Source organism: Microbulbifer taiwanensis (assembly GCF_014904815.1).
Taxonomy (GTDB): domain Bacteria; phylum Pseudomonadota; class Gammaproteobacteria; order Pseudomonadales; family Cellvibrionaceae; genus Microbulbifer; species Microbulbifer taiwanensis.
In genome coordinates, this window is sequence record NZ_JACZFR010000025.1 from 1 (window position 1) to 115343 (window position 115343).

At 62.0% G+C, this 115343-nt stretch carries 89 protein-coding genes and 1 other RNA gene (1 of these 90 running past the window's edge); 54 read left to right on the forward strand and 36 right to left on the reverse strand.

Translation table 11 applies throughout. The features are described from left to right. A partial coding sequence (locus tag IG627_RS08180; RefSeq protein ID WP_193191867.1) for a TonB-dependent receptor occupies positions 1–1613 on the reverse strand: 1613 nt, incomplete at its 3' end. Positions 1614–1835: 222 nt separating this feature from the next. Between IG627_RS08180 and IG627_RS08185 the strand changes: the two genes are divergently transcribed. Next, positions 1836–2399 (forward strand): RNA polymerase sigma factor, encoded by a 564-nt coding sequence (locus IG627_RS08185; RefSeq protein ID WP_193191868.1) that lies wholly within the window; start codon positions 1836–1838, stop codon positions 2397–2399. Then, complete coding sequence (locus tag IG627_RS08190; RefSeq protein ID WP_193191869.1) at positions 2396–3379, forward strand: FecR family protein; 984 nt, start codon at positions 2396–2398, stop codon at positions 3377–3379. The genes IG627_RS08185 and IG627_RS08190 overlap by 4 nt, the downstream gene beginning before the upstream one ends. A gap of 17 nt (positions 3380–3396) precedes the next feature. On the opposite strand, the gene IG627_RS08195 is transcribed toward IG627_RS08190, so the two are convergent. The 6 genes from IG627_RS08195 to ppa all read right to left on the reverse strand — a co-directional run bounded on the left by IG627_RS08195 (position 3397) and on the right by ppa (position 8885). Then, entirely contained in the window at positions 3397–3819 is a 423-nt protein-coding gene (locus IG627_RS08195) for a GNAT family N-acetyltransferase (protein ID WP_193191870.1), read from the reverse strand. 14 nt (positions 3820–3833) lie between these two features. Next, positions 3834–4457: a DNA-3-methyladenine glycosylase I gene (locus tag IG627_RS08200; RefSeq protein ID WP_193191871.1), complete on the reverse strand. Its 624-nt coding sequence runs from the start codon at positions 4455–4457 to the stop codon at positions 3834–3836. Between the two features lie 21 nt (positions 4458–4478). Continuing rightward, positions 4479–4769, reverse strand: coding sequence for a YciI family protein (locus IG627_RS08205; protein WP_193191872.1), 291 nt, complete (start codon positions 4767–4769; stop codon positions 4479–4481). A 15-nt stretch (positions 4770–4784) separates the two neighbouring features. Continuing rightward, positions 4785–5354, reverse strand: coding sequence for a TetR/AcrR family transcriptional regulator (locus tag IG627_RS08210; RefSeq protein ID WP_193191873.1), 570 nt, complete (start codon positions 5352–5354; stop codon positions 4785–4787). A gap of 136 nt (positions 5355–5490) precedes the next feature. Beyond that, positions 5491–8088, reverse strand: a complete 2598-nt coding sequence (locus tag IG627_RS08215; protein WP_193191874.1) for a TonB-dependent receptor — start codon at positions 8086–8088, stop codon at positions 5491–5493. A gap of 260 nt (positions 8089–8348) precedes the next feature. Beyond that, complete coding sequence (gene ppa, locus IG627_RS08220) at positions 8349–8885, reverse strand: inorganic diphosphatase (protein WP_193191875.1); 537 nt, start codon at positions 8883–8885, stop codon at positions 8349–8351. A gap of 174 nt (positions 8886–9059) precedes the next feature. On the opposite strand from ppa, the gene IG627_RS08225 reads away from it, so the two are divergent. The 4 genes from IG627_RS08225 to IG627_RS08240 all read left to right on the forward strand — a co-directional run bounded on the left by IG627_RS08225 (position 9060) and on the right by IG627_RS08240 (position 14902). Then, complete coding sequence (locus tag IG627_RS08225; RefSeq protein ID WP_193191876.1) at positions 9060–10430, forward strand: glutamine synthetase family protein; 1371 nt, start codon at positions 9060–9062, stop codon at positions 10428–10430. 70 nt (positions 10431–10500) lie between these two features. Beyond that, positions 10501–11082: a peptide-methionine (S)-S-oxide reductase MsrA gene (gene msrA / locus IG627_RS08230; RefSeq protein WP_193191877.1), complete on the forward strand. Its 582-nt coding sequence runs from the start codon at positions 10501–10503 to the stop codon at positions 11080–11082. Between the two features lie 206 nt (positions 11083–11288). After that, complete coding sequence (locus IG627_RS08235; RefSeq protein WP_193191878.1) at positions 11289–14123, forward strand: ExeM/NucH family extracellular endonuclease; 2835 nt, start codon at positions 11289–11291, stop codon at positions 14121–14123. Between the two features lie 302 nt (positions 14124–14425). Beyond that, a complete protein-coding gene (locus IG627_RS08240) occupies positions 14426–14902 on the forward strand; it encodes a hypothetical protein (RefSeq protein WP_193191879.1) in 477 nt (158 codons plus the stop codon). Positions 14903–15119: 217 nt separating this feature from the next. On the opposite strand, the gene IG627_RS08245 is transcribed toward IG627_RS08240, so the two are convergent. Further along, complete coding sequence (locus IG627_RS08245; RefSeq protein ID WP_193191880.1) at positions 15120–15701, reverse strand: hypothetical protein; 582 nt, start codon at positions 15699–15701, stop codon at positions 15120–15122. Next, complete coding sequence (locus IG627_RS08250) at positions 15698–16426, reverse strand: AHH domain-containing protein (protein ID WP_193191881.1); 729 nt, start codon at positions 16424–16426, stop codon at positions 15698–15700. Before IG627_RS08250 ends, IG627_RS08245 begins: the two co-directional genes overlap by 4 nt. A 387-nt stretch (positions 16427–16813) precedes the next feature. Here IG627_RS08250 and IG627_RS08255 point away from each other — a divergent pair, with 387 nt between their 5' ends. Then, complete coding sequence (locus IG627_RS08255; protein ID WP_193191882.1) at positions 16814–17362, forward strand: hypothetical protein; 549 nt, start codon at positions 16814–16816, stop codon at positions 17360–17362. 14 nt (positions 17363–17376) lie between these two features. Then, the gene (locus IG627_RS08260) at positions 17377–17748 is read left to right on the forward strand and encodes a hypothetical protein (protein WP_226864854.1); all 372 of its coding nucleotides are present in this window, start codon (positions 17377–17379) and stop codon (positions 17746–17748) included. A gap of 101 nt (positions 17749–17849) precedes the next feature. Here the strand turns inward: IG627_RS08260 and IG627_RS08265 are convergent, their stop codons facing one another. Next, entirely contained in the window at positions 17850–19112 is a 1263-nt protein-coding gene (locus IG627_RS08265; protein ID WP_193191883.1) for a 6-phosphofructokinase, read from the reverse strand. Between the two features lie 155 nt (positions 19113–19267). Here IG627_RS08265 and mpl point away from each other — a divergent pair, with 155 nt between their 5' ends. The 4 genes from mpl to IG627_RS08285 all read left to right on the forward strand — a co-directional run bounded on the left by mpl (position 19268) and on the right by IG627_RS08285 (position 24348). After that, complete coding sequence (gene mpl, locus IG627_RS08270; RefSeq protein WP_193191884.1) at positions 19268–20656, forward strand: UDP-N-acetylmuramate:L-alanyl-gamma-D-glutamyl-meso-diaminopimelate ligase; 1389 nt, start codon at positions 19268–19270, stop codon at positions 20654–20656. A gap of 87 nt (positions 20657–20743) precedes the next feature. Next, positions 20744–21364, forward strand: a complete 621-nt coding sequence (locus tag IG627_RS08275) for a flavin prenyltransferase UbiX (RefSeq protein WP_193191885.1) — start codon at positions 20744–20746, stop codon at positions 21362–21364. 4 nt (positions 21365–21368) lie between these two features. Then, the gene (locus IG627_RS08280; RefSeq protein ID WP_193191886.1) at positions 21369–21644 is read left to right on the forward strand and encodes a SelT/SelW/SelH family protein; all 276 of its coding nucleotides are present in this window, start codon (positions 21369–21371) and stop codon (positions 21642–21644) included. A 115-nt stretch (positions 21645–21759) separates the two neighbouring features. Beyond that, positions 21760–24348, forward strand: a complete 2589-nt coding sequence (locus IG627_RS08285; RefSeq protein WP_193191887.1) for an efflux RND transporter permease subunit — start codon at positions 21760–21762, stop codon at positions 24346–24348. Between the two features lie 284 nt (positions 24349–24632). Here the strand turns inward: IG627_RS08285 and IG627_RS08290 are convergent, their stop codons facing one another. From IG627_RS08290 to ypfJ, 4 genes are all read right to left on the reverse strand, one after another. Beyond that, the gene (locus tag IG627_RS08290) at positions 24633–27455 is read right to left on the reverse strand and encodes a TonB-dependent receptor domain-containing protein (protein WP_193191888.1); all 2823 of its coding nucleotides are present in this window, start codon (positions 27453–27455) and stop codon (positions 24633–24635) included. A 128-nt stretch (positions 27456–27583) separates the two neighbouring features. Then, on the reverse strand, positions 27584–29356 hold the full coding sequence (locus tag IG627_RS08295) for a collagenase (protein WP_193191889.1): 1773 nt from the start codon (positions 29354–29356) through the stop codon (positions 27584–27586). Between the two features lie 119 nt (positions 29357–29475). Then, the gene (locus tag IG627_RS08300) at positions 29476–29757 is read right to left on the reverse strand and encodes a peptidylprolyl isomerase (protein ID WP_193191890.1); all 282 of its coding nucleotides are present in this window, start codon (positions 29755–29757) and stop codon (positions 29476–29478) included. A gap of 71 nt (positions 29758–29828) precedes the next feature. Continuing rightward, the gene (gene ypfJ, locus IG627_RS08305) at positions 29829–30749 is read right to left on the reverse strand and encodes a KPN_02809 family neutral zinc metallopeptidase (RefSeq protein ID WP_193191891.1); all 921 of its coding nucleotides are present in this window, start codon (positions 30747–30749) and stop codon (positions 29829–29831) included. A 121-nt stretch (positions 30750–30870) separates the two neighbouring features. Here ypfJ and IG627_RS08310 point away from each other — a divergent pair, with 121 nt between their 5' ends. The 16 genes from IG627_RS08310 (at position 30871) to IG627_RS08385 (ending at position 47225) form a co-directional block, all read left to right on the forward strand. After that, complete coding sequence (locus IG627_RS08310) at positions 30871–31446, forward strand: LON peptidase substrate-binding domain-containing protein (RefSeq protein ID WP_193191892.1); 576 nt, start codon at positions 30871–30873, stop codon at positions 31444–31446. Positions 31447–31513: 67 nt separating this feature from the next. Further along, a complete protein-coding gene (locus tag IG627_RS08315) occupies positions 31514–32803 on the forward strand; it encodes a glutamate-5-semialdehyde dehydrogenase (protein WP_319024526.1) in 1290 nt (429 codons plus the stop codon). Positions 32804–33042: 239 nt separating this feature from the next. Then, positions 33043–33720: a nicotinate-nucleotide adenylyltransferase gene (gene nadD, locus IG627_RS08320; protein ID WP_193191893.1), complete on the forward strand. Its 678-nt coding sequence runs from the start codon at positions 33043–33045 to the stop codon at positions 33718–33720. A gap of 7 nt (positions 33721–33727) precedes the next feature. Continuing rightward, positions 33728–34090, forward strand: coding sequence for a ribosome silencing factor (gene rsfS / locus IG627_RS08325; protein WP_193191894.1), 363 nt, complete (start codon positions 33728–33730; stop codon positions 34088–34090). A gap of 20 nt (positions 34091–34110) precedes the next feature. Then, a complete protein-coding gene (gene rlmH / locus IG627_RS08330) occupies positions 34111–34587 on the forward strand; it encodes a 23S rRNA (pseudouridine(1915)-N(3))-methyltransferase RlmH (protein ID WP_193191895.1) in 477 nt (158 codons plus the stop codon). A gap of 126 nt (positions 34588–34713) precedes the next feature. Beyond that, complete coding sequence (mrdA, locus tag IG627_RS08335) at positions 34714–36600, forward strand: penicillin-binding protein 2 (RefSeq protein ID WP_193191896.1); 1887 nt, start codon at positions 34714–34716, stop codon at positions 36598–36600. Then, on the forward strand, positions 36593–37738 hold the full coding sequence (rodA, locus tag IG627_RS08340) for a rod shape-determining protein RodA (protein WP_193191897.1): 1146 nt from the start codon (positions 36593–36595) through the stop codon (positions 37736–37738). Before mrdA ends, rodA begins: the two co-directional genes overlap by 8 nt. A 56-nt stretch (positions 37739–37794) precedes the next feature. After that, entirely contained in the window at positions 37795–38805 is a 1011-nt protein-coding gene (gene mltB / locus IG627_RS08345) for a lytic murein transglycosylase B (RefSeq protein WP_193191898.1), read from the forward strand. Positions 38806–38944: 139 nt separating this feature from the next. Beyond that, a complete protein-coding gene (locus IG627_RS08350; protein ID WP_193191899.1) occupies positions 38945–39802 on the forward strand; it encodes a septal ring lytic transglycosylase RlpA family protein in 858 nt (285 codons plus the stop codon). Positions 39803–39857: 55 nt separating this feature from the next. Then, entirely contained in the window at positions 39858–41003 is a 1146-nt protein-coding gene (locus tag IG627_RS08355; RefSeq protein WP_193191900.1) for a D-alanyl-D-alanine carboxypeptidase family protein, read from the forward strand. Between the two features lie 335 nt (positions 41004–41338). Beyond that, a complete protein-coding gene (locus tag IG627_RS08360) occupies positions 41339–41614 on the forward strand; it encodes an HP0495 family protein (protein ID WP_193191901.1) in 276 nt (91 codons plus the stop codon). Continuing rightward, entirely contained in the window at positions 41614–42330 is a 717-nt protein-coding gene (gene lipB / locus IG627_RS08365) for a lipoyl(octanoyl) transferase LipB (protein ID WP_193191902.1), read from the forward strand. The genes IG627_RS08360 and lipB overlap by 1 nt, the downstream gene beginning before the upstream one ends. Continuing rightward, positions 42323–43306: a lipoyl synthase gene (gene lipA, locus IG627_RS08370; protein ID WP_193191903.1), complete on the forward strand. Its 984-nt coding sequence runs from the start codon at positions 42323–42325 to the stop codon at positions 43304–43306. Before lipB ends, lipA begins: the two co-directional genes overlap by 8 nt. 132 nt (positions 43307–43438) lie before the next feature. Next, positions 43439–45124 (forward strand): hypothetical protein, encoded by a 1686-nt coding sequence (locus tag IG627_RS08375; protein ID WP_226864856.1) that lies wholly within the window; start codon positions 43439–43441, stop codon positions 45122–45124. 231 nt (positions 45125–45355) lie between these two features. Beyond that, positions 45356–46666 carry a DUF3137 domain-containing protein gene (locus tag IG627_RS08380; RefSeq protein ID WP_193191905.1) on the forward strand — a complete coding sequence of 437 codons (1311 nt, stop codon included), beginning with the start codon at positions 45356–45358 and terminating at the stop codon, positions 46664–46666. Next, positions 46659–47225, forward strand: coding sequence for a LemA family protein (locus IG627_RS08385; protein ID WP_193191906.1), 567 nt, complete (start codon positions 46659–46661; stop codon positions 47223–47225). Before IG627_RS08380 ends, IG627_RS08385 begins: the two co-directional genes overlap by 8 nt. A 74-nt stretch (positions 47226–47299) precedes the next feature. Here IG627_RS08385 and IG627_RS08390 read toward each other — a convergent pair whose 3' ends face one another. Then, positions 47300–50107 (reverse strand): leucine-rich repeat domain-containing protein, encoded by a 2808-nt coding sequence (locus IG627_RS08390; RefSeq protein WP_193191907.1) that lies wholly within the window; start codon positions 50105–50107, stop codon positions 47300–47302. Between the two features lie 116 nt (positions 50108–50223). Here IG627_RS08390 and IG627_RS08395 point away from each other — a divergent pair, with 116 nt between their 5' ends. From IG627_RS08395 to IG627_RS08405, 3 genes are all read left to right on the forward strand, one after another. After that, a complete protein-coding gene (locus IG627_RS08395; RefSeq protein WP_226864857.1) occupies positions 50224–51417 on the forward strand; it encodes a vWA domain-containing protein in 1194 nt (397 codons plus the stop codon). Between the two features lie 12 nt (positions 51418–51429). Beyond that, positions 51430–52536 carry an AAA family ATPase gene (locus IG627_RS08400; protein ID WP_193191908.1) on the forward strand — a complete coding sequence of 369 codons (1107 nt, stop codon included), beginning with the start codon at positions 51430–51432 and terminating at the stop codon, positions 52534–52536. A 292-nt stretch (positions 52537–52828) separates the two neighbouring features. Continuing rightward, positions 52829–54994, forward strand: coding sequence for a prolyl oligopeptidase family serine peptidase (locus IG627_RS08405; protein WP_193191909.1), 2166 nt, complete (start codon positions 52829–52831; stop codon positions 54992–54994). Positions 54995–54997: 3 nt separating this feature from the next. Here IG627_RS08405 and IG627_RS08410 read toward each other — a convergent pair whose 3' ends face one another. Further along, complete coding sequence (locus IG627_RS08410; protein ID WP_193191910.1) at positions 54998–55867, reverse strand: LysR family transcriptional regulator; 870 nt, start codon at positions 55865–55867, stop codon at positions 54998–55000. 93 nt (positions 55868–55960) lie between these two features. On the opposite strand from IG627_RS08410, the gene glyA reads away from it, so the two are divergent. The 6 genes from glyA to gcvP all read left to right on the forward strand — a co-directional run bounded on the left by glyA (position 55961) and on the right by gcvP (position 63209). After that, the gene (gene glyA / locus IG627_RS08415; protein ID WP_193191911.1) at positions 55961–57232 is read left to right on the forward strand and encodes a serine hydroxymethyltransferase; all 1272 of its coding nucleotides are present in this window, start codon (positions 55961–55963) and stop codon (positions 57230–57232) included. Positions 57233–57235: 3 nt separating this feature from the next. Next, a complete protein-coding gene (locus IG627_RS08420; protein ID WP_193191912.1) occupies positions 57236–58636 on the forward strand; it encodes an L-serine ammonia-lyase in 1401 nt (466 codons plus the stop codon). A gap of 60 nt (positions 58637–58696) precedes the next feature. After that, a non-coding RNA gene (locus IG627_RS08425) (sX9 sRNA) lies at positions 58697–58773 on the forward strand. Between the two features lie 20 nt (positions 58774–58793). Next, complete coding sequence (gcvT, locus tag IG627_RS08430) at positions 58794–59906, forward strand: glycine cleavage system aminomethyltransferase GcvT (protein ID WP_193191913.1); 1113 nt, start codon at positions 58794–58796, stop codon at positions 59904–59906. Between the two features lie 48 nt (positions 59907–59954). Further along, positions 59955–60323 (forward strand): glycine cleavage system protein GcvH, encoded by a 369-nt coding sequence (gene gcvH / locus IG627_RS08435; RefSeq protein WP_193191914.1) that lies wholly within the window; start codon positions 59955–59957, stop codon positions 60321–60323. An 18-nt stretch (positions 60324–60341) separates the two neighbouring features. Continuing rightward, positions 60342–63209: an aminomethyl-transferring glycine dehydrogenase gene (gene gcvP, locus IG627_RS08440; protein WP_193191915.1), complete on the forward strand. Its 2868-nt coding sequence runs from the start codon at positions 60342–60344 to the stop codon at positions 63207–63209. Between the two features lie 29 nt (positions 63210–63238). Here the strand turns inward: gcvP and IG627_RS08445 are convergent, their stop codons facing one another. Both IG627_RS08445 and IG627_RS08450 read right to left on the reverse strand, forming a co-directional pair. Further along, positions 63239–64609 carry a glutamate decarboxylase gene (locus tag IG627_RS08445; protein ID WP_193191916.1) on the reverse strand — a complete coding sequence of 457 codons (1371 nt, stop codon included), beginning with the start codon at positions 64607–64609 and terminating at the stop codon, positions 63239–63241. Positions 64610–64762: 153 nt separating this feature from the next. After that, entirely contained in the window at positions 64763–66034 is a 1272-nt protein-coding gene (locus tag IG627_RS08450; protein ID WP_193191917.1) for a sensor histidine kinase, read from the reverse strand. Between the two features lie 482 nt (positions 66035–66516). On the opposite strand from IG627_RS08450, the gene IG627_RS08455 reads away from it, so the two are divergent. After that, complete coding sequence (locus tag IG627_RS08455; RefSeq protein WP_193191918.1) at positions 66517–67887, forward strand: multicopper oxidase family protein; 1371 nt, start codon at positions 66517–66519, stop codon at positions 67885–67887. Between the two features lie 114 nt (positions 67888–68001). Here IG627_RS08455 and IG627_RS08460 read toward each other — a convergent pair whose 3' ends face one another. From IG627_RS08460 to IG627_RS08495, 8 genes are all read right to left on the reverse strand, one after another. Continuing rightward, complete coding sequence (locus IG627_RS08460) at positions 68002–68685, reverse strand: response regulator transcription factor (protein ID WP_193191919.1); 684 nt, start codon at positions 68683–68685, stop codon at positions 68002–68004. After that, positions 68679–71867: an efflux RND transporter permease subunit gene (locus IG627_RS08465; protein ID WP_193191920.1), complete on the reverse strand. Its 3189-nt coding sequence runs from the start codon at positions 71865–71867 to the stop codon at positions 68679–68681. The genes IG627_RS08460 and IG627_RS08465 overlap by 7 nt, the downstream gene beginning before the upstream one ends. Beyond that, positions 71860–73098 (reverse strand): efflux RND transporter periplasmic adaptor subunit, encoded by a 1239-nt coding sequence (locus IG627_RS08470; RefSeq protein WP_226864858.1) that lies wholly within the window; start codon positions 73096–73098, stop codon positions 71860–71862. The genes IG627_RS08465 and IG627_RS08470 overlap by 8 nt, the downstream gene beginning before the upstream one ends. Further along, positions 73095–74483, reverse strand: a complete 1389-nt coding sequence (locus tag IG627_RS08475; protein ID WP_319024527.1) for a TolC family protein — start codon at positions 74481–74483, stop codon at positions 73095–73097. The genes IG627_RS08470 and IG627_RS08475 overlap by 4 nt, the downstream gene beginning before the upstream one ends. 118 nt (positions 74484–74601) lie before the next feature. Further along, complete coding sequence (locus IG627_RS08480) at positions 74602–74895, reverse strand: DUF1540 domain-containing protein (RefSeq protein WP_193191921.1); 294 nt, start codon at positions 74893–74895, stop codon at positions 74602–74604. Positions 74896–75042: 147 nt separating this feature from the next. Beyond that, entirely contained in the window at positions 75043–75336 is a 294-nt protein-coding gene (locus tag IG627_RS08485; protein ID WP_193191922.1) for a DUF1540 domain-containing protein, read from the reverse strand. 84 nt (positions 75337–75420) lie between these two features. Further along, positions 75421–75615 carry a hypothetical protein gene (locus IG627_RS08490; RefSeq protein ID WP_193191923.1) on the reverse strand — a complete coding sequence of 65 codons (195 nt, stop codon included), beginning with the start codon at positions 75613–75615 and terminating at the stop codon, positions 75421–75423. Between the two features lie 20 nt (positions 75616–75635). Continuing rightward, positions 75636–76271 (reverse strand): class I SAM-dependent methyltransferase, encoded by a 636-nt coding sequence (locus IG627_RS08495; RefSeq protein ID WP_193191924.1) that lies wholly within the window; start codon positions 76269–76271, stop codon positions 75636–75638. 140 nt (positions 76272–76411) lie between these two features. On the opposite strand from IG627_RS08495, the gene IG627_RS08500 reads away from it, so the two are divergent. After that, entirely contained in the window at positions 76412–76864 is a 453-nt protein-coding gene (locus IG627_RS08500) for a MarR family winged helix-turn-helix transcriptional regulator (RefSeq protein WP_193191925.1), read from the forward strand. Positions 76865–76931: 67 nt separating this feature from the next. Then, positions 76932–80501 (forward strand): hybrid sensor histidine kinase/response regulator, encoded by a 3570-nt coding sequence (locus IG627_RS08505; RefSeq protein ID WP_193191926.1) that lies wholly within the window; start codon positions 76932–76934, stop codon positions 80499–80501. Positions 80502–80550: 49 nt separating this feature from the next. Here IG627_RS08505 and IG627_RS08510 read toward each other — a convergent pair whose 3' ends face one another. Further along, on the reverse strand, positions 80551–81255 hold the full coding sequence (locus tag IG627_RS08510) for a response regulator transcription factor (protein WP_193191927.1): 705 nt from the start codon (positions 81253–81255) through the stop codon (positions 80551–80553). A 234-nt stretch (positions 81256–81489) separates the two neighbouring features. Continuing rightward, complete coding sequence (gene acs / locus IG627_RS08515; RefSeq protein WP_193192105.1) at positions 81490–83463, reverse strand: acetate--CoA ligase; 1974 nt, start codon at positions 83461–83463, stop codon at positions 81490–81492. A gap of 424 nt (positions 83464–83887) precedes the next feature. Between acs and IG627_RS08520 the strand changes: the two genes are divergently transcribed. From IG627_RS08520 to IG627_RS08530, 3 genes are all read left to right on the forward strand, one after another. Then, positions 83888–85198: a DcaP family trimeric outer membrane transporter gene (locus IG627_RS08520; RefSeq protein WP_319024528.1), complete on the forward strand. Its 1311-nt coding sequence runs from the start codon at positions 83888–83890 to the stop codon at positions 85196–85198. A 119-nt stretch (positions 85199–85317) separates the two neighbouring features. After that, the gene (locus IG627_RS08525; RefSeq protein ID WP_193191928.1) at positions 85318–85635 is read left to right on the forward strand and encodes a DUF4212 domain-containing protein; all 318 of its coding nucleotides are present in this window, start codon (positions 85318–85320) and stop codon (positions 85633–85635) included. Between the two features lie 9 nt (positions 85636–85644). Continuing rightward, a complete protein-coding gene (locus IG627_RS08530) occupies positions 85645–87351 on the forward strand; it encodes a sodium:solute symporter family protein (protein WP_193191929.1) in 1707 nt (568 codons plus the stop codon). Positions 87352–87456: 105 nt separating this feature from the next. On the opposite strand, the gene IG627_RS08535 is transcribed toward IG627_RS08530, so the two are convergent. The 4 genes from IG627_RS08535 to IG627_RS08550 form a co-directional block, all read right to left on the reverse strand. Further along, entirely contained in the window at positions 87457–87969 is a 513-nt protein-coding gene (locus IG627_RS08535) for a GNAT family N-acetyltransferase (RefSeq protein WP_193191930.1), read from the reverse strand. Positions 87970–88112: 143 nt separating this feature from the next. Next, entirely contained in the window at positions 88113–90476 is a 2364-nt protein-coding gene (locus tag IG627_RS08540) for an autotransporter outer membrane beta-barrel domain-containing protein (RefSeq protein WP_193191931.1), read from the reverse strand. 239 nt (positions 90477–90715) lie between these two features. Then, positions 90716–92704 carry a BCCT family transporter gene (locus IG627_RS08545; protein WP_193191932.1) on the reverse strand — a complete coding sequence of 663 codons (1989 nt, stop codon included), beginning with the start codon at positions 92702–92704 and terminating at the stop codon, positions 90716–90718. 245 nt (positions 92705–92949) lie between these two features. Further along, a complete protein-coding gene (locus IG627_RS08550; protein WP_193191933.1) occupies positions 92950–94953 on the reverse strand; it encodes a BCCT family transporter in 2004 nt (667 codons plus the stop codon). 108 nt (positions 94954–95061) lie between these two features. Here IG627_RS08550 and arfB point away from each other — a divergent pair, with 108 nt between their 5' ends. From arfB to IG627_RS08565, 3 genes are all read left to right on the forward strand, one after another. Beyond that, positions 95062–95475, forward strand: coding sequence for an alternative ribosome rescue aminoacyl-tRNA hydrolase ArfB (gene arfB, locus IG627_RS08555; protein WP_193191934.1), 414 nt, complete (start codon positions 95062–95064; stop codon positions 95473–95475). 86 nt (positions 95476–95561) lie between these two features. Then, positions 95562–96620: an Ldh family oxidoreductase gene (locus IG627_RS08560; RefSeq protein ID WP_193191935.1), complete on the forward strand. Its 1059-nt coding sequence runs from the start codon at positions 95562–95564 to the stop codon at positions 96618–96620. Positions 96621–96725: 105 nt separating this feature from the next. Next, on the forward strand, positions 96726–97304 hold the full coding sequence (locus IG627_RS08565; RefSeq protein ID WP_193191936.1) for an HD domain-containing protein: 579 nt from the start codon (positions 96726–96728) through the stop codon (positions 97302–97304). 147 nt (positions 97305–97451) lie between these two features. Here the strand turns inward: IG627_RS08565 and IG627_RS08570 are convergent, their stop codons facing one another. Continuing rightward, a complete protein-coding gene (locus IG627_RS08570) occupies positions 97452–98072 on the reverse strand; it encodes a DUF2799 domain-containing protein (protein WP_193191937.1) in 621 nt (206 codons plus the stop codon). 371 nt (positions 98073–98443) lie between these two features. Here IG627_RS08570 and IG627_RS08575 point away from each other — a divergent pair, with 371 nt between their 5' ends. Together IG627_RS08575 and IG627_RS08580 are read left to right on the forward strand one after the other, a co-directional pair. After that, entirely contained in the window at positions 98444–99886 is a 1443-nt protein-coding gene (locus tag IG627_RS08575) for an amidase (RefSeq protein WP_193191938.1), read from the forward strand. Beyond that, positions 99883–101082, forward strand: coding sequence for a pyridoxal phosphate-dependent aminotransferase (locus IG627_RS08580; protein WP_193191939.1), 1200 nt, complete (start codon positions 99883–99885; stop codon positions 101080–101082). The genes IG627_RS08575 and IG627_RS08580 overlap by 4 nt, the downstream gene beginning before the upstream one ends. A 28-nt stretch (positions 101083–101110) precedes the next feature. On the opposite strand, the gene IG627_RS08585 is transcribed toward IG627_RS08580, so the two are convergent. Together IG627_RS08585 and IG627_RS08590 are read right to left on the reverse strand one after the other, a co-directional pair. Then, on the reverse strand, positions 101111–102085 hold the full coding sequence (locus IG627_RS08585) for a S41 family peptidase (RefSeq protein WP_193191940.1): 975 nt from the start codon (positions 102083–102085) through the stop codon (positions 101111–101113). Positions 102086–102233: 148 nt separating this feature from the next. Beyond that, positions 102234–103106, reverse strand: a complete 873-nt coding sequence (locus IG627_RS08590; RefSeq protein WP_193191941.1) for an SDR family NAD(P)-dependent oxidoreductase — start codon at positions 103104–103106, stop codon at positions 102234–102236. Positions 103107–103281: 175 nt separating this feature from the next. Here IG627_RS08590 and IG627_RS08595 point away from each other — a divergent pair, with 175 nt between their 5' ends. The 6 genes from IG627_RS08595 to IG627_RS08620 all read left to right on the forward strand — a co-directional run bounded on the left by IG627_RS08595 (position 103282) and on the right by IG627_RS08620 (position 113342). Next, a complete protein-coding gene (locus tag IG627_RS08595) occupies positions 103282–104226 on the forward strand; it encodes a LysR family transcriptional regulator (RefSeq protein WP_193191942.1) in 945 nt (314 codons plus the stop codon). Positions 104227–104430: 204 nt separating this feature from the next. Next, entirely contained in the window at positions 104431–105687 is a 1257-nt protein-coding gene (locus tag IG627_RS08600) for a lactonase family protein (protein WP_193191943.1), read from the forward strand. A gap of 41 nt (positions 105688–105728) precedes the next feature. After that, complete coding sequence (budA, locus tag IG627_RS08605) at positions 105729–106535, forward strand: acetolactate decarboxylase (protein ID WP_193191944.1); 807 nt, start codon at positions 105729–105731, stop codon at positions 106533–106535. Between the two features lie 101 nt (positions 106536–106636). Further along, positions 106637–109114 carry a Lon protease family protein gene (locus tag IG627_RS08610; RefSeq protein WP_193191945.1) on the forward strand — a complete coding sequence of 826 codons (2478 nt, stop codon included), beginning with the start codon at positions 106637–106639 and terminating at the stop codon, positions 109112–109114. A gap of 30 nt (positions 109115–109144) precedes the next feature. After that, a complete protein-coding gene (locus IG627_RS08615; protein ID WP_319024529.1) occupies positions 109145–110104 on the forward strand; it encodes a CARDB domain-containing protein in 960 nt (319 codons plus the stop codon). A 634-nt stretch (positions 110105–110738) separates the two neighbouring features. Continuing rightward, positions 110739–113342 carry a TonB-dependent receptor plug domain-containing protein gene (locus IG627_RS08620; protein WP_193191947.1) on the forward strand — a complete coding sequence of 868 codons (2604 nt, stop codon included), beginning with the start codon at positions 110739–110741 and terminating at the stop codon, positions 113340–113342. Positions 113343–113419: 77 nt separating this feature from the next. Here IG627_RS08620 and IG627_RS08625 read toward each other — a convergent pair whose 3' ends face one another. Next, positions 113420–115343, reverse strand: partial view of a TonB-dependent receptor gene (locus tag IG627_RS08625; RefSeq protein ID WP_193191948.1) — the 3' portion only. The gene runs 413 nt beyond the window's last position; 1924 of the gene's 2337 nt are visible here — the last part of the coding sequence; the start codon falls outside the window, past its right edge — the gene reads right to left on this strand; the stop codon is at positions 113420–113422.

Sequence of the window (115343 nt, forward strand, 5' to 3'; positions counted from 1 at the left end):
GGGGGGCCGAGGGGTTTAAATCCAAGTAACCCGCCCCCGCCCCGCCCGGAACCGAGCCGGAAGGCCACGCGGCTGTTGCCGGTAAAGCGATATAGGCGATCGCGCTCGGTTCCCCCGCGCGCGTCGGTGCTGCCCAGCTGCATATGGCTGTGCCAGTGGCTGCCGCGATAGTGGATATCCAGGTCATTGACCGCAGTGTCGATATAGGCCTGGCGGTGGATGCTGTCGAGTATCGCGCCGGTGCTGTCGGCATTGGTCAGGGTGCCGCCCACCAGCGATAAGTTGCCGTCGCCAGCCGGCAGGTAGCGGGGTCTCTCTACGGTAACCGGTAGCTCCTCGCGCAGCTTGTAGCCTCCGGGAGAGAAAAGGAAGTTGTGGTTGCTGTTGTCGATATCCAGGCGGGATCGCAGCAGGTTGAGCGATGAATCCCAGCGCTCGTGGGGGGCCCACTGCAGGGTCAGGTTGCTGGTGATGTGGGTGCGCTGTTGCTGCAGTACCGCACTTCCGCCTCCCCAGATTGCATAGACGTTGTCCGTGCTGTTGCCGGCCGTGTCGACGATACGGTAGAGATTGTTGTCGGCGAAGGTCTCCAGCCCGTCGCGCCGGCCACCGCGATTCTGCCAGTTGGCCGATGCCAGCAGGCCCAGGGTCTGGTCCGCACTCTTCCAGCTGCCGAGGAAGGAGCCCTGGGGATCCCAGCTTTCTGCAAGTTCGCTGTACTGCTGGCCCAGTGAGAGGTGCGCTTCCAGTGGTGCCATATCGAGCGGCTTGCGTGTGCGCACCAGCACGGCGCCGCCGATACTGCCCTCATCCAGGTCCGCGCGCGATGTCTTGTGCACTTCCAGGGACTGCACCAGTTCCGATGCGAGCGTGGAATAATTGAAACCGCGACTCAGGTTGTCGTTGGCCCACCAGTAGGCGGAGGCGACATGCTGGCCGTTGAGCAGGGTGCGGTTGATGTCTTTATCGGTACCGCGGATGTTCACGTCACGCCCCTCGCCCCAGAGACGGTCCACAGACACTCCCGCGACCCGTTGCAGTGAATCGGCAACATTCCGGTCCGGGAATTTGCCGATATCCTCGGCGGTGATCACGTCGACCAGGTTCTCGCTGAAGCGCTTGATGGCCAGGTTTCGCGACAGGGTACTGCGCAAACCGGTTACGTAGGTTTCCTCGATGATTGATGTGGGCGCCGACGCTACACCGTCGTCGTCCATCGCCGGTCGAGCAGAATCGCGATCCAGGATTTTGTCGGCGCGGATAACCAGCGTATTGTTGCCATCGTAGGAGTAGCTGAGATTGCTCGCGGCCAGCAGCCGTTCCAGGGCCTGGTCACGGGTGAAGCTGCCGCGCAGTGTTGCACTCACCCCCTCCGGCAGCTGGCTGCTGCGAAAGAAAATCTGTACACCGGATTGTTCGCCGTAGGTGGTGAGCGCCCGTTCCAGCGGCTGCGCGGGGATATCGAAGGCAACCCGCTCACCGTAAAAGCCGGCCGACAGCCCGGCACCGGCCGGTGCGGCAATGGCGAGCTGGGCCGACAGCACCAGCGCACACAGGACAGCCCCGGGGACGGCTGCCAGTGCTTTCGGGAATGAAGCGCATTTGTCAGTCATTATTATCGTTCGGGATAGGGCGGTGCCTCGGCGCGGCCGCCACTTGAAGTGCAAAATACTCGATTTAATCGCAGGCGGGCAAGCGCCGTCGTCCGCGCGGCGGACTTCGAACTGCGATGGGGATAAAATTTGTGAAAAAGGCTGTCGGGGATCGGTGTTGGCTGGCGTTTAGGAAAGCTATGGGTATTCGTTTTCAGAAAACCGGTCTCTGCGGGTGAATCGATGGCAAGGGCAAAGCTTCGCGTCGTAAGTTCCAGGCCGTCCGCCGCTGACGGCGGTACGCGCGCCTTTGTGGAAGAATTGTACAGCAGCTACCGGGGTGCTCTGTGCAGCTATGTGGCGCGCATGCTGCCGGGCGGACAGCAGGATGTGGAGGTGATTCTGCAGGAGACCTATGTCCGACTGTTGCGCCAGGAGGACCTGCAGCCGCTGCGGGAGAATCCCCGCGCCTATATTTTCACCGTGGCCACCAATCTGGTGCGCGACAGCCTGCGCCGGCATATGCGCCGCCGCGGCGATTATCACCATCGCTTTGAGGAGCAGGAGCACGCCAGCCCGGAGCCGTCGCCCCAGGGCTGTGCCGAGTGGCAGCAGAGCCTGCAGCGCCTGAAAGCTTCCCTGCAGGGCCTGAAACCCGTCACCCGAAAAATTTTCCTGCTGAGCCGATATGAAGAGATGAGTTACCCGGAAATAGCCTCGGCCCTGTCGATCAGTACCCGCAGTGTCGAACGCCATATGAGTAGTGCCCTGAAGCACCTGCAGCGGGAGTTGGACGATATCCTATGAAGCGCGCTGAAGTGATCGATGAATCCATCCGTGCCGCCGCGGCGGACTGGTTTGCCAGGCAGCGCAGCGGCGCCATGTCGGCACGGGAGTGTGAAGCTCTCGAACACTGGTTGCAGGAGGACGCACGCCACCAGTTGGCGTTTGCGCAGTGTCGGCAGCTGTGGCTGATGACGGATATGCTGGCGGATGATCCCGAGTTGAGCGGTGAGTTGGAAGCGCTTCGCAAGCAGGCGCGACGCACACCGCGCTGGCGCGCGCTGGTGCAGATCGCCGCGGTGTTCCTGGTTGCGGTGGCGGCGATGCTGGTGCAGCGGCATTTCTCCGTGGATTACTACCAGACCGGCATCGGTGGGCAGCAGCTGGTTCACCTGGATGACGGTTCCACCCTGATGCTCAATACCGGCAGTCGCGTGGGGGTGCGCTACACCGGCGCGCAGCGCTCGATTTATCTCGAGCGCGGCGAGGCATTTTTCATGGTTGCAAAAAATCCCCAGCGGCCCTTTGTGGTTCATGCCGCCGGCAGTGAAGTGCGCGCACTGGGTACCGCATTCAATGTCGCATTGCGCTCCGGGGATATCCGTGTGGCAGTCACCCAGGGGCTGGTAGAGGTCAATGCCGAGGATACTGCGGGCAAGAGGCGCAGCCTGGCGAAACTGCATCCCGGCCAGGGGCTTCGCTATGTCGCCGGGGATCCGCCGGCGGAGGCCGAAGTGTCCGCCGTCAACCTGGAAAAAGTCACTGCCTGGCAGGCCAGCAAGATCTACTTCGACAACGAGCGTCTGGAAAATGCCATTGCCGAATACAACCGCTATACGACACGCAAGATGGTGCTGGTAGGCGATACGCTGGCCGGGGAGCGCATCAGCGGTGTTTTCAATATCGGCGATGCCGACGCGCTGGCGTTTGCCCTGGAGGAGAGTTTTGGGGCGCGGATCGACAAGGGGGACCGGCGAATACTGATATTGCCCGGTCGGGACTGATAGCGGCCGCAGGGGCTTTACAGATCGTCCGTGGAAAAGTGATGGCTGGCGATGATGAAGCCCTCGCGCAGGTAAAAGCGGTGGGCGGAAAAGCGCTGCACGCCGGAATCCAGGTGTATCTGGGTGCAGCCGATTTCCTTTGCGTAGTCCTTCAGCCAGTTGATCAGCAGGTGTCCGGCCCCACTGGAGCGGTGGTTTTCATCGGTTACCAGGTCGTCGACATAAATATGCCTGCCCCAGGCCAGCTTTTCAGCGACCACGAACCCCGCCACGCAGAGCACGCAACTCCCTTCGGTAACGAAGGCCAGCTGATAACCGTTCTGCTGCTGCTTGCGGATCTGGAGCTTGATGTCTTCCAGACTGTACTGGGGGCGGAGCTGCAGCAGGACTTGCGCCACCGGGGCGAGCTCATCTTCCGGGGCCAGCAGTTGTGCTTTCATCATGTTGTCCTGTCTCAATTGGTCATCGGGGATTGGGGGCGTTGAAACTTCCGACGCTGCTGCTCCACCTGAGCCCGGCTCACGCATTCCTCGATATGATCATTGATCAACCCCATCGCCTGCATAAAGGCGTAGACGGTTGTGGGGCCGACAAATTTCCAGCCGCGTTTTTTCAGCGCTTTCGACAGGGCGATGGAGGCGGCGGAGGTGGATGCCGTCTGTGGTGCGGCGAGTGTCTTCTCATCGGGTTCGAAACGCCAGATAAAGGCGGCCAGCGATCCCTCCTCTTGCACCAGCTCCTGAGCGCGCCTGGCGTTGTTGATTACCGCTTCAATTTTTCCGCGATGCCGGACAATGCCCTTGTCCTGGAGAAGTCGCTGCACGTCCTTGTCGGTAAAGCGCGCCACCCGGTCGAAATCGAACTGGTGGAAGGCCTTGCGGAAATTTTCCCGCTTGGCCAGGATGGTGCGCCAGCTCAGGCCGGACTGGAAGCTCTCCAGGCAGAGCTTTTCAAACAGGCGGCGGTCTTCGGCGACCGGGAAGCCCCACTCCCGATCGTGGTAGTCGAAGAACTCCGGTGCGGCGGCACACCAGCGGCAGCGCGGTCGGCCGTCCGGGCCGGGAATTGAATTGTTCATTGCGACAGTCCCTGTAAATGGTTAGACGGCACTCAGGAAAGCCAGCCGCTCGTCGGTTTTCGACGGTGTAATTTCCAGTATTTCCACGGTGACGATTCTTTCGGCCACAAAGGGATCCCGGTCGACAAAAGATTCCAGATCCTGGCGGGAAATATTGTGGGCCAGTATAGCGCCGCCCAGACCGGGTTGAAGGCTGCCGATCATCAGGAAGACGCCGTCATCCAGCCCCTGTTTCGCCCAGGCCTTGTGTGCATCCATAAGCTCGCCCATGCGCTCGCGGTTCTCGGAAAATCTCAATATTACGACAAACATGGTTTCTTCTCCTTGTCAGTTTCTGATGATCTCGTCCAGCCAGTTGCACATCTGTTTGACTTCCCGCCGGACAAACTTGTCTTCCTGGAATGCGTTGAACAGGGTGGCGACACCCTGGCTGCGGGCGAGCAGGTGCGCCGCCAGCTGGCCGGCATCCCGCTTGCGGCCCAGCTGTAAGAACTGCGAGCGCAGCCAGTCGTAAAACAGGGTGAAAATTTCATTGGCCTCTCCCTGTGCCGCGTGGTTCAGCTTCGCCAGCTCGCTGCTCAGTGTCCCCACCGGGCAGCCGTAATTTTTTATCTTGTCGCCATTGTCCAGCAGAATATGAATGAAACAGCGGATTCTGGCCCGCGGCGTGTCCCCCTGGGATTCCCAGCTTTGCAGCATGTTACGGGTATTAGCCAGGCGCAGCCGGATGACCGCCGCGAGGATTTCATCCTTGGATTTGAAGTGGTAGTAGAAATTGCCCCGGGAAATCTGCACCGCATCGGCGATATGCGCAAACGAGGTGTGCTCGAACCCCTGCTGGTAGAAGAGCCGATCGGCGGCTTCGACAATCTGTTCTCTGGTTGCTCTGCCACTCACAGATGGCTCCCTGTATAGGATTAGGTCGTTTGTCCTAGATGTTAGGGCAGTCGTCCTAGATGGTCAAGCGGTCGCCGATACAAAAAAGGGCGCCCAGAGGGCGCCCAAGTAGGGGTGACAACATCGATGCGCGTTGTCAGAAGGAGAGGCGTGCGCCCAGGCTGTAGCGTGGGCCATTTTCGTAGAAGCCCACCGGGATGCCGTCCGCGGTGCGCATATTGATGATCTCGTTGGTGAGATTCACCGCGGTCAGGAAGACATCCACATTGTCGGTCACCGTCCAGTTGGCGGTGGCATCCCACTGGTCGTATTCATCGGTGACCAGCTGCGAGCCGGAGGTGAGGCCGCCGAAGGATTCCGAGCGCATGTTGTAGGACAGGCGCAGGCTGAGGAAATCGTTCTCGTAGTAGGCGGAGGCGTTGAACTGGTCGCGGGAATTGCCCGGCAGCTCCAGCTGGCTGCCCGGTACCTCGGCGTCTGTCCAGGTGTAGTTGGCCAGGGCGCCGAAGCCGCTGCCGAAGTCGTGCTGCGCCTGCAGCTCGATACCCTGGATATCCGCGCCCTTATCGGCATTGTAGGGGCGGGTGACATTGATGCTCTCGCCGTCGATCACTTCGACCTGGGTGTCGCTGAACACGAAGGTGCTCAGGTCCTTGCTGAAATAGGTGGCAGCGAGCAGGCTGGCATCGCTGAAATACCACTCGGCGCCCAATTCGAACTGGTCGGCGAACATGGGTTCCAGCATCGGGTTGCCGGCGGTGGCGGTGCCGCTGGTGGCGTTGATGACGATATTCGAACTCAGGTTCTGGAAAGTCGGGCGGGCCATGGCGCGCGAGGCGGCGGCGCGCAGGATAATGTCTTCGGACAGGTCGTAAATGACGTTTACACTCGGCAGTGTCTCGCGGTAGCTGCGGCCGACGGAACCCCGCTCGCCATCGATATAGGCGTGGGAGGTCTGGTCGGTTTCCACCAGGCGCACGCCGAAATTGCCGTGCAGGCGGCCGCTTTCGAAATCCGCCTGCAGGTAGCCCGCAGTGATCTCTTCATTGATCTTGTAGTAGGCCCGCTGGTCCTCGGCGTAGGTCATGACACCGCTGTCTAAAATGCTGTCGACCTTCTGCCGCGCCAGGCCGATATCCATAAACGCATAGCGGGTCAGGGAACCGGACGTGGCGCCCTCGCCATGCAGCCTGGGGCTGGCGCCCCTGGAAACGTCCGCCAGGGTGATGGCATTCAGCGCCGCTACCTGGTCGGCGATGTCGGGGTTGTTCACATCCACGGAACCGTTCTGGCGGTTGTTCTCGATGGTGTGGTCGCGGAACTTGAGCCCAGTCTTGAGGGCGGTGACAAAGCCCAGCTCGACGTCGTAACTCAGGTCTGCCTGCCAGTAGTTTTCATCGTCCTCCATGACACGCACCCAGTCGCGCAGGTTGGCGGCGTTGATATGCAGGGCGCTGCCGTCGAGCGGATCTATGCCGGGGAAACTGAACTCGTTGGTGTTGGGGCCGAAATTCAGGTCTTCGGCACCGGCGCCCTCGAACCAGTAGTTGCGGTCCAGGGTGCTGCCGCCCTCGGCGCTTGTGCTGCCCGCCTGCAGGTGCAGCTGCCAGTCGTCGCCCTCGTAGTCGGCGGCCAGGTCCAGCACCTGGGATTCGACAAAGGATTCGCGCACTATCGGCTCGTCGGCCACGCCGATGCTGTCCGGGTTTTCGATCACGCCACCGACGAGCGCCCGATTGCCGTCGCTGGTGGGAATAAATACCGGGTCGGTGACCACATCGCCGTTGGGAATCTTGTAGCCGCCGGCAACGAACAGGTAGTTCTGGTTGCTGTTGTCCATCTCCATATCGGAGGCGACGTAGTTCATCGCCAGGTCCCAACGGTCGCTGGGGCGGAACTGCAGGGTTAAGTTGGCGGTGTCGCGCTGGCGGTCCTGCTGGAAAATTGCCGAGCCGCCACCCCAGGGCACATAGACGTTCTCGGTAACATTGCCGTGCTGGTCGGTCACCGTGTAGAGGTCGTTGGTGGGGAAAACCTCCAGGCCGTCGCGGCGCACGGTGCGCTGTTGGCTGTTGAAGGAGGCCAGTACACCGAAGGTGTCATCGTCGTTCTTCCAGCTCACCAGGCCGGACAGCTGCGGATCCCACTCGTCCGGCAGCTCGCTGTAGGCGCCCTCGGAGGACAGGTTCAGTGTCATCGGGTCCAGGTCCAGCGGCCTGCGCGTACGCACATTGACCATGCCGCCAATGCTGCCCTCGTCATGGCGCGCCTCGGGGCTCTTGTACACCTCCAGCGCGGAGACCAGCTCCGAGGCGAGGATGGAGTAGTTGAAGCCGCGGCTGGGGTTGTCGTTGGCCCACCAGTAGGCCGAGGCCACGTTCTGGCCGTTCATCAGGGTGCGGTTCAGGGTGCTGTCGGTACCGCGCACGAAGATATCGCGCCCCTCGCCCCAGATGCGGTCCACGGAGATACCGGGAATGCGCTGCAGCGAGTCGGCCACGTTTTTATCGGGGAACTTGCCGATATCCTCGGAGCTGATTGCGTCGACGATCGAAGTCGCATCGCGCTTGACGTCCAGTGCCTGCTGCAGGCTGCCACGGATACCGGTCACGGTTACCTCTTCCAGCGTGTTCCCGCCGGCTTCCTGCGCCTGCGCACCGGCAGATAGCAGCGCTAGGGTGCTGGCGATCAGCGTCCGCTGAAATAAATGAGTGGGGTTGCGCGAACTTTGCATCGGGTTTCTCCAGTCTATTTTTATTTGCTATGGCGAAATATCTTGATTGTTAACGGGCGGGAGTGGGGGCCCGCATAGGAGTAAACGCCGGGGGCTGGGAAATACCGACAGGAGAGGGAAAAGAATTTTGGCGGTGGCTGCTGGTGACGATTCCAGCAGTCGTTAGCGGACGGGGTGGAGCAGGGTTTGCCCTGTAACGGGCATAAAAAAACCGGCGCTGGGCCGGTTTTTCTAGGAACGGGCTGTCTTGTTCAGAGCAATCAGCCTTCTTCCTTCAGGTAGCGCTCACGGGAGGCCATTACCTCGGCGCGCGCGGCTTCGGCGTCGGCCCAGCCGTCCACCTTCACCCACTTGCCGGCTTCCAGCGCCTTGTAGTTCTCGAAGTAGTGTTCGATCTGCTTGATCAGCAGCTCCGGCAGGTCGCCGATTTCCTGAACGTGATCGTAGAGCTTGGTCAGCTTGGTGTGGGGTACCGCCAGCAGTTTGGCGTCTACACCGGACTCATCGGTCATGTTCAGCACACCGATCACGCGGGAGCGGATCACGGAGCCGACCATTACCGGGTAGGGGGCCACAACCAGCACGTCCAGGGGGTCGCCGTCTTCGGACAGGGTCTGGGGCACATAGCCGTAGTTGGCCGGGTAGAACATCGGGGTGGCTACGAAACGATCCACGAATACGGCGTCGGCGTCCTTATCCACTTCGTACTTGATCGGGTCGTGGTTGGCAGGGATCTCGATGATTACGTTGATATCGTTGGGCAGGTCCTTACCTGCGGAAACCTTGTCGAAGCTCATTGCTGGTCCTGACTGAAAGTGATCGGAATTTTGGGAGCGCGGATTATAAACCCTGAGCCGCGGCGCTGAAAGCGGCGCCCTTAGATCTATTGGTTAGGGCCTGCTAACTCCTGGCGGGTCTATCCTGTTACTCAGCCATAGCAACTCAGCCATAACAACAAGGAGGCTGGCCATATGTTGAAACCCCGGGATATCAGGACCGTCGAGGAGGCCCGCGCCATCGTCCAGGAGCGCAACCTCAGCCATGTCAAGGTGGGCCTGTTTGATAACGACGGCGTCATGCGCGGCAAATACATGAGCCGCGACAAGTTCCTCTCCTCCCTCGAACACGGCTTCTCCTTCTGCGACGTGGTGCTGGGCTGGGACGTCAAGGACCAGCTGTACGACAACGCCCGCTACACTGGCTGGCACACCGGCTACCCGGATGCGCCGGTGCGCATACTGCCCGACAGCTGCCGCGAAGTGCCCTTCGAGGACGATATGCTGCTGTTCCTGGCCGAATTCGACGGCCAGGCCCAGGCGGTGTGCCCGCGCGCCACATTGCGCCGGGTGATAGAGCGCTGTAGGACCCTCGGCTTCGAGCCGCTGGCGGCGCTGGAATACGAGTTCTTCCTGTTCGACGAGACCCCGGACTCGGCGCGGGAAAAGGGCTTCCGCAACCTGAAACCCTTCACCCCGGATTGGTTCGGTTACTCGATGCTGCGCAACTCTGTGCACGCGGAGCTGTATCGGGAGATTCTCGACCTGGGTGAGCGCATGGACTTCCCCCTCGAGGGGCTGCACACGGAGACGGGGCCCGGGGTGCTGGAGGCGGCCATCGCCGTGGACTCGGCCTCCGCGGCGGGAGACAAGGCGGCGCTCTTCAAGACCTTTATCAAGGTGCTGGCACAGCGCCTCGGCCTGATGGCCACCTTTATGGCCAAGTGGTCTGGCGACTACCCGGGCCAGAGCGGTCATATTCATTTGTCACTGCGCGACAGCAGCGGCAAGTCCGCCTTCTACGATCCCGGGCAGCCGCAGAATATCAGCGCTGTACAGCGCCACTTCCTCGCCGGCCAGCAGCGGCTGATGCCGGAATTCCTCAGCATGATGGCACCCACGGTCAACAGCTATCGCCGCCTGGTGCCCGGTTTCTGGGCGCCCACCGACGCCACCTGGGGCGTGGAGAACCGCACCGCCGCGCTGCGCGTGATTCCCGGCAGCGACAAGTCCCAGCGCACCGAGTACCGCCTCGGTGCCGCCGACGCCAATCCCTACCTGGCCCTGGCCGCCGCCCTGGGTTCCGGCCTCTACGGTGTGATGCAGCAGTGGGAGCCGGGCGAGGCGGTGGCGGGCAATGCCTATGTGCTGCAACAGCCGGCGGAACTGGCACTGCCGCGCACCCTGTGGGAATCGGCCCAGCGCCTCAAGGCGTCGGCAGCGGCGCGGGAACTGTTCGGCGGTGATTTCGTCGAGCATTTCGCCGCCAGCCGCGAATGGGAGGAGCGCGAGTACCGGCGCCATGTCAGCGACTGGGAGCTGGATCGCTACTTCGAAATTATCTGAACGGTGAGGGCCGGAATATCGCGGTCGTGTCATCCGACAGTTATCAGAGCCTCACAAAAAGGAGTAGTCCATGCGCTGGCTGATCACCTTGTTGCTGCTGCTGGCTGCCGCAGCGGGTAGCGCCCAGGAATCACAGAATATCCGCACCGCCGTTTTCGCCGGCGGCTGCTTCTGGTGCATGGAGCCACCCTACGACAAACTCGACGGTGTGTTGGAAACCTCTTCCGGCTACAGCGGCGGCCACGTCAAAAATCCCAGCTATGAACAGGTCTCCGCCGGCGGTACCGGTCACGCGGAAGTGGTGCAGGTGACCTACGACGCGGACAAGGTCAGCTATTCGCAGCTGCTGGAGGTATTCTGGCGCAACGTGGACCCGCTCGATGGCGGCGGCCAGTTCTGCGATCGCGGCGACCAGTACCGCAGCGCTATTTTTTACGGCAATGCGGAAGAGAAAAAACTGGCCGAGGCGAGCAGGAAGCGGGTCGCCGTGCAGCTGGGCAAGAAAATCGCTACAGAAATCAGTCCGGCCAGCATCTTTTACCCCGCCGAGCGCAATCACCAGGATTACTACCAGCGCAATCCGGTCCGCTACAACTTCTATCGCTACCGCTGCGGGCGCGACCAGCGCCTGGAGGAAGTCTGGGGCGAGTAACTGTTTAGTAAATTTTAAATCAAAAAAAATCTAACTATTTTGCGGCGCAATTTTCCCTTCGGTTGCGCCACTCATCACAGATTCTCCGCCGCAACAAAAAAGACGCCTATTCTTCATTTTCCCGTCATCCGCCCTTAGGAATCCCCGTCCAGAATCCGCCGCGTTAATCGCGACAACCGATACCAAAAAACAGACAGGGATAGAAAATGACGAAACGCAAAGTAACGCTGCAGCTGGCGCTGTGGCTGTCACTGCTGTCGGGCGGCGCCCAGGCCGGCGACCTGATTATCTCCGAATATGTCGAGGGCAGCGGCAACAACAAGGCGCTGGAAATCTACAACGGCACCGGCAACCCGGTGGATCTCGGCAATTACTCGGTGCGTGTCTACTTCAACGGTTCCAATTCTGCCGGCGCCAACATCGCTCTCGGTGGTAGCCTGGCCGACGGTGAAGTCTTTGTGCTCGCCCACGGCAGCGCCGATGCGGCACTGCTGGCCGAGGCGGACCTGATCTACGGCGGCGGTCTCTTCAATGGCGACGATGCCGTGGCGCTGGTGGGCCCCGCCGGCCCTGTCGACGTGATAGGCCAGATAGGCGTGGATCCGGGCAGCCAGTGGGGCGACTCCGCGATAGGCACCCAGAACCAGACACTGTTGCGCAACGCCGATGTTGTGGCGGGCCGCGCCGACGGCAGCAGCGCCTTCGATCCGGCCGTCGAGTGGGCCAGCGCGGGGCAAAACAGTTTCGCCGACTTGGGCCAGCACAACGGCGGCGGCAGTGGTGGCGGCGTCGCCCTGGGCCAGTGCGGCGATCCAGCCACACTGATCAGCGTGGTGCAGGGCTCGGGAGCCGCCAGCCCGCTCGCCGGCGAGCGCCACGAGGTAGAGGCGGTAGTGGTCGGTGACTTCCAGGATAGCGTCACAGGCCTGGGCGGCTTCTTCCTGCAGGAGGAGGACAGCGATCAGGATGGCGTGGATGCCAGCTCAGAGGGCCTCTTCGTCTACGACAACGGCTTCGGTGAGGATGTACAGGTGGGCGACCTGGTACGCGTCGGCGGCCAGGTCACCGAGTACTATGACTTTACCGAACTCAACCAGGTCGATGGCGTCAGCGTCTGTTCCAGCGGCCACAGCGTTACCGCCGTCCAGATCAGCCTGCCGTTTGCCAGCGCCGACCACCTGGAGCGCTATGAGGGCATGCTGGCTGAGTTTGCGCAGACACTGACCGTCAGCGGCAACTACAACCTGGGCCGCTACGGCGAACTCGACCTGTCCGCCGGCCGCCTCTACACATCCACCAATATCGCCGAGCCCGGCGCTGCGGCACTGGCTCAGCAGGCGGCGAATGCACGCAACCGCATTCTGCTCGACGACGGTTCCACGGTGCAGAACCCGGAAACTGTTCCCTATCCGGCCCCGGGACTCAGCGCCGCCGACAGCCTGCGTGCCGGCAGCACCGTTACGGGCCTGCGCGGCGTAATCGGCTATGGCTTCGGCGCCTACCGCATACAGCCAGTGGAAGCACCGCAATTCGTCGCGGCCAATCCGCGCACTTCGTCTCCGGCGCTGCCGGGCAGCGACAGCCTGCGCGTCGCCAGCTTCAATGTCTTGAATTACTTTAATGGCAACGGTCAGGGTGGCGGCTTCCCAACCTCTCGCGGCGCTGACACAGCGGGGGAGTTCCAGCGCCAGCGCGACAAGATCATCTCTGCCATCCGCGGCACCGGTGCGGATATCGTCGGCCTGATGGAAATCGAGAACGACGGTTACGGAACCGAGAGCGCGATACAGGATCTGGTCGACGGTCTCAACGCCATAGCCGGTGGCCAGGTCTACGCCTTCGTGGATCCGGGGCTGGCACGACTGGGCGGCGACGAAATAGCCGTGGGTATTATCTACCGCGCCGACAGGGTACAGCCCCTGGGTGCCGCCGCCACGCTGGACAGCTACCCCTTCGATTACCTGAATCGCCAGCCGCTGCTGCAGGCCTTTACCGAACTGGCCAGCAACGAATCCCTGGCGGTGGTGGTCAACCACTTCAAGTCCAAGGGCAGCTGCCCCGGCGACGGCAGCCTGGACGACGACCAGAATGATGGCCAGGGCTGCTGGAACCAGGTCCGCTCCCAGGCCGCCGACGCCCTGGCCGACTGGCTGGCGACGGACCCCAGCGGCACGGGCACCGAGGGCCTGCTGATTCTCGGCGACCTCAACGCCTATGCGAAGGAAAACCCGATCACTGCGCTACAGGACGCCGGCTATACCGACCTGCTGGCCGCCTTCCACGGCGACACCGCCCACTCCTATGTGTACGACGCCCAGGCCGGCTACCTGGATCATGCCCTCGCCAATGCCGCGCTGGCCCCGCTGGTGACCGGTGTGGCCGATTGGCATATCAACGCCGACGAACCGCGGGTGCTGGACTACAACACCGAGTACAAGAGTGCGGCGCAACAGGACTCTCTCTACAGCCCCGATCCCTACCGCGCCTCGGACCACGATCCGCTGGTGGTGGAACTGGACCTGACCGCCGGCAATGCGGTGCCCAACGCGGACTTCACCACTGAGGCCCAGGGCAAGCGTGTCCACTTTACCGATAGCAGTAGTGACAGCGACGGCAGTATCGTCGGTTGGCACTGGGACTTCGGCGATGGCAAAACCAGTTCAGAGCAGAACCCGAATCACCGCTATCGCGATGCGGGTACCTATACCGTGATCCTGCGGGTGGAAGACGACGACGGTGCGCTGGCGGCTTCAGAGCGGGAACTGCTGGTGCGGGAAAACGGCGAAGGACCCCGGGCGCGATTCAGTGTGAGCCGGCTCTTCAACTGGGTACGGGTACAGGAACGCAGTCGCGGTGACCATGGTCTCAGTTACCGCTGGAACTTTGGTGACGGCAGTGCGGCGCAGGGTCGGCGCGTCTGGCACCGCTACAACCAGGGTGGCGACTACGAGATTACCCTGACGGTTACTGACAGTGAGGGGCGCGAGGACAGCGCAAAGCGCTCTGTTTCGATTCGCAGACCCTGGTGGATGTTTTTCTAACTTCCAATTCCTGCTGAATTATCTTTTTGCTAAGCGAGCCCTATCTGGGGCTCGCTTTTTTTGAATATTTAGGCGGGAAGTTAATATCAGCGCTTGAAAGCAGCGGTGACAACCGTCAAACGATTATATTAAATGGGGTAATCATAACGAACTGAACTTCGGGAACCGGTGGTCGGATATAAGCAATTTTGTTTGGCTATGTATAGATGTTTGTGGCTGAATGCCGACATAAGCATGTAGATTTTAGTTGCAGTATCAGTATGTGATCACTTCCTATAACAAACTGTTAGCCAGAAATAGAAATGCAGAAAGAATTAAGAATTTGTGAGTACTTCAGAGGAGGAGTTGGCGCCGATGATCTCAGGGAAATATCTGAGTCAGATTATGGCTGCGGTGTTGACGATAATCTTGGTGCACTCAAGAAAATATTATCCTCAGGAAAGATTCCTAAAGTTCTTGAATGGAAACCAAGGGAAGTTTTAGCGCTTGGGCACTGGGCTGATTATCGTGAGAAAGGTAAGGAGAAAATAGTTAGAGTTTTTTTCTGTTCTTACGTTTTGTTGGCCGCATCGGAGCATAGAGAGTCCGCTGGCTACTTGGAAGGTCAAGTGGAGAATATGATTATTTCTATAGATAGTGCGGCGATGCTTGGCGAGCAAGAATTAAGTATGTTGTATGAGTTTTTCGTCCAAGTGGTAGAAATTATCTATCTGGATGACTGGGAAGAGGACTATCTATATTTTTATCTTTCAATATATATATATTGGCCGTGTTGTTGAGAAAGTCGAGTTTTGAAGTGGAAGGCTGTATTCAAGCCGTAATCGATGCGGAAAGAAAAGTCGCAAATCGCTGCATGAAAAAATTACAAGAAGATATATTTGGGTATACTTGTTTTGGTCAAAAGATATCAACTTGGGAAGAGTATTACTCGGAATGTGGCCATTCGTTAGAAGTTAAGAGGATAAAAGAATTCTCGGGATGCTGGTTGTAAAAAAGTCACCAGATATTGGATAAATCTTCTTCAAATATCAGACCATCAATTTCGAGTTCTTCACAAGTGCTCCTAAAGCCATCGCTGCAGAATATCCCGCCAAAGCCTTGATGAAAGGACTTGAATATAGCTTTCTCCTTTATATCTGATTCGTCAAATACAAGCTTTTCAATGCCGAGCGCCACATCGCCGTCCCATTCGTATTGGCTTTTTGAATCGTCGACCTTTCCTGATGTAAGTAGGTTAAATATAAAGTAATTAAATCCATCAATATTGATGGGCAAGAATTCACCATAGTCAGCCAAAATCAGCTTAAGGTTGGCATATGCTTTCTCCGATAAGACAAGCGTTGCGTTCTTCCAGATAGATATATTTGGGATCTTGACTGCCTGCGGATGATCGGGAAGGGACGCGAAAGAGGTGTCCACTTTCTTCCAGCGATCGGAGAACTTGACATCGAGCAGCCCGAGATTTACACAGTCTTCTAGGCCGCCGTCGCCGAGATTCAGGCTCTCGCTTAGCTGAATAGAGTCCAGGGTAATCTGCTGGTATACGTCTTCGATGTTTTTCAGTAAATAAGTCTTCATGCTCGACCATCCCATTGACTGTCTTTTGGTTGCTCAATTTTAACCGGATAGGTCCCATCTTTCATTTTGGACTTGAGAGCCCGAAGCTTAGCTTCAAACACTCTCCCCGCAGGAATCCTGCCCAGTTGGGCGACAAGCCAAACTTCGTAGTTGGTGCCATGTATGGATTTGTGGGACGGGGAGTCGGGAGTTGCCCAATGGCCCTTGGAATTCTTCGGATCTGACAACCAGATCCCATTTTTCGGATCATTGATGCGAACGCCGGTCATATGCAATTGGATTCGAATATCGACTAGTTGCTTCTGTCGCCAGCGTCCTTTGCCTGGAACGATATGGTGGGCTACATGATCGATACTCGGTTTTGGTTCTCCTGCTGCTACAAGGTGTTTGGCGAGTTTGCTCGCCGGGTGATGTAATTCTTTCCTCATCTTCTCGAGTCGTTCAGATGAGGTCAGGATGTTAAGCTCTTCTCGATATTTTTGCAGCCCGGCCTCAATTGAGGCAAGAGTATTGATCTTATGGCGTTCCTGAGCCAGGAAGGCGCGTGCCTCGTTCCATTCTTTCAGGCGTTTCTCCCGTTCCGCTTGAGCTTCATTGGTGGGTACGGGAGCGCACTGAGATGCGTGATAGGTGTCACATTTTTTCTCGAACTCGTAAATAGCCGTTTCGAGATGTGTGGCCGCTTTGGGCGGAGCTGCTGGTGCCGGCGGTTGTTCGAGTTTCATACAACGATCCCTGTTGTGTTCAGGTCGCAATTTAGCTCGATATGAGACTTTTTGGCAAGCGAAGTAGGCGGTCAAGACTATGAAGGTCGGTGATTTTTTCTGGTGGCGAAACTGGTTAGAGATTAAATGGAGGTCGGTTTTTGCTGGAAAGTATCTAGATGTCTGCAGTGTCGGAAATTTGACTTTTAATCCAACGTCTTGGCAAGACCTGTTTCTGCTTGGTTGTAGCTGCTTTCTCTGCTCTGGTAGCGGTTTTAACTTTTCAAGAAGCAACATTACGGGTTTTAATAAAGCAGCTCTGGCTTGCCTTATAGGCGAAAATATTCGTATAAGCGGAGCTAACATAACGGAATAAGTTTCGCTAGTTTTGACAAGGAGAAGTCGAAGATGGTCAACGGACCTTCCTGGGAGCCCTTGAGACCCCTGAAGAATTACCTGGATGCGCCGGCCAAAAGCGGTGTCTACGAGATAGGTTTCAGAAAAGACGGTTTTATGGCCAAGCAGGCAACGGCCTACGGCCTGCACGCGGTTGGCTACCCCACCAGTTTTTACCCCATGTATGTCGGCAAGCACGAGCGCTCGATGCGGCAGCGATTGGGGGAACATTTTATCGGGGTCAATTCCCTGGGCAGGCACCGCAGGGGTTCCAAGGCGAGTGCGTCGATCAGGGAATTCTACAGGGAGCTGTTGCCGGAGCTGGAGCGGCAGCAGGCCAGGGTGCCCAGGGCGATGCGCTTCCCCCTGGACGGGCTCTTTTTTACCTGTATCCCCCTCGAGGATGCGGCGCAGTTTGAATCCATGGTCCGGTTGGCGCATTTCGACTATCCGTGGAATCGCCGCGATGAAAAGGATGCGCGGGATCAGGCGGCGGGCACGGAGAGCGCCGACTTCGGCTATATCTATCAGCAAAAGGCAGTAAGGTTTATTGGCGGTTAACAGGAGCTTTTGTGATGACCGCGTTCGAGTGTCTTGCCGGGCTGAGTCTGGAGTGGACCGGCGTGCACCATTCGCAGGGTGGTGATTTCACGGATCTCTCCACCCATACCGTGTCCTATGAAACCGATAGCGAGTGCTATGTGACGGCCGCGGGGAAGCTCGTCGGCGAGGCCCGGTATTCCTATCGCAGGCTGGACTCCCGCATGGCGATCGTCATCTACCATCCGGAGATTTATCAGGGGCGAAAGGGTGTCGTCCTCTATGCGATGCTGGACTTTGACTCGGTGACGGACCGCGCCGTGATTCTCGCCGATGGCGAGCCGTTCGCGGTTGCCGATGGGGCGTTTCGCGTGGTGGATACTCCGGCAAGGCCTGCTGCCGAATAGGTAAGGGAGCGCCGGTCTTCTGTCGGGTATAAAACTGTCGGGCACAAAAAAGCCCCTGCGGCAGCGCAGGGGCTCTTCGCTGTCGATGCGATCGGGGCGGCTTATACGTCGAAGTCGTCCTTCAACTTCTTTTCCACCAGCACTTTTTTCAGTTTTGCGTACTGCGGCACTCCATCCCTGTAGGGCGGGTAGTCCTCGCCCTGGATCAGCGGGAGCAGATAGTCGCGGCCGGCCTGCGTGATGCCGAAACCGTCTTCGCTGATGTATTCCTTCGGCATCATCTTCTCGACGTTGGCCACGTCGGACAGCGGCGCTTCGCCCACGGACCAGCCGTATTCGGGGCCGGAATCGCGCACTATGGCCGGCATGATGGCGTTCTTGCCGGCCACGGCCATTTCCACCGCGGCGCGGCCGACGGCGTAGGCCTGGGCCACGTCGGTGGCGGAGGCGATATGGCGGGCGGCGCGCTGCAGGTAGTCGGCCAGGGCCCAGTGGTATTTCAGGCCCAGCTCATCCCTGACCATATTGGCCAGGGTCGGTGCCACGCCGCCCAGCTGCTTGTGGCCGAAGGCGTCGGTGGTGCCGGCGTCGGCGAGGAAGGTGCCGTCTTCGTACTGGGCGCCCTCGGAGGCGACGATCACGCAGTAGCCCTTCTCATCGACCGTCTTCTGTACCTTGGCCAGGAATTTGGTTTTGTCGAAGGCCACTTCCGGGAAGAGGATGATATGGGGTGCGTCGCCTTCTTCCTCTTGTGCCAGGGCGCCGGCGGCGGCGATCCAGCCCGCGTGGCGGCCCATCACCTCGAGGATGAACACCTTGGTGGAGGTGGCGCACATGGAGGCCACGTCCAGGGAGGCCTCCTTGGTGGAGACGGCCACATACTTGGCCACGGAGCCGAAGCCGGGGCAGTTGTCGGTGATCGGCAGGTCGTTGTCGACGGTCTTGGGGATGTGGATGGCCTGGATGGGGTAGCCCATGGTCTCGGACAGCTGGGACACCTTCAGGCAGGTGTCGGCGGAGTCGCCGCCGCCGTTATAGAAGAAGTAGCCGATATCGTGAGCCCTGAATACCTCGATCAGGCGCTCGTACTCGGCGCGATTGTCCTCCAGGCTCTTCAGCTTGTAGCGGCAGGAGCCGAAGGCGCCGGACGGGGTGTGGCGCAGGGCGGCGATGCTGTCGACACTCTCCTGGCCCACGTCGATCAACTCCTCGCGCAGCGCGCCGAGAATGCCGTTCAGCCCCGCGTAGACATTGCCGATTTGGTCGTGATGCTCGCGCGCGGCTTCGATCACGCCACAGGCGGAAGCATTGATCACGGCAGTTACGCCGCCGGATTGAGCATAAAAGGCGTTCTTCTTCGACATGGTCATCCTACAGGGGGGTTGAGAGGGGCAAATTCGGGGGCGGAGTCTAATGGAAAGGCGATGAAATTGCATTGAAACTGGGGTATTTGGCAATTACTGCTGCCAAATGCCGTGGTAAGCTTGCGCCGCAACCAGCAGGAGTACAAATTTCCGCCATGCATATCCATATTCTAGGCATCTGCGGCACCTTTATGGGCAGCCTGGCCCAACTGGCCGTGGCCGAGGGGCACAGGGTGACCGGCAGCGACGCCAACGTCTATCCGCCCATGAGTACCCAGCTGCAGCAGGCGGGCATCCAGCTGACAGAGGGCTACGACCCGGCGCAGTTGGAGCCGGTGCCGGATCTGGTGATCATCGGCAATGCCCTGTCCCGCGGCAACCCGGCGGTGGAGGCGGTACTGGAGCAGGGCCTGCCCTATACATCGGGCGCCCAGTGGCTGTGCGACCACTTCCTCGGCGGACGCTGGGTGCTGGCGGTGTCCGGCACCCACGGCAAGACCACCACTTCGAGCATGCTGGCGTGGATACTGGAAACGGCGGATATGCAGCCGGGCTTCCTGATCGGCGGCGTGCCGGGCAACTTCGGCGTTTCCGCGCGCCTTGGCGAGAGCCCCTTCTTCGTGGTGGAGGCGGACGAATACGACACCGCCTTCTTCGACAAGCGCTCCAAGTTCGTGCACTACCGGCCGCGCACCCTGGTCATCAACAACCTGGAATTCGATCACGCGGATATCTTCGATGACCTGGCGGCCATCCAGCGTCAGTTCCACCACCTGGTGCGCACTGTGCCCGGCAACGGCCTGATAGTGGCCGCCGCCGAGGAATCGGTGGAAGCGGTACTGCAGCAGGGCTGCTGGAGTGAGGTGCAGCGCTTCGCCACCGAGGGGGCAGACGAGGTGCGCCTCGGCGACTGGCGTGCGGTAGATATCGCCGCGGACGGCAGCAGCTTTGGGGTCAGTTTCCGCGGCGCCGAGGTGGCGCGCGTGGAGTGGGACCTGACCGGCCTGCACAATGTGCGCAACGGCCTCGCGGCCATGGCCGCGGCGCGTCACGTGGGGGTGGACCCCAAGCTGGGCGCCCAGGCGCTGGGCAGCTTCGAGGGCGTCAAGCGGCGCATGGAGTGCCTCGGTGAGGTGGCCGGAATCCGCGTCTACGACGACTTTGCCCACCACCCGACCGCGATAGAGCACACACTGAACGGCCTGCGCGCCAGGGTTGGGGACGAAAAGATCATCGCCCTGATAGAGCCGCGCTCCAATACCATGCGCATGGGGTGCCACCAGCACAAGCTGGCTCAGTCCTGCGCCGGCGCCGATCTGGTGCTCTGGTACCAGCCCGAGGGCATGAACTGGTCCCTTGGGGAGGTGGTACACCACTCCACAGTGCCGGCGAAGATATTCGACAATATCGAGGCCGGGGTAGAATCCGCGGTCAACTTGGCCGAGCCGGGCACGCACATAGTCGTGATGAGCAACGGCGGCTTCGGTGGCATTCACCAGCGCCTGATGGGTGCCCTCGAGCAAAAGCACGGAAGAAGCCCCTGATCGTAGGGTGCGCCATGCGCACCGCGACCGGGGATTCCCTTGAATTCGACAGAAGGTGCGCACGGCGCACCCTACACGGAAATTGCATTGGCCCAATCCTCTTTTCACAAGACAGTCACCCTGGCGATGACCGGCGCCTCGGGCGCCCAGTACGGCCTGCGCCTGCTGCAGTGCCTGCTGGCCGCAGATGTGCGCGTCTGGCTGCTGATGTCCGATGCGGCCAGGGTGGTGATCGATACCGAGACCGAGTTCCAGCTGCCCGAGGGCGGTGACGCAGAGCTGCAGGCCTTCTTCGCCGAGCGCTTCGGTGCCCACGAGGGCCAGCTGAAACTCTTCGGCAAGCGGGACTGGTTCTCGCCGGTGGCCTCGGGCACCGGCGCTCCGGCCAGTATGGTGATCTGCCCGGCCAGCGGCGGCACCCTGTCGGCGATTGCCTGTGGGGCCTCCAACAACCTGATAGAGCGTGCCGCGGATGTGGCTTTGAAAGAACGCCGCCAACTGGTACTGGTTCCGCGGGAGGCGCCCTATTCGGAGATACACCTGGAGAATATGCTCAAGCTGTCCCGCATGGGCGCGGTGATACTGCCGGCCAGCCCCGGTTTTTACCAAAAGCCGCGCTCGGTGGAGGACCTGGTGGACTTCGTCGTCGCGCGGCTGCTGGATCAGTTGGGCGTGGAGCAGAAGCTGCTGCCCAACTGGGGTGAATAACGCAATGAAACCGGCAATCACCATTCACTACTGTGTGCAGTGCAACTGGATGCTGCGCGCCACCTGGATGGCCCAGGAGCTGCTGTACACCTTTGCCGACGACCTGGAACAGGTGGCATTGAAGCCCGGCAGCGGCGGCGTATTTGCAATTTCCGTGGGCGATGAACTGATCTGGGAGCGCAAACGCGATGGCGGTTTTCCCGGGCCCAAGGAACTTAAACAGCGGGTGCGGGATCTGTTATTCCCCGAGCGCGATCTCGGGCATATCGACAAGCCCTGAAAAAATCCCAATTTTAACGGTGTGGGTGAACCTTTTGTTCGCCATTGCCGCGCCAGGGTGGATAAAATATTCCCGCCCGAGCGGCAAGCTATATTTCTAATTTAAGCGGAATTCTATGCTGTCAGCCTTAAAGACCTGCTACGAAAACCTGGTAATCCAGCGCCCCAGAATGACATTGCTGCTGGTGGGCCTGCTGTTACTGGCCGCCGCGCTGGGCCTGCCGCGCTTCAAGCTGGACGCGTCCGCGGACTCGCTGACGCTGGAGGCAGACAAGTCCGTGGATTACTTCCGCGAGATTGCCGAGCGCTACGCCAGCGGCGACTTCCTCGTAGTCACCTACCGTCACAAGGGCGGCGACCTGTTCGATGACGGTTCGCTGGCTACCCTCGGCCATCTGCGCGACGAGCTGGCACAGGTGGAGGGTGTGACCAGTGTACAGAGCATTCTCGATGTGCCGCTGCTCTACAGCCCCAAGCTGTCGATCACCGATATCAGCGACGGCATCCGCACATTGACCACGCCGGGCACCGACAAGAAGCTCGCGCGGCAGGAATTCCTGTCCAGCCCCATCTACCGCGAGCTGATCCTGAGCCCCGATGGCCAGACCACCGCACTGCTGGTCAATCTCGCACTGGACAGCCGCGGTATCGAGCTGGTGCGCGAGCGCGATGCCCTGCGCCGCAAGCGCAACGCAGAGGGTCTGAACGAGACGGAGATCGCGCGCCTGCAGGAGGTCAGTGCCGTCTACTTGCAGCACCGCACCGGGCAGGAACAGGAGTCCCGTGCACGGGTTGTGGAAGTGCGGCAGATTCTCGACCGCTACAAGGGTGAGGCCGAGCTGTTCCTCGGCGGTGTGTCCATGATCACCGCCGATATGGTCTCCTTTATCAAGAGCGACCTGGTGGTGTTCGGCGCGGGCATACTGCTGTTTATCATCGCCACACTGTTGATCATCTTCCGCCAGCTGCGCTGGGTGCTGCTGCCATTGGCCACCTGCGTGACCACCGCGGTGATGATGCTGGGCCTGCTCAGCTGGCTGGACTGGCGCCTGACGGTGATCTCCGCCAACTTCGTCGCGTTGCTGCTGATCATCACCCTGGCGATCACCATTCACCTGGCGGTGCGCTACCGCGAATATATTGCCCAGCACCCGGAGTGGGATCGCGAGCAGCTGGCCCTGGCCGCAGTGCGCTTTATGGCCAAGCCCTGCCTGTACACGGCGCTCACCACCATCGTCGCCTTCGCATCGCTGGTGGTGAGCGGTATTCGCCCGGTAATCGATTTCGGCTGGATGATGACCATGGGGGTGACCCTGGCCCTGGCGCTGTCCTTCCTGATGATCCCCGCGTTGCTGATGCTATTGCCGAAGCGCGCCGGTGACTTGAGCAAAGACAATTCCCAGGCGTTTACGCTGTTGTTTTCCCGCTTTGCCGAGCGGCGCCGCGGTGTGGTACTGGGTGTGTCCCTGATGTTGGCCATTGCCAGTGCCGTGGGCATTTCGCAACTGAAAGTGGAAAACCGCTTTATCGATTACTTCGATGATTCCACCGAAATTTACCAGGGCATGCTGGTGATCGACCGCCGCCTCGGCGGCACCGTGACCCTGGATATTATTCTCGACAAGCCGCAACAGCAGGAAGCGGCCTTCGAGGGCGAGGAAGATCCCTTTGCGATGGATGCGGGCGCCGAAGAATCATTTGCCGAGGAGGATCCCTTTGCGGCCGAGGACCCCTTCGGCGGCGAGGGCGAGGCGGTGGAACAGAGCTACTGGTTTACCGTGGCCGGCCTGGCGCAAATAGAGCAGCTTCACGACTATCTCGAGGCGCAGCCGGAAATCGGCAAGGTGCAGTCCCTGGCCACCCTGTACAAGGTGGCCCGCGACCTGAACGGCGGCCCGTTGAACGATTTCGAACTGGCGGTGGCGCGTACCAGCCTGCCGGACGAGATCAGCGATGTGCTGGTGGAACCCTACCTGTCGGTGGAACACAACCAGGCCCGCATCACCCTGCGCGCCATGGAGACGGACCCGAACCTGCGTCGCGACGAGCTGATCCAGCGTATCTATAGCTACACCCAGGACGAAATGGGGATAGCGCCGGAAAATATTCACCAGACCGGCCTGCTGGTGCTCTACAACAATATGCTGCAGAGCCTGTTCAAGTCACAGATACTGACGCTGGGCGCGGTGTTTGTCGGCATACTGCTGATGTTCCTGGTGCTGTTCCGCTCCCTGTCCCTGGCGGTCATTGCGCTGGTGCCGAATATGCTCGCGGCCTGTGTGGTGCTCGGCGGTATGGGCCTGGCCGGAATTCCGCTGGATATGATGACCATCACCATCGCTGCGATCACCGTGGGTATCGGCGTGGACCACGCGATCCACTACCTGTATCGCTTCCGTGCCGAATTCGCGAAGGACGGCGATTATGTGGCGACCATGCACCGCAGCCACGCGACCATCGGCCGCGCCATGTTCTACACCGCCATCACCATCATTGCCGGCTTTTCGATACTGGCCCTGTCCAAGTTTGTGCCATCGATTTATTTCGGCCTGCTCACCGCACTGGCCATGTCCGCGGCTTTATTAGGTTCGCTGACATTGCTGCCGCTGCTGTTGTTGCTGTTCAAGCCGCTGGAGGCCCCTGAGTTGCTGGAGAAGTCGCCGGGAAAGCCGCTGACGGTGGAAGAGGGGCTGGCTAGCTCCTGAGTTGGGCTGCCTTTCAATAGAGATTAAAAAAGCCGGATGCGATATCGCACCCGGCTTTTTTATTGCCACATGTAGGATGGGCACAAATCGGCAGGACAGCCGATTTGGTCGCCGAAGGCGCGCGAAGGGCGAGCGCCATGGATGGCGCGAGTCAAAGAAGCGCAGCGACGTGCCCATCGGCGGGCGTCTGATGGGCACGCTTCGCTTTGCCCATCCTGCAAAACAATAAACCCCAAATAAAAAAGCGCCGCAAAAGCGGCGCGCAAGCAGGAGAGGGCGGGCGATTAGAAATTCATCGTTACGCCGGCGTAGAGGTAGCGGCCGAGCAGCGAGTAATTGGCGGAGCCGTAGGAGGTATAAGGGTGGTCGGTCCAGCGCTCGTCGGTGAGATTGTTGATGCCGAAGTAGCCCTCGGTACTTTCGCTGAACTGATAGCCGGTCCAGAGGTTGTAGTAGAGGGAGTCGGGGGTTTCCGGTTTCGAGAAACGATCAGGGTTGCCGTCCAGTTCTATGGGGCCGCCGGCGGTGTATCTGGTGGTCAGCATCACGGTCAGGTCATCGATACTGTAGGTGGTACTGAAATTGGCCTTCCAGTCGGGGGTATAGTAATTCCCTGCGTAGTCGGTAGTCTCTTCCTTGCCGGTCACCAGGTTGAGTTCCGTATAGGAGCTCTCCAATTGGTGGGTAGCGACCAGGTTGAGTCGCAGGTCGCCGGGCAGGCCCAGGGCGTTCAGGCCGAACAGGTAGTCCGCTTCTATATCCACGCCGCGGCGGCGGGCACCGTCGGAGTTGATGAAGGTGTCGCGTACCGAGAGCACATCGCCGTTGTCTGCGCGCACCACCAGGGCACAGAAGTCGTTGTCGATGGTCTCCATGTCCACGCAATATTCCATATTGGCGTTGGCCCCGAAGCGCACGATCATATCCGTCATATCTATATCGAAATAATCGAGGGAGACGTTCAGGCCTTCGACAAAGGTGGGCGTGAAGACGATACCGGCGGTAAAGGTGGTGGCTTCCTCTTCCTTGAGCGCCTCGTTGCCCTCGGAGATGACCTTGCCGCGCAGTCCCTTCAGGTTGGAATCCCAGCCCTCCTCGATCCCCAGTGCCTGACAGTTGGCCTTGCGGCGCCCGTCGTCGGGGCCGCCGTTGATCTCGGCGGAGTCGCAGGGGTCGGTGAGGCCTTCATAGCCGATGCTGGTGCCGAGGAACATCTCGCCCAGTTGCGGCGCGCGCACCGCCATGGAGTAGACGGTGCGCAGGCGGACGCTGTCGTTGATGGCCCAGTTGAGGCCCGTCTTCCAGCTGCCGAAGTTGGCGGATTCGGTGGAGTACTCGGCGCCGCGCAGCGCCGCCTCGAATTCCAGGCTCTGCACCGCGGGCAGGTCCGCCAGCAGTGGCACCAGCAGTTCGCCATAGGCCTCGCGCACGTTGCGGCTCCTGTTGTCGATGGGGGTCTGCATCGAGGTGAGCAGGCCGGAACTCCACAGTGTCGACGGCTGGTAGTCGAGGCTTTCGTAGCGCGCCTCGGCACCGGCGCTGAACATCACCTCGCCTGCGGGCAGGCTGAAGAGGCCGCCGCTCAGGTTGGCGGAAAAGGCGTGTTGCTTTACGTCGGTGCTGGTGCTGTGCTTGGCCATTATGTAGTCGAGAACCTCGCGGGAAGCGGGTTCGAAAGGTGAGAACTCCGGGCAGTTGCCGGCCTCGGCGCAGGAGCCAATCAGGGAAAAAGTCTCGCGCTCGATACGGTCGAGCCGGAATTGGTTGCCCTGCACCAGTTCTGCCTTGGTATAGCCGCTGGTCAGGTAGGTATCCCATTTCCAGCCATTCTGCAGCTCGCCCTCCAGTGTCACACTGGCGGACAGGTACTCGCGCTCGTTGGTGTGCCAGCGCGGACCGGCCTCGTCGAAGGTGTAGGGCACGGCCAGCCAGGCGTAGTCGTGGCCGTCCAGTACCTGTTGCACGCTGTCGGGTACCGCGATGCCGTTGGCCTGTCCATCCACAACCTCGTACCAGTTGGAGGAGATAAAGTCCGGATCGATTTCATCGTAGGAATCGGTTTTCGAATACATCAGGTCGGCGCTGATGCGGGTGCTGTCGCTGATATCGAAGTGCGCGCGGGTATAGGCGTTTAATCGCTCGTAGGGGCCACGGGCCATGTTGTAGGCGTTGGGATCGAAACCGGAACCGTCGATGGTCATCCAGCCGTCGGCGATGGCGGAGGCGGGGGTGCGCAGGCTGGCTTCGTCACCGTCCAGCTGATACCAGCTGGTGTCGTCCGCGGCCGTCCATAATCCGAAGGTGTTACCGGCAATATTGAAATCCGCGTAGGTGACGCCCTCGGCAATGATCTTGTCGGGAATGCCGTCGTTGGGGCCGGTATCTGCCGGATTGGTCATAAAGCGCATGCGGCCGGCGGCGTTTTTGCGATCGCGGAAGTAGAGCGGCTTTTCCTCGAAGTAGTCCACGGAGGCGGCGAAGTTGCCGCGGCCGTTGGCGAAATTCTCACCCAGGGTCAGGGTCACCGCCTTGTTGGCGCCGCCGCCGGCCTCCGAGTCGCCGATCTGGCTGCGCAGGGAGATACCCTCGAAGTCGTCCTTCAGAATAAAGTTCACCACGCCGGCCACGGCGTCGGCACCGTAGACCGCGGAGGCGCCGCCGGTCTGCACTTCCACCCGCTGTACCAGCTCACTGGGGATCATGCCGATCTCGGACACCATGGTGTTGTCGTCGGCGGTGATCTGCACCGGACGCTTGCCGTTGACCAGTGCCAGGGTGCGCTGTACGCCCAGGTCGCGCAGGTTCAGGACATTCAGACCCGAGTTGCCGAAGGAATAGCTGCCGCTGGTGGCATCGAAGCCCTCGCCGAACTGGGGCATTGTGGACAGTACTTCGTTCAGGTTCAGTTCGCCGCTCATCTTGATCGACTCTGAGTCGATCACCGAAGTGGGCGCGGGGGTGTCAAAAGTGGAGCGCTGGATGCGCGAGCCGGTCACCACCACTTCTTCCAGGGCGGCATCGCCGATCTCCGGTTGCTCGTCTGCGAAGGCGGGGTGGGCGGCTGCGGCGGCTATCGCCAGGGCCAGGAGTTTCTTATGGGTTTGCATGGCGCTTTCCTCGTTGCATGTGATTTATTTATTTTGTGCGCAGAAGCAATATCGAGATTAGCGTCATTTTACTTTGTGTGCAATAAGTTGTTTTTTGCCGGGCGACGCGCTGCGTCGCCCGGCAGCCGTTACCCCCTGTGGCGGTGCTGCTCGTCCAGTGCCAGTTCCGCCGGTTGCAGATAGTCGCGATAGAGATAGCGATACAGCTGCCGCGGCAGCTGTTCGCGCTGCTCGCCAGTGGCCAGCTGCTCCGACTGCCGCTGCAGCCACTGACTGAACTGCGGCTGCAGCTCTGCGGCCAGCTGATCGAGCAATTGGCGGTAGCCATCGAAGTCGTCCCGGCGCAGCTGTTCGGCGAGGCGGGGCAGGGCGGCGGCGTCCTTCTCGCGCAGGAAGCGGATGGCGAAATAGCTCCAGGAATAGACCCGCGCGGTACCGTCGGCGTATTCGGTGGCGAAGATTTCACTGAGGCCCGGCCACTCGGATGGCCGGCTGTCGGCCAGGTCGCGAGCCGCGCTGTCGTAGTCGTCACCGTGGGCTATGTAGTTGGCCAGGCCCTCGGACCACCACACCAGGTGGCTGGGGAAATGGCCGAAGGCGCCGTACTTGTTGAAGCGGCCGTCCAGGTAGTGCACATATTCGTGCTCCAGGTTCCAGATGCCGAATTCAGGCCCCTTCCAGAAGGTCTCGAAGGCGATAAAGCGCGCCTGGTTGTCGGCTCTTTCCGGCTCGCCCTCCAGGAACATGCCGCCGTTGTCGGTGTGGATATCGAACAGCAGCTGGCCGTAGCGGTTGTACTGGCTGTAGTTGTCGAACACCACCACTTCCAGCGCGCGATTGTGGTCGTCGGCCACCGGCTTGCGTTCACTGGCGAGCTTCTGGTGGAAGCTGTCCTCGCGGGACAGCAGTTGCTGGCAGGTTTCCGCCAGTTCCGTTTCGCTCATGCTGTTGGCACGGATCACCAGTGATGGCGAGCAGTTGTGTGTGATCGGCAGTGCCTGCTGCTCGTCGGGAAAACTGCAACGCCCGGGGAACTCTTCCTCGCAGGCGCTTTTGCCGCGGTAGGAGCTGACCAGGTAGGGCTGGGTAAACAGCTGGCGGCGCCGGGGTTCATCGAGTTGCTGCAGGTCCCGCGACAGGGTGGCCCAGACTTTTTCGTCCAGCTGCGCGGATGCGTCTTCCTCCAGCAATACGTGCAGGTTGCCCAGGGCCCAGAGGCTGTGGTGCAGCGGCCAGGCATCGCCCAGTCGCGCGGCATTGTCACTGCGGGCAAAGGCGAGCAGCGCGGCGGAAAGCGGATACTCCTCCGTCAGTGCTTTTTTGATCGGCGGTCGGCCCTTGGCGCTGTAGGCGAGAAAGCCGAGCGCGCGGAAGTTTTCCCACAGGCTGTACTGTTCCGCGCGGTTCAGTTCGCCGGAGCGGTAACGTTGCAGTATGGCGGCGACGGCCGGCAGGTGTGCGGCGACACGGCCGGCCAGGGCATCGCGGTCGTAGTAGCGGTACAGGGTCACCGCAAAGTGTTCCTGCAGGCGCGCGGCGATCTGGTCGCGGGCGCTGAAAGCGGGATGTGCGGAGAGCTTGCTCATCACTTCATCCAGCGCCAGCCACTGCAGGTCGTCCAGCGGCTGCAGCGGGCCCAGGTAGCTGTAGGCGCGCAGGAAATACAGCAGGCGATCCACTTCCCCCGTATCGGCATCGGGATCGGCCAGCAGGCGGTCCAGTCGGGTTACGGCGGCGCGGAAATGCGCTGGGCTGTGTAGCTGGCCCGGCTGCCACAATTCAGCCTGCGGATTCAGCAGTTCCTCGAGCTGCGGGCTCTGCTCCGGCTTGCCTGTACAGGCGCACAGGGCGGTGAAGGCCAGGGCGAGGCAGAGTGGTGTGAGTATGCGATATCTGTACATGGCGGCTCCCGATCACTTTATTTATTTTGCGCACAATAGCATAAATGGTCGAAAGGCCAAGGGAGAGGAAACAAAAAAGCCGCGACTGTGCGCGGCTTTATTTCTGGCAGGCGGTGTGATCAGTCGCTGCGGCTGGTGATCTCCAGCAGGTGGTAGCCGAACTGGGTCTTGACGGGACCGTGCACCTTGTTCAGTTCACCGGAGAAGACCACCTTGTCGAACTCGGGCACCATCTGCCCCTGGCTGAATTCACCCAGGTCACCGCCGGAGCGGCCGGACGGGCACTTGGAGTGCTCCTGGGCGATCTTGCCGAAGTCGGCACCGCCCTCGATCTGTTTTTTCAGGTCCTGACACTGCTCTTCGCTCTCCACCAGTATGTGGCGCGCCGTGGCTTTGGGCATGGGGATCTCTCCTAATTCAGTTATTTACCGGCAGCATCTTAGTGCGCTCGTCCGTCCGGTGCCACTAATCACTACTGCTGGCGACCGGAGAGCGCGGCAAAGGTGTTGCACTTGTTCACGTCACCGCTGGTGAAGCCCTGCTTGAACCAGTAGACCCGCTGTTCGGCGCTGCCGTGGGTAAAGGCATCCGGGGACACGGCGCGGCCGGAGCGCTTCTGCAGGCGGTCGTCACCCACTGCCGCGGCGGCGGCCAGGCCCTCCTCGATGTCGCCTTCCTCGAGCAGCTGCCGGTCGCGGTGGGCATAGAAGGCCCAGACGCCGGCGAAGCAGTCCGCCTGCAGTTCCAGCATCACCGACAAGCGATTGGCGGTGACCTTGTCCGCCTGCATACGCGCCTGCTGCACCTTCTGCGAGGTGCCCATCAGGTTCTGCACATGGTGGCCCACCTCGTGGGCGATCACATAGGCGAAGGCGAAATCCCCCGGCGCGCCCAATTGCTTGAGGTCGCCGAGGAAACTCAGGTCCAGGTAGACCTTGTTATCGCCGGGGCAGTAGAAGGGACCCACCGCGGCGCTGTTGAGGCCGCAGGCGGAGCGCACCGCATCGTCGTAGAGCACCAGCTTGGGTGGCACATAGCGGGAGCCGGCGGCCTCGAACAGCTGGCCCCAGGTGTCCTCGGTATCCGCCAGTACCACCGAGACAAAGTCGGCGACCTCGTCGCCGGGCGCGGGCTCGCTGCCGGACTGTCGCGACTGTTCGCTGTCCAGGGACGGGGCCTGCTGCGGCGCGCCCTCGAACAGGCGGTCGCCGCCGAAGAAAAAGTAAAAGGCGGCGATGGCGGCCAGGATCAGCCAGCCCTTCTTGCTGCGCAGCAGGAAGGGCGCCAGCGCCAGGAGGTTGCCGAGGCCACCCATGCCCCCGCCACCCATGCCGGGGGATTCGCCGCGGCGGTCTTCCACATTGCTACTTCTGCGACCCTTGCGCCAACGCATGGGACTTCTCCACAACCTGGTTTCTAATCAGTCTAGACGAGTTGGCACAATATTCTTTTCCGTTGCCGACCGGCGCGGATGTTATCTTTAAGGTCAGAAGGTTTGGACCAGAGAGTAAGTTTTGCCGCAGATTCCCCTGTTTCCGCTGAATGTGGCGCTGTATCCCGGCGTGACCCTGCCGCTGCGCATCTTTGAGCAGCGCTACCTGCACCTGGTCAGCGAAACCCTGAAGGCGGATTCCGGTTTCGGGGTGGCCCTGATTCGCTCCGGCGGTGAAGTGGGGCGCGCCTCTGTGTGGCCGCTGGGTGTCTACGTGAACATCGTCGACTGGAGCCAGGGAGAGGAGGGGCTGCTGCATGTGCAGGTTACCGGGCAGCGCCGTTTCCGCATTACATCGACCAGCCATGCGGAGGATGGCCTGCTGCTTGGCGACATAGTATGGCTGCCGCAGGAAGCGCCGAAACCGATCCCCGCCGAGTGTGACGGCCTGCTGGCGGTGCTGGACGAGCTGAAGCAGCACGCGTCCATGCTGACCCTCAAGTTTGATCCGGTCGACTCTGCCGATGCGCTGTCCTGGCAGTTGGCGCAATTGCTGCCGCTGGACGACAAGGTACGGGTGGAGTTGCTGGCCATTGAGGATCCGCTGGTGCGCCTGGCGGATATCGCCTCCAACCTGGATCGCTGGGCCAGGGAGTAGCCGTCCGAATCGCGGCTGAATTGACGTATACTGCGCGGCCCATCGAACGCCGCCATGGAGAGCCACAGTGAACAGTCCCGTTGCCGAAACTACCGATCAGCAATCCACCCGAGCAAAGCTCGAGGAGATGGGGCGTGCAGCGCGCGCCGCGGCGCGACTGATGGCCCGTGCCGATACTGCCACCAAGAACAGCGCGCTGCGGGCCATAGCCGCGCAGCTGGACGCCCGGCGGGCAGAGATAGCCGAGGCCAACGGGCGGGATATGCAGGCGGGTCGCGACAGCGGCCTGGATGCAGCGCTGCTGGACCGGCTGGAACTCAACGATGACCGTATTGACGGCATGATCGAGGGGCTGCACCAGATCGCCGAGCTGGCGGACCCGGTGGGCGAAGTCGAGGACCTGAAATATCGCCCCAGTGGTATCCAGGTGGGCAAGATGCGTGTGCCCCTGGGCGTGGTGGGTATCATCTACGAGTCGCGCCCCAATGTGACCATCGACGCCGCCAGCCTGTGCCTGAAGTCCGGCAACGCGACCATACTGCGCGGCGGCAGCGAGGCGCTGCACTCCAACGGTGCCATCGCCGCCTGTATCGCTGCGGGCCTGCAAGAGGCCGGGCTGCCGGAGACGGCCGTACAGGTGGTGGACACCACCGATCGCGCCGCCGTGAGTGCCATGATCACCATGCCGGAGTACGTGGACGTGATAGTGCCCCGCGGCGGTACCGGCCTGATTGAGCGGGTCAGCCGCGAGGCGCGGGTGCCGGTGATCAAGCATCTGCACGGTGTTTGCCACGTCTATGTAGATGACCGCGCCGACCTGGAAAAGGCCTTTGATATCGCCCTGAATGCCAAGACCCACCGCTACGGCGTCTGCAATGCGATGGAAAGCCTGTTGGTGGCCGAGGGCGTGGCGGCGGAGATACTGCCGCGCCTGGCGGCGGCCTATCGCGACAAGGGGGTCGAGCTGCGCGGCTGTGAGCGCACGCGGCAGATAGTCACCGATTGCAGCCCGGCCAGCGACAGCGACTGGAGCGAGGAGTATCTGGCGCCGGTGTTGTCGATCCGGGTGGTCGAGAATATGGAAGCGGCCATGGACCATATTGCCCGCTACGGCTCCGGCCACACCGAGGCCATAGTCAGCGAAGACTACAGCCGCGCGCGGCGTTTCCTGGCCGAAGTGGATTCCAGCTCGGTGATAGTGAATGCCTCGACCCGCTTTGCGGACGGCTTCGAGTACGGACTGGGTGCGGAGATAGGAATCAGCACCGACAAGATTCACGCCCGCGGTCCTGTGGGTCTGGAAGGGCTCACTTCGCAGAAGTGGATAGTGCTGGGCGACGGTCATATCCGCGAATGATCCGGCTGGGTCAGTTGGTGAGGCCAGGGTTCTTGCCGAGGGCGCCGAAAGGGCTATCCCTTTCCGGGACATGGGCTAGGCGCCCCCCTTCAATACATCCCTGGACCCAAAGCACTCGCTGCGCTCGCGGGGCCGGCCCTACGCTCGTAATCGGCATCCATGCCTCATACGGTCCCGGAAAGGGATAGCCCTTTCGGCGCTGTGCCACGATGGTGTGTTTGAGTCTTGAAATACTATTGATGAGTAACAAACTGCACACCATCGCCCTGTTCGGCGGCACCTTCGACCCGGTGCATTTCGGCCACCTGCGCATGGCGCTGGAACTGCGCCAGGCGCTGGATTTCGACGAGATGCGCCTGGTGCCCAGCCACCAGCCCAGGCACCGGCAGACACCGGGCGTTTCCGCCGGGCAGCGCCGGCAGATGCTGGCGCTGGCGCTGGAGGGCTGCGACGAGCTGCAGCTGGACGAGCGCGAACTCGAACGGCCGGGGCCCACCTACACAGTGGATACGCTGGAGGAACTGCGGGCGGAACTGGGCGACCAGGTTTCCATCAGCTTTTGCATGGGGCTGGATTCTCTGCTGACTCTGCCCAGCTGGCACCGCTGGGAGCAACTATTAGAATTGGCCCACCTGGTGGTGGTGACCCGCCCCGGCTGGCAGCTGCCAGCCGGTGGAGAGATCGCCGCAGTATTGAAGCGGCACAGAGGCACAATCGGGGATCTGCACACAGAGTCCCGCGGGCGCTTGGTGGTGCGGGAGCAGACACTGCTGCCGATTTCCGCCACCCATATCCGCCACCTGATTGGCAGCGGCCGGTCCCCGCGCTATCTGCTGCCGGCGGCGGTACTGAATTACATTGACGACAATCAACTCTATCGGGAGACCGCGGAAAGCGGCGACCCGAGCGACGAATAAAGGTGTTATGACAAATATCAAAGAAATCGCCCTGGCGGCACTGGACGACCTGAAAGGCAAGGACATCGTCTCCCTGGATGTATCCGAACTCTCCGACGTGATGGACGACCTGGTGATCTGCACCGGCACCTCCAACCGCCAGGTCAAATCCCTGGCCGACAATGTGGTGGAAGAGGGTAAGAAGGCCGGCGTGCGCCCCATCGGTGTCGAGGGTATGGAGCAGGGCGACTGGGTGCTGGTGGACTACGGCGACCTGGTAGTGCACGTGATGCTGGCGGATGTGCGCAGTTTCTACGATCTGGAGAAGCTCTGGTCCATGACGCCCAATACCCGCGAAGATGCCGACGGCAGCGACCCGCACGAGGCCTGATTCCCGGTGAAGGCCCGCCCATGAAAATACGAATCGTGGCTGCCGGCGGCAAGATGCCGGGCTGGGTACAGGAGGGCTACGCCGAGTACGCCAAGCGCCTGCCGCGGGAGCTGGCGCTGGAGATGGTGGAGACCCCCCTGGGGAACCGCGGCCAGAAGAGCTCGCCGGCCCTGATCGAAAAGGCGCGACAGAAAGAGGGCGAGGCGATGCTGGCTGCCCTGGGGCAGCGCGACCATGTGGTCGCACTGGATGTGCAGGGCAAGCCATGGAGTACCGAGCAGCTGTCACAGCAGCTGCAGAGCTGGCAGATGCTCGGCGAGAATGTCAGCCTGCTGATCGGCGGGCCGGACGGACTCTCCGCCGACTGCCTGGGGCGCGCCCGCCAGCGCTGGTCCCTGTCGCCGCTGACCCTGCCGCACCCGCTGGTGCGGGTACTGCTGGCGGAACAGATCTACCGGGCCTGGAGTCTATTGGCGGGCCATCCGTATCACAAGTGAGCGGTGGCGGGTGGTCGGTGGCCGGTGTGAATTGCCGACCACTCGCCACCAACCACAGACCACTTATGGTAATGTACGCAAATTAGACAAATTCCGCGCCATCCACCGAGCCAGTCGCACGCCTCCATGCCCCACGACCTGCACCTCAAAGACCCCATCACCGAGCAGCGGCTGTTTCGCAACCGCATGCTGGTGGCGCTCGTGGGTGTCGCGGTGCTGCTGGGGGTGCTGGTGGTGCGCTTCTACAACCTGCAGGTGGTCAACTACGACGACTACCGCACCCAGTCGGATGAGAATCGCATCCAGGTGCGCCCGGTGGCACCGACCCGGGGGCTTATCTACGACCGCAACGGTACACTGCTGGCGGACAACCGCCCCAGTTACAATCTGTCGATAGTGCGCGAGCGGGTGGGGGATATGGACGCCACCCTGGAGCTGATCGGCCACCTGGTGCGCCTCGACGACAGCGATGTAAAGAAATTTCAAACGCGCCTGCAGCGGCGGCGCCCCTTCCAGCCTGTACCGCTGCGCTTCCGCCTCAGCGAGGAAGAGATAGCGCGAATCAGCGTGAACGAATTCCGCCTGCCCGGGGTGTCGGTGGAGGCGGAGCTGGTGCGCTACTATCCGCTCACCGACCTTTTCGCTCACAGCGTCGGCTATGTGGGTCGCATCAGCGAGCGCGACCTGACCACCTTTACCGAAGAGGATGTGCGTCGCTACCGCGGCACCCAGAGTATCGGCAAGGCGGGCCTGGAGCGCTCCTACGAAGACCTGCTGCTGGGCGAGGTGGGCTACGAGAATGTGGAGACCAACGCCCGCGGCCGCGTGCTGAAGGTACTGGAGCGCCACGATCCCAAACCGGGATCCGAGCTGACGCTACACCTGGACGCGCGCCTGCAGAGAGCTGCTACAGAGGCCCTGGGGGACAGGCGCGGTGCCGTGGTGGCCATAGACGTGAAGACCGGTGGCGTGCTCGCCTTTGTCAGCAAACCCTCCTTCGATCCCAACCTGTTTGTCACCGGTATCAGTTTCAACGACTACCGGGCGCTGTCCGACTCCCTCGATGTGCCCCTGTTCAATCGCGCCCTGCAAGGCCAGTATGCGCCGGGCTCGACCCTGAAGCCCATGATGGGCCTGGGCGGCCTGGAAGCGGGGGTGATCAGCGCCGAGACCACCATCAAGGATCCCGGCCACTACAAGCTGCCCAACGACCCGCGCATCTACCGCGACCATATACGCTGGGGCCACGGCAACAAGGTGGATCTGATCCAGGCCCTGGAGCAGAGCTGCGATACCTTTTTCTGGGACATGGCCTATCGCTGGAATATCGACAGCATGCACGATATCGCCACCCGCTTTGGCCTCGGCGCCAAGTCCGGCATAGACCTGCCGGTAGAGCGCCCCGGTCTCTTCCCGTCGCGGGACTGGAAGCGCGGCGCCCGCGGCCTGCCCTGGTTCCCCGGCGACAGCCTGAACGCGGTGCTGGGGCAGGGCTTCGTACTGGCCACGCCGCTGCAACTGGCGGTGATGACCGCCACCATCGCCAACCGCGGCACCCACTACAAACCCCAGGTGGTGATGGCGGTGGACGGTGTGGAGCAGCCGCCGGAGGTGCTGCACCATGTGGAGGCCAAGCCGGAAAATTGGGACCTGGTGTTCAAGGGTATGGAGGCGGTGGTCTACAACACCCGCGGCACCGGCAAGCGCGCCGGCAGGGATCTGGAATTCCGCGTGGCGGGTAAATCCGGCACCGCCCAGATAGTGGGTATCGCCCAGGGCGAGCGCTACGAATCCGAGGCGCTGAAGGAGCGCCACCGGGACAACGCGCTCTTCGTGGCCTTCGCCCCGCTGGATGACCCGCAGATTGCGGTGGCCGTACTGGTGGAGAACGGCGAGAGTGGGGGCAAGGTGGCCGCCCCGGTGGCGCGCGAGGTATTTTTCGACTGGATGTCGCGTCCGCTGGAGCAGACGGCGCGGCGCGAGGGGATCAACGGGGGGCAGGACAATGGCTAGTCGCGATTACGCACACCGGCTGCCGGATTCCCACGGCAGCCTCAGCCGCCCGGTGAGTCTGTCTCGCCGCTGGCATATCGACGTGCCGCTGCTGGTGCTGCTGATGGTATTGGCGGCGATCGGGCTCGGTGTGCTCCACAGTGCGGCCGGTGGCGATGTGCACTATGTGAAGCGCCAGGCCGTGTTTATGGTGGTGGCATTTGTGGGCATGTTTGTGGTCGCACAGATTCCGCTGGACGTGTACCGGCGCTGGTCGCCCTGGGCCTATATCGGCGGCTGTGGGCTGCTTGTCGCGGTGCTGTTTATCGGCGTGGGTGCCAAGGGGGCCCAGCGCTGGCTGGAGATCAGCGGTTTCCGCTTCCAGCCCTCCGAGGCGATGAAACTGGCGGTGCCCATGTCGGTGGCCGCCTTCCTGCACAAGCGCCAGCTGCCGCCCTCCTTCTTTACTGTGATCGGCGCCCTGGCGATTGTCGGCGTGCCGGCCGCGCTGATCGTGCGCCAGCCGGACCTGGGCACCTCCATCCTGATCGCCGCCTCGGGCCTGTTCGCGCTCTACCTGGCCGGTCTCAGCTGGAAGATGATCGGCGCTGCCGCCATGGCGCTGCTGGTCTCCGCCTGGCCCATCTGGCAATGGGGGCTGCGCGACTACCAGCGTCAGCGCATCCTCACCCTGCTGGACCCGGATGCGGACCGTCTCGGCGCCGGCTGGAACATCTTCCAGTCCAAGGCGGCCATCGGTTCCGGCGGCCTCTACGGCAAAGGCTATATGCAGGGCACCCAGTCGCAGCTGGACTTTTTGCCCGAGAGCCACACGGACTTTATCATCGCGGTGTTGTCGGAAGAGTGGGGCATGCGCGGCGCACTGCTACTGTTGCTGCTGTACATACTGATCATTGCGCGCGGCATCTATATTAGTTTTATGGCCCAGCAGGTCTTCGGCCGTCTATTGGCGGGGAGTATTACGCTCACTTTCTTTGTCTATGTGTTTGTGAACATCGGCATGGTCACCGGGCTGTTGCCGGTGGTGGGGGTGCCGCTGCCGATGGTGAGCTACGGCGGCACTTCGCTGATTACTCTGATGGCCGGGTTCGGTATCCTGATGGCCATCGGCACAGAGCGTCGCAGGGTCTCTTTCTAGAGTTGTGGATTGGCGGTCGCGGCGCCGCAATAAAAACTTGGATGTAGAGAAGCACTATGAGTACAGGAGCGGTTGTTTTGAAGTGGACCACAGGATTATTGGCAGGGATGGGGCTGATGCTCGCCGCCTGCGCCCAGGAGCCAGGCCACGGCGACAATGTTCACGCAAAGGCGTTTGTCGACTATATGGTGGAAACGCACGACTTCGACCGTGAGGAACTCAATGACCTGATGCGCGAGGCCAAGCTGAAGGAGTCCATTCTCAAGGCGATCAAGCGGCCGGCAGAAAAGGCCAAGCCCTGGTACGAGTACCGCAAGATCTTCCTGACCCCGCAGAGCATCGCCGGCGGGGTCGATTTCTGGGACAAGAACGCCAAGGCACTGGCGGCGGCCGAGAAAAAATACGGCGTGCCGGCGGAGATGATCGTCGCCATTATCGGCATCGAAACCCGCTACGGCGGCAATATGGGCGGCTACCGCGTGCTGGATGCGCTGGCCACCCTGGCCTTCAACTACCCGCGCCGCTCCGCTTTTTTCACCAAGGAACTGGAAAACTACCTGCTGCTGACCCGCGACCAGGGTATGGATCCCACTGAGTTGAAGGGTTCCTATGCCGGCGCCATGGGCTTCGGCCAGTTTATGCCCTCCAGTTACCGCGCCTATGCCGTGGATTTTAACGGCGACGGCAGCGTCGATATCTGGACCAACACCGAGGACGCCATCGGCAGCGTTGCCAATTATTTCGCCGAGCACGGCTGGAAGGCCGGCGAGCCGGTCGTTGTGCTGGCCAATCCGCGCCCCAATGCCGATATGACCGTCGTCAATGACTCCCTGGATCCGAACTGGACCGTCGGGGAACTGGCGGAAAAGGGCTTCCCCACCACCGCCCAGGTATCGCCGGAAATGGCGGCCAGTGTGTTTTCGCTGCAGACAGAGCAGGGCAAGCAGTACTGGATAGGTCTCAACAACTTTTATGTGATTACCCGCTACAATCGCAGCCGCCTCTATTCGATGGCGGCTTATGACCTGGCGCAGGAGATCGTCAAGGCGCGTGGTGGCAGATCCTGAGTAGCACTGAATAAAAATCGGGTTCCGCTGCGGCGGAACCATTGTCCATATCGATAATCGAACCAATTCAACTTTATCAGACAGCTTCGTATAACAACGGCTTGGGGGCGGCAGTTTTCGCCGCGTGCCGGGGGGAATCATGTATCAGTGCAATGCGCGACTGGGAGTGGCGTTGGCCGCTCTCCTATTGGCGGCCTGCAGCGGGCAGCAGGACAAACCCGACTTCGATTCCATCAAGGACAGCGGTCCCAAGGTCCCCGTGGATATGCTGGCGGCGCCCGAGCCCACACCGGTGCGCGAGCCCATCGGCAAGGCCGGCAACAAGTCCCCCTACAAGGTCAACGGCGTCACCTACCGGGTGCGCGGCAACGTCAAGGGTTATAAGGAGCGCGGCCACGCCTCCTGGTACGGGACCAAATTCCACGGCAGGCGCACCGCGAATGGCGAGGTCTACAATATGTACGCCATGTCCGCGGCCCACAAGACACTCCCGCTGCCCAGCTACGCCAAGGTCACCAACCTGGAGAATGGCCGCAGTGTTATTGTGCGCGTCAATGATCGCGGGCCCTTTGTGCCCGGCCGCATCATCGACCTGAGCTACACCGCGGCACAGAAGCTGGGCTACCTGAACAAGGGGGTGGCGCGGGTCGAGGTGGAGGCGTTCGATCCGGATTCATTGCCGGCCGCCGGCGAAACTCTGGCAGTGGAAAAGGATGTGTCCGCGCGCGAGGCGCTGGCCCAGGATGCCAGTTTCAAGCTGCCGGATAACACCTATCTACAGGTGGGCGCCTACAGCAGCGCCAACCAGGCCAATAGCGTGCGCGCCCAGCTGGCAGCGGAACTCGACTATCCTGTATCGGTCAGTCCCGTTGAGCGCGGCGGCAAAAGATACTACCGCGTGCGCATCGGACCAATCGCCCAGCAGCGCGCCCTGGTGGCGGCGCGCGAAACGGTGGAGCAGAAGCGCCTGGGCCAGCCGCAAGTCGTCTACGAGTAAGTAAAACCTTTTGGGAAGATACCAGCGAATACGAGGAATAATGAGACACCCGACCATGATCAAACGGATTTTTGCCTGCACCATCCTGACACTCTGCGCCGCCCTGGCCCAGGCCCAATCCCTGATTCCGGCGCCGCCGCAACTGGCCGCTACCGCCTACCTGCTGATCGATGCCCATACCGGCCAGATACTGGTGGAAAAGGATGCCGACAAGCAGATCCCCCCTGCCAGCCTCACCAAGATGATGACCGCCTATATCGTTTCCGAGGAAATCGAAAAGGGCAGTATCAAAGAGAAGGACCAGGTACGTATCTCCGAGAAAGCCTGGCGCAAAGGCGGCTCCAAGATGTTCGTCAAGGTGGGAGATCGGGTACCGGTGATCGACCTGCTGCGCGGCGTGATCATCCAGTCTGGTAACGACGCCAGTATCGCCCTGGCGGAGCATGTATCCGGCAGCGAGGAAGTGTTTGCGGAGGTCATGAATCAGCAGGCAGAGCTGCTGGGTATGCAGGACACCCATTTCGTCAATGCCACCGGCTGGCCAGCAGATGGACACCTGACCACCGCGCGGGACCTGGGCACCCTGGCCCGCGCCCTGATCGCCGATCACCCGCAGCACTACGACATCTATTCGGAGAAGTATTTCAGCTACGCCGGTATCAACCAGCCCAACCGCAACCGCCTGCTGTGGCGCGATCCGGCGGTAGACGGCATAAAAACGGGTCACACCGAAGAGGCCGGTTACTGCCTGGTGGCTTCCGCGGTCAAGCGCGGCATGCGCCTGATCGCCGTTGTCGTGGGCACCGACAGCGACGAGAAGCGCGCCGGTGAGACCCAGAAACTGCTCGCCTACGGCTTCCGCTACTTCCAGACCCACAAGGTGTACGGCAAGGATGATATCCTGCAGACCGAGCGCGTCTGGGGCGGAAAGGAGCCCGAGGTGGGTATCGCTGTGGAGAGGGACGTCTTCGTCACCATCCCCCGCGGCGGTGAGGAGAGTATCAAGGCCGACCTGATCATCGATGGCGAGCTGGAAGCGCCGCTGACCAAGGGGCAGCCGGTAGGCAAGGTGGTTGTGACCCTGGATGGAGAAACAGTCGCAGACGTCAAGGCTGTCGTCGCCGAGGATGTGGAGCAGGCCGGTTTCTTCAAGCGTCTCTGGGACGCGATCAAGCGCTTTGTGATGGGATTCTTCCAGTAAATGCGGAATGATGAATGCGGAATACGCGGCCTGAAATAGTGCTACCGCAGACTCTGGCGACCGCGATCGATCTTTTGTGTGACTAAAAGGTCGATTGCGGCCACTATCGCTCCTGCAGGCAGATACTATTCCGCATTCATGAGGCGCGTCCTTGCGCTTAACCCGCTTCGCGGGCAGCGTTCGGCTGTGCAAATCTGTTCCAGGCAATTTGTCCGCATTCCGCATTCCGCATTCCGCATCCCCCTCCCTGTCCACTAAACACGCACCACTGTATAATCGCCGCCCGGCCGTGTTCCCGGTTTCACCCTGTCTACTGCGCGGCCCTGGAGAGTGGTATGAGTCAAGATCCCCAGCCCCCGAAAATCGAGTTTCCCTGCGAAGACTATATGGTCAAGGTTGTTCGTGACGCCGATGAGCAGGTGCACGAGTTTGTGCTGGATGTCATGCGCCGCCATGCGCCGGGCCTCGACGAGGAGCGTATAACCCTGCGCGACAGCAAGAGCGGCAACTTCACCTCCATGACCTTCTTTATCGTCGCCACCGGCGAGGCGCAGCTGAAGGCGCTGTTCGAAGAGCTCAAGGCGCACCCGTCGGTGCATATGGTGCTCTGATGGCCATCGTTCGCAATCTGGGCCGGCGCGACTACGAGTCTGTGTGGCGCGCCATGTCCCGCTACACAGACACCCGCGACGACAGCAGCCTGGACGAGATATGGTGCGTCGAGCACGAGCCCGTATTCACCCAGGGCCAGGCGGGCAAGGCCGAACACCTGCTGAATACCGGTGATATTCCGGTGGTGCAGGTAGACCGCGGCGGCCAGGTCACCTACCACGGCCCCGGCCAGCTGGTGGTCTACCCGCTGCTGGATCTGCGTCGGGCCAAGGTTGGCGTGCGCGATCTGGTCACCGCGCTGGAGACCGCGACCGTGGAAATGCTGAAGACCTTCGGAATCGCCGCCGCCCCGCGCGCCGACGCACCCGGCGTTTACCTGACCGACGGCCCGCGCGCCGGCAACAAGATCGCCTCCATCGGCCTGCGCGTGCGCCGTGGCTGCAGCTTCCACGGCATCGCGATCAATATCGATATGGACCTGGCGCCATTCCTGCGTATCAACCCCTGTGGTTACGCCGGTATGCAGATGGTGCAAATGGCTGAGGTATTGCAGCCGGTACCGGGCTGGCAGCCGGTGGCGGAAGTCTATGTGCGCGAACTACAGCGCGCGCTCGCCTTGCCCGAGTCAAACTGGCAACCCTTAGACGAAAATTCATTTGCGCAACTGAGCGCCCCCGAACAGGGGACAGAGGAGCAGGAAACGAGCAATGGCTGACAAACCCGACCTGGTACCGGTAAAGCGCACCCGCCGTCTGCAGGAGGGCGAAAAACTTCGCGACGGCGACAAGGTTGAGCGCATCCCGGTCAAGGTGATCGCCAGCGACCAGGTGCTGCGCAAGCCGGACTGGATCCGCGTCAAGGTGCCGGCCTCAAAAGAAGTCGATCGCATCAAGAGCATACTGCGCTCGCAGAAGCTGGCTACCGTGTGCGAGGAGGCCAGCTGCCCCAACCTGGGCGAGTGCTTCAGCGGCGGCACCGCCACCTTCATGATCATGGGTGAGATCTGTACCCGCCGCTGCCCCTTCTGCGACGTGGGCCACGGCAAGCCGCTGCCGCTGGATACGGAGGAGCCCAAGCATCTCGCCGAGGCCATCGCCGCCATGGGATTGCGTTATGTGGTGATCACCTCGGTGGACCGCGACGACCTGCGCGACGGCGGTGCCCAGCACTTCGCCGACTGTATTCGCATCTCCCGTGAACACTCGCCCAACCTGCAGGTGGAGATACTGACCCCGGATTTCCGCGGCCGTATGGACGTGGCGCTGGATATCCTGGAAAAAGAGGCCCCGGATGTGTTCAACCACAACCTGGAAACGGTGCCGCGCCTCTACCGCGAGTCCCGCCCCGGCGCCAACTACAAGTGGTCGCTGAAACTGCTGCAGGAATACAAGAAGCGCCGCCCGGATGTACTGACCAAGTCCGGCCTGATGGTGGGCCTGGGTGAGGAGAAGGAAGAGATCTTCGCGGTGATGGACGATATGCGCGCGCACGATATCGACATGCTGACCATCGGCCAGTACCTGCAACCGAGCAAGGAGCATTTGCCGGTGCAGCGCTATGTGCACCCGGACGAGTTCGAGGAATACCGTCGCTACGCCGAGCAGATCGGCTTCAAGCACGCCGCCTGCGGTCCGCTGGTGCGTTCCTCCTATCATGCCGACAAGCAGGCCCACGGCGAAAAAGTGGGCTGATTCCCTGCCGCCCCACTGCCATTCGGCGGTGGGGCAACCCCGCCTTAATCTCTGAACATCCACGCAAAAAATGGAATGCCGACCGCCCGCCGGAAGCTGGCTGGTGGCACTTGATCGAAAGGAGTATCGACAGTGGATTTCTTCCCCGGCCCCCTTGATCCCGCAGCAGGCGAAATGCTTATCGCGGTGGAATACGATCGCGGTGCTCCCTTTATACATTTACTGCGTATTCGCACCGAAGCGGAAGGCGGCGGCAGTGAGCTGCTCTGGTGTTGCGAGCTGGTGCATTGCTGCGGGTTGATCCGCCAGCTCGGCTGGTCCAATGCCGGAAGCTGTGTTTTCGGTGATGCCTTTGGCTGTTTCTATCTGCTGGATTTTCGCGGCCGCCAGTGCCGCTTGCTGAAGCACTACAAACGTGACTCTGGCGATGTCCAGGGGACCGTCCGCCGCGATGGCGGGGCGCTGATGGTGCTGTTCGAACGGCACGACGATTTTTTTTTGCAGGAGCTGTCGCTGCAGCCTGATGCGGAGGGCTTCGCCAGCCCGGCCATCGAACTCGACCTCTATGACGACGACTGTTTCGGCGGCGGTTTTGACTATCGGGATGAAAACGAACCCTGCTTTGAGCTGTCCTGCCGCCAGCGCCTCTACCCGGGCCCGGGCAACAGCCTGATACTGCACTGCGTCGATAAAGAGTACGACAGTGAAAGCGGCAGCCGGGTGCACTTCCAATACCTGCTGCGTATCGACCTTGCGGAGCGCGGGCCGCGCTATCGTGTGTATCCCCTGGCGACGCCGCCGCAGGACTGGCATCCCGAGCGGGAAGCCATCGCCATTTGCGCCGAACTCGGCCTGGCGGCACTGCCGATACTGATGCCCGCGGAAGCGACTGAGGGCGGTGTGGCCCTGGGCATAGAATGGGTGGATCTCGACAGTGGAAACCGCTCTGTGCCGGTATGGGTCCGACGCTATCCCCACTTTGGTGATGAAAAGTCGGCGACCGGAGTTTTGCAAAGCCTGAGCATCAGCCTGCTTTATCCCGATGAGCAGCTCCTGTGGCTGGGCTGGGAGGATGGCTCGCTTCGCTGCGTCGGCCTGGACGGTTCCCTGAAATCGCCGCTGCTGCAAGCGCCGGGACAATTGTTGCGCGCAGGCCCGTCTCTGCTCTTCGACTGCCGCTACAGTCTTGCCCGCAGTGCGGTGCCGGAAGCCGTGGATACGCAACTGGAACAAAGCGCTGGCCTCAAAATGCAGGTGCACGACTGGCGGCACAACTGGCAGCCGTCGCCGCAACAGCAGTGGCTACTGAATCGCCTGGGCCGCAACTGTATCCGCGTGGACGACCTGGATGACCCGTCCGAGCGGCTGGCCGCCCTGATGCAGCTGCAGCAGCTGACACTGGATTGCGCCGCCCTGCGCCGTGACAGGACCATCGCCTTGCTGTTCGAAGACGGGCGGCAGCAGTGGAATGAAGCCCGCTTCTTTGAGCAGGCGGCAAGGCAGGTCGAGGCGCACCCTGTCATGGCGCGGGTGTTGGACAATTTCAGCGAGTATGCGAATTCCGAGGGTTGCATGGGGGAAGACTACAAACCGCCCCTGGCCGATTGTGCCCTGCAACTGGGGCTGCAGGATGCGTTCTTCCTGCCGGTGATCAGGCGTTACCTCTTTGCGCTGGATAACGACCACGATGGTTTTTTTGTGGGGGAGGGCGATGGCCTCTACCAGCTGCAGTGCCGGCACGAACAGGATGCCCGCTGGCAGGAGTTTTTTGAGTCCCAGCCGTACTACGAATGTTACGAGGAGGATTGGGAGGAGTGAAAACTGCGCGAGCGCGATGTGGTGGAGGCCGGAAAAATTCGGTGTGATTGCAGTTGCGGGAAATTTCCCTCCGTCTTTTAACGTTGAAATTGAAATTTCCTCTTTAAAATCGAAGCATAGCCAGTACAATCTGACTTCCGCATTTCGCCTGGAAGTTTAAGCGGCAACTTCGGTTACAGAAATTGCCACACGGATTTCTGATCAGGCCGTCCGGTTGTAAGAGGGAGCTGTATGAATCACAACCGCCAGGTGGCAGGCAATATTGCCAGTATCAAGGCCGATGTCGAGGCCTCCACCACACAGGCCGACCTGGTAGAGGTCATCAGGGCCGTGGAAAATCACCCCGGGCCACTGGATTACAATGACCGTCCCATGCGCCTATTGCAGTGGGGTTTGATTGCCTTAAGCGCCATATGCCTGGCAATTGCGTTTATCGAGGGCTTTCTATATGGCTCCGTCGAAAGCGAAGTTTTTTATCGCGTCCAGCAACTGATTTATTTCGCCTTCAGTTTCAGCAGCTTCTGGATACCGCCATTGATCGCTTTCTTTATTGCACTCCGGCTGGAGGAGCGCGGCCTGCATCTGCCGCTGCCCGCGGCCCCGGCCCGTATCGCCGCTATCACTGTTCTGGGGGGATTGCTGGCGCTGGTGCCCATGTGGCACCACATTTACTGGATGCTGCTGAGTGGAACAGCCACGCTGGTTACCAACGGTGGCAGCCGGAGCCCGGTCGTGGGCTTCGCCATTTGCGCCCTGGTGGCGAGCAGTGCAATCTGGACCAGCCTGCGCAAGCGCCGCAACTGGAGGAAACCCGTATCCAAGCGCATATACCTGCTCGATTCGCTTTTCAACAATGACCTGAAGCCGGTTGCGACCAAGGGGCGAATAGAGACGCTGCTGGACACCTTTCGCGAATTTGACCGGGGCAATCACACCAGGGAATTGAAGGCGCTCTACCGCGGGCAGTATCGGGGTGATGAACACAGCTTCGATTACGAGCTCTACCATTTCCACTATGTGCGCCAGCGCACCGTGACCACGACGGATTCCCAGGGCAATACCAGCACGCGCACCGTATACGATCACTACTATCGCCACGGCTTGCTGTTGGACTTTCCCTTTGCCAGCGGGATAGGCCTGAGTGCGGATAGCGGGCTCAAATTCAAAGGTGAGCGCTACCGCAGTGCGTCCAACACCTTCAATCGTCTGTTTGATGTGCGCGCGGAAGATGAGATGTCGGCGGCCCGCTTTCTGAGTCCCGCAATCCTGGAATTGCTGAGCGGCCTCGGCAAGAGCCTGAAGGATGCGGTGCTGGAGATTTCCGCCGAAGGCCGACTCTGCCTGGCCTTCGATGACGACGACCTGTTGTCACAGAAGCCACAGCACGACCTGAACAATCCGGCAGCCTTTGTCGAGGAAATTGCCGGCCACACCGAGCTGGTCAAACTCAAGCAACTGCTCGACGCGCTGCACGGTATCATGCGCCTGAGCGACAACAATTTCCGGGCGCGCCCGCAAACCAAGGAAGTTACTCATGATTGAATCCCTGATTCTGTTATTGCCCCTGCTGGTGCTGCTGATTCTGGTCATCACCATCTACAACGGCATTATCGGCAAACACAATGCCGTAGACCGGGCCTGGGCTTCGGTGCTGACCCAGGAGCGGCAGAAAAACAAGATCATTCCCCATGTGGAGCAGATGGTCGAGCAGTACCGGATGCACGAGGCCTCGGTGCTCAAGGAAGTGACTGCCCTGCGCAGTGCCATCTCAGACCTGGGCAACGGCGTGGACACCGCCAAACTGGCCCAGGCGGAACAGCGCACCACGGCGCTGCTGAAAGGGCTGCAGGTGGCCGTGGAGGCCTATCCCGAACTCAAGGCGTCGGAAACCTATTCCCAGGTCATGGCGGAAATCAGCGAACAGCAGGAGCAGGTGGGTGCCGCCATCCGCATCTTCAACCGCAATGTCGAGGACTTCAACAACGCCATCCAGATGTTCCCCGGCTCCCTGGTCAACGGCCTGCTGTGCCGCAAGGCGCGAATCGACAGCTTCAGCGACAGCGAAGCCCGTGGCGGATTCGACTACAGTCCCAATCTCTGATTGCGAATTCACTCCACTCGGCGGCGCGACCCCGTGCCGCCGAGCAGGCTATTTCTCCCGTTAGTATCCCGCCATCAGATATCTTCCAGGATTTCGCACTGGGGAAAGGCCTTGCGGAACGCCTGTGGCGCGAGCAGGGGCTGGTACTCGCGGCCATAGCCGCTATCGTAATCGTCCCTGGCGGCGCGGCGCAGATCCAGCCGTTTCAGTTTCGTCAGCTTGAACAGCACATCCGGGAATTGCGCGAAGTGGTTGTAGGAGAGATCCAGTTCCTCCAGGTCCGCGAAGCGGCTGAAATTCGCGGGTAATTTCTCAAAGGCATTGAATGAGATACTGAGGCTGCGCAGCCCTGTGTAATGCTCTATGCCCTTGGGCAGGGCGGTGAGCAGGCAGGCACCCAGGTCCAGCCGGGTGATCTTGTGGCGCTCGGCCAGCGCTGCCGGCAGGTAACTTCTGGCGGCCCCCAGCTCGTTGTCGTAATTGAATTCCCGCGTCGGGTGCCAGTGCAGGTACTGCTTTTCCCGCTCGCTGGCGGCCTCCAGTACCCGGTCAAAGCCGGCGCCGCGGCGCCAGTTGAGGGTTTCTCCCTCCACCAGGGATTCGAGGATGGCCAGGCGTTGGGGTGTCTCCTCTCTCTGCATCAGCACGAACATCAGGCCCTCGCCGAAACGGTCGAAGTAGGCCCTGGCAAAATCGTTGCACAGGGTATCGCCCCATTTCCTGCGCTGGCGTTTCAGCTTGCCCACCATCACGCACTGGCCCCGCAGCTCGTCGCGTTCGTCGCGGCCGCGGCAGGTGTGGAAGAGGATGCGGTCGTTGACCGCCAGCTGGAAGGCCTCGTTGCCGATGCCGGCGAGCAGGTGCCTGACCTGTTTGCGCAGCTCGTTGTCCGCCGTGGTTTTCAGGATCAGGAACAGTGGTATGCGCATCGCCTCGGTGACACCGCCCTGTTCCAGCATATGCACCGCCACTTTGTGGGCGCTCTCATCCGGCGATGCCAGCATCGCCAGTATACTGTCGCCCATGCCGGCGCTGGCCTGCTGCTGCAGGAACCTGGGCGCCTCGGCGGTGAAGCACTGCTGCAAGCTGGTGTCGTCGATCAGGGCGAAGCGCTCAGAATCCAGCAGGTCCACGGCCCTGGGCGCGCTGCCGAGCAGTACATGGGTGACGCTGTCGTCCAGCTTCCTGCTGATCGAAAAACCGATTTCCGCCGCCCTGGTCCTGAGTTCCGTGTCCCTGAAACCGCTGCGGCCGCAGACGAACAGTACGCTGCCGGCGCCGAATGGGCGCGCCCGCTCGTTTTTCTCTGCCTCGCCGCGCAGCCAGGTCTTGTGCTGGGCCTTGAAGCGATTGAGTTTTGCCGCCATCAGCACCAGGTGGAAGTCGGCGGGCATCGGCGGCAGCTCGGTGGGCCTGCGCACATCGAGCAATATTTGCAGGTATTCCAGCACCCGCGCGGTATCCAGGTGAGAGGCGCGCAGTATCCGGTAGGCCTCCACCAGTTTGTGCTCGTCCAGCCCCAGCTCGGCGCCGGGGGCGAGCGACATCCACGCCGGATCGAAATGTTGCAGGTCGATATCCAGGCGCAGCTGTTCCAGCCCCGGGAGATGCGCTATGTCGTCCAGTGGCGGCAGCGCGCGCTGGTCGCGCCGTGGCGGCGCTATCCAGATTCTCTTCAGCCCGCTCATAGTGCGGATGTCGCCGAGCTCGGGCAGGGTACAGCCGAGCAGGGTGAGCCCCTGCAGCCGGGTGTTGCGGCGCAGGGATTCGGGCAGCGAGGCGAGCCGCGAGTCGCGCAGGGCGAAATCTTTCAGCGCCGGCAACTCGGGCAGGGTGTGGAAGTTTTCCGCCACATGGATGTTGAGATAGCGGACCTTGCGACTGTGGGCCAGCCATGCCAGCTGGTCGCCGCCCACGCCGCTGAGCCAGACGATTTCCAGTTTCGGTAGCTGCAGGGTGTCGGTTTCGCCCAGCAGTCCCGGGGCATTGTGATAGTGCAGTTCGGTCAGTGGCAGGCCTGCCGGCAGCAGCGGGCCTTCGACAGGGGTGCGTTCCATGTTCAGCTTCAGATAGCGCAGGGCGCTGAGGCCGGCAAAGAAACCTGCCGGCAGCGGGGCCGTCTCGCCTTCCAGCGACATCTCAAGGCGATGCAGCCGGGGTTGTGGGCCCAGCATGGCTGGCGGCAGTGTCGCCTTTCCCTGCAGGTTTATTTCGACGTCGGTCAGCGTGGGTGGCAGTTGCAGGTCCGCCGGAAATGGGGTTTCGCTGCGCAGGCCTATCTTCAGCCCGGACAGGGTGGCCGGCGGGCGCAGCCGCTGGATTTCGACCGGGCCGGGCAGCTGCCGGTAGTAGGTGCCGCTGCCCAGGTCCAGTTTCGCGACGGGGGCGCTGGCCAGGTCCAGGTCCAGTTGCCGCACCGACTCGCTGAAAACCAGCTGCAGCTTTTTCAGGGCGCTGGCGGCGCCGGTGTGGAAGCGGATCGCGGGGGCGTCCACCTCGATACTCAGGGATTCCAGTAGCGGCAGGTCGCCGAGCACACTGATATCCCCGCTGCGGCAGCTTTCGATTTTCAATCGCTGCAGCTTCGCCAGGTGCGCCGGGTTCAGCCCGCTGAGGTCGGCCGCAAGCGCGTTGCTGTCGCGGGTGTCTGCATCCAGCTCCGCAAGCGCGGGAAAGGCGGCGAAGAAGTCGCTGTCGATCAGCAGTTTGCCGCCCACAGGACCAATCTCTCGGATCTTGATTCGCGCCAGGTTTGGGAAGCTGGCGGCGAGCGCCTGCCAGCTGGGAATGGGCTCGTCGGTGTCCAGCTCCAGCTCGGTGATGTCGGGGTGATGCCCACCCAGGTAGTCCTCCAGATTGAAGGAAAGTCTCAGATCGCCCATTGCCATACCCCTCCTGACTCCATGTCCAACCACTCCGCCGGCGCGTTGACGGGATTGGCATTGTATGGATAATTCCTTGAAAATCATACGCTTATAGGGATAAAGCGATAGAGGGAATGGACGCAAATACCCTGTCACGCGCACTGGTCCGGCTGATGCTGCGCGAACCCTTCTACGGCCATTACCTGGCCGGCTTCCACAAGCTGTTTTCCGCAGAGGGGGGCGACGGCCCCGCCCTGTCGCTGCAGCCCCAGGGCCACAGCGATGTGCGCCTCTTGTGTCGCAATGAAGCCTGGCACGCGCTGGACGAGGCGCAGCAGTTGGGTGCCCTGAAGCACGAGGCCCTGCACCTGGTGCTGGGACACCTGCTCCTGCGCCCCGACTACGCCGACAAGGGCCGCTTCGATCGCGCCGCCGACCTGGTGGCGAACCAGTACCTGGCGCCGACGCAGCGCTGCCCGGGCGCCATCACCCTGGAGCAGGTCAACGCCTGGCGGGCGGAGCTGGGCCGGCCAGCGCTGGAAGCGCAGCGGGAGCTGGCCTACTACTACCGGTTGCTGCCGCCGTCCGGTGGAGAGGGGCGGGGTGCGGGAGAGGGGTTGGCGCGGGCGGGCCACGACAACTGGGCTGCCTTCGCCCAATTGCCGGAGGCCCGACGCTCGCTGCTCGACCAGCAGCTGCAGGGCCGCTTGGAGCAGGCGGCCCTGCGCGCCGAACTGGAAGGCAGCGGGCGCGGCCTGCTGCCGGGGGCAGTGCTCGCGGCCGTGGAGCAGCTGCTGGCCCGGCGGCGCCCGTCACTCAACTGGCGCCGGGCACTGCGCCTGTTCGCCGCGAGCAGCCGGCGCACCTCGGTCAGGAATACCCTGCGCCGCCCCTCCAAACGCTATGGCACCACGCCGGGCACCCGTATCCAGCCCCACCAGCGCCTGCTGGTGGCGGTGGACACCTCCGCCAGTATCGACGATGCACAGCTGAGTGCCTTTTTCGCGGAGATAAACCACCTGTGGCGGGCCGGCGCCGAAATAATCCTGGTCGAGTGCGATACGGCGATACAGCGCAGCTATTCCTATTGCGGCACAGCCCCGCAGGGCGTGCAGGGTCGCGGTGGCACCGACTTCACGGCGCCGGTGGAATACGCCAACCGGCACCGCTTCGACGGCATCGTCTATTTCACCGATGGCCAGGCGCCGCCGCCGGCAGTCCGCCCCAGGGTGCCCCTACTGTGGCTGTTACACGGTGATGCAGGCGACGCCGACAGATCCCGATTGACTTCCTGCGGCCGGGTGATTCCCATGGCCGCCGACCAGTGAGTGCAGTACACCATGAATCACCACCAGTACACCTATTACGGTCTCAACTGCCCGGCCCCGGAAGTGCGGCGCTTTATCGAGCACCTGCTGCCACAAGCGGGGCGGCGCAGTGTGCCGGTCTGCATCTGGGGACGCCACGGTATCGGCAAGACCCAGCTGGTGGAGCAGATAGCGCGGGAGCGGGGCACGCAGTGGCGGGCCATAGCGCCGGCCCAGTTCGAGGAGATGGGCGACCTGCTGGGGATGCCGCGGATCGAAGCGGACGCCGACGGCAATCCCGTTACCCGCTTCGCCGCGCCTCACTGGGTGCCCACCGAACCGGGCCCGGGAATCCTGCTGATCGATGACATCAACCGCGCGGACGAGCGCATACTGCGCGGCATTATGCAGCTGCTGCAAAACCACGAACTGATCAGCTGGGCACTGCCGCAGGGCTGGCAGATGGTGCTGACGGCCAATCCGGACGGCGGCGACTACTCGGTGACGCCGATGGACGACGCCATGCTGACGCGCATGATGCATATCACCATGGAGTTCGACGCCAGGGCCTGGGCCCTGTGGGCGGAGCAGAGCGGTGTCGACTCGCGCGGTATCGATTTCGTGCTCACCTACCCGGAATTGGTCAGTGGCGAGCGCACCACGCCCCGTTCCCTGGTGCAGTTTTTCCACGGCATCGCCGCGATCGAGGACCTGCGCGCGGAACTACCCCTGGTCAATATCCTGGCCCGCTCCTGCCTGGACGAGGTCACCTGCAACGCCTTTATCGCCTACGTCGAGCAGAACCTGGGCAAACTGGTCTCGCCCCAGGCCATCGTCGACGCCGAGGACTTTGCCGCTTCCATAGGCCCCCATATCGAAAAGTCCGCCGGCGGCCCCAGCCCGCGCATCGATATCCTCGCCACCCTCTGCACCCGGCTGTACCACTACCTGCGCGTCAACGAGATCAAACCCGATAGAACCCAACTGGCCAATATCCAGTCTTTCCTGAAACTGGAGCTGCTGCCCAACGACCTGCGCCTGGGATTGATGCAGGACCTGATGAATACCGGCAATCCGGCATTGAAGGCCGTGTTGGCGGATGCGGAGCTGGCGAAGATGTTTTTGGGTGGTGCTGCCTGATGGTCGGGGGCGGAGATGTATGTGGCCGGGTGCTTTCAGCATTCAATCAGTACCGGGCCGTAATCCCTCCCTGGTTTCCGTCGTATTGATGTGTCTGCGGTCAGCAAAATTTTCCGAATAAAATCCCGGGTTTTCGCATTTCACTCGGGGTATTCACTGGCGGGGGCTCGGTTGTCTGCAGGTGCTTGATATTTACCCCCGGATCCGGTGTGCTTGTCGGTGTGCCTTCAATAAGGCAGCCGGCGGTTACTGCCGGGCGCTCTGAGAAAAATTCGAGAAGGGAAAATAATTGATGAAAAAAATACCTCTTTTGGCCCTGGCCGGGATGCTGGCAGCCTGTTCCGGGGATTCCCCGGAGTCCACTGAGAATGCGAACCTGAATATGAACGCGGCTGCGCCGGCAGTCGGCCTCGAATACCCGCAAACCCGCAGGGGGCAGGTGGTGGACACCTACTTCGACACTCGTGTGGCCGACCCCTACCGCTGGCTGGAAGACGACCGCAGCGAGGAAACCGGGGCCTGGGTGCAGGCGCAGAACAAGGTTACTTTCGGGTATCTGGAGCAAATTCCCTATCGGGACAAACTCAGGGAGCGCCTCAAGGTGGTCTGGAACTACGAGAAGGTCGGCTCTCCGTTCAGGGAGGGCAACTACACCTACTTCTATCGCAACGACGGCCTGCAGGACCAGTATGTGGTGTGGCGCAAGCAGGGCGATGGCGAGCCGGAGGTATTCCTGGATCCGAATAAATTCAGTGAAGACGGCACTACCTCGCTGGCGAGCCTGGAGTTTTCCAGGGACGGCTCCATCGCCGCCTACTCGATTTCCGAAGGCGGCAGCGACTGGCGCAAGATCATCATCGTGAATGCGGAGACCGGGGAGATACTCGAAGAGCCTTTGGTGGACGTCAAGTTCTCCGGAATTTCCTGGAGGGGTAACGAGGGCTTTTACTATTCCAGTTACGACAAGCCCGAGGGCAGTGAGCTCTCTGCCAGGACAGACCAGCATAAGCTCTACTACCACAAACTGGGTCAGCCGCAGTCCGAGGACCGCCTGGTGTTTGGCGGCGAGCCGCAACAGAAGCGCCGCTATGTTTCCGGTTATGTGACCGAAGACGATCGCTACCTGGTGATTTCCGGCTCCAAATCCACTTCCGGCAACGATCTGTATATCCGCGACCTGAGCGAGCCGGACGCGCCGCTGGTCACTGTGCTCGATCACTTCGATTCCGACACCTATGTGCTGGAGAATGTCGGCAGCAAGCTGTACCTGGTCACCAACCTGGATGCACCCAACAAAAAGATTGTCACGGTGGACGCCGCGGATCCGGTGCCGGCCAACTGGCGGGACCTGATTGCGGAAACTGACAATGTACTCAGCGCCTCTACCGGCGGCGGCTATATTTTTACCCGCTACATGGTCGATGCGTTGTCCCGGGTCTACCAGTACGATCTCGACGGTGAGCGCATCCGGGAAATCGAACTGCCCGGGCCCGGTAGTGCCAGCTCTCTCGGCGGCAAGAAAGACGATGAGGTGCTCTACTACACCTTCACCAACTACAAGACGCCGGGCACCATCTTCGCCTTTGATGTCGAGGAGGGGCAGTCGGAAATCTACCGTGAATCCGGGGCTGATTTCGACAGCAGTGCCTACCAGTCCGAGCAGGTGTTCTACACCTCCAGGGATGGTACGCGCATTCCGATGATGATCACCTACAAGAAGGGCCTGGAGCTGGATGGCAAGAACCCCACCATCCTGTATGGCTATGGCGGTTTCAATATCAGCCTGACGCCGTACTTCAAAATTGCCAATGCCGTGTGGCTGGAAATGGGCGGCATCTATGCGGTGCCCAATCTGCGCGGCGGCGGTGAGTACGGCAAGCGCTGGCACAACGCCGGCACCAAGCTGCAAAAGCAGAATGTATTCGATGACTTTATCGCCGCGGCCGAGTACCTGACCGAGAAAAAGTATACTTCCCGCGATTACCTGGCCATACACGGTGGCTCCAATGGCGGCCTGCTGGTGGGGGCGGTGGCGACCCAGCGCCCGGAACTGGTGAAGGTGGCGCTGCCTGCCGTTGGGGTGATGGACATGTTGCGCTATCACACCTTTACTGCCGGTGCCGGTTGGGCCTATGACTACGGCACCGCGGAAGAGAGCGAGGAGATGTTCAAATACCTGAAGGGATATTCACCGGTGCACAATGTGCGCGCCGGCGTTGAGTACCCGGCCACCCTGGTGACCACCGCAGATCACGACGACCGCGTGGTGCCGGCGCACTCCTTCAAGTTTGCTGCAGAGCTGCAGTCCAAGCAGGCGGGGACAGCGCCGACCCTGATTCGCATTGAAACCAAGGCCGGGCACGGTGCCGGCACGCCGGTATCCAAGTCCATTGAACAGTATGCGGATATCTTCAGCTTTACGCTGTTCAACATGGGATTTGCTGAGCTGCCCAACTGACGCTCAGGCGATATTCAACCCACTCTGCAAATGCTCCGCGAGGCGAATCGCCGCCTCGCTGGGCCGCCGGCTCTTGAAGTGCAGGCCGATACAGATCTCCCCCAGTTTCGGCAGCTGGCGTGAATTGCGCAGAATGCGCAGGCTCTCCGGCACTGTACTGCGGGTCAGCGCGGTGATGCCGAGCCCGGCCTCCAGTGCCGACTGGATACCGTTCAGGTCGGGAATGGTAAACACGTTGCGCGATTCGATGCCGGCGTTTCCCAATACGGCCTCGGCCCGCTTGCGGTAGATGCAGCCCTCCGGCGCCAGTACCAGCGGCAATGGCTTCAGCAGCTGTGCCGAGTGCTTCTGGCTCCCCACCCACACAAGGTCATCGCGGATCACCACCTGTCCGTCCCCGTCCGCTTCTTCCTCCTGCAGGGCGAGAATCAGGTCGAAGTTCTCCCGTCGTCCCCGGGCCAACAGGTTGCGGCTCAGGTCGCTGGTCACCTGGAGCGCGACGTCCGGGTAGCTCTGGGAGAAGTTGCCGATAATCCGCGGCAGCAGCGTTGAGGCGAATTCGCTGGGAATGCCCAGGTGCAGTTTGCCGGTTACAGAGGCGCCGCTGAATTCGAACACCAGTTCATCGTTCAGGGCCAGTATCTTCCGCGCCTGTTCGTAGACCCGCTGGCCGCTCTCGGTCAGGTTCACCGAGCGGCCGGAGCGCAGCAGCAGCTGGCGACCCAGGCGCTCCTCCAACTGCTTCATCTGCAGGCTGATGGCCGGCTGCGAGCGCGCCAGCAGTTCCCCGGCCTGGGTAAACCCCCCGGTATCTATCACGGTGACTAGGGTGCGCAGCCACTCGGTGGGCAGGTTCCTGTGCGGCAGTTGCATAAGAAATACTAATGATTAAATTTGAACTATAAATTTAAAAAATCTTAACAGGGGCACTAGGATCGCTCAATAAATAAAATGAGCGGAGGTCCCATGGACGCCTTGCAATCCCATCTTCAGCCCCTGGATGCCGAACTCTACGCAGCCATCGACGCCGAGCGGCAGCGCCAGGAAGCTCATATCGAGCTGATCGCATCCGAGAACTACACCAGCCAGGCGGTCATGGCCGCCCAGGGCTCTGTGCTCACCAACAAGTACGCCGAGGGCTACCCGGGCAAGCGCTACTACGGCGGCTGCGAGCATGTGGATGTGGTCGAACAGCTGGCGATCGACCGCGCAAAGCAGCTGTTCGGCGCCGACTATGCCAATGTGCAGCCCCACTCCGGCTCCCAGGCCAATGCGGCCGTGTATATGGCCCTGCTGCAACCGGGGGACACCTTTCTCGGCCTGTCCCTGGATCACGGCGGCCACTTGACCCACGGCGCCAAGCCAAACTTCTCCGGCAGGATCTACAACGCGATCCAGTATGGCCTCGATACGCAGACCGGGCAGGTGGATTACGACCAGGTGGAGCAGCTGGCGCTGGAGCACAGGCCGAAGATGATCGTCGCCGGCTTCTCGGCCTATTCCCAGGTGATGGACTGGCAGCGCTTCCGCGACATCGCCGACAAGGTGGGTGCCTACCTGTTCGTGGACATGGCCCATGTGGCCGGGCTGGTCGCCGCCGGACTCTACCCTAGTCCAGTACCCTTCGCCGATGTGGTCACCACCACCACCCACAAGACACTGCGCGGACCGCGCGGCGGCCTGATACTGGCGCGCGATGCCGAGGGCCTGGGCAAGAAGTTCAACTCGCTGATATTCCCCGGTATCCAGGGCGGGCCGCTGATGCACGTGATTGCGGCCAAGGCGGTGGCCTTCAAGGAGGCGCTGTCCCCGGAATTTGCCGAGTACCAGCAGAAGGTCATCGACAATGCCAGGACCATGGCCGCGATCTTCCTGGCGCGGGGCTTCGACATAGTGTCCGGCGGTACCGAGAACCACCTGCTGCTGATCGACCTGAGCAAGCGCGGCGTCACCGGCAAGGCCGCGGACGCGGCCCTGGGTGCGGCCAATATCACCGTCAACAAGAACACGGTACCCAACGATCCCCAGTCGCCTTTCGTGACCAGCGGCGTGCGTATCGGCACGCCGGCAATCACCAGTCGCGGCATGGGCACCGCCGAGGCGGAGGCCCTGGCGGGCTGGATGTGCGACCTGCTGGAGAATCTCGAGGATCCGGAAGCACTGGAAGCGGAGCAGGTGCGGGTGCGCGCAAAGGTCGCAGAGCTCTGCGCCGCTTTTCCCGTTTACACAGGGTCCTGATCCATGTCCCTGAGTGTTTTCGATCTGTTCAAGATCGGTATAGGGCCGTCCAGTTCGCACACCGTCGGCCCCATGAAGGCCGCGGGGCAGTTCCTGCAGCTGCTGCGCGAAAAAAATGTGTTCGCGCAGACGGCGCGGGTTGGTGCCTATATGTTCGGCTCCCTCGGCGCCACCGGCGTCGGCCACGGCACCACAAAGGCGGTGATGCTGGGCCTCGAGGGCGAGCAGCCGGAGCTGGTGGATACCGCCAGTGTGGACGCGCGGGTAGAGACAATCGAGCAGAGCCGCAGCCTGAACCTGGGTGGCGAGCGGCGCATCGCATTCGATCCACAGAGCGATCTCCTGTTGCTCGGCGAGGAGGAACTGCCGCTGCACGCCAACGGTATGCGCTTCAGCGCCTTCGACGAATCCGGCAGGCTGCTGGCGGAGGAGGTCTACTACTCCGTCGGCGGCGGCTTTGTGGTGACCGAGCGCGAGGCGCAGGCGGATCGCGTGCCGGAACAGGCGCGCAGTGTGCGCTTCGACTTCGAATCCGCGGAGCAGCTGCTGGAAACCTGCGCGCGGGAACAGCTGCGTATCAGCGATGTGATGCTGGCCAACGAGGCCTCCTGGCGCAGCGAGGCCGAGACCCGTGCGGGCCTGATGCAGATCTGGCAGGTGATGCAGGACTGCGTCAGCAACGGTATTGGCAATGAGGGCATTCTGCCCGGCGGCCTGAAGGTGAAGCGCCGCGCGGCGAATCTCAACCGCCAGCTGCTGAGCCGCCCGGAGGCCTGCCTGTCGGATCCACTGTCGGCGCTGGATTGGGTGACCCTCTATGCGCTGGCGGTAAACGAGGAGAATGCGGCCGGTGGCCGCATTGTCACCGCGCCCACCAACGGCGCCGCCGGCATTATTCCCGCGGTGCTCCACTACTACATGCGTTTTTCCAAGAATCCCACCGACGAGGATGTGGTGCGCTTCCTGCTCACGGCGGCGGCGGTGGGCATTCTGTTCAAGAAAAACGCCTCCATCAGCGGCGCCGAAGTGGGCTGCCAGGGGGAGGTGGGCTCCGCCTGTTCCATGGCCGCAGCCGGTCTCGCCGAGGTGCTCGGCGGTTCGCCCCTGCAGGTGGAAAACGCGGCGGAAATCGCCATGGAACACAACCTGGGCCTGACCTGCGACCCGGTCGGCGGCCTGGTGCAGGTGCCCTGCATCGAGCGCAATGCGATGGCGTCGATCAAGGCGATCAGCGCCGCGCGCATGGCCCTGCGCGGCGACGGCGAGCACCTGGTGTCGCTGGACAAGGTGATCCGCACCATGCGCGATACGGGTCGCGATATGCAGGATAAATACAAGGAAACCGCGCGCGGCGGCCTGGCGGTCAATGTGATCGATCTGCCGGTCAGTATCGTCGAATGCTAGAAGCGGATTCACAACTACTGCGCGTGCGCCTGGCGGCGTTCGGCGGTGCTCGGCATCCTCATGTACGCGTCTGTACACTCCGGTGCCTCCGCTCCGGCGCCCGCCGCCAGGCACCCGCTCGCTACGTTGTGAAAACCGCTTCACTTGGAGAAAGAACATGAAACAGGATGCATTGAAAACCCCGCTCTACGACCTGCACCTGGAGCAGGGCGGCAAGATGGTGCCCTTCGCCGGTTACGCCATGCCGGTGCAGTACAGTGCCGGCATAGTGCGCGAGCACCAGCACACGCGCGACAAGATCGGCATCTTTGATGTCTCCCATATGGGCCAGCTGCTGGTCAGCGGCGCCGATGTGGTGGCGGAGCTGGAAAAGCTGCTGCCGATCGATGTGGCGGCGCTGGAGATCGATCAGCAGTGCTATGCCGTTTTGACCAATGAAGAGGGCGGCATCCTCGATGACCTGATTGTCACCCGCTGGGCCGAGCAGGAGTTTTTCCTGGTGGTCAATGCGGCGACGGCGGCTGGCGATATAGCGCACCTGCAGAAACACCTGCGCGGTTGCGAATTGGAAGTTTTGAGTCGGGCTCTACTGGCGGTACAGGGTCCGCAGGCGAAGGATCTGCTGGCGGAGCTGGCACCCGCCACCCAGCAGCTGACCTTTATGCGCGGTATGCGCGCGGAAATTCTGGGCTGCGACTGCTATATCACCCGCTCCGGTTACACCGGCGAGGACGGTTTCGAGGTGTCGATCGCCGCGAGTGAGGTAGAGACCTTTGCCCGCGAATTGCTGCAAGACGAGCGCGCGCAGATGATCGGCCTGGGTGCGCGGGACACGCTGCGCCTGGAGGCGGGTCTGTGTCTGTACGGCAACGACATGGACAGCAGCACCACCCCGGTGGAGGCGAGCCTGCTGTGGAGTATTTCCAAATCCCGTCGTGCCGACGGCGCAAAGAGCGGTGGCTTCCTCGGTGCGGATGTGGTTCTGGACCAGATTGCCAGTGGCACGAGCAAAAAGCGTGTCGGCTTTTCGGTCGAGGGCAGGATGCCGGTGCGCGCCGGTGCGGACATTATCGACGAGGCCGGCAATATCGTCGGCAAGGTCACCAGCGGCGGTTACGGACCGACTCTGGGCGCCGCCATCGGCATGGGCTACGTGGACCGCGGCTACGAAAAAATCGGCACCGGCCTGCAGGCGCTGGTGCGCGGCAAGGCGGTGGCGATCAGCGTGGCAAAAATGCCCTTTGTGCCGCAGCGCTATTACCGGGGCTAGTTTGGCGGCGCACCCTACGGATTATTTAACATTTGAGTGGATCCTAAGATGAGCAACATAAAATACACCGAATCCCACGAGTGGTTCTCCGCCGAGGGCGATGTCGTCACCGTCGGCATCACCGACTTCGCCCAGTCGCAACTCGGCGATGTGGTGTTTGTGGAATTGCCGGAAGTGAATGCCGAACTGAGTGCCGGCGAAGAGGTGGCGGTGATCGAATCGGTAAAGGCGGCCGGCGATATTTCCCTGCCGTTCGATGCCACAGTGCTCGAGGTGAACGGTGCACTGGAGGAGGATCCGGAACTGGTCAACCGCGATCCCATGGGGGAGGGCTGGTTTATGCGTATCAGACTCGCCGATCCGGCAGCGCTGGACAAGCTGCTGAGCGCCGATGACTACGCCGCCCAGGCGGGTTGAGGGAGGCGGAGAAAGATTATGTTGCAAGCCAAACACAGTATCCGCGACCTGGAAGATAGAGCGGAGTTTACGCGCCGCCATATTGGTCCGTCAGTGGACGATATCGCGCGCATGTTGCAGCGGCTCGGACACAGTAGCCTGAATGAGTTTATCGGTGAGGTGGTGCCCGGCGGCATCCGTATGCCCGCTCCTCTGGCGCTGGCCGAGGGTGTGCAGGAACACGAGGCGCTGGCGGAGATACGCGCGCTGGCGGCGAAGAACAAACCGTTCAAATCCTTTGTCGGCCAGGGCTATTATGGCACCCGCACGCCCAACGTGGTGCTGCGCAATATTCTCGAAAACCCGGCCTGGTACACCGCCTACACGCCCTACCAGCCGGAGATTTCCCAGGGGCGCCTGGAGGCGCTGTTCAACTTCCAGACACTGGTCAGTGAACTGACCGGACTGGACCTGGCCAATGCGTCCATGCTCGACGAGGCCACCGCGGCGGCGGAGGCCATGACGCTTTGCCAGCGCATGAGTAAGTCCAAGTCGCGCACCTTCTTTGTCGACCGCGACTGCCTGCCGCAGACGATCGCGGTTCTGCAAACCCGCGCCGAGCCGCTGGGTATCGAGATTGTCATCGGTGACCCGCTCGCCGAACTCGAAGGCCGCGAAGTTTTCGGCATACTGTTGCAGTACCCGGGCGCCAGCGGCGCGGTAAAAGACTACCGGAATGTTATTGAAGCGGTGCACGCGCAGCGCGGCTTGGTTGCGATGGCCGCGGATATTCTGAGCCTGTTATTGCTGACGCCGCCGGGCCAGCTGGGCGCGGATGTCGCCGTGGGCTCGACCCAGCGCTTCGGTGTGCCCATGGGCTTCGGCGGCCCCCATGCCGCCTATATGGCCACGCGCGAATCCTACAAGCGCTCGCTGCCTGGCCGTTTGGTGGGGCAGTCCATCGACAGCTGCGGCAATCCCGCCTACCGCCTGGCGCTGCAGACCCGCGAACAGCATATCCGCCGCGAGAAGGCTACCTCCAATATCTGCACCGCGCAGGTGCTGCTGGCGGTGATGGCATCCATGTATGCGGTCTACCACGGTCCGCAGGGGCTGCGCCTGATCGCCACGCGGGTGCATCACCTGACCAGCGTGTTGGCGCTGGGCCTGAAAGAGCTGGGTGCGCAGCTGCAGAGCGACAGCTGGTTCGATACCCTGACCGTCAAGGTCGACGACGCGGAACCGGTTCTCGAAAAAGCGGCGGAGCAGGGCATCAACCTGCGCGCCATTGACGGCAGACGAGTGGGCATTTCCCTCGACGAAACCGCGACCCAGGGAGATGTGGAAATACTGTGGCAGCTGTTCGGCGGAGCGCTGGATTTCAGTGAAGTCGAGTCCCGGGTTTCACCGGTGCTGGCGGGTGAACTGCTGCGCGATGACAGCCCGCTCAGTCAGGAGGTGTTCAACCGCTACCACTCGGAGACGGAAATGCTGCGCTACCTGCGCAGTCTGGCCGACCTCGATATCGCCCTCGACCGCTCGATGATTCCGCTGGGTTCCTGCACCATGAAGCTGAACGCCACCGCGGAGATGATCCCGGTGACCTGGCCGGAGTTTGCCAATGTGCATCCCTATGCGCCGGCGGACCAGGTCGCGGGTTACGCGGAACTGATCGAAGGCCTGGAGGCAATGCTGTGCGAGATCACCGGCTACGACGCCGTGTCCCTGCAGCCCAACGCCGGCTCCCAGGGCGAGTACGCCGGCCTGCTGGCAATCCGCGCCTATCACGCCAGCCGCGGCGAGGGTGGGCGGGATATCTGCCTGATCCCCAGCTCCGCCCACGGCACCAACCCGGCCTCGGCGCAGATGTGCGGCATGCGCGTGGTGGTGGTCAGATGCGATGAGCAGGGCAATGTGTGCCTGGACGACCTGCGCGAGAAGGCCGCCGAGCACAGCGAGCGGCTGGCGGCGATCATGGTCACCTATCCGTCCACCCACGGGGTCTTCGAGCAGGGTATCGGCGAGCTCAGCGAAATAGTGCACCGGCACGGCGGCCAGGTGTATATCGACGGGGCCAACCTCAATGCGATGGTAGGCCTGTGCCAGCCGGGCGTGTTCGGCGGCGATGTCTCGCACCTGAACCTGCACAAGACCTTCTGTATCCCCCACGGCGGTGGCGGCCCGGGTGTCGGTCCGGTGGCGGTGCGCGCGCACCTGGCGGAATTCCTGCCCGGTGCAGTCGGCGGCGCGGGTGCCGACGGGCGCCGCGGCGCACCCGTGTCCGCGGCCACTGCCGGCAGTGCCAGTATTCTGCCGATCACCTGGATGTATATCCGCATGATGGGCCGCGATGGTCTGCGCTCGGCCACCGAAGTGGCGATACTCAACGCCAACTACATAGCCGCGCGCCTGCAGGAGCACTACCCGATACTGTATCGCGGCAGCGGTGGACATGTGGCCCACGAGTGTATCGTCGACCTGCGCCCGCTGAAGGAATCCAGCGGTATTTTAGTGGACGACGTGGCCAAGCGACTGGTCGACTACGGTTTCCACGCGCCCACCATGTCCTTCCCGGTGGCGGGCACACTGATGATCGAGCCCACCGAGAGCGAGTCGCTGGCGGAGCTGGACCGGTTCTGCGATGCGATGATCCAGATTCGCGCGGAAATCGCCCGTGTCGAAAATGGAGAATGGCCGCTGGGCGACAATCCGCTGGTCAATGCGCCGCACACGGCATCGGTAATGGCCGCCGACGGTTGGGCGCATCCCTACAGCCGCACAGAGGCGGTCTTTCCGCTGGAAGAGTTGCGCGGGCGCAAATACTGGCCGCCGGTGGGGCGGGTGGACAATGTGCACGGGGACAAGCACCTGGTCTGTTCCTGCGCACCGATTTCCGCCTACGAGTAGCACTGCAGTGCTGAGAGCCGTGCCCGGCCTCAGCACTTGCTCGGCGACACCTTGGTGTGATCGTGCAGCTTCGGCGGCGTGACATTGCCGCCGTGCTGTCGCAGCCAATTGCAGGCGTTGATGATATCGCCGGCGAGGATATGCATGGTGTCCCGGTTCAGGTGCGGCCGCACCACCACCCGCAGTGTGTTGACCGATTCCGCATCCGGCGGCATCGAGTAGGCGGACAGCACCCAGCCGCGCTCGCGCACCTTGGCGGAAACGTCGTACTCGTTGAAATTGAGTCCCGGTTTCAGGGTCAGCGCCACCACCGGGATGCGCTGGGTCTTGTTCATGATGTCGAAGAAGCCGCTCTCCACCAGTTTACTTCGCAACCAGTTGGCGTTGTCCACGGTGCGCTGCATCACGTCCCGGTAGCCGGAAAATCCCAGGCGCAGGAAGGCGTAGTACTGGTAGGCCACCGGCGCAGCATTGCGGCTGAAGTTCAGCGTGGAGGTGGGCATCTCGCCGCCCAGGTAATTGACGTAGAAGATCAGGTCCTCGCAAAACACCCGGTCGTCGCGGAAGATTATCCAGCCCAGTCCCGGCGGTACCAGGCCGTACTTGTGTCCCGAGGCGTTGATGGACTGCACCCGCGGCAGGCGGAAATCCCACTCGTAGTCCGGGTAGAGAAAGGGATTGATAAAGCCGCCGGAGGCCGCGTCGATATGCAGCGGGATCGAGTGGCCGGTTTTCGCCTCGTAGTCGTCCAGCCACTTGTGGATAGCGTCGAAGTCATCGTCCTCGCCGGTAAAGGTCTGTCCGGCGATGGCCACCACGGCGATGGTGTTTTCGTCCACGAACTCGTCCAGTCGCTCCGCAGTCAGGCGGTAGTCTCCCACTTTGAGCGGCACTTCGCGCGGTTCCACGTCGAAGTAGCGCATGAATTTTTTCCATACGATCTGTACATTGCCACCGGTGACCAGGTTCGGCTTACTGGCATCCACGCCCGCCTTTTCCCGCGCCTTGCGCCAGTTCCACTTGTGCGCCAGGCCGGCGAGCATGCAGGCCTCGGAGGAGCCGATGGTGGCGGTGCCGTAGGGCGTCGCGTCCGCGGGGCCATTCCACAGCCTGTGCAGCCAGCGCACCAGGCGTTGCTCTATGGCGAACATCTGCGGATACATATCGTGGTCGATATAGTTCTTCAGGTAATTCTTGCGGGCGACTTCCAGGGATTCCGGCTCGGTAAAGGTGGTGACGAAAGAGGAGAGATTCATCACCGGCTGCGCGTCCGTCCAGCCCTCGGCATTGACCATGGCCTCGGCCGCCCGCGGGGCTATACCATCCGCCGGCATCTGGTCCTCGGGAATATCATGGTTGTACTGGTCGAAGGGGGACTCTACCCGGGGTTTGGCGCACATCGACTGGCTGCTCCTCGGAGATCTCGCTGGGGTGGGCTGGTTGGCCTATGAATAATAAGGCTAGATCAAATATCCACTGAGCGAGTTGCCGGCCAATGGGCACGGGAAGTATTGCGCTGCTCAGTAGGTAGCACCGGGCAGGGCATTGGGGCGTCAGGATTCCGTCAGCCAGAGTATGGCCCGGCGCCCGCCGCGCTGCGGGCGATTGACATAGCGCCACCCCAGCCGCTCACTTAACCTGGCGGTCAGTTGCAGGCCGAGCCCGAAACCCAGCTCCCCTGAAGTGTCGCCGTTGTTGTGCTGTTGATTGAAGATTTCGACGCGGCAATTTCTCTGCCGAATGGCCACACTGCCCCGCGAAGTGTGCTGGAAGGCGTTGCGGATCAGGTTACCCAGCAGAATGCGCGCGACCACTTCCGGCAGCGTGACCTCACAGGGCTCTGTGTCGATTTCCAGCGAGACTTCCTTGTCCCGTAGCAGGTAGTCGAGGTCGGCGGCCAGTTGCCTCACCAGCTGGTCCAGGGCAAAGGTGTTTTCCGGCAGCCGCTCGCCGCTGTCGCGGCCCAGCCAGAGCAGGGTTTCCGTCAGGTGCTTCATGGTCAGGCTGGCGCGCTCGATACGCTCCAGCGCCAGCTGTTCGCGGGGATCACCGCCGCTTTCTTCTTTCAGTTTGCGCAGCAGCTCGGCATTGCTGCGCACCGTCGTGATCGGAGTGCGCAATTCGTGGCTGGCGTGGCGTAGAAAACGGTGTTCACGCTCCAGGCTCTCCTCTACCGAGGTGAGACTGTTGCGGATAAGTTCCGCCATATCGTTGAGTTCCGGATAGGAGAAGTCCGGAACTGGCGCCTTCAGCATTTCCGGGTTCAGGGATCGGGTCCAGTTGCCGAGTCGTGCCACAGGTCCGGAAACCCGTTGTAACAGCAGCCAGATGATGGCGGCCAGGGCCAGGGCACTGGCGCCACTGATCAGTGCCAGTGTGTGCAGGTTGCCGCGAACGTTGCTTTCCACTATTGAGGAGATGGTGGCCGGGGAAATGCTCCGGCTGATAAAAACCCTGTCGTCATCCTGCTGGTAACCGATCAGAAAATAGAGCTCTTCCGGCGGCTTTGCGACACCGGGGCCCTGCTTGACCAGCTCACTGTTATTGACTGGTGGGCTGCCGAATGCCCTGCGCATTTCTGCCGGAAGCTGCTGCCAGTCGGGTGTTATCAGGAAACCCTCAAAATCCCGTGGCGTACTGCGCTGCGCTTTGGGCACAGTGCTCAGGTAGCGCTCGCCCGCCTGCTCCATTTGCATGGTGAGCATATTGTCCATTCCCAGCATAAAGTAGCGGGCTGCCAGCCAGGAATAGCCGAAGACCAGTAGCAGACCCAGGGCGAGGAAGGATATGGCGACAAACCATTTCAGGCTGAAAGATTTTTTCAATGGATGACTATCCCGCTGCTAGATGTATTGCAAAATAAACTAGGAAATTGAAGCGCTGGAGTAATAGTAAAGCATTTTCTGCTAATCGTATTTCACTTTCAGTTCTTGTGTTCAGGGTGCTGAGCGGTCACTGGCTTTTTCTGTACAGAGAGGTTGGTTGCAGTCTTTTTTGGGTTTCTAATTCTATTTTTATCGAGTTTAACCTGGGTAAACTTCTGTAAATTCCGTGTATTTCATAAATTCCCTTCCCTAGGATTTATTCAAATCCATACAGGGAGGTGAAAATAATGAAAAGACGGGATTTTCTGAAGAATAGTGTGATTGTATCTTCCGGACTGGCGTTGGGAACGTCAGTGAATGCCAGTGCTGCGGAAGCCGGATCCATCGGGTTGAACCAGAAAAGATCTATTGGAGAATACAATCGTCTCAATATTCCCCCGCAGATCTATCGCCCATTTCGCAAAACCTACTCCCTGCCAACATTGTACATTCAAGATTCCCTGCACGAGTTCTACCCCGGCAGGCAGTCCTATGCGGTAAGTCTGTCGACGCTCTTCCACCGCTGCTCTTATCTGGGGCCGACGATCAGGGTAAAAAACGGGGACCTGGTCGAGTTCTCGATCGCCAATTTACGCTCCGAGCCGGTGACCAATCACTGGCACGGCATGCATATCCCCGGCGCTATCGACGGCGGCCCGCACCAGATGATCCAGCCCGGGGAGACCTGGCGCTTTCGCATGGCGGTGAATCAGGAGGCGGCAACCAACTGGTACCACGACCACACCTGTGAGAAAACCGCGGAACAGGTGTACTTCGGCCATGCGGGAATGTTTATTATCGAGGACGACAACAGTGAAATGCTGGGGCTTCCGAATACCTATGGCGTCAACGATATTCCACTGATTTTGCAGGACAAGCTGTTTGATAGCGCCTGGGAGCAGCAGTATTACATTGAGGCGGGGCCGGTATTCTGGGGGGATTATATTATCGCCAACGGCACCTTCAATCCCTACTGCCGGGTGGCGCCGGGCCTGATCAGGTTCCGTGTGCTCAATGCCGGCAACAACCGCCAGTTCGGTCTTCACTTCCGGGATGGGCGGGAATTTTATGTGATTGCCGGCGACGGCGGTTTCCTGAACAATCCGGTCTTGGTCAACAAGGCCACTGTGTATCCGGGGGAGCGAATGGAGATGGTCGTGGATTTCTCCGGCGACCGCGGTGCTGTCCTGGATCTGCTGGCGGAGACGATAACGGCCAATCCGGCCGATGGCCTGGTCGATATGCAGGTCATGCGCATACTGGTGAACGCCGGCTATCCACTGTTTGCGCGAGTGCCTTCAGTTCTGCGCCGTGAGCCGATCGACTGGGAGTCGGCGGTCGCCAATGCCCCCGCCGCATCCCGGTCATTCCGGATGAGTGCCAACGAGGACTCGACGGAAATGTATATCAATGACCAAGCCTACGACATGCATGTCGTCAATGAATCGGTACCGATTGGCGTTCCCGAGGTCTGGGAAGTGTCGGCAACGGGCGATCACCCGTTTCATGTACACGGCTGCTCCTTCCTGATTCTGGATATCGATGGCAAGCCCCCGGAGATGGAACTGCGCGGATGGAAGGACACGGTGGTACTGCCACTGCCGGATGGAAATACCAATGGAAGGTTTTTCAAGGCGCATATCCTGGTGGAATTCAATCACCCCACTTATAGATATCCCGACATAGAGAGTGAGGCCGCCGTCTTCAACAGGGACCTGGATTACCATATCCCCTACATGTACCACTGCCACCGCCTCGAGCACGAGGACAAGGGCATGATGGGGCAGTTTACGGTTTACCACGAGACTCAGTGAACCTCTGATAAAATTCGCTTGAGCGCCCCTGAACCGACTACAGCGCTCACGCGAATTTATCAGGGTTTTTCAAGTGCTTTGTTCAGCCCGGCAATGGCCGTTGCCGATTTGTTCTCACTCCTTAAAATTTTCGTAGCATTTCAAAACGAAACCCTGCCCGGTCACCGTGTGCAGCAGGGGCGGCTCTTCGGGGCCGTCAATGGCCCGGCGCAGGTTGAACAAATGGACTTTCAGGCTGTTGCTGTCCGGAGGTGACTCCCCCCACACGGCCTGCTCCAGCTGCTGTCGGGATACCACTGCCGGCGAGGCACGCATCAGGCATTCCAGCAGTTGCCAGCAGGTGGGGGACAGGCCGATGCTGCGTCCGCCACGGGTTAGGTTTTTTTCGCTCAGGTTCATCTCCAGGTCGCCGCAGCACAGGCGCTGCACCTGGCCGCTGCGGCGCCGGGCAAGGGCGCGCAGGCGCACCACCAGTTCCTCCATCTCGAAGGGCTTCAGCAGGTAGTCGTCGGTACCCGCCTTGAATCCCTCCACCTTGTCCTCGAGCTGGTCGCGCGCGGTGAGCATCAGTATCGGCGTGTCGTCGCCGCGGGCGCGCAGCTGCTGGCAGGCCGAGAGGCCGTCCAGCCTCGGCAGGTTGAGGTCGAGTATCAGCGCCTCATAGCGATGTTTTTCCATCAGGTGCAGGCCTGCCACGCCGTTGCTCGCATGGTCGCAGCGGATTTCCTCCAGCGCCAGGTACTGCACCAGCGTCTGCGCCAGGTCCAGGTCGTCTTCCACCAACAGGATATTCAGCATTGCGGTTCGACCGGGCGCTCCCGGCTCCTCCTGTTCCCAATCCAGCCCGCGGCTCTGTGCAGCAGGCTGTGAAAATCCCGCTGTATCAGCAACAGCGCTGGCATCAATAGAAGTGTAATCGCCGTGGCGAAGAGTATCCCGTAGCCCAGGGACACCGCCGCCGGAATCAGGAACTGCGCCTGGAAGGAGGTTTCGCTCAACAGCGGCATCAGGCCGGCGTAGGTGGTGAGGGAGGTCAGCAGCACGGCGCGCAGGCGACTGCGGCAGGCGGCTATGACAGCGTCTTCGATATTCGCGCTGCCCGCGCGCAATTGATTGAAACGGGACACCAACAGCAGGCTGTCGTTAACGGCCACACCGGAGAGCGCGATGATACCGTTCAGCGACAGTATGCCGAGGGCTATATCGTTGATCCAGTGGCCGAGGATGGCGCCGACGATGCCAAAGGGGATGGCGCAGAGGATCAGCAGCGGCTGGGAATAGGATTTCAGGGGGATCGCCAGCAGCATGTAGATGGCGAGCAGTGCGAACAGGAACACCTGCAGCATCGAGGACTGGGTCTCCGCCTGCTGTTCCGCCTCGCCGCCAAACTGGATATCCAGGCCGGGGTACTGTCGCTGCAGCTCGGGCACAAGGGAGCGCTTCAGTTGTGTCACCAGCTGGGGGGTGGGAATCACCTGCTTGTCCACATCCGCACTCAGGTAGACAGCGCGCTTGCCGTCGATGCGGGTGATGGTATCGCGGGTATAGCCGTAGCTGATGTCCGCCACCGCAGACAGCGGAATCGCATTTCCGTCACCGGTGCGCACGCGGGCGCTGCGGATATCGGCGGGGCTCTGCCGGCTGGATTCCGGGTAGCGCACTTTTACTTCGATTTCGTCGCTGTCGCGCTGGTAGCGCTGCACTATCTGGCCGCTGAACGCCTGCAGGACCTGGGTGGAAAGGTCACTGGTGGTGAGCCCCAGGGCGCGACCCTGTTGATTGAGTGCCAGGTTCAGCTGCGGCTGGCCCGGTTCCAGGTTGTCCTCGATACCACTGACCCCGGCGAAATCCTGCAGTTTTTCCTTCAGCGCACTGCCGGCGCGGGTCAGGGTGTCATCGTCGGCGGCGCGCAGCTCTATGCGCAGGGCGTCGGCCATCTGCGGGCTGTTGTAGACGGAGATGCTGCGCGCGCCCTCCGGTTGGCCGATCAGCTCCCGCCAGCGCCGGGTAAAGGTATTGGCGTCGTAGGGACTGTCGGCGGCGAGCTGCAGGGTGATCTTTCCGGCCTGGTCGCTCTCGGATGTCAACTGCAGGTGGGCGATGGCGTTCTGCCCCGGACTCTGTCCGCGCAGCTGGCGGTCCGCTTCATAGGCCTGTAGTTCCATCCGCTCGAGGTTGGCGTGGGTGAGGCCGAAGCTGGCATCGCTGGCCATGGTGATATTTGCGCTGACCGTCTCTCCCGGAATATCGGGAAAGAAGCTGAAACGCACCGTGCCGGTGAGGGGCATGCTCACCACCAGGAAAAACACCGCGGTGAACAGCACCACCACCGCGTAGCGCTGGCGCAGTGCCCAGCGGATGGCGGGTGCGTAGCAGCGCTCGCCGAACCAGTAGAGACCCCGGTCGGCGCAGCGTTGCAGCCTGCGCCAGTAGACCGCCGGGGCGCTCTTCGGCGCCTGCGCGCGGGTATTCAGGTGGGCGAGATGGGCCGGCAGTATCAGCTTGGATTCCACCATCGACAGCAGCAGGCAGAGGGTCACGATCACTGCGAACTGGGCGTAGAGTTCACCCAGCATGCCGCTGACATTGGACAGGGCGGTGAAGGCCACCACAGTGGTGAAGATGCCAAACAGGGTGGGTTTGGCCACATCCAAAGTGCCGCCAATGGTGTTGCGCAGGGAGTCGCCATCGACAGAACGCCGTGTATAGACACTTTCACCCACCACTATGGCATCGTCCACGACTATGCCCAGCGCCATGATAAATCCGAGGGTGGTGAACTCGTTCAGGGTGAGACCCAGGCCGAGGGCGCTGTCCCCCATAAAGTAGAGGGTGCCCAACACGATAAACGGCAGCCCCGCCGCCACCCAGAAGGCCACCTGCAGATTCAGGAACAGCGCCAGGACGACAAACACCAGCAGGATACCGGTGAGCGCATTGCTGCCCAGCAACTGCAGCCGCTGGTCGATGGACTCGCTGCGGTCGTACCAGGTGGCCAGTTCCACTCCACGGGGCAGTACACCGCCACTGCGCCAGCGCTCCACCACCTGCCGGGCGGCGTCCACCGAGCGGGAGATATCGTCGCCGTCGCCGGCGATTACCTGCACGGCGATACTGTCGCGGTAGTTGTAGCGGGACAGCACCGGGGTACTCTCGTCAAAGGTATCGCGCACCAGCGCCACGTCGCCGATGGTGAGCTGGCGGCCGTCGCCGGCGCTGATCAGTGGCAGTGCGGCGAAATCCGCCGCAGTATAGGCCTGCTGCGCCGCTTCCAGTTGCAGGTAGCTGTTTTCGTTGCGCAATACTGCCGTGCGGGTACTGGTAGAACCGCGCCTGATCGCCTCTTCCACATCCGACAGGGTGAGGCCGTGGGCCTGCAGGCGCGCCTCGTCAATTTCGATCGCCATCATCGGGTTCTGCCAGCCGGAGAGGCTCACCTGGCTGATGGCCGCGCTTTCCAGCAACTCGCCTTTCAACTGCTCGGCGAGTTGCTGCAGCCTGTGGCGGTCGCCGTCGCTGTAGAGTTGCAACCAGAGGGCGTGTTCCCGGCGTCGGGCCTTTTCGATCACCGGGTTCTTGGCCTCGGCCGGAAAGCTGGAGATGGCGTCCACCTTGGCCCTGACATCCGTGAGCAGCCGGTCCAGGTCGTAACCGGACTGTTTTTCCACGGTGACGGTGGCGCCGCTGCCGGTTGATGCGCTGGTGACCGACTTGATGCCGGTCACGCCCTCCAGCTGCTCCTCAATCTTGATGGCCACGCCTTCCTCGGACTGCCCGGCGGAACCGCTGTCGTAGCTTACGGAAATGGTGATACTGCTCGGCTCGGTGCTAGGAAAGGCCTCGCGGCGCAGGGCGCCCATCTGCATCAGCCCCAGGGCCATGACCAGCAACATCAGCAGGTTTGCCGCCACCGGGTTGGCCGCAAACCAGGCGATGATGCCGTCCGTCTGACCACTGCCGTGTATCGCGCGACTATCCATTGTTCACCTCCCCCTGCGCGATTTCTCGTGCGGATTGGCCTTCAATTTTTTCTGCGCCGGCCTCGCTGGGTTCAACACGCATACCGCGCAGGTAGCCGTTGAGCGGGTGCAGCAGCACCCGCTGCGGTGCGGCCGCCAGCGCCTCGGGTGGGCGCACGTAAACAAATTGCGCATCCGAGAACAGGGGCTGGGCGGCAAAGCGGTCGAGGGTGTTTTCCGCCGACAGATACCAGATTTCACCGCGCTGGCTGAGTGCCGAGCCCGGCAGCTGCCAGAGTCCGTCCAGGGCGCGACCGGGTATCGTCGCCTCGACAAAAGTGCCCGGCAGCAACGCCGGGGACTGGTCCAGCGGGGCGTCCAGGGCCACGGTCAGGGCGCGCTGGCGGGTGCTGGCATCCAGGTGCTGCTCGGCGCGCAACACATAGCCGCTCCAGCGGCTGCCGTCCGCCACCGAGGTCAGTTGCACGCGCCAGCTGCCGTCGAGGAGTTCTTCCTCCGGGGGCAGGTTGCTCCAGTCGCCGGCGGAGAGTGTCAGGGCCAGCTCCACCCGGTCGGTGCTGTAGAGGGTGGCCAGTTCGCTGCCGGCGGCGACGAAGCTGCCCGGGGAGACCCTGCGCTCCACCACCAGCGCATCGAAGGGCGCGGCGACCTGGGTGTAGGTGAGATCCCGGCGCGCACTGTCCAGTTCGGCGCGCGCCTTCTGCAGCGTCGCTCGGGCCGCGCGCAACTGGGGCTGGCGCAGGGTCAGCTCGGAATCCGGCTCTCCCGCGACACCGGACATGGCCCAGGCAGACTCCGCCTGGGCCGCCTCGCGCTCTTCCTCCAGCAGCGCCACCCGGGCATCGGCCAGATTTTTCTCCGCGGCCGCGACTGTTGCGCGGTAGTCACTGTCCTGGAGCTGCAGCAGCGGTTGGTCGCGGGCGAGGCGCCTTCCGGGCTCCAGGTCGCTCGCCAGTTCGGAGACGTAGCCGGAAACCTTGGCGGTCAGCGCCAGCTTGTAGTGGGGCTCGGCGGCGCCATGGGCGTTGACCCGGGCGCGGTAGCTGCCGGCAGTTGCCGTCACCACTTCCACCGCCGGCAGCTGTTCGCGGCCCTCCTGTGCCGACAGCAGCGGCCGCTTCGACAGCTGTATCGGAATGGAGGCGATGACCAGCAACAGCACTCCGAGGGAGAGCAGCAGGGTCTGTCGGCGGGATTTGAAATCGATCTTCAGCTTGTTCGCTATGTTCATACGTTGCTTTCCACTTCAATGCCGAGACCCAGGGCCAGGCCGAGGTCCACGCGGTTGCTCAGCCGTTGGTAAATCAGTTGGTCCAGCTGGGTTTGCAGGTCGTAGGTGGTCCGTTCCACCTGCAGCAGGTCGAGTATGTCCACCAGGCCACTGCGGTAGCTGCGCCGGTACTGGGCCAGGCTGTTGCGGGCGCTGGCCAGGGCTTTCTCCAGGTGCGCCTGCTGCTGTGCCAGGCTGCGCTCCTGCCCCAGTGCGTTCTCGACCTCCTCGACGGCGGTGAGCAGCGTGTCGCGATAGCCCTGGTAGGCGTGGGCAATTTTCAGGTCCGAGGCCTCCGCCTGGGCCCTGAGCTGGCCGCCGCGATAGAGGGGTGCGCTCAGCTGGCCCAGCAGGGACCAGAGGGGATCCGTGAGCAGGGCCTCACTGGGGGAATCGGCGGCGTCTTCCAGGGCGGCGCGAATGCTGATGGATGGCAGCAGCGCCTTGTAGGCGGCGGCACTGCGCTGGCTGGCGGCGCGGATCGACAGGTAGGCGGCGCGCAGGTCCGGGCGCCGCTGCAGTGTCTGCTCCGGCAGCGCCGCCAGGGGCAGGAGCACCGCCGGGTAATTGTCGGCGGCGACCGGTGTATCGCCGCCGCTGCGCCCCAGCAGTGTCTTGAGAGATCGCTGCAGTTGCGCCAGGGATTCGCGGTTTTCCTCCAGGGTGGCGCGGGCGCTCTCCAGCGCACTGCGCGCACTGTCCAGTTCACTGGCGCTGTCGAGGCCGCTGCTGAAACGCTGCAGGACCAACTGCTGGCTTTTCTCCAGGCTCGCCACCCGCTGCTGCTGGATGTGCACGGCGTTTTGCCGGGCAGTCAGCCCCAGCCAGTCTTTCATCACCTGCGCCGCCAGGGCGTCGCGGGCGGACTGGTAGAGCGCCGCCTGCTCCTCGGCATCTGTATCGGCGGCGCCGGCCTCGTCGCCGAGTTTTTGCCACAGGTCTGCCTCCCAGGTCACCGTCAGGGAACCCGTGTGGCTGGAATCACTTTCCCGGGCTCCGGAGGAGGCGAGGCCCAGGTCTGCGCCGGGCAGGCGCGCGGCGCCGCTGGCGCGAGCCTCCGCCCGGCGGATACGCAGGGTGATCAGTGTCTGTTGCAGATCCGGGTTGGCGCTGAGAGCCTCATGCAGCAGACGATCCAGCTGCGGCGACTGGATCAGGCGGTTCAGGTAGTCGACCTTCTGCGCTCCGGCGGGCGGGTCCGCGACCGCCTGGGACCAGCCCGCGACCTGTTGCGGCAGCTGACCGGCGTCGCCTTCCAGCGCGCCATTGGTGGGTGTCAGGCCGCAGCTGCAGAGCAGCAGGGGCAGGCAGGCAAAACTGAGTCTGGGAAATTGGAGTACTGGCACCGGGTGCTCCCCGCGATTGATTGCGGGGGCACTGTATTGGGGCTGCGGTTAACGACCGGTTAAGGCGGGGAGTGGGCGCCTACAGGGAACAGTCCCCCCTGCGAATATGTACGATGGCTTAGTGACAGGTGCAGGTCAGGCACTTGGCCGACTTGCCCTGGCTGCCGACATCAATGCCGTCCGCCGAGCACTCGAAATCGTCGTTGAAGTTGCAGGCCTCCACCTTGCAGGCGCCGACGCCGGCGGAGCGGTGGCTGCGGGTATGGGTGTTGTTGGCGAAATAGGTGTCGCAGCCGGGATTGTCGCCGTCACCGATGGTGATGGCGCGGGCGTGACAATTGCTGTCGGTGTTGTAGGCGCAGGTGGAAACGGTGCAATGGGCGACTTCCGGCATATCGGTTGCGATGAGCATAGCGGGCCTCGCTGGAATTTCTGTCTACTTGAAGACAAGTCTAGCCAACGCTGGCCGGTTGAGCCGCCAGGGGCGAGCCGTCGCGCAAGGTTTCGCTGAGTAACTGGATACTCTGAGCGTTTCGGTTGGTGGGAAAAAGAAACCGTTTCAGTGTCTGGTATAGGTCAGGCAGTTTACCGCGTCGCCGCGGGATCCCACCTGAATACTGTCGGCGGTGCACTCGAAATCCCGGTTGTGTGTGCAGTCCCCTATCTTGCAGGCGCCGACGCCGGCGGTGCGGCTGCTGCGGGTGTGCCGGGAGTTGTCGAAAAAGGTGTCGCAATCGGGATCCGTCCCCTCGCCGATGGTGATGGCGCGCGCATGGCAGCCGTCATCGGCGTTGTAGGCGCACTGGCTGATGACACACTTGGCGACTTCCGGCATATCGGTCGCAATGATCATGGTGGCTTTCTCTCGAAATGGTGGGGATCTTTTACGTTCGAGCCTAGTCCAGCGCGCGGGCTTGTCAATCGGGCTGCAGCGGCATTACGGACCCGAGTGGCCCGATGCCGGAATGGTCTTGTGCATATAGATTTTGTCGCCATCGCCGCCGCACTTGGTCCAGCCCTGGTGACGGTAATAGCCGAGGTTCTCCCTCGGCAGCCGGTGGGTCGCGAGACGAGTCAGCGAAAAGCCGCGCCTTTGCGTCTCAGCTTCGGCAAGTGCCAGCTCGATAGTCACGTTTGCCTCCTCGGTTGTTACTACTGGAGTTGTGCAGTAATGATGGATACTGCGATCTCCGGCGCGCGGTATTCGCGCGCGGTGCAGGAAAACCCGGCGCCTGCCAGGGCACCGGCAACGGCTTGCGGCGACAGCCAGTGCGCGCCTTCTGCCTCTTGTGGCTCAACGGGAAGGTCGTCGATATGTCTCTGGATTTCCTCCCAGAGGTCATCGATAACGACGAGGCGGCCGCCGGGCTTCAGCACTCGCCGCACCTCTGCCAGACCGGCCTCCAGCTGTTGCCAGTGGTGCAGGGAGTTGATCGCCAGCACCAGGTCAAAGCTCTGGTCGGGGCAGGGCAGCTGTTCCGCGGGGGCCTGGAGAAAACGGACAGGAACCGGGCATTGCAGGGTGCGGCTCTGCTCCCGGGCCAGATCGACCATACGCGGGGTAGGGTCTACACCGATTACCTCGCCGGCAGACAGGCGCGCGGCAATTTTGCGCACCACAGTGCCGCTGCCGCAGCCTACATCCAGTACCCACTCACCATCCGCCAGTTGGCTCAGCTCGGGGACAGCGCTGTGCAGCGGGTGCTCTCCCCAGCGCGCCACATACCAGTCGGCAGTCTCCCTGTCCCAGGCCGCGCTGTCGCTGTGATTCGATTCGGATCTGCTCATGTTACGTCTCCACTGCTTGGTTAGTTTATCTAACCTTATGAGCAGTTAGTTAGTCTGTCAAACTATTTGGGTGGCGCAGCATTGACCCTCAAGTGGGTGGCCCTATACTCGTTAGCCTTTCTAACTAGATGAGTGCACCGATGAGCCTGGACGGATCCCTGATGAACCTGCAGCGTGTCCTGTCCCAGGCCTGGAACCGGGCGGCCGGCGGCGGGCGGGAGGGGCTGAGCAGTAGTGAGTTCGAATACCTGTTGTGCGTCCATCTCGCCGAGGGCGGAGAGCCCGGACCGGATAGTGGCGAGCACGACGACAGCAGTCACCTTTCCGCGCTGGCGGCGGAAATGCAGGTGCAGAAATCTTCCGCCAGCGTAATGGTCAACAAGCTGGAGAAGCGCGGCCTGATACGGCGGGTCACCTGCCACTACGATGCCAGGGCTCAGCACATACTGCTCACCGAGCGGGGGCGGGAGCTGTTCCTGCGCACGCGGGAAGCCGTCTACTCGGGTCTGGCACAGTCCATGGCCGAGCGGTTGCAGCCGGCCGAGTACCGGACCCTGGAACAACTGCTGGACAAGGTCTGTGCCGACCAATAGCTAATGGCTCCCGTCGCCCCCGGCGGGTATAAAGATCACTGGCACGACACAAAGAAATAGTGATCCGATGATCGGCAAGCCCTACCTGCTGTTTTTTGCCCTGGCCTATGTGGCACTGCTGTTTGTGGTGGCCTGGCGCGCCGAGCACCGCAAGCAGTGGCTGTTGCGCTATCGCCCCGTCATCTACGCGCTGACCCTGGCGGTCTACTGCAGTTCCTGGACTTTTTTCGGCGCCGTCGGCCAGTCGGTGACCAGCACCTGGGATTACCTGCCGATCTACCTGGGGCCCATGCTGCTGTTCCTGTTCGGCGGCGCCCTGCTGCGCAAGCTGATGCTGGTCAGCGAGCGGCAGAAGGTCACCTCCATCGCCGACTTTATCGGCTCCCGCTACGGCAAGAGCCAGGGCCTGTCGGCGCTGGTGACCGCGCTGGCCATCGTCGGCAGCCTGCCCTATATCGCCCTGCAGCTGCGCGCTGTGACCATGGCCTGGGACGCCCTGGGCGCAGGTCCCGAATCCGGTGACCTGATCAGTCTCGACACGGCCTTTGCCACCGCACTGCTGATGGGCGTCTTCGCGATGCTGTTCGGCACCCGCCACCTGGAGGGGCGCGAGCGCAATCGCGGAGTGGTGGCGGCGATTGCGCTGGAATCCGTGGTCAAGCTGCTGGCTTTTGCCGCGGTGGCGGCCCTGGCCGCCTGGCTGCTGCTCGGCGGTGAGCGCTACGCGGCGGTAGACCTGCACCTGGACCCACTGATCCCCGATGCCAATTTCCTGACCCAGACACTGCTGGCGACCGCGGCCATCATCTGCCTGCCGCGCCAGTTTCATATGGCGGTGGTGGAATTCCAGGACCAGCGCGACCTGCGCACCGCGCGCTGGCTGCTGCCGCTCTACCTGGGTCTCTTCTCCCTGCTGATACTGCCGATCGCCCTGGCCGGGCAGCCACTGCTGGCACAGGGGCTGCTGGATCCGGACAGCCTGGTGCTGACACTGCCGATGGCCAGTGGCAGCAACGCCCTGACCCTGCTGGCCTATATCGGCGGTTTCTCAGCGGCCACCGGCATGGTGATAGTCGCCGCCGTGACCCTGGCGGTGATGATCTCCAACGAGCTGGTGGCACCCCTGTGGCTTTTCCTGAGCCGCTTTACACCGCTGTCGGCGGCTTCCCTGGGCAATCACCTGCGCCTGATCCGCCGTATCAGCATTCTGCTGTTGCTGATGCTGAGCTGGGGCATGCACAGGGCCATTACCGGGGTGGCGCCGCTGGCGTCCATCGGCCTGCTGTCCTTCGCCGCCGCCGCGCAGCTGGCGCCAGCGCTGGTTGGCGCACTCTACTGGCGCCGCGCGCGCCGCCTCGGCGTGCTGGCCGGGTTGGTTGCCGGATACGGTCTCTGGTTCTACTGCCTGGTATTGCCGGCGGTCTATCCGCATCAGGCAGTGCTGGCCCGGGGGCTGTTCGGGCAGGAGTGGCTGCGGCCGCAGCAACTGTTTGGCCTGGACGGGCTGGATCCGCTCAGCCACGGGGTCTTCTGGAGCCTGGCGGTCAATCTGCTGCTGTTTGTGGCTGTATCCCTGCTGTGCCGGCCGCAGGCGCGCGATCAGCGCCAGGCGGAGGCTTTTGTCGAGCTGTCGGATCGGCACGGCGGCGCCGACCTGGAGTTGACGGAATTGCGGGTCGGCCAGATGAAGAGCCTGATGCAGCCGTTTGTCGGGCGCAGGCGATTGGAACAGATCTGGAATGGTTTCGAGCGGCGCAGCCAGCAGCGGCTGCTGGCGGACGATGCCGTGCCGCGCTTCGCGGTGCAGGAGGCGGAGAGCACCCTCGCCGGCATTATCGGTTCCGCCACCGCGCACCAGGTCATCGACCTGCTGCGGGCCAACCGGCCCTTCCAGCTGGAGGATATAGCGCGACTGGTGGACGGCACTTCGCAGAAGCTGCGCTTTTCCCAGGAGCTGCTGCAGACCACGGTGGAGACTGTCGGCCAGGGGATCAGCGTGGTGGACGCGGACCTGCGCCTGGTGGCCTGGAATCGGCACTATATAGAGCTGTTCGATTACCCTGAGCGGCTGCTGTATATCGGCTGCCCGGTGGCGAAGCTGTATCGCCACAACGCCGAGCACGGCCTCTACGGTGACAACGCCGATATCGAGGTGGAAGTCGAACGGCGCCTGGACCTGCTGCGCCACGGCAGCGCCCACCGCTTCGAGCGGCGATTACCGAGCGGCACCATCGTCGAGGTGCGCGGCACGCCCATGCCCGGTGGCGGTTTCGTGACCACCTTTACCGATATCAGCGACTACCGCGCGGCGGTGGATGCGCTGGAGGAAAACCGGCGCACCCTGGAGGAGCGGGTGGAGCAGCGCACCGCCGAACTGCGGGCCAGCAACGAGGCGCTGCAGGCGGAAAACCGTCGCAGGGCCGAGGTGGAGGCGCAGATACGCGAACTGCACGGAGCCAAGAGTCGCTTCCTGGCCCACACCAGTCACGACCTGCTGCAGCCGATCAATGCCGCGCGGCTGTTTATCGCCTCGGCGCAGCAGAAGGCGGCGCGCGACTATTGGCGCGAGACCCTTGAGGACATGGGCCATATCGACAGCGCGCTCAATTCCGCCGAGCAGCTGATCGGCGCCCTGCGCGAGATCAGTCGCCTCGACAGCGGCAAGCTGACGCCGCGACGCGAGCAGTTCCCCCTGGGCGAGCTGCTGGATGCGCTGACATTGGAGTTCCAGGCCATCGCCGCCAGCCGCGGCCTGGCGTTGCGCTACAGGCGCAGCGACCTCTGGGTCCGCAGCGACCGCCAGCTGCTGCGCCGCATACTGCAGAACTTCCTCAGCAATGCGCTGCACTACACGGCCCGCGGCAGGGTGCTGCTGGGTGTGCGTCGGCGAGGCGGGGAATTGGAAATCCAGGTCTGGGATACGGGCCCGGGCATAGCGCTTGAGGCACAGGCGCAGATCTTCGACGAGTTTGTGCGGCTATCTCCCGCTGGACGCTATTTTGCTGAGGGCTCCTCTCCCGCTGGACGCTATTTTGCTGAGGGCTCCTCTCCCGCGGACAGGCCTGCGGACAAGGGCCTGGGACTCGGGCTCGCAATTGCGAAGCGCAGCGCGGAACTGCTGCAGCACCCGATCGGCGTGCAGTCGTCGCCGGGGCTCGGTGCCATGTTCTGTATTCGCGTGCCGCTGGGGCTGGCCGAACCGGCGAGGCCGGCGGCGCCGCAAGCGCAGGTGGCCGGCGCCGACCTGTCCGGTATCCGCGTGCTGTGTATCGACAACGAGGAATCGATATTGCGCGGTATGCAGAGCCTGCTGAACGGCTGGGGCTACCGGGTGACCGCGGCGCGCTCCCTGCGCGAGGCGCTCGCCGGCTGGCCCGGTGAACAGCCGCCGCAACTGGTGATTGTCGATTACCACCTGGACTGCAACGAGACAGGTATCGGGGCACTGGAGGGGTTGAGCGAGCACTGGCGGCAGCGGCTGCCCGGGATCCTGATCAGCGCGGATATCTCCGAGCAGGTGCGCGATGCCGCCGCCAGCCGCGGTTATCTCTATCTATCCAAACCGGTCAAACCGGCGGCGCTGCGCAACCTGGTGCGGCGGGTGGCGCGGCGGCAGCCGGTGGCTGAGAGTGGTTAGTGGTCAGTGTAGGGTGCGCCGTGCATGCCATGGGCCTGACCACTTGCCCTCAGGCGTGTGCCGGTAAATGCTTCGGCGGCGGCGTGAACTGCCCCGGCGGTTCCACATCCAGGCTGCCCAATGCCAGTACCGCCTGAGTGCGGGAGTTGACGCCCAGTTTGCGGAACAGTGCCGTCAGATGCGCCTTGACCGTGGCCTCGGTGACATGCATCTCGTAGGCGATCTGCTTGTTCAGCAATCCCTCCGCGAGCATGGTGGCGACGCGAAACTGTTGCGGTGTCAGCGAGGCCACCACGTCGGCGACTATCAATCCGGCCGATTCCGCCGCGCACTGGGCGGCCACGCCCTCGGGCAGCCAGATCTCACCCGCCAGTGCCCGCCGCAGCGCCTCGGCAATCGTCTCCACCGGTGCCGACTTGGGCAGGAAACCACAGGCGCCGTAGTCGATAGCGCGGCACATCACCTCGGGCTTCTCATTGGCGGATACCACCATGACCGGCAGTTGCGGGTACTGGCCGTTGAGAAAAATCAGGCCGCTGAAACCGCGCGCACCGGGCATGTGCAGGTCCAGCAACAGCAGGTCGCAATCACCGTGCTCCGCCGCGCAGCGCTGCAGGCTGTCCATATCCTCTGCCTCGTACAGCTCGGCGTTTGGAAATACCTGGGTGATGGACTGGCGCAGGGCGCTGCGAAACAGCGGGTGGTCGTCGGCGATAATAAATTTGTGCACTGCATTATTGGTATTCGAGTGCATACCCATCGCTCCCTCATCATCAAAAGGCCCTATTGGCAGGGCAGGTGCGTACACAGATTATGCTTTTTTTAAGTGTACTTTGCTGATTTGTCGCTTTCTTATTATTTATAACTATCGAATAGGGTAAACGGAGCCTCGTATCTGTAGGAGCGGCCCATGGCCGCGATAGCTCTCACCAGTGAATTCGAACATTGATCGCGGCCATGGGCCGCTCCTACAGGGGATATTTCCGAGTTAGGCCGTCTGCGCCAGCGCCGCGCGGTTGTCGATCAACTGCTGCACCACCGACGGGTCCGCCAGGGTGGAGATATCCCCCAGCTGGTCGCACTCGTCCGCGGCTATCTTGCGCAGTATGCGCCGCATTATCTTGCCGGAGCGGGTCTTCGGCAGGCCGGGCGCCCACTGGATCACGTCCGGGGTGGCGATGGGGCCTATCTCGCTGCGCAGCCAGTTGCGCAGCTGTTGCCGCATCTCCTCGCTGGGTTCCAGATCGCTGTTCAGGGTCACATAGACGTAGATGCCCTGACCCTTCAGGTCATGGGGGCAGCCCACCACCGCCGCCTCGGCCACCGCCTCGTGGGCGACCAGGGCACTCTCCAGTTCGGCGGTGCCCATGCGGTGGCCGGACACATTGAGCACGTCGTCCACACGCCCGGTGATCCAGTAGTAGCCGTCTTCGTCGCGGCGCGCGCCGTCGCCACTGAAATACATGCCGTCAAAGCTGCTGAAGTAGGTGTCGATAAAGCGCTGGTGATCGCCGAAAACGCTGCGCATCTGCCCCGGCCAGCTGTCGAGGATGACCAGGTTGCCCTCGGCGGCGCCGTCGAGAATATTGCCCTCATTGTCCACCAGCGCCGGGCGCACGCCGAAGAAGGGGCGGGTGGCGGAGCCGGGCTTCAACGCCGTGGCACCGGGCAGCGGCGTCAGCATGGCGCCGCCGGTTTCCGTCTGCCACCAGGTATCGACGATGGGGCACTGGCCGCGACCGAAGGTGCGGTGATACCACTTCCAGGCCTCGGGATTGATCGGCTCGCCGACGGTGCCCAGCAGGCGCAGGCTCTCGAGGCTGGCGCCGGCCACGGGCCTGTCGCCCTCGGCCATCAGGGCGCGGATTGCAGTCGGCGCTATGTAGAGGATATTGATCTGGTACTCGTCGATGATCTGCGCCACCCGCGTCACGTCCGGGTAGTTCGGCACCCCCTCATACATGACCGTGGTGGCGCCGTTGGCCAGCGGGCCGTAGAGGATATAGGTGTGGCCGGTGACCCAGCCGATATCCGCCGCGCACCAGTAGCGCTCGCCGGTCCGGTAGTCGAAGACGTATTGGTGGGTCAGTGAGGCGTAGGTCAGGTAGCCGCCGCCGGTGTGCAGCACGCCCTTGGGTTTGCCGGTGGAGCCGGAGGTATAGAGGATAAACAGCGGATCCTCCGCATTCATCTCCTCCGCCGGGCAGTCGTCTGCCTGCGCGGCCACCAGCTCGCCGTAGTCGCAGTCGCGTTCGGCATTCCAGCTGACCTTGTCGTCTGTGTAATTGACTACCACCACCTTGTCGACGGCTGTTTCGCGGCACAGGGCCACAGCCCTGTCGACATTCTCCTTCAGTATCACCGACCGGCCGCCGCGCACGCCGGCGTTGGCGGTGATCACCACCCGGGACTTACCGTCGTCCATACGCCCGGCCAGGGCCTCCGGTGAAAAACCGGCGAAGACTACCGAGTGGACGGCGCCGATAAGCGCACAGGCCAGCATGGCCACCGCGGCCTCCGGAATCATCGGCAAATAGATGGTCACCACATCACCTTTCCGCACACCGAGGGACTTGAGGCCGTTGGCGAAGCGGCACACGTCGGCGTGCAGTTCGCGATAGCTGATCTCGCGGCTGTTTCCCTGGCCTTCGGTGCCCGGCTCGTCGCCAATCCACAGAATCGCCGTCTCGTCGCCGCGCTCGGCCAGGTGGCGGTCCAGGCAGTTGGCGGCCACATTCAGGGTGCCGTCCGCATACCAGCGAATATGCAGGTCGTCTTTCGCAAAGGAGACGTCCTTGACCCGGGTATAGGGCTTTATCCAGTCGAGCCGCCGGCCCTGTTCGCGCCAGAAACCCTCGCTGTCCTCGACGGAGTGGTTGTACAGTTCGAAGTATTCCGCTTCATTCAGCAGGGAGTTGGCCGAATAGGCGGCCGGGACGGGGTAGACGGATTGCTCGGACACATTGGGCCTCATCATCTTGCCAGTTCTTGTTTCCCGCATTCTGCATTTGCGGAGGGGATGGGCGTATTAGACATAAGTCGAAACCGGGGTGAGCGGGTTGTGGGCGGCACTGAGTGCCTGCTTGAAGCCCAAAAGAGTTCGACCTCCGTGCGGGGACCGGGTGGGGTAGCGCTTTCCGGGACACGCTGTGAATACATCCCTGTACGCTCTCCACGGCCATCCCTGGCCGTGAAAGGTCCCGGAAAGCGCTACCCCACCCGGCCCTGGGAGTTTCGTGCAAGAGCCCAAACAGGCACTTAGACATTGGTCTAAACAACCGGCGGATTTAGACCAATGGTTAATACCCAAGTCGCCGCCGACAGGTTTCTATCGTCAGCGGCAAAGCGGTATTTCGACAATTCGCGCTCTGGAGGAGCTTATGTCGGTGACAAGAATAAAATCTGCCCGCGCCGCTGCGGGCCTGTTTTCAGCGCTGGTGATCAACCTGGTTCCGGTGGCGGCCAGCGCCCAGACCAGTACCGAGGCGCTGCAGCTGCGCATCGAGGAGCTGCAGGCGCAGGTCGACAAGCTCGCCGCCGAGGCAGCGCAACAGCGCCGCGCTGTGGCGGAGAACCCCGAGCCGCCCCGGCCAGCGCAGGGCACGCAGATAGAAATCGGCGGCTTTATGAAACTGGACAGCATATTCAGCGACTATTCCGACGGCAACTCTGCCAGCGCCGGCATAGGTGAGGACTTCCTGGTGCCGTCCACCATTCCGGTTGGCGGTGAGGGTGGCGACAACCGATTCGATTCCCACGCCAAGTCGTCGCGGCTGTTTATCAAGAGCCGCACCGCGGTGGCGGGCGGTCAGGTCAATACCCACTTGGAAATCGATGCGATGGCCAGCGGCCAGGGTGACGAGCGTATCAGCAACTCCTATGCACAGCGCCTGCGCCACGCCTATGTGGACTGGCAGATGGACGAGCGCAACAGCCTGCTCGCGGGCCAGACCTGGTCCACTTTCTTCAATGTGGGCGCACTGCCGGAGGGAATGGATTTCGTCGGTCCGGTCGGTACCATTTTTGAACGCCAGCCGCAGCTGCGCTACACGCGCAAGATGGGTAGCGGCAGTCTGCAAATGGCGGCGGAAAACCCGGCCACCACCCTCTACAACGGTTCCGAGAATCCCTACGACGACGGCGGTGCACCGGATCTGGTAGTGCGCTATAACAACGGCGCTGGTGACTTCAGCTACTCGGTCGCGTCCATGAGCCGAGAACTGGCCTACGACAGCGGCACCGACATAGAGTCGGTGCGTGGTTACGCGATCAGCGTGTCGGGGAAATACCAGTTCGGTCGCGACGATATCCGCTTTATGCTCAGTTCCGGCAATGCGCTCGGCCGCTATATGGGGCTGAACAGTTACCGGGCCGGCATTATCGAGGCGGATGGCGAAATAGAGCTGATCGACCAGAGCGGCGGCTATATCGCATTGCGCCATTTCTGGAACGACGAGTGGCGCAGCAACCTGGTGTTGTCCGCCTCCGAGGCGGATAACCCGGATTCGGTTTCCGATGCTACCGCCTCGGCCTACCGCAGTATGCACCTGAACCTGCTCTACTCACCGATTCCAAAAATGACCCTGGGTGGCGAATATATCTTTGCCAGCAAGGAAGTGGAAAACGGCAGCGGTGCGCTTGCCGACGATGAGGGGGAACTGCAGCGGCTGCAGTTTTCGGTAAAGTATGTGTTCTGACTATCGTCATTCCGGCGCAGGCCGGAATCCAGAGTCCCTGGACCCCGGCCTGCGCCGGGGTGACGATAAACAGGAAGCGATGATTCCGGCTATTCGATAATAACTACGGAGATAGTGAAATGAGTTTTGAAAGCGAACAACACGCCGACGATTACTGGAAGGAGAACCTGCGCCTGATGTTCATCCTGCTGGCCATCTGGTTCGCGGTTTCCTTCGGCTGCGGCATCCTGCTGGTCGACGAGCTGAACAGTATCCGTCTCGGGGGCTTCAAGCTCGGCTTCTGGTTTGCCCAGCAGGGTTCCATCTATGTGTTCCTGGCGCTGATCGTCGTGTATGTGTTCCAGATGAACAAGCTGGACCGCAAATACAATGTGCACGAGGACCGCGACAAGGCGGAAGCGCCTTCGCAACCGCTCGCAGAAAAATACGGCCAGTAGGAGCAGACCATGGATATCCAAACCCTTACTTTCCTGATCGTCGGCGCCACCTTTGCGCTGTATATCGGTATCGCCATCTGGGCCCGCGCCGGTTCCACCAACGATTTCTATGTCGCCGGTGGCGGTGTCCACCCGGTGGCCAACGGCATGGCCACGGCGGCGGACTGGATGTCGGCGGCCTCCTTTATCTCCATGGCGGGGTTGATCAGCTTTATGGGCTACGACGGTGCCGTCTACCTGATGGGCTGGACCGGCGGCTACGTATTGCTGGCGCTGTGCCTGGCGCCCTACCTGCGCAAGTTCGGCAAGTTCACCGTGCCGGCCTTTATCGGCGATCGCTATTACTCGAATACCGCGCGCACCGTGGCGGTGATCTGCGCGGTGTTTGTCTGCTTTACCTATGTGGCTGGGCAGATGCGCGGCGTCGGCGTGGTCTTCTCGCGCTTCCTGGAAGTGGATATCACTTCCGGCGTGATTATCGGTATGGCGATCGTATTTTTCTACGCGGTACTCGGCGGCATGAAGGGCATCACCTATACGCAGGTGGCCCAGTACTGCGTGTTGATCTGTGCCTACCTGGTGCCGGCCATCTTTATCTCCATCATGATGACCGGCCATGTGATTCCGCAGATAGGCTTCGGTTCTGAATTGAACGACGGCTCCGGCACCTACCTGCTGGACAAGCTCGACGGCCTGTCGACGGAGCTGGGCTTCGCCGAGTACACCTCGGGGACCAAGAGCACCATCGATGTCTTCTTTATCACCGCCGCGCTGATGGTCGGTACCGCCGGTTTGCCCCATGTGATAGTGCGTTTCTTCACCGTGCCCAGGGTGCGCGACGCGCGCAAGTCTGCCGGCTGGGCGCTGCTGTTTATCGCGCTTCTGTATACCACCGCGCCGGCCATCGCCACCTTTGCGCGGGTGAATATGATCGATACCATCAACGGCCCGGATGCTCAGGGCACGGCTTACGAGGAGGCGCCCAGCTGGATCGGCAACTGGGAGAATACTGGCCTGATCTCCTGGGAGGACAAGAACGGCGACGGCAGGATGTTCTACTCCGGCGACGAGCGCAATGAGATGAAAATCGACCGCGATATCATGGTGCTGGCCAACCCGGAAATTGCCGGCCTGCCGGCCTGGGTGATAGCGCTGGTGGCGGCTGGCGGTATCGCCGCGGCGCTGTCGACGTCGGCGGGCCTGCTGCTGGTGATCTCGACCTCGATTTCCCACGACCTGCTCAAGCGCAACCTGATGCCGCATATCACCGACAGACAGGAGCTGCGTTACGCGCGTATCGCCTCGGCGGTGGCCATCTGTATCGCCGGTTACCTGGGCATCAATCCTCCGGGCTTTGTGGCGCAGGTGGTCGCCTTCGCCTTTGGGCTGGCCGCGTCGTCCTTCTTCCCGGCGATTATTCTCGGCATCTTCAGTAAGCGCATGAACAAGGAGGGGGCCATTGCGGGCATGATCTCCGGTATCACCTTTACTGCGGCCTATATCATCTACTTCAAGTTTATCGATCCCGCCGCCAATACCGCGGAAAACTGGTGGTTCGGTATCTCGCCGGAGGGAATTGGCACCCTGGGCATGCTGCTGAACTTTGCCGTGGCAACCGGGGTGGCCCGCTTCACTTCCGAGGCGCCGAGAGATGTGCAGGAAATGGTGGCCCATATCCGCTTCCCGAAAGGGGCGGGCGAGGCCAGCGCACACTGACTTTCAACTCGAAGCGGGCGCCGCGCGCGGCGCCCGCTGCTGACTCTCCCTCCATCCTTCTTGGCGAGGCACTGGCTCCCTCAGGAGTGCACTCGCCTTTTTTCGTTACTCGTCGGATTGCCAGGCCATAAGCAGAAGCTCGGTGTCATCCCCCGGCAATCTGATGGTTTTCTCCGCGCTCAGGCCGATCTTTTCCAGCAGGCGCACCGAGGGCTCGTTGTCCGGCTGGGCAATGGCGACTATGCGCCGCAGGCCTATGACCTCGCGACCGTATTGCATGACCGCCTGCGCCGCCTCCAGGGCGTAGCCCTGCCCGCGGTAATCGGGCAGGAACGCAAAGCCGATGTCCACGTCGTCCAGCCCGTCGCGTTTGACCAGGCCGCACAGGCCTATGGCGGTGCCGTCCTGGTGCTCCACCCTGAACATACCGAAGTTGTACTGGCGATACATGGCCATGGGGCCGTCGGCAATATAGCGGCGGGCATCCTCTTCGGTGCGCACACCGCGGTCGCCCACGTTACGCAGGAAATCCGGGTCGTTCAGTATCGCGAGCATCAGCGGCGCGTCTGTTTCGGTGAGCTGGCGCAGCACCAGATTGGGTGTTTCCAACTTGAACATCGGTGGTCGTGGTCCTTCAGGAATTCGGTGGGGTATTGTGCACGGGATAGGTCCGCGCGACGAGTTTCACAGTGGCGTCCGGGGCGTTTTTGCGAGGAGAGGATAAAGGCGTGCGCCCCGGGAGGGGCGCACAGTCGGGTTGCTCAGAAGCGATAGCTGACGTTGATGGAACCGGATTCGGAAGTCGGGCGCGCGGTCAGGTTGGCGCTGACAGCGACGGCACTGGCCGCCTGCCAGCGCAGGCCGACGACAGCACCGGCACCGTCTTCGAACAGGCCAACGCCGTCACTCGCGTAGCTCGGCATCGCATTCATATTGCCTTCCATGGACTTCACACCCACCTCGACCGAGTCCTCATCGGTACCGGTGGTGTCCTCGTACCAGAGCTGGCCGTAGGCGCTGACGCTGGCCCAGGTCTTGCTGGCGAAGGCGCCGAGGCGCATGGTGGTGTAGCGGCGCTCCTGGCTGCCGTAGTGCATACCGAAGGGATCCCGCTCGACGCCGTTGCCGTCGGTATAGGTAAAGCCGTCGATGGCATCCTCGGTATAGCCGTCCACCTCCATGGTCGCGCGGGTCACATTGGCGAAGGGACCGAACTGGGCCGCGCCGCTGGAGAGGTTCAGACCCGCGGTCACGCTCAGGGACAGGTTTTCACCGGCGGTAGTGGCATCGAGACTGCTGTCGAAGTTGTTGCCGAGGCGGAAGTCGCGGCTGACCTTGTCGTAGTCCACGTCGGTCAGGGTCGCGCTGGCGTCGACGAAGAAGATATCGTGATGCAGGCGGCCGAACAGGCTGTAGTTGGTGGAGGTGGAATCCACCGCGGCCCGCTCGTTGTCCACATTGATATCGGTGCGGCTGACGGCAAGGCCCAGTTCCGCGTTGTCGCGCAGTGCATAGGTGGCGCCGATCAGGTTGCCGTCGCTGTCGCCGCTGACGCCGGGCGCAAAGGCGCTGTCGAAATCCGTATTGCCGAACACACTGCCGACAAAGACGCCGCTGCGGGCCTCGCGGAAGCGGGCGCCGGCGAGGCTCTCATCCAGTGTGTTGGTATGGGTGCGCGCCGCCTGCACACCAATATCCGGCAGCTGCCCGGCCACCTGTGAGGCATTGACCACGGCGGTGTAGTAGTCGGCCAGCATCTGCTGCGCGGCCTGGGTCGGGTGCACCGCGTCGTTGAAGATCAGCTGGCTGTCGTCGGGTGCACTGCCGTTGATGCCGTACACCGGGTGTTCGATACAGCCGCCGCTGCCGTCGTAGCAGAAATTCGACTGGTCGAATTCGGCGGAGAAGCCCAGTGTCGCGGCATTGTCGAGGGAGACCTTGAGCACGCCGGCCATATCCACCATCAGCACGCCGTCGATATCCCCGGCGGCGGAGAGCAGGGTGCTGTTGAAGGCATCGGCGGCGGCGCTGGCCTGGGCCAGGGTGGCGTCGACGGCCATCTGAAGTTGTGCATCCGCCTCGTCCTGGGTCATCAGGCCGGCGGTTACCGCGTCGGCCAGCTGCGCCGCGTCGGGGCTGCTGTATACCGCCTGGCTGGCGGCGGCGTACATGCCCGGGGTCTTGCTCACGTCCGGCACATTGGACAGCAGAATGTAATTGGCGCCGGCCGCGGACAGGGCGCCGGCGCTGTCCGCCAGCATGGTGGCCGCCAGCCCCACACTGGCGCCGAACTGTTCTGTATCGATAGTGCCGGAAAGCACCGCGGAAAAGCCGCCGAGCAGATCGTTGCCGCCGCCGTTCACCCAGTAGAGGGCGTTGGGATCGGCGGCGCCGGCAAAGGTGGTTTCCAGGTAGCCGCGGCCCACCGGGTGCGGATTACCGGTAATGCCGGAGTCCGCCACTATCGCCGCCGGCGCGGCGTCTATCTGTGCCTGCAGCGCGTCGGCCTCGGCGTCGTAGGCGGCCGCCGTGGCGGGGGCGCCGGCGGCTTCATACTGGTCCGCCGCCGCGCGCAGCTGGGCCACCGCATCGGGGCCCTGCAGCAGGAGGCCGAGCAGTGACAGGTCTGCGTAGAGACCGGTGCTGGTCTCGCGGGTGGGGTCCGGCAGCAGCGCGCTGGCAAAGTTGTGTCGGCTGGCATCCAGGCCCAGGCCATTTTCGTCCAGGTATTCAAGATAACCCCGGGTGCCGAGCACATTCAGCAGGACGTCCGCGGCGCGGTGTCCGCCAACCGCCCAACCGCCGCCGACGTTCGGCAGCGCGGCCTGCACCTGGGCCTGGGCGGAGGCCAGCAGTTCCGCCTCGCTCAGTGTCGGATCCACTTCCGGCAGGCACAGGTAAAGGCCGGCGCAGGAGGGCGCCATCGGCCCCAGGCCCAGCTGCCGGGACAGGATGCTGATCGCCGACTGCTTGTCGTTGCCACTGGTAAACACGCCGGCGTTGCCGACATCGGTCAGGCTGTCACCGAAGGCGATTACCTGGGAAAAAGCGGGCTCGTCGGCGAAGGCTGCAGAGCTGGAAATGGATGCGAGAGCAATGGCGGCCGCCAGGCTGCGCTTGGACATGGTCTTCTCCTTATCGCGGATATTCCGCGCGCCCGCCGGCGGCTTCGGGAGAGGATCCAAAGGTCGTTCGAGGGCGCGCATCGTTATTGTTGTTATTCCTGCTCCTCAGGAATCCCGTCAATACTAGCGGATATGACTCAGCCAATGAAAGAAGTCACATGTGTAAAGTGTGGCTCCCCGGTCATTCTCTTTATGTGTCGGTCGAAAATAATCAATTGGCGTGCTGGCCCAGCGGCGCGTCAGCGCAGCGTGTGCAGGAACTGCAGGTGGCGCTCGTACTGGGAGAGGATATCGGTGAGCAGCTGGTCCCGGGTCCAGCCCATCACGTCGTAATCCTGGCCGCCCTCACTGAGATGGACTTCCGCGCGGAAATACTTGTCCGGCGAGCCGTCGTCATGGGCATCGTCCAGTTCCGCGTCCGGATTGCCCGCATTCGGTTTCAGATGCGCCTTGGGGTGAATGCTGTAGAGGAAATCCACCTCCTCGCCCTGGAATATTTCCAGGTGCACGACGGAGTTTTCCCCTTCCTCCACCTTGGTCTCGAAGCCGTTTTTCTCCATTTGCGCGGCGAAATCCCGCAGCGCCGGCAGCCCGGTTTCGCGGATATAGTCGTGCACCTCCTGCAGGGATGGCAGCTGCACCAGGTTTTTCAGGCGGCGCTCCCAGGACACGGGGTTGCGCGCGCTGATCGGTGCCACCGGTGCGCTCTGCGCATCGCGCTTGGCCGAGTCGGTGCGCAACGCCTTGACCAGTCCATAGATGGCCACCAGCAGAATCAGCGAGAAGGGCAGGGCACTGGTGATCGCCGCCGTCTGCAGCGAGGCGAGGCCGCCGGCCAGCAACAGGGCTATGGCGACCACGCCGATAATTGCCGCCCAGAAAATACGCTGCCACATGGGCGTGTCGTCGCGGCCGTGGGACGAGAGCATATTCATTACCAGCGCGCCCGAGTCGGCGGAGGTAACGAAAAAAATCACCACCAGCACTATGGCCAACAGTGACAGTGCCTGGGAGAAGGGAAACTGTTCCAGGAACTGGAACAGCGCCAGGGACTGGTCCTGCTCGATAATCGCCGCCAGCGACTGCAGTCCCTCCTGGCGGATCATGCGAATGGCGGAGTTGCCGAATACCGTCAGCCACACGATGGTAATCAGTGTCGGCATCAGCAGCGTGCCGACGACGAATTCACGGATGGTGCGACCGCGGGAAATGCGGGCGATAAACAGGCCCACGAAGGGCGACCAGCTCAAGCACCAGCCCCAGTAAAAAATGGTCCAGCCGCCGATCCAGTCGGTGGGTGCGTAGGCATAGAGGTTGAAAGTGCGGTTGACCAGCACCGACAGGTAGCTGCCGACATTCTGCACAAAGGCCTGGAACAGGAAGACGGTGCTGCCGAGTACGAGTACCGTCAGTACCAGTATCGCCGCCAGGCCCATATTCAACTGCGACAGCCGCTTGATACCGGCGTCCAGCCCCACCATGACAGATAAGGTCGCCAGCGCGGTGGTGACGACAATCAGAATCACCTGGGTGACTTCGCCCACCGGCACGCCGAACAGGTGGTTGAGGCCGGAATTCATCTGCAGCACGCCGAAGCCGAGGGTGGTGGCGACGCCGCAGACGGTGCTGATGATCGCGAATACATCAATGGCGTGGCCTATGGGTCCGTGGATGCGCTCGCCGATCAGCGGATAGAGGGCGGAGCGCAGTGTCAGCGGCAGGTTGTGGCGGTAGCTGAAGTAACCGAGGATCAGTGCCACGCCGGCAAAGATGGCCCAGACGTGAAATCCCCAGTGGAAGATGCTCAGCACCATCGCCTCGCGTGCGGCCTCCACGGTGCCCGGAGCCGCATCTGGCGGATTCTGGAAATGCATCACCGGCTCGGCCACACCGAAAAACAGCAGGCCGATACCGATACCGGCGGAGAAGAGCATCGCCAGCCAGGAGGCGTAACTGTATTCGGGCTTTTCGTGTTCGGCGCCCAGCTTGATATCGCCGAGGCGCGACATGCTGATCACCACCACCGTCACCAGCAGGATGGCCACTATCAGCACATAGTACCAGCCCATATTGGCGACGATGGTGTTTTGCAGGCTCTGGAAACGCGCTGTCGCATCTTCGGGAAAGAAAACCGCGTAGGCGACCAGCAACAGCAGTATGGCGGTGGCGGTGTAGAAAACCGGAGGGTCGAACTTGGCTTTGCCCTCATCCGTCGTGCGCAGCTTCATAGGGGCGGCTCGGTGTGGAAGTTTCGACAGCCGGGGTAATTTTCCAGCAGGGCCTCTCTAAAAATTGTGGCCGTAGGGTGCGCCGTGCGCACCGGAAGGCCGGAAACTCGCGTCAGGCTTGAGCTGGTGCGCAAGGCGCACCCTACGGCAAGAAGCGAATTCGCAATTTTTAGAGCTGCACATCAGGCTGACAGTGTCAGCATAGTCGAGATATCTGTCACCGCAGTCTTCTGTATATACATGATCTAGCGCAGCGTATGCAGGAACTGCAGGTGGCGCTCGTACTGGGCGAGGATATCGGTCAGCAGCTGGTCCCGGGTCCAGCCCATCACGTCGTAGTCCTGGCCGCCCTCCTGCAGGTGCACTTCCGCGCGGAAATATTTTTCCTCTGGATCGTCGTCGGTGGTGTCGTCCAGCTCCTGCTCGGACAGGTCCATATGTTCCGGCCTCTGTGCGCTGGGTTTCAGGTGCGCCTTGGGGTGAATGCCGTAGAGGTAGTCCACCTCGTCGCCCTGGAACACCTGCAGGTAGACATAGCTGTTCTGGCCGTGGGAGATTTTTACCGAAAAGCCGTTTTTTTCCATCTCCTCGGCAAACTCCTTCAGTGCCGGCTCGCCCACCTCGCGGATATATTCCCGCACTTCCTCCAGCGATGGCAGTTGCACGAGGTTGCGCAGGCGCCGCTGCCAGCTGACCGGGTTGCGCGCGGTGATCGGCGCTACCGGTGCCGTCTGCGCCTCGCGCTTGACGGTATCGGTGCGCAGGGCGGAAACCAGGCCGTAGATGGCGGTGAGCAGTATCAGCGAGAAGGGCAGGGCACTGGCGATCACCGCCGTCTGCAGTGAGGCCAGGCCGCCAGCCAGCAGCAGCGCTATGGCCACCACGCCGATCAGAGCGCACCAGAAAACCCGCTGCCACATGGGGGTGTCGTCGCGGCCGTGGGAGGCGAGCATATTCACCACCATGGCTCCCGAGTCCGCCGAGGTGACGAAGAAGACCACCACCATGACCACGGCAATAAAGGAAAATATGTTCGACAGCGGGAACTGCTCCAGGAACTGGAACAGCGCCAGGGACTGGTCCCTGCTGACCGCTTCACCGAGGGAGGTGAGCCCCTCGTTCAGGATCATATGGATGGCGGAGTTGCCGAAAAAGGTCATCCACAGCAGGGTCACGCCGGCGGGCACCAGCATGGCGCCGATGACGAATTCGCGGATGGTGCGCCCGCGGGAAATACGCGCGATAAACAGCCCCACAAACGGCGACCAGGACATCCACCAGCCCCAGTAGAGAATGGTCCAGCCGCCCAGCCAGTCGGTGGGTTTGTAGGCGTAGAGATTGAACGTCTTGCCGACCAGCACCGACAGGTAGCTGCCGAAGTTCTGCACGAAGGCCTGCAGCAGGTAAACGGTGCTGCCGAGCATCAGCACCATAAACAGCAACAGGCCCGCCAGGCTCATATTCAACTGCGACAGCCGCTTGATGCCCACATCGAGGCCCATCACCACCGACACTGTGGCCAGCGCCGTGGTCACTACGATCAGTATCACCTGGGTCGTCTGCCCCACCGGCACGCCGAACAGGTGATTGAGGCCGGAGTTGATCTGCAGCACGCCGTAGCCCAGTGTTGTGGCCACGCCGCAGACGGTGCCGACAATCGCAAACACATCCACCGCGTCGCCGATGGGGCCGTAAATGCGCTCGCCGATCATCGGGTAGAGGGCCGAGCGCAGGGTCAGCGGCAGTTTGTGGCGGTAACTGAAATAGGCCAGGATCAGCGCCACTATCGCGTAGATGGACCAGGCGTGCAGGCCCCAGTGGAAAAAGGTCAGCACCATCGCCTGGCGCGCCGCGGCCACGGTGCCCGTCTCACCCACCGGCGGATCCAGGTAGTGCATCACCGGTTCGGCGACGCCGAAGAACAGCAGGCCTATGCCCATGCCGGCGGAGAACAGCATCGCAAACCAGGTGCCGTAGTTGTAGTCGGGCTCGGCGTGCTCCGGGCCCAGTTTGATATCGCCGAAGCGGGAAATACCGATGATGACGACACTGACCAGGATGATCGCCACCACCAGCACGTAGTACCAGCTCATATTGGCGACGATACCCGCCTGCAGCGACTTGAAGCGCGTGGTGGCGTCGTCGGGGAAAAACACCGCATAGGCGACCAACAACAACAGCGCACCGGTCGCCGTGTAGAATACCGGGGGGTTGAAATGGCCCTTGTCGTGGTGAGGCTGGGAGTGCATAGAATGAGTTCCACCAATATCGCGTTGGCGACAGCTGAAAAAGCGCGCCTGTTTCAGAATAGTCAACGCCATTGTATAGGCAGTTGACAAATATCAAGATGGCTTTTCATGCTGAAAATTTCTAAGAGTCTGGCGATTCCACTGGCGGAAATCGAGATGAGTGCCGTGCGCGCCCAGGGCGCCGGCGGCCAGAATGTCAACAAGGTGTCCAGCGCTATTCACCTGCGCTTCGATATCCGCGCCTCGTCGCTGCCGGAAGAATTGCAACAGAAACTGCTGCAGCTGCGCGACCAGCGTATTTCCGCGGACGGCATTGTCGTGATCAAGGCGCAGCGCTTTCGCACCCAGGAAAAGAATCGCGCGGACGCACTGGAGCGCCTGCGGCTGCTGATTGAAAAGGTGACGGTCAGGCGCAAGCAGCGCATTGCCACCAAACCCAGCCGGGGCGCGAAAGAGCGGCGCCTGAAGCACAAGACCCAGCGCGGGCAGGTGAAGGCGCTGCGCGGCAAGGTACGGGAGTAGTGGTCAGCGTTGAGAGGTGGCCATAGGGTGCGCACGGCGCACTCACGGCGGGAATTTATTGGTAGAAACAGACAACAGGAGTCTTTATGTCTGTGCGATACGACGCAACCGAACTGCAAAATTTTGCCAGCCAACTCTTCCAGCGCGCCGGCCTGGCGCGGGAGCGGGCTGAGGTAATGGCGAATGTCTTTTTGCAGGCGGACCTGCTCGGCTTCACCACCCACGGTATAAACCGGGTGGCGAGCAACCTGCGCTGGCTGCTGGACGGCGAGTCCCGCCGCGAGGGCGAGCCGGTTGTACTGGCAGATCGCGGCAACTGCTTCAACTGGGATGCGGATTTCCTGCCCGGTCCCTGGGTGCTGACGCGGGCGATTGAGCAGGCGCTGCAGCGGTTGCCGGAGCAGGGTGTCGTCACTGCCACCATACGCCGCAGCCAGCATATCGCCTGCCTGGCCGCCTATTTACCGCCGATCGTAGAGGCCGGCCATGTGGCGATACTCACCTGTTCCACCCCGGCGGAAAATACCGTGTCGCCCCAGGGCAGCCGCGACCCGCTCTTCTCCGCCAATCCCATCGCCTTTGCCGCGCCCGCCGGCGACTACCCGCTGCTGTTCGATATCAGCATGTCGGTGACTGCCGGTGGCTATGTAGCGCGGGCCGCGCGGGAGGGCAGGAAAATGCCGAGCCAGTGCCTGAAGGACAGCGACGGCAATCTCTCCGACGATCCGGGTGCGTTCGAAAACGGCGGCAGCATACTGCCGGTGGGCGGCGCCGATCACGGCTACAAGGGTGCGGCCCTGTCGGCCATGCTGGAAGTGCTGTCGATGGCGCTGGGCGGCTACGGTCGCGCCGATGCTTCGGCAAAGGACGATGACGAAGCCAACTCGGTATTCCTGCAGATTATCGACCCTCGGGTCTTCGGCCAGCGCGCGGACTTCCTGCGCCAGACGGCGGCGCTGTGCAACCTGTGGGAGAACAGCCGCAGCGACGGCGATGCGCCCGTGCGGGTGCCGGGCCAGCGCGCCTGGGCCGCGCGCGCGCAACAGCTGAAAGAGGGCGTCGAACTCTATCCGACCATTGTGCAGGATCTGCAACCCTGGGCGGAAAAACTCAAGGTGCCCATGCCAAAACCGCTGTCGGATTGACGCCGTAGGATGCGCCGTGCGCACCAACTGTCGACGGTGTCGAAAATTCAGTGGTGCGCGCGGCGCACCCTATGCAAATAAACCCGTGGCTCGCAAGGAAAAATCGTGAAAGAAATCGAGCAGACCCTGGAATTCATCGTCGAAGTCGAGAAGCTGAAAGCGGTATTGCGCAAGACAAAGCCGGTGGGACTGGAGCGCCGGGAAAACTCCGCCGAGCACAGCTGGCATGTGTGCCTGGCGGCATTGATGTTAAAGGACTATGCCAACGAGCCGGTGGATATAGACCGGGTGATCAAAATGTTGCTGATCCACGACCTGGGCGAGATAGATGCGGGCGACACCATTGTCTATGCGAGTGAAACCGCGCAGCAGAAAACGGCCGAGGCGGAAGGCGTCAAGCGCGTATTGGCGATGCTGCCGGACAATAGGGGCGACGAATATTTTAAGCTCTGGTGCGAGTTCGAGGCCGGGGAGAGTGCGGAGTCCAGGTACGCCCGCGCCATAGACCGGGTGCCGCCGCTGCTGCACAACCTGCGTGGCGGCGGTCACGCGTGGAAGGAAAACGATATCCCGAAAGAGAAGGTGTTCGCCGTCAACAGCCGCATCGGCGACGGCAGTCGCGAGCTCTGGCAGGTGATAGAGGGGAAGCTGCAGCAGGCAGTATCCAGCGGCATCCTGAAGTAACCAGTTCGGTCTTGTAGGAGCGGCCCATGGACGCGATCGGTATTGGAGTGGTTTGCAGGTCTGATCGCGGCCATGGGCCGCTCCTACAGGGCACTCCGTAGGGGGGGCAGTGCGCACCAACCGATCGCCCGGTGCACACGGTGCACCCTACTGGTAGGGCGCCCGCGTCTGCACGTCCTGGTACTCCGCCTCGCGCATTGCCAGCTCGTGTTCCAGGTCATCGATTTCCACACCCAGCTCGGTGTGCCGGCCCTTGAGGCGGGCGATATCGGCCAGCAGGGTGATGCGCTCTTCCTTGGTGGCCTCGTCGCTGATCAGGCGCGCGCTCATATCGGTGATGTCATCGAGGATATGTTCGCGCTCACTGACGCGATCATTGATGGCCCCGGATACCTGGTTCATGGCGCTCCAGGCCAGGTAGACTTCGCGGCCGGCCTGGTAGCCGTGCAGGAACAGGCCCTCCAGGTCCGCGGGGCAGGCGCCATTGTAACTGCCACCGGCGCGGCCCAGGCGAAAGCCGCGGTGCTCGGTGCAGTAGAGGGCCAGCCCCTCTTCGCGCCCGGCCCGGTAGGCGGCGGCGTCCGGGCGCACGCCGTAATCTGCGCAGGCCTCGCGGCGCTTGCTCAGCTGCCCGAGTTGCAGGCCCGCGGCGCCGTCTTCGTAGCCGATCGCGTGCCAGTCGGCGACCATGCACTCCTCTTCACTCATGGTGGCGCAGCCGCTGGCCAGCAGTACCGTCGCTATTGCCAGGGTCGCGGGTTTAATCATTTTGCTTTTCAGGTCCACTGCTTCTTCCCGTCACAGGATTGGTTGAGGGGCAATGTATCCCATTGAGCCTGTCTGTAGCCTGAAGAAAACGCGGAAAATGTGACGCGAATCTCATTTTGTCTGCGACCAACGGGGCGGTTCAATCCACATGGATCCCGCAAAAGCGGCGCCAGCTCGTACTAGGCTAGGGGGATAAAGCGAGAACCGAGGGAATCTCTGAAAAACCACTGCGCGTGCGCCTGACGGCGGCCGGCGGTGCTCACAGCGCTCATGTACTATTTGTACACTCCGCTTGCTGCGCACCGGCGGTCACCGCCAGCCACCCGCTCGCTAAGTTTTTCAGGGGCTCCCCACAACAAGAGGGAAAGCCGATGAGCGACTTTACCCGCATGAGCGCGGTTGAATTGCTGGCCGGATACAGGGACAAGTCATTTTCTCCGGTAGAGGTCACACAGGCGCTGCTGCGCCAGATAGAGCGCTGCAACCCCGCGGTCAACGCCTACTGCCTGGTGGACGAGGAAACCAGCCTCGATTTCGCGCGGGCATCGGAAAGGCGCTACCAGAGTGGTGAAACCAAAGGTCTGCTGGACGGTGTGCCGGTGGCGATCAAGGATGTGTTCCTGACCCCCATGTGGCCGACCCTGAAGGGCTCCAGGACCATAGATCCCGAATCCACCCTGGGCAAGGAGGCACCCTGCGTCGCGGCCCTGGCCCGCAACGGCTATGTGCCCCTGGGCAAGACCACCACGCCGGAGTTTGGCTGGAAGGGAGTCACCGACAACCCCATCGACGGCGTCACCCGCAATCCCTGGAACACCGACAAGACCGCCGGTGGTTCCAGCGGCGGCAGCGCCGCGGCAGTACCGCTGGGTATGGGCCCGCTGGCGCTGGGCACCGACGCCGGCGGTTCCATCCGCATTCCCGCCGGCTTCTGCGGCATCGTCGGCCTGAAGCCCAGTTTCGGCGAGGTGCCTCACTGGCCGCCCAGCCCTTTCGGCACCCTCGCCCACGCCGGCCCTATGACCTGGACGGTGGAAGACTGCGCGCTGATGTTGAATGTACTGACAGAGGCCGATCACCGCGACGCTCAGGCGATACCGCGGCGCGATATCGATTATTTCGCTGAGATCCTGGGCGAGCCCAAAGAGCTGTTGCAGGGACTGCGTATCGCCTACAGTCCGGCTTTCGGCTATGTACAGCTGGACAGCGAAGTGGAACAGGCGGTGAACAAGGCGGCCAGGCTGCTGCAATCCCTCGGTGCCGAGATTACCGAAGTGGACCCTGGCTTCGACGATCCCCTGGCGGCCTTCGGCCACCTGTTTTACGGCGGCGCCGCCAATGTGCTGCGGGAGATCGGCAAGCGCCAGCGCGAACTGATGGATCCGCAGCTGGTGGCGGTGGCGGACAAGGCCGCTCAGTTGTCGATGTTGGATTACCTGGCTGCGGTCAACGAGCGCACCGCCCTGTGCGAGCGCATGGCGAATTTTCACCGCAAGTACGACCTGTTGCTGACGCCGACGCTGCCGATTACCGCCTTCAAGGCCGGGCGCGAAGTACCCGAGGACTGGCCCAGCACCCGCTGGCCCTCCTGGACCCCCTACACCTACCCCTTCAACCTCACCGGCCAGCCGGCCCTGTCGGTGCCCTGCGGCTTCTCCGCCGGCGGCCTGCCGATCGGCCTGCAGCTGGTCGGCCGGCGCTTCGAGGATGCCACTGTGCTGCGCGCCGGCCAGGCCTACCAGTTGGCCGCGCCGCTGACCGACAGGCGCCCGCAGCTGTTTTCCGCCGATGCGATTGAAGGGGAACAGGCGTGAGCGGGCTGGATTTCGACTTCTACGAATCCGAGGACCCGGTCTGGAATCCGGCGCTGCTGACAATTCCGGTGCCGGGCATTCGCAAGATGGTCAACATGGCGGCGACCATGGACGATGTGATCCACCTGTCCATCGGCCAGCCGGACGCGCCGGCGCCACCCCACGTAATACAGGCTACGGTGGACGCGCTGGAGGCCGGGCAGACCGGCTACACCATGGACGCGGGCCTGCCGGAACTGCTCGACGCCCTGGCGGACTACAACGGCGAGCGCTATGGGCGCGAGATCTCGCCGGAAAATATTCTCGTCACCACCGGCGCCACCGAGGCCATCTACCTGGCACTGACCGCCGTTTCCGCACCGGGGCGGGAGTTTATAGTGCCGGACCCGTCCTTTATGCTCTATGCGCCGCTGATCCGTATGAACGGCGGCGAGGTGCGCCATATCCCCACCCGCGCCGAGAACAACCACCAACTGGATCCGCAGGAAGTTATCGATGCGATCGACAGCAACACCCACGCGATAGTGCTCAATTCCCCCAGCAATCCCACCGGCACCGTCTATCCGCGCGAGACCATCGAGACCATTGTGCAGGAGGCGGCCTACCGGGGCATCTACGTGATCAGCGACGAGGTCTACGATCACCTGGTCTACGACAACCGCGACTACGCCAGCGTGCTCTCCTGCTGTTCCGACCTGGACCACGTGATGGTGATCAGCAGCTTCTCCAAGACCTTCAGCATGGCCGGCATGCGTATCGGCTGGATGATCGCCAGCCAGGGCGCGATCAAGAAACTGCGCCGCTACCATATGTTCACTACCACCGTCGCCAACACCCCCTGCCAGTGGGCCGGCGTCGCCGCTCTCAAGGGCGATCGCAGTTTCATCGATGGCATAGTCGAGACCTATAAAAAAAGGCGCGATCGCCTGGTGCAGCTGGTGGAAAAGACTCCCTACCTGGAGGGCTATATGCCGGAGGGAGCCTTCTATCTCTTCCCGTCTCTGCCCGAGGGTGTCAACGGCAACAATGTCGCCCTGCGCCTGCTGCGCGAGACTGGAGTCTGCACCATCGCCGGCGATACCTTCGGCGAGTCCTGTCGCAACGCGCTGCGCATCAGCTACGCCACTTCCATCGACAATATCGAGAAGGCCTTTGCGCGGATAATTCCGTGGATGGAGAGGCAGGATTTCGGCTGACTTAGTGCCTACTCCGTGCCGCGCTGCCCTAGTGGCTTTTACCGAGTTCTGCGCGCGCCAATTCCAGCGCTTTTTCCAGGGCCTGTTCCGCCGAGACCGACACATCCGGCTTCACTCCAACATCCTGCCAGTTGGAGTCGGTGATGGGATTGATTGAACGGCCTTCCGGCAGGTCGACGGCGAAGTGCGGGTGTACACGGCGGTACTCGAACGGGTGGGCGCCGCCGCCGGTCGTCTCACCGACGATCACGGCGCGTTCCAGCGCCTGCAGGTCATAGGCCAGCGCCTCGGCGGCCGAAAAGGTCCTATGGGAGGTGAGGATATACAGGGGCTTGCTGGAACCGAAGTGGCGCCCCGGCACCCAGGCCGGTGAAGACACATGGCTGTGGGTATCCGTGGGGCGGTTGTAGCTGCCGCTGAGGGGGCTGTGTTTTTCCAGCAGGTAGCCGGTCAGCAGTTGCATCGTCTCGGCCCCGCCGCCGTTGTGACGCAGGTCGATAATCAGCGCATCCCCCTGGGCCACCAGCGTCATTGCCGCGGCGAAGACATCGCCGGCCATGGACGGCGGCGGGAAGACGCGCAGATCGAGCAGCATGATGTTACCGGCGAGGCGCTCGATTTTCTCGATACCGTGGTTGATTTGCGGCCCGTACCAGCGCTGCATTTGCTCGGCGGAAAAGACTTTCTCCCCCTGTTGCTCGGGGATGGGTTCCGCACTGTAGCTGAGTCCCAGATGCCCGTCGCCGGAGACTTCACGCAGAAGCTCTGTCACCTCTTTGGCAAAGGTATCGCCCTCTCGTGTCTCCCGCCACCGGTCACTTGACCGGCGCAGTGCGGCGGCGATTTCCCTTGCTTTTTCCGCATCGACATAGCGCGCCTCGATCAGGTCGGCTGAGGTATGGATTATTTCGGTTTGTTCGCGGGGTTCCAGCGAGATGGCGAGCGCCTGGCTCGAGGCAATAAACAGTGCAATCAAGATCGCAAGACAACAATTCCTGAGCATAAACCCCTTCCTCCCTTTCACTATTGCGGACTTTCGTCGTCCGCCACTGTGTCATTGCGAGTGATCATAGTGAGCGGCTCGCATTGAGGGAAAGGTTGCTGCGAAAGTTTTGGGACGGACAGTGCCGGAAATACGACGAATGTGAATTTCAGGCAAAGCCGCTCAACAGCCCCCCGTCGGCCAGCACCGTAGTCCCGGTCAGATAGGAGGCCTCCTCCGAGGCCAGCCACAGCGCCACCCTGGCTATCTCCTCCGGCTGCGCCACCCGCTTCACGCCCCGCACAATATTATTGGCCCGCGCCACCGCGGCTTCGTTGTGACCGGTGGCGCGGCGGAACATGGGCGTGTCGGTGATGCCGGGGGCGACCACATTGACACGCAACCCGCGCTCGGCGTAATCCTGGCTGGCGCTCTGTGCCAGCGCTTCCAGGGCCCGCTTGCTGCTGGCGTAGGCGGCGCCGCCGGGGCGGGTGGAATAGGCGTGCTGGGAGGAGGTGATGACGATGCTGCCGCCCCCCGCTTTTAAAATCTCGGGAATCTGGTATTTCATCGCCAGGAAAACGCCGCGCAGGTTGGTGTTGTGGATCCACTCCCACTCCTCCAGGCTGATCTGGTGCAGCGGTTTGAAGGTCACCTCACCGGCGTTGTTGAAGCCGGTATCCAGCCGGCCGTAAGTATCCACCGTCTCTTGCACAAACATTTCCACCTGCCCGGGGACAGTGACATCCGCGCGGATATAGCGCGCCTCACCGCCGGCGCGGCGGATTTCCTCCTCCAACCGCTGGCCCAGCTTTTCCTGTCGGCCGCAGAAGGTGACCCGCGCGCCCTCGGCGGCGAACAGCCGCGCCGCCGCGGCGCCGATACCGGAGGTGGCGCCGGTAATGGCGACCACCTTGCCGGCAAAGCGGTTGTTGTCTGCACCGGCGGAGTTTTCCCGCGCGGCTGCGGGCACTGCGGAGGTCGCCGCCGCGCCCAGGGCGGCCGCGCCTATTTTGAGGAAATTGCGCCTTTTATTGCTCATAAGTCTCTTCCGTCGCTGTGAATGGCCGTGGCTAGTCGACGGTTACTCTGCCGCAGGGAAGCCTGCGGAATAAATCCGTTTGCGGGCACAGGTTTCGTGATCTGCAGTCAACAATGCCGAACGGGGGCGTGATAGGCTGTGCCGTCTCGCCGAAAATAATGCTACGGACAGCTCCATGCCCCTGGACACTTCCGCAATTGCCGTTTTCGCCAGTGTGGTGAAGCACTCGAACTTCGCGCGCGCGGCGGAGGAACAGGGCATGACTCCCTCGGGCGTGAGCCGGGTCATTTCCCGGTTGGAGGAGCACCTGGGCGTGCGCTTGCTGCAGCGCTCCACGCGCCGGCTATCCCTGACGGAAACCGGATCGGTATTCCACCAGCGGGCACTGCAGATACTGCGGGACCTGGACGAGGCGGAGGCCGAGGCCTCGGCCGCCAGCCTGCAACCGCGCGGCCTGCTGCGGCTCAATGTCCCGGTGGTGTTCGGCCGCCAGCACATAGTGCCGCTGCTGCAGCCACTGCGGGAGAAATACCCGGAGATGTCGATCGAGTTGTCCCTCAGCGACCGCTTTGTCGATCTGATCGAGGAGGGAATGGATCTCGCCGTGCGCATCGGCGCCCTGGCGGATTCGCGCCTGATTGCGCGGCGACTTTGCGCCAACCGCCGCCTGCTGGTGGCCAGCCCGGACTATCTCAAGCGCCGCGGCACGCCGCAGACGGCGGCGGACCTGGACGATCACGATTGCCTGGTCTTCACCGGGCTGGACAGGCCGTACCAGTGGCGGCTGGTGGGCCCGGAGGGACCGGTGGCCGTCGCCGCGGCGGGCCCGCTGGTGTGCAACAACGGCGAGGTGCTGACCGAGGCCGCCAAGGGCGGGCTCGGCATAGCGCTGGGCGCCACCTTTTCCATTTCCAGTGCGCTGCTGTCCGGCGAACTGGTGCGCGTGCTGCCGGGCTACGAATTCGAGCCGACCGCGATTCACGCCATCTATCCATCCACGCGACAGCTGTCCCGCAAGGTGCGCGCCACCGTCGACTTCCTCGCCTCGGCCTTCGACGGAATTCCGGCGTGGGATTCGGCACTGCGGGGCAGGGTGCCCGGCTTCGAACTGCAGGCCTGAGCAGGTTTCGCCCGCTCCAATTCGCAATTCGTGATCTGCGCGCAACAAACTGTTGACTGCAGTCCGGTTTCTCATTCTCGCCGCTGCCGCTAAATTTCGTGTTCGGGACAACGGCTCGACCGAAAGGAGGCGCAAGTGAAAGGGCGGCGTGGATTGTTTTCGTGGCGCAGCAAGCTCGGTTGCCTTTTATTTGTCGCGACACCTGTGAGTGCCACCACAGAGGTTTTGCCCGACAAGGTACTGGCGCAGGTGGATGCGGGCGTGATTGCCGCGGTCGCCGACGGCGACTTTGTCGCTGGTAGTTATGCCAGCGGCGATCTTGCGCCTGACTCCGCCGGTTTCCGGGATACCCTGGTGCTGCTGCGCCGCAGCGGCGGTGGCTGGCGGCGCGAATCGCTACCCATCTCCAATTCTGTCACAGCCCCACCGGAGGTCCTGCGCCTGGCGGCGGACGGCAGAAGTGTCTATGTGATCGAGCGACTGGCGCCGCGAACCCCGGGTGCCAGCCGTATCGCTGAACTGGCGCCGGGGCGGCGGCTGTTTGCGGTTGCACTACCTGCGGGTGCGCCGGCAAAACTTGCCGATGCTGTCGAACTGGACGACTTTCCGGAGGCCCTGGATATCAGTCCCGACGGGCGCACAATTGCCGTCGTATCCAACGGTTCCGGTGGCAGCTGGCTGCACCTGGTGCCCTGTGCCGGCGGGCGCTTCGGTTCTGTGCAGAAATTTGACCTGGCGGAAATCGCCGGTGCGGGTCGGGCGCCGCGCGCAAGCAATGTCGCCTGGCATCCGTCCGGGCGCATTCTCGCGATCAATTTCCACACCGAGAACCGGATATTGTTTGTGGTCCTGGAAGAGAGCGGTGGGCACTTCTCACCGCGTCCCTGGGGGGCGGCGGTGGAAGTGGGGCGGGATCCTTTCGTGGGGCGCTTCGCGCCGGATGGGCGCCACTATATTACCGCCGACTGGGGGCGCAATTTTGACGCTGTCGACCTGGCAGGCCGATTGCCCGAGAGCGCTTCGCAGCTGACGGTGGTGCGCCTCGGCAGGGCCGGCGCGGTGGCACCCGCACACCGGGTGGTGCACAGGACGCGCTCGGATATCTCCTCGGAGGGACTGGCCATCAGCCGCAACGGACGCTTTGTCGCCACCGTCAATATGCGGGGTACCGTCTTCCCCGCCGGCAGTCCCCGCTTCCAGCGCCATGCCTCCGTGTCACTATTTCGCTTTGATGCCGCCGACGGCTCCCTGAAAAAAATTGTCGACAGACCATTCACCGCAGTGCTGCCGGAGGGCGGGGCTTTCGACGCATCCGGTCATTACTTCCTGGCCAGCGTCTTCGAATACCGGGACCTGCACGGTGGTGGCATCGAAGTATTTCGAGTATCGGAACAAGGCCTCGAGCCGCTGGGCCGTATACCCATGCCCCATGGGGTGCACCACCTGGATATGGCTCCCTGAGCCGAGTACAGACTTCAATCGTTAAAAAGCGGGAGATATTTATGTCGAGTCCTTTTCACGCGGCGCTGGCCGTCGCGCTGTCTTTGCTGACAGCGATTGTCAGGGCAGAAGAAAACGCCTATAGCGCCGAAGACGCCCTCTACCAGCTGGCCCCAACCGCGGTACTGACCCAGGGACTGCTGGAGGGCCCGACGCCCTTTCACCAGCTGTTGCGCTTCGGCGATTTCGGGCTCGGCGGCCTCAGCCCGGTGGACGGTGAAGTGATCCTGCTCGACGGCACTGTCTACCAGGCGCGCTATCCGGACGGGCGCCTGCGCGAAGTGGATCCGGAAGAGCGGACACCGTTCATGTTTATCAAACGCTTCGGTGATGATCTCCGTCTGCAACTGCCGCCGGTGGACAGTTACGACGACGCTGTGCGCCAACTCGACCGGCAGCTGCCCAGCCCCAACCTGATTTACGCCCTGCGCATCGACGGCGAATTTGATTACCTGAAGCTGCGCAGCGTTCCGCCCCAGAAGCGGCCCTATCCCCCCATCGACCAGGTGGTGCGGGGACAGAGAATCTACGAGCGCGAAAATATCCGCGGCACCATCGTGGCCTTCCGCTTCCCCGCCTACCTGGGCAGTACCAGTGGCAGTGGCTACCACATGCATTTTGTCGACGCCGAACGCAAACTCGGCGGCCATCTACTGGATCTGCGCAGCCGGGTGGCGCTGGCAGTTTCCGTGGATGAGAGCCATGGACTCAACCTGGTACTGCCGGACGATGCGGCGTTTAAAGCGGCGGATTTCGACAGCCGGGCGGATTCATCTGGCGCTTTCAATCGCGCCGTGCGACCGGACTAGGCGGCGCCTGGACTTGGCTGGCGTCTAAACTGAAAGACCCGGGGTCGACAGCGCAGACTGCGCTGTCGGCTGATATTTACGCCTAGTCCAAGTCAGCGCCCATGAATCCAGATCCTCTGCTACCGGAACAACTCTACCGACACTGCCCGCTGGAGTGGCTGGAAATGGAGCCGGGGGCAGAAAAGAGTATCGAGAGTCGCCCCTTTGGCCAGGAGCGCGCGCTGGAGGCGCTGGCGTTTGCGCTGGATATGTCCGGCCGCGGTTACAACCTCTATGTGGCCGGCTCGGTGGGGTTGGGCAAGCACGCGCTGGTGAAAAAGCGCATCTGCACCTGGGCGCAAAAGCAGGAGCAGGCCTCAGACCTCTGCTATATCCACAATTTCGACGCCGAACACAAACCGCGCGCCCTGGTACTGCCCGCCGGCACCGGGCGCCAGCTCGGGCGCGACATCGACAACCTGCTCGAGCACCTGCTGACCGCGATTCCCGATATCTTCAAAAGCGATGAGTACCGCGCGCGCCGGGACGAGCTCAAGCAGCAGGTGGAGGACCGCGAGGAACAGGCCTTTGCCGACCTGGTGGAACGCGCCAGGGAAATTGGTATCGGCGTGGTACGCACGCCCTCCGGTTACACCATAGGGCCGCTGGCCGACGGCGAATTTATTACCCCGAAGCAGTTTTCCGAACTGCCGGAGGATGAGCAGCAGCGTCTCAAGGATAATATCGAAACGGTCAACGTCGACCTGAAGGAGACTCTCGGCCGCGGGCTGCGCTGGCACGAGAAGCTGGCCAAGGATCTGAAGCGATTAAACCGCGAGTTCCTGCATCTTACACTGGACGAACGCATCGACTGGCTGCGCCGGCGCTACCAGAGGTTGGATCAGGTGCAGGACTTTATCGAGCAGGTCCGCCGCCAGGTGGTCGAGAACGCCGACGACTTTCGCGCGGCCGGGGAGCGTGCACAGAAAGAGGGTGTCGCCGCCGGAAAACTGATCCGCGCCAGGGAGTTCACCCATTATCGCGTGAACATCCTGGTGGACAACGGCGATGCCCGGGGTGCGCCGGTGGTCTACGAGGACAACCCCACCTATACCAATCTGCTCGGGCGCATAGAGCACGAGTCGCAGATGGGCACACTGACCACCCACTTCAAGCTGATCAAGGGCGGCGCCTTGCACCGGGCCAACGGTGGCTGCCTGATCCTGGACGCTCACCGGGTATTGATGACGCCCTTCGTCTGGGAAACCCTGAAGCGGGCGCTGCGCTCGCGGGAAATGAAAATCCAGCCCCTGGAACTGCAGATGGGACTGCTGTCCACCACCACCCTGGAGCCGGAGCCGATACCACTGAACGTGAATCTAGTGCTGATCGGCGAGCGCTGGCTCTACTACCTGTTGAAAACCCACGACCCGGAATTCAAGCAGTTGTTCAAGGTCTACGCCGACTTTGCCGAGGACACGGCGCGGGAGCGTGACAGCGTGGCCGCCTACGCGCGGCGCATAGATGCCCTGGCAAAGCGGGAGCAGCTGCAACCGCTGTCGAAGGAGGCTCTGGCGCGGGTGGTGGAGCAGGCCGCGCGCCTGGCCGGGGATGCGGAAAAACTGTCGCTGCACGGTGAGCGCCTGGCCGATTTACTGCGCGAGGCGGACTACTGGTGTCGGCGCGAAGAGGCCGATCGGGTAGAGCGGGCGCATGTGCAGAAAGCCATAGAACAGCGCGAATACCGCCAGCGCCAGTGGCAGGAACGGCTGCAGGAATCCATCGCCCGCGACATACTGATGATCGACACCGCGGGCGAACAGGTGGCGCAGGTCAACGGCCTTTCCGTCATCCAGCTCGGCGACATCGCTTTCGGTCGTCCCTCGCGCATCACCGCCACCGCGCGCCTTGGCAGCGGCAAAATGGTGGATATAGAGCGCGAGTCGGAACTGGGCGGTCCGCTGCATTCCAAAGGTGTGCTTATCCTGCAGTCTTTCCTCGCTAACCGCTATGCCGCTTCCCAGCCGCTGTCCCTGTCCGCCAGCCTGGTGTTCGAGCAGTCCTACGGCCCGGTCGACGGCGACAGCGCCTCACTCGCCGAACTCTGCGCGCTGTTGTCCGCTGTTGCGCTGGTGCCGCTGCGGCAGAATTTTGCCGTCACCGGCTCAGTCAACCAACTGGGGCAGGTGCAGGCTGTGGGCGGCGTCAACGAGAAGATCGAGGGCTTCTTCGATATCTGCAAAGAGCGCGGGCTCAGCGGTGAGCAGGGGGTAATTATTCCCGCAGCCAATGTGCAACACCTGATGCTCAAGGACGAAGTGGTGGAAGCGGTGCGCGCACAGAAGTTTTCTGTCTATGCAGTGACGGGCGTGGATCAGGCCCTGGCCCTGTTGACGGGGCTCGAGGCGGGCGCTGCGAATGCACAGGGTGAATATCCGGGGGATTCCTTCAACGGACGGGTGCAGGTGCGACTGCGGGAGCTAGAGGAAAATCGCTCGCGGATGTTGCAGCGGGATCTGGATAGGCTTGAACCGGAACCCTCAAGATCTGAATCAACCAGGGATGGCCCGCCCGATACTCCCGGAGGGGACAGCTATTGATCTGGAAATTTTTGGAGAGTCGGGCTGACTGTGAAGTATTTCTTTAACAGTTGTATGAAACAGATGCGGCGGTTGCCTGCCAATGTCAGCCTTCCGGCGAATAGGGTGAGGACTATGTTTGGGAAATTGTCTGTTAGCGAACTTCGTTCAGGCCGCAAAGGCGCAATTGTTGTCGCAGCTTTAGGCATTCTGTTGCTTCAATTGCTGGCGGGGTGCGACACAAAGCCGGAGGTGACCGGCGTTGGCGCCGGGCTCTCCTTCGATATCGAGTATGTACCCAAGGGCCCGGATGCAAATGTATATTCTGCCAAGTATATCTGTGGCGAAACGAAAACAGATCACCCGCTGGTGCGAGCCGTCTATCGATCGGAAATCAGTATCGTCAACCCAGATGATAATAACTCCCACGAAGTCTCCTGGCGTGCCGCCTTTGTCTATCCGGCGACGCCGCCGGCTACCAGCCCTGAAGAGCAATTTATCGGTCCTTTCAGGGGTATCGAGATTAACTGTGGGGACATACGCAAGAAACTGTCTGAGGCCGACCAGCAGCCATCCCACGCCATTGATGACGATGAGCCGCTGATCAAGGGTTATATCATTGTCAACGCCTCTTCGAACCGCATCCGGGTCACCGGGGCCTATACCGCTCTGCACAAGCAGATTCACGGCAATCAAATTGTCGACCTGGTTCCCAAGGCATCCTGCGAGCTGACAGATGGAGGCATCGTTGTTTCGGTGCTGAATCAGGGAGAGGGCAACGCCCCGGCAACCACAACCGAAATCGCGTTCGCCGGTAATCCGCCTATCAGCCTGGATACGCCACCGCTCGCCCCTGGAGAGGAAACCGAATTCGAACCGGTGCCGCTGCCGGATCCGGATGCACAGTCGGTAAACTTCACCGTGACCGCCGATGCCACCGGGCAGGTAGATGAGTCGAACGAAGGGAACAATCAGCTCGCGGTTGTTTGCGAGTTTACTCCTGGGGGCTGATTCGCAGAATATGGCGATGGGCCTGTGCGGCAGTTTGACGAGCGCTGGGCGGTGTCGGCTTTGCCGCGCACAGGGCGGCAGTCAGGCATACGTCGAGAGGGTTTTAGCACTGTGGATTCTGTACCGCAAAGCGGGTTGGTTCAGGCCAAATCCATCACCGGTCGCCAAAAGCAGGCGGTTGGCGCTGCTCACTTGCTGATACTTCTCAGGCAAATATGTTTCACCGCTTCCTGCCATTCTTTCCTTTTGTGATACCTGTCCATTATTTGTATGACGCTCGTGGCAAAAACAGTCGCTATTTGTGACAGAAGCTTACTGCCCTGAGGATAACGGGTTGGAACACTCGCACCACAAAAGAAGATTTCACCTAATAATCCCCATGTATTGCAATGGTCATCCTTAATGGCACTTAAAACATTCTCACTTGTAACAAACTTACCCGGCATTGACCGGGTTCTTTGTGATCTCTTCCCGGGACATTGCCCGTCTTGACCGATTTGAATACTCTGACCGCACAACAATAGCGCGCCCATAAATCGGGCTGCTCAAAAAGTACTCGCCGCACGCTTGAGTCTGGGGTATCGGACGGCGTGACGCTCGATTAAATAACGATAACGAGAGAGGACGGGCAGACATGTATTCCCATTCATTTAAAAAACCCCTGTCGCTGGCCATCGCCGCGGCTCTGGCCATTCCTGTCGGTAGCGCCCTGGCGCAGGAGCAGCAGGCACCATCTGCCGATCAGGCGATGGAAGAGGTCGTCACTATCGGCACACGCAAGGAAGGCGTTTCCCCCACGGAAACCCTGTCCCCGGTAGATGTGGTCGGCGGCGCCAAGCTGGCGGACCAGGCCAGTTTTGACCTGACCGAGTCCCTGGCCAAGATAGCGCCGTCATTCAATACCCAGCGCTTCCCGATCGCCGACGGCACGGCGTTTATCCGCCCGGTGACCCTGCGCAACCTGTCCCCGGACCAGACGCTGGTGCTGGTCAACGGCACCCGCCGCCACCGCTCCGCGCTGGTGAACCTGCAGCTGGCACCGCTGGGTACCAACAACCAGGGTGCCCAGGCGGTGGATTTTTCCGCGATCCCGTCGATGGCGATTGAGCGCGTGGAGGTGCTGCGCGATGGCGCCTCGGCCCAGTACGGTTCCGATGCCATTGCCGGCGTAGTCAATGTGGTGCTGAAGGACGCCGCCGAGGGCGTCAGTGTCTCCGCGCAGACCGGCGAGTATTTCGAGGGGGATGGCACCCGCACCAGCCTGGCGGCCAATGCCGGCTTTGGGCTGGGTGAAAACGGCTTTGTAAATGCCACTGTCGAGCACTCCACCGCCGACAAGACCTGGCGCGGCGCCGCGCGCCCGGATGCGGAGTTTGTCGGCTCCGTGGTGGGCGAAGACTTGGTGCCCCTGGACGGCCTCGGTCAGCGCTGGGGCGATCCTGAAGTGGAAACCACCAAGCTGTTCGTAAACGCGGGTTTTGATCTGAACGACAGTGTCGAGCTGTACGGTAACTTCGGTTACTCCGATAACTCCACAATATCGGATTTCTTCTACCGTGGTCCGGTGCTGGATCCAGAACATGAATTTGGCGCCCGGCCGACCTTGCAGAAAGATGAGAACGGCGACTTTATGCCCGACCCGGCGCCACAGTCCCTGATAAATAGCATCACCGCTCAGGGATTGAATCCGTCCGACTACCTGGTGGCGGATGGCAGCAGTCCCAGTGGCTATGTGCTGCGCAACCCCATCTACACCCAGTTCCCCGGTGGCTATAACCCGCAATTCGGCGCCGATATCGAGGATATCTCCGTCGTGTTCGGTGCCCGCGGCGAACTGGCCTCCGGCATGAGCTGGGACCTGCGCGCGCGCAGCGCCGAGAACGAGGTGTCCTATGTACTGAAGGATTCTATTAATCCGAGTCTGGGTGCACTTTCTCCGACCACGTTTAAACCCGGGACACTGACCCAGGAAGAGAGCAGCGTAAACGCGGACTTCGTACAGCCGATTGATGTGGCAGCCTTCTCTTCGCCGCTGAACCTGGCGTTTGGCGCCGAGTGGCGCGAGGAGACCTACAAGATAGGTGCCGGTGACGAGGCGTCCATTGCCGTTGGGCCGACCGCGGCCATATTCGGCGTCGGTTCCGACGGTTTCCAGGGCTTCCCCACCGAAGCCGAGGGCAGCTACAGCAGTGAGAGTGTGGCAGCCTATGTCGACCTGGAAGCGGATGTGACGGATCAACTGACATTGGGTGCGGCGCTGCGCTTCGAGGACTACGACCTGTTCGGCTCCACTTCCGATTGGAAGCTGTCTGCGCGCTACGACTTCAACGAGGCCTTCGCACTGCGCGCCACGGCCAATACCGGCTTCCGTGCACCCACTCCGGGCCAGGTCAATACGCTCAACGTGACCACCACTGCCCAGGCTGGCGGCGGACTGATTCCGAGCGGTACCTATCCGGTGGATCACCCGTTGGCGCAGGCCCTGGGCTCCACTGCACTGAATCCGGAGGAGTCGACCAGCTTTACGCTCGGTGCTGTTATCAACCCGCTGGATAACACCAGCATCACCATCGACTACTACAACATCGATATCGAGGATCGCCTGGCACTGCGCAACAACAAGATTGGCGCTGCCGAGGTGGCGATGTTGACCAATGCCGGTATCGCGGATGCGGACCTGCTGCTGGACAGCAACGTCAACTACTTTACCAACGCCTTCGATTCTGAAGTGAGCGGTATCGACCTGGCGATTACCAGCGACTTTGATCTGGCCGGCGGCCTGCTGACCGTAGACCTGCGCCACAACTACAACCAGCAGGAAGTCACCAAAGTGGCGCCCAACACGATCAATGCCACCCGTGTATTCGACTTCGAAAATCAGGTGCCCAGCCAGCGCAGCACCCTGACCTTCGATTACGATACCGGCGGCATACTGGCTGGCTACCTGCGTTTCAATCGCTATGGCGATTGGGAATCCACTGGCGGACAGCTGGAGGCGGATGGCAACGATACCTCCAACGCCACCAGCTATGGCGCTGAGATACTGACGGATATCGAAGCCCGTTTCACGCTCGCGGAAAATTACACCATCGCATTGGGTGGCGAGAATATTTTCGATGTGGAAGCGGATGAAGAAGGCGACGGAACTCTGCAGTTCCTGGGTGCGCGCCAGTCCCTGACTTCACCCTTCGGCTTTAACGGCGGCTTCTGGTACCTGCGCGCGAGCGCGAATTTCTAACAGTCCTGTCATTTTTTGCGCATTGATAGGCCGGCGCTTGGCGCCGGCCTTTTTTTGTGGAGAAAAAGAGGGATGAACTAAAAACTGTACTGCGCCGACAGCCCCATGGTCCGCGGCCGGTTTCGCGCCGTGCGGTCGAAGCCGGGCAGGTTGAACACTATGGCGTCGTTGTAGGAGTAGATGGCCACCTCGTCGGTCAGGTTGTCGACGAAGAAACTGGCCTCCCAGTTTTCAAAGCTGGCGTAGCCGATGCGCAGGTTGGCGATGGTGTAGCTGGGCTTGGCGTTGCCGGAGTCGATATCGAAGCCGGAGACGTCGCTGGACGCACTGCCGGGCACCTCCAGGGTTTCGTCGACATAGTTGATGCTGCCCAGTACGAAGACTTCGCCGGATGCGAGCGGCATGGACCAGTCGGCGGAGAGGCTGGCGGTCATCTCCGGCACGTCGGTCAAGCGGTCACCCTCGGTGATGCCCGCGGTCGACACCGTCTCGGTGAATTCCGCATCGGTATAGCCGACGCCGGCATTCAGCGTCAGGCGCTCGGTCACCGCGGCGACGGCCTCCAGCTCGAAGCCGGTGGAGACGGCCCCGCCCACATTGGCGGTGAAGTTGAAGCCGCAGGCGCCGGAGGTGTTGACGCGCTGTTGAATATCCTTCCAGTCGATACGATAGACGGCGGTGTTGATACGCAGGCTGTCGGTGGGCTGCAGTTTCAGGCCCAGCTCCAGGTTGTCGACCACATCGCCGGCATAGGTGGTCGGGTTGCCGCTGATACCCAGCGCATTGAGGTCGTTGTTGCAGGCGTAGGCGTTGCCGGTGCCCGGGTCCTCGCTGCGCGGAATCGAGCGGTTGCCGCCACCGGGGCGGGTGGCGTCGGAGGCGGTGGCGTAGACCTGGCCCATCTCGGAGAACTGCCAGGCCAGGGTCGCGCGGTAGTTCAGCTCCTCGTCCGAGGCGCTGACATCGAGGATATTGGCCTCTGCCTCGCTCAGGCCCTCGATGGGGGCATAGGCGAAACCCCAGTCCTCCTTGTGCTGCTCGAAATCGTACTCGAGGCGGCGCAGGCCCAGGGTGAAGGTGAAGTCACTGGCGAAGGTCAGGCTGCCCTCGCCGAAGAAAGCGGTTTCCTCGTAGCTGCTGCGGTCGTTGGTGTTGGCGAGACCGTTTGCGGTGACATACTCGAAACCGCGGTCCATACGGTAATCCGCATTGACCTCCGCGTCCTTGCGGTAGAAGCCGGCGAGCCACTGGAAGTCGGAGTCCGTCTGCGAGGAGAGACGTATTTCCAGGGTGCGGTCGTCGAGGGTTACCGACTCGTCGACGAGTGCCGCCGCCGACGGCATGTCGTAGCCGAAGATCGGCTGCAGGAAAATCACATGGTCGGTCATATCCTCGACATTGTCGAAGCGCCGGTCGATTATGGAGAAGTTGGCCACCAGGGACATTGTTCCCAGGGAGAGGGTTTCGAAGTCGCTGCCGAGGGTCACGCTGCCCAGGGTGAAGGTGTCCTCGAAGGGTTCGGCGGCGTCGAAGGGGCGGACCTGCTCATCGTCGCGGTCGGGGCCGTCGAAGTTGGGCTTGCCGTCCATGGATAGTGTCTGGTGGAAGACGGCGGGCTGGATGTAGGTGGAATCTGTCAGCTGGTAGCGCAGGGCCGCGCGGATCAGCTGAGTCTCCTCCGCGTCGACATCCTCTTCTGAACCGCCCTCGAATACCCGATCGACAAAACCGCTGCGGTCGCTGCTGGAAGCCTCGACGCGCAGCGCCGCATTCTCGCCCAGCAGCATATTGCCCATACCGTTCAGCAGGTAGTTCATGCCGCCGCCGGCGGTGGAGGAAAACTCCGCGGCAACCCTGCCTTCGGCGCTGTCGAGATTCGGCTGCGCGGTGATGATGCGCACAGTGCCACCCATGGAGCTGGAGCCGAATAATGTGCCCTGGGGGCCGCGCAGGATTTCCACCCGATCCAGGTCGAACATTTTCGGGCTGACAATGGTGGAG

What these genes read in the sequence shown, in the direction of transcription:
- IG627_RS08185 (WP_193191868.1), top strand. Translation starts at nt 1,836, where the DNA reads ATGGCAAGGGCAAAGCTTCGCGTCGTAAGTTCCAGGCCGTCCGCCGCT.
- IG627_RS08190 (WP_193191869.1), top strand. Translation starts at nt 2,396, where the DNA reads ATGAAGCGCGCTGAAGTGATCGATGAATCCATCCGTGCCGCCGCGGCG.
- IG627_RS08195 (WP_193191870.1), bottom strand. Translation starts at nt 3,819, where the DNA reads ATGAAAGCACAACTGCTGGCCCCGGAAGATGAGCTCGCCCCGGTGGCG.
- IG627_RS08200 (WP_193191871.1), bottom strand. Translation starts at nt 4,457, where the DNA reads ATGAACAATTCAATTCCCGGCCCGGACGGCCGACCGCGCTGCCGCTGG.
- IG627_RS08205 (WP_193191872.1), bottom strand. Translation starts at nt 4,769, where the DNA reads ATGTTTGTCGTAATATTGAGATTTTCCGAGAACCGCGAGCGCATGGGC.
- IG627_RS08215 (WP_193191874.1), bottom strand. Translation starts at nt 8,088, where the DNA reads ATGCAAAGTTCGCGCAACCCCACTCATTTATTTCAGCGGACGCTGATC.
- ppa (WP_193191875.1), bottom strand. Translation starts at nt 8,885, where the DNA reads ATGAGCTTCGACAAGGTTTCCGCAGGTAAGGACCTGCCCAACGATATC.
- IG627_RS08225 (WP_193191876.1), top strand. Translation starts at nt 9,060, where the DNA reads ATGTTGAAACCCCGGGATATCAGGACCGTCGAGGAGGCCCGCGCCATC.
- msrA (WP_193191877.1), top strand. Translation starts at nt 10,501, where the DNA reads ATGCGCTGGCTGATCACCTTGTTGCTGCTGCTGGCTGCCGCAGCGGGT.
- IG627_RS08235 (WP_193191878.1), top strand. Translation starts at nt 11,289, where the DNA reads ATGACGAAACGCAAAGTAACGCTGCAGCTGGCGCTGTGGCTGTCACTG.
- IG627_RS08240 (WP_193191879.1), top strand. Translation starts at nt 14,426, where the DNA reads ATGCAGAAAGAATTAAGAATTTGTGAGTACTTCAGAGGAGGAGTTGGC.
- IG627_RS08245 (WP_193191880.1), bottom strand. Translation starts at nt 15,701, where the DNA reads ATGAAGACTTATTTACTGAAAAACATCGAAGACGTATACCAGCAGATT.
- IG627_RS08250 (WP_193191881.1), bottom strand. Translation starts at nt 16,426, where the DNA reads ATGAAACTCGAACAACCGCCGGCACCAGCAGCTCCGCCCAAAGCGGCC.
- IG627_RS08255 (WP_193191882.1), top strand. Translation starts at nt 16,814, where the DNA reads ATGGTCAACGGACCTTCCTGGGAGCCCTTGAGACCCCTGAAGAATTAC.
- IG627_RS08260 (WP_226864854.1), top strand. Translation starts at nt 17,377, where the DNA reads ATGACCGCGTTCGAGTGTCTTGCCGGGCTGAGTCTGGAGTGGACCGGC.
- IG627_RS08265 (WP_193191883.1), bottom strand. Translation starts at nt 19,112, where the DNA reads ATGTCGAAGAAGAACGCCTTTTATGCTCAATCCGGCGGCGTAACTGCC.
- mpl (WP_193191884.1), top strand. Translation starts at nt 19,268, where the DNA reads ATGCATATCCATATTCTAGGCATCTGCGGCACCTTTATGGGCAGCCTG.
- IG627_RS08280 (WP_193191886.1), top strand. Translation starts at nt 21,369, where the DNA reads ATGAAACCGGCAATCACCATTCACTACTGTGTGCAGTGCAACTGGATG.
- IG627_RS08285 (WP_193191887.1), top strand. Translation starts at nt 21,760, where the DNA reads ATGCTGTCAGCCTTAAAGACCTGCTACGAAAACCTGGTAATCCAGCGC.
- IG627_RS08290 (WP_193191888.1), bottom strand. Translation starts at nt 27,455, where the DNA reads ATGCAAACCCATAAGAAACTCCTGGCCCTGGCGATAGCCGCCGCAGCC.
- IG627_RS08295 (WP_193191889.1), bottom strand. Translation starts at nt 29,356, where the DNA reads ATGTACAGATATCGCATACTCACACCACTCTGCCTCGCCCTGGCCTTC.
- IG627_RS08300 (WP_193191890.1), bottom strand. Translation starts at nt 29,757, where the DNA reads ATGCCCAAAGCCACGGCGCGCCACATACTGGTGGAGAGCGAAGAGCAG.
- ypfJ (WP_193191891.1), bottom strand. Translation starts at nt 30,749, where the DNA reads ATGCGTTGGCGCAAGGGTCGCAGAAGTAGCAATGTGGAAGACCGCCGC.
- nadD (WP_193191893.1), top strand. Translation starts at nt 33,043, where the DNA reads ATGAGTAACAAACTGCACACCATCGCCCTGTTCGGCGGCACCTTCGAC.
- rsfS (WP_193191894.1), top strand. Translation starts at nt 33,728, where the DNA reads ATGACAAATATCAAAGAAATCGCCCTGGCGGCACTGGACGACCTGAAA.
- rlmH (WP_193191895.1), top strand. Translation starts at nt 34,111, where the DNA reads ATGAAAATACGAATCGTGGCTGCCGGCGGCAAGATGCCGGGCTGGGTA.
- mrdA (WP_193191896.1), top strand. Translation starts at nt 34,714, where the DNA reads ATGCCCCACGACCTGCACCTCAAAGACCCCATCACCGAGCAGCGGCTG.
- rodA (WP_193191897.1), top strand. Translation starts at nt 36,593, where the DNA reads ATGGCTAGTCGCGATTACGCACACCGGCTGCCGGATTCCCACGGCAGC.
- mltB (WP_193191898.1), top strand. Translation starts at nt 37,795, where the DNA reads ATGAGTACAGGAGCGGTTGTTTTGAAGTGGACCACAGGATTATTGGCA.
- IG627_RS08350 (WP_193191899.1), top strand. Translation starts at nt 38,945, where the DNA reads ATGTATCAGTGCAATGCGCGACTGGGAGTGGCGTTGGCCGCTCTCCTA.
- IG627_RS08355 (WP_193191900.1), top strand. Translation starts at nt 39,858, where the DNA reads ATGATCAAACGGATTTTTGCCTGCACCATCCTGACACTCTGCGCCGCC.
- IG627_RS08360 (WP_193191901.1), top strand. Translation starts at nt 41,339, where the DNA reads ATGAGTCAAGATCCCCAGCCCCCGAAAATCGAGTTTCCCTGCGAAGAC.
- lipB (WP_193191902.1), top strand. Translation starts at nt 41,614, where the DNA reads ATGGCCATCGTTCGCAATCTGGGCCGGCGCGACTACGAGTCTGTGTGG.
- lipA (WP_193191903.1), top strand. Translation starts at nt 42,323, where the DNA reads ATGGCTGACAAACCCGACCTGGTACCGGTAAAGCGCACCCGCCGTCTG.
- IG627_RS08380 (WP_193191905.1), top strand. Translation starts at nt 45,356, where the DNA reads ATGAATCACAACCGCCAGGTGGCAGGCAATATTGCCAGTATCAAGGCC.
- IG627_RS08385 (WP_193191906.1), top strand. Translation starts at nt 46,659, where the DNA reads ATGATTGAATCCCTGATTCTGTTATTGCCCCTGCTGGTGCTGCTGATT.
- IG627_RS08390 (WP_193191907.1), bottom strand. Translation starts at nt 50,107, where the DNA reads ATGGGCGATCTGAGACTTTCCTTCAATCTGGAGGACTACCTGGGTGGG.
- IG627_RS08395 (WP_226864857.1), top strand. Translation starts at nt 50,224, where the DNA reads ATGGACGCAAATACCCTGTCACGCGCACTGGTCCGGCTGATGCTGCGC.
- IG627_RS08400 (WP_193191908.1), top strand. Translation starts at nt 51,430, where the DNA reads ATGAATCACCACCAGTACACCTATTACGGTCTCAACTGCCCGGCCCCG.
- IG627_RS08405 (WP_193191909.1), top strand. Translation starts at nt 52,829, where the DNA reads ATGAAAAAAATACCTCTTTTGGCCCTGGCCGGGATGCTGGCAGCCTGT.
- IG627_RS08410 (WP_193191910.1), bottom strand. Translation starts at nt 55,867, where the DNA reads ATGCAACTGCCGCACAGGAACCTGCCCACCGAGTGGCTGCGCACCCTA.
- glyA (WP_193191911.1), top strand. Translation starts at nt 55,961, where the DNA reads ATGGACGCCTTGCAATCCCATCTTCAGCCCCTGGATGCCGAACTCTAC.
- IG627_RS08420 (WP_193191912.1), top strand. Translation starts at nt 57,236, where the DNA reads ATGTCCCTGAGTGTTTTCGATCTGTTCAAGATCGGTATAGGGCCGTCC.
- gcvT (WP_193191913.1), top strand. Translation starts at nt 58,794, where the DNA reads ATGAAACAGGATGCATTGAAAACCCCGCTCTACGACCTGCACCTGGAG.
- gcvH (WP_193191914.1), top strand. Translation starts at nt 59,955, where the DNA reads ATGAGCAACATAAAATACACCGAATCCCACGAGTGGTTCTCCGCCGAG.
- gcvP (WP_193191915.1), top strand. Translation starts at nt 60,342, where the DNA reads ATGTTGCAAGCCAAACACAGTATCCGCGACCTGGAAGATAGAGCGGAG.
- IG627_RS08445 (WP_193191916.1), bottom strand. Translation starts at nt 64,609, where the DNA reads ATGTGCGCCAAACCCCGGGTAGAGTCCCCCTTCGACCAGTACAACCAT.
- IG627_RS08460 (WP_193191919.1), bottom strand. Translation starts at nt 68,685, where the DNA reads ATGCTGAATATCCTGTTGGTGGAAGACGACCTGGACCTGGCGCAGACG.
- IG627_RS08465 (WP_193191920.1), bottom strand. Translation starts at nt 71,867, where the DNA reads ATGGATAGTCGCGCGATACACGGCAGTGGTCAGACGGACGGCATCATC.
- IG627_RS08470 (WP_226864858.1), bottom strand. Translation starts at nt 73,098, where the DNA reads ATGAACATAGCGAACAAGCTGAAGATCGATTTCAAATCCCGCCGACAG.
- IG627_RS08480 (WP_193191921.1), bottom strand. Translation starts at nt 74,895, where the DNA reads ATGCTCATCGCAACCGATATGCCGGAAGTCGCCCATTGCACCGTTTCC.
- IG627_RS08485 (WP_193191922.1), bottom strand. Translation starts at nt 75,336, where the DNA reads ATGATCATTGCGACCGATATGCCGGAAGTCGCCAAGTGTGTCATCAGC.
- IG627_RS08495 (WP_193191924.1), bottom strand. Translation starts at nt 76,271, where the DNA reads ATGAGCAGATCCGAATCGAATCACAGCGACAGCGCGGCCTGGGACAGG.
- IG627_RS08500 (WP_193191925.1), top strand. Translation starts at nt 76,412, where the DNA reads ATGAGCCTGGACGGATCCCTGATGAACCTGCAGCGTGTCCTGTCCCAG.
- IG627_RS08505 (WP_193191926.1), top strand. Translation starts at nt 76,932, where the DNA reads ATGATCGGCAAGCCCTACCTGCTGTTTTTTGCCCTGGCCTATGTGGCA.
- IG627_RS08510 (WP_193191927.1), bottom strand. Translation starts at nt 81,255, where the DNA reads ATGCACTCGAATACCAATAATGCAGTGCACAAATTTATTATCGCCGAC.
- IG627_RS08525 (WP_193191928.1), top strand. Translation starts at nt 85,318, where the DNA reads ATGAGTTTTGAAAGCGAACAACACGCCGACGATTACTGGAAGGAGAAC.
- IG627_RS08530 (WP_193191929.1), top strand. Translation starts at nt 85,645, where the DNA reads ATGGATATCCAAACCCTTACTTTCCTGATCGTCGGCGCCACCTTTGCG.
- IG627_RS08535 (WP_193191930.1), bottom strand. Translation starts at nt 87,969, where the DNA reads ATGTTCAAGTTGGAAACACCCAATCTGGTGCTGCGCCAGCTCACCGAA.
- IG627_RS08540 (WP_193191931.1), bottom strand. Translation starts at nt 90,476, where the DNA reads ATGTCCAAGCGCAGCCTGGCGGCCGCCATTGCTCTCGCATCCATTTCC.
- IG627_RS08545 (WP_193191932.1), bottom strand. Translation starts at nt 92,704, where the DNA reads ATGAAGCTGCGCACGACGGATGAGGGCAAAGCCAAGTTCGACCCTCCG.
- IG627_RS08550 (WP_193191933.1), bottom strand. Translation starts at nt 94,953, where the DNA reads ATGCACTCCCAGCCTCACCACGACAAGGGCCATTTCAACCCCCCGGTA.
- arfB (WP_193191934.1), top strand. Translation starts at nt 95,062, where the DNA reads ATGCTGAAAATTTCTAAGAGTCTGGCGATTCCACTGGCGGAAATCGAG.
- IG627_RS08560 (WP_193191935.1), top strand. Translation starts at nt 95,562, where the DNA reads ATGTCTGTGCGATACGACGCAACCGAACTGCAAAATTTTGCCAGCCAA.
- IG627_RS08570 (WP_193191937.1), bottom strand. Translation starts at nt 98,072, where the DNA reads ATGATTAAACCCGCGACCCTGGCAATAGCGACGGTACTGCTGGCCAGC.
- IG627_RS08575 (WP_193191938.1), top strand. Translation starts at nt 98,444, where the DNA reads ATGAGCGACTTTACCCGCATGAGCGCGGTTGAATTGCTGGCCGGATAC.
- IG627_RS08585 (WP_193191940.1), bottom strand. Translation starts at nt 102,085, where the DNA reads ATGCTCAGGAATTGTTGTCTTGCGATCTTGATTGCACTGTTTATTGCC.
- IG627_RS08590 (WP_193191941.1), bottom strand. Translation starts at nt 103,106, where the DNA reads ATGAGCAATAAAAGGCGCAATTTCCTCAAAATAGGCGCGGCCGCCCTG.
- IG627_RS08595 (WP_193191942.1), top strand. Translation starts at nt 103,282, where the DNA reads ATGCCCCTGGACACTTCCGCAATTGCCGTTTTCGCCAGTGTGGTGAAG.
- budA (WP_193191944.1), top strand. Translation starts at nt 105,729, where the DNA reads ATGTCGAGTCCTTTTCACGCGGCGCTGGCCGTCGCGCTGTCTTTGCTG.
- IG627_RS08610 (WP_193191945.1), top strand. Translation starts at nt 106,637, where the DNA reads ATGAATCCAGATCCTCTGCTACCGGAACAACTCTACCGACACTGCCCG.
- IG627_RS08620 (WP_193191947.1), top strand. Translation starts at nt 110,739, where the DNA reads ATGTATTCCCATTCATTTAAAAAACCCCTGTCGCTGGCCATCGCCGCG.